Annotated in this window: 110 protein-coding genes and 1 tRNA gene (2 of these 111 running past the window's edge); 55 read left to right on the top strand and 56 right to left on the bottom strand. The window is 70.7% G+C overall.

All coding sequences use genetic code 11. The features are described 5' to 3' along the window. Nucleotides 1-1390 carry the 5' portion of a cysteine--tRNA ligase gene (cysS, locus tag G515_RS0113115; protein ID WP_028660498.1) on the bottom strand. It extends 17 nt beyond the left edge of the window, so 1390 of the gene's 1407 nt are visible here — the first part of the coding sequence; its start codon is at nt 1388-1390; its stop codon lies beyond the left edge, outside the window. Between the two features lie 86 nt (nt 1391-1476). Then, nucleotides 1477-3069: a molybdopterin-dependent oxidoreductase gene (locus G515_RS0113110; protein WP_036555517.1), complete on the bottom strand. Its 1593-nt coding sequence runs from the start codon at nt 3067-3069 to the stop codon at nt 1477-1479. A gap of 100 nt (nt 3070-3169) precedes the next feature. Between G515_RS0113110 and ispF the strand changes: the two genes are divergently transcribed. Beyond that, complete coding sequence (gene ispF, locus G515_RS0113105; protein ID WP_425411232.1) at nt 3170-3640, top strand: 2-C-methyl-D-erythritol 2,4-cyclodiphosphate synthase; 471 nt, start codon at nt 3170-3172, stop codon at nt 3638-3640. 45 nt (nt 3641-3685) lie between these two features. Continuing rightward, nucleotides 3686-4363, top strand: a complete 678-nt coding sequence (locus G515_RS0113100) for an IspD/TarI family cytidylyltransferase (protein WP_028660495.1) — start codon at nt 3686-3688, stop codon at nt 4361-4363. A gap of 98 nt (nt 4364-4461) precedes the next feature. Here G515_RS0113100 and G515_RS0113095 read toward each other — a convergent pair whose 3' ends face one another. Together G515_RS0113095 and G515_RS0113090 are read right to left on the bottom strand one after the other, a co-directional pair. Further along, nucleotides 4462-5073: a 2-C-methyl-D-erythritol 4-phosphate cytidylyltransferase gene (locus G515_RS0113095; RefSeq protein WP_245565388.1), complete on the bottom strand. Its 612-nt coding sequence runs from the start codon at nt 5071-5073 to the stop codon at nt 4462-4464. 111 nt (nt 5074-5184) lie between these two features. Further along, nucleotides 5185-5670: a CarD family transcriptional regulator gene (locus G515_RS0113090; RefSeq protein ID WP_028660493.1), complete on the bottom strand. Its 486-nt coding sequence runs from the start codon at nt 5668-5670 to the stop codon at nt 5185-5187. A gap of 199 nt (nt 5671-5869) precedes the next feature. On the opposite strand from G515_RS0113090, the gene G515_RS21340 reads away from it, so the two are divergent. The 3 genes from G515_RS21340 to G515_RS0113075 are packed head-to-tail and all read left to right on the top strand — an operon-like array spanning nt 5870 to nt 8220. Further along, nucleotides 5870-6820, top strand: a complete 951-nt coding sequence (locus G515_RS21340; protein ID WP_211221029.1) for a UbiA family prenyltransferase — start codon at nt 5870-5872, stop codon at nt 6818-6820. A 48-nt stretch (nt 6821-6868) separates the two neighbouring features. Then, nucleotides 6869-7468 carry a hypothetical protein gene (locus G515_RS0113080; protein WP_157571102.1) on the top strand — a complete coding sequence of 200 codons (600 nt, stop codon included), beginning with the start codon at nt 6869-6871 and terminating at the stop codon, nt 7466-7468. Nucleotides 7469-7482: 14 nt separating this feature from the next. Next, a complete protein-coding gene (locus tag G515_RS0113075) occupies nt 7483-8220 on the top strand; it encodes a phosphoglyceromutase (protein ID WP_028660491.1) in 738 nt (245 codons plus the stop codon). Nucleotides 8221-8342: 122 nt separating this feature from the next. Here the strand turns inward: G515_RS0113075 and phoU are convergent, their stop codons facing one another. Next, a complete protein-coding gene (phoU, locus tag G515_RS0113070; protein WP_028660490.1) occupies nt 8343-9017 on the bottom strand; it encodes a phosphate signaling complex protein PhoU in 675 nt (224 codons plus the stop codon). Between the two features lie 122 nt (nt 9018-9139). Between phoU and G515_RS0113065 the strand changes: the two genes are divergently transcribed. From G515_RS0113065 to G515_RS0113055, 3 genes are all read left to right on the top strand, one after another. Further along, on the top strand, nt 9140-10300 hold the full coding sequence (locus tag G515_RS0113065) for a sensor histidine kinase (protein WP_028660489.1): 1161 nt from the start codon (nt 9140-9142) through the stop codon (nt 10298-10300). Further along, nucleotides 10297-10974 (top strand): response regulator transcription factor, encoded by a 678-nt coding sequence (locus tag G515_RS0113060; RefSeq protein ID WP_028660488.1) that lies wholly within the window; start codon nt 10297-10299, stop codon nt 10972-10974. The genes G515_RS0113065 and G515_RS0113060 overlap by 4 nt, the downstream gene beginning before the upstream one ends. Nucleotides 10975-11038: 64 nt before the next feature. Next, a complete protein-coding gene (locus tag G515_RS0113055) occupies nt 11039-11980 on the top strand; it encodes a DMT family transporter (RefSeq protein WP_028660487.1) in 942 nt (313 codons plus the stop codon). Here the strand turns inward: G515_RS0113055 and G515_RS21335 are convergent. Then, entirely contained in the window at nt 11913-12377 is a 465-nt protein-coding gene (locus G515_RS21335) for an MmcQ/YjbR family DNA-binding protein (protein WP_051218359.1), read from the bottom strand. The genes G515_RS0113055 and G515_RS21335 overlap by 68 nt on opposite strands. Before the next feature lie 130 nt (nt 12378-12507). On the opposite strand from G515_RS21335, the gene G515_RS0113045 reads away from it, so the two are divergent. Then, nucleotides 12508-12921: a YciI family protein gene (locus tag G515_RS0113045; RefSeq protein ID WP_028660486.1), complete on the top strand. Its 414-nt coding sequence runs from the start codon at nt 12508-12510 to the stop codon at nt 12919-12921. Next, on the top strand, nt 12918-14075 hold the full coding sequence (locus tag G515_RS0113040) for an RNA polymerase sigma factor (RefSeq protein WP_245565386.1): 1158 nt from the start codon (nt 12918-12920) through the stop codon (nt 14073-14075). The genes G515_RS0113045 and G515_RS0113040 overlap by 4 nt, the downstream gene beginning before the upstream one ends. Nucleotides 14076-14247: 172 nt before the next feature. Here the strand turns inward: G515_RS0113040 and G515_RS0113035 are convergent, their stop codons facing one another. Beyond that, complete coding sequence (locus G515_RS0113035) at nt 14248-14745, bottom strand: type III secretion system chaperone family protein (protein WP_028660484.1); 498 nt, start codon at nt 14743-14745, stop codon at nt 14248-14250. Further along, nucleotides 14742-16004 carry a D-inositol-3-phosphate glycosyltransferase gene (mshA, locus tag G515_RS0113030; RefSeq protein ID WP_028660483.1) on the bottom strand — a complete coding sequence of 421 codons (1263 nt, stop codon included), beginning with the start codon at nt 16002-16004 and terminating at the stop codon, nt 14742-14744. Before mshA ends, G515_RS0113035 begins: the two co-directional genes overlap by 4 nt. Before the next feature lie 145 nt (nt 16005-16149). Here mshA and G515_RS0113025 point away from each other — a divergent pair, with 145 nt between their 5' ends. Further along, nucleotides 16150-16908 carry an SDR family NAD(P)-dependent oxidoreductase gene (locus G515_RS0113025; RefSeq protein WP_028660482.1) on the top strand — a complete coding sequence of 253 codons (759 nt, stop codon included), beginning with the start codon at nt 16150-16152 and terminating at the stop codon, nt 16906-16908. Nucleotides 16909-16971: 63 nt separating this feature from the next. Next, the gene (locus G515_RS0113020) at nt 16972-17661 is read left to right on the top strand and encodes an aspartate/glutamate racemase family protein (RefSeq protein ID WP_028660481.1); all 690 of its coding nucleotides are present in this window, start codon (nt 16972-16974) and stop codon (nt 17659-17661) included. A 53-nt stretch (nt 17662-17714) separates the two neighbouring features. Here G515_RS0113020 and G515_RS0113015 read toward each other — a convergent pair whose 3' ends face one another. Beyond that, nucleotides 17715-18998 carry a protealysin inhibitor emfourin gene (locus G515_RS0113015; protein ID WP_028660480.1) on the bottom strand — a complete coding sequence of 428 codons (1284 nt, stop codon included), beginning with the start codon at nt 18996-18998 and terminating at the stop codon, nt 17715-17717. A 121-nt stretch (nt 18999-19119) separates the two neighbouring features. Here G515_RS0113015 and G515_RS21330 point away from each other — a divergent pair, with 121 nt between their 5' ends. Further along, complete coding sequence (locus G515_RS21330) at nt 19120-20433, top strand: MFS transporter (protein ID WP_084653548.1); 1314 nt, start codon at nt 19120-19122, stop codon at nt 20431-20433. A gap of 5 nt (nt 20434-20438) precedes the next feature. On the opposite strand, the gene G515_RS0113005 is transcribed toward G515_RS21330, so the two are convergent. Then, a complete protein-coding gene (locus G515_RS0113005) occupies nt 20439-21173 on the bottom strand; it encodes a ZIP family metal transporter (RefSeq protein WP_028660479.1) in 735 nt (244 codons plus the stop codon). 239 nt (nt 21174-21412) lie between these two features. On the opposite strand from G515_RS0113005, the gene typA reads away from it, so the two are divergent. Continuing rightward, the gene (gene typA, locus G515_RS0113000) at nt 21413-23317 is read left to right on the top strand and encodes a translational GTPase TypA (protein WP_028660478.1); all 1905 of its coding nucleotides are present in this window, start codon (nt 21413-21415) and stop codon (nt 23315-23317) included. 211 nt (nt 23318-23528) lie between these two features. Here typA and G515_RS0112995 read toward each other — a convergent pair whose 3' ends face one another. Continuing rightward, nucleotides 23529-24548: a proline racemase family protein gene (locus G515_RS0112995; protein WP_028660477.1), complete on the bottom strand. Its 1020-nt coding sequence runs from the start codon at nt 24546-24548 to the stop codon at nt 23529-23531. 184 nt (nt 24549-24732) lie between these two features. After that, nucleotides 24733-25758, bottom strand: a complete 1026-nt coding sequence (locus tag G515_RS0112990) for an aldo/keto reductase (protein ID WP_051218358.1) — start codon at nt 25756-25758, stop codon at nt 24733-24735. A 101-nt stretch (nt 25759-25859) separates the two neighbouring features. On the opposite strand from G515_RS0112990, the gene G515_RS0112985 reads away from it, so the two are divergent. From G515_RS0112985 to G515_RS0112960, 6 genes are all read left to right on the top strand, one after another. Then, the gene (locus tag G515_RS0112985) at nt 25860-26705 is read left to right on the top strand and encodes a helix-turn-helix transcriptional regulator (protein WP_211221027.1); all 846 of its coding nucleotides are present in this window, start codon (nt 25860-25862) and stop codon (nt 26703-26705) included. Nucleotides 26706-26839: 134 nt separating this feature from the next. Then, entirely contained in the window at nt 26840-27742 is a 903-nt protein-coding gene (locus tag G515_RS0112980; protein ID WP_028660474.1) for an aldo/keto reductase, read from the top strand. Nucleotides 27743-27752: 10 nt separating this feature from the next. Beyond that, nucleotides 27753-28769, top strand: a complete 1017-nt coding sequence (locus tag G515_RS0112975; protein ID WP_028660473.1) for an aldo/keto reductase — start codon at nt 27753-27755, stop codon at nt 28767-28769. Between the two features lie 82 nt (nt 28770-28851). After that, the gene (locus G515_RS0112970; protein ID WP_028660472.1) at nt 28852-29607 is read left to right on the top strand and encodes a carboxymuconolactone decarboxylase family protein; all 756 of its coding nucleotides are present in this window, start codon (nt 28852-28854) and stop codon (nt 29605-29607) included. 67 nt (nt 29608-29674) lie between these two features. Then, nucleotides 29675-30040 (top strand): DUF2255 family protein, encoded by a 366-nt coding sequence (locus tag G515_RS0112965; RefSeq protein ID WP_028660471.1) that lies wholly within the window; start codon nt 29675-29677, stop codon nt 30038-30040. Nucleotides 30041-30228: 188 nt separating this feature from the next. Then, entirely contained in the window at nt 30229-30570 is a 342-nt protein-coding gene (locus G515_RS0112960) for a metallopeptidase family protein (protein WP_028660470.1), read from the top strand. A 76-nt stretch (nt 30571-30646) separates the two neighbouring features. Here the strand turns inward: G515_RS0112960 and G515_RS23505 are convergent, their stop codons facing one another. Both G515_RS23505 and G515_RS0112950 read right to left on the bottom strand, forming a co-directional pair. After that, nucleotides 30647-30799 carry a hypothetical protein gene (locus G515_RS23505; RefSeq protein WP_169570602.1) on the bottom strand — a complete coding sequence of 51 codons (153 nt, stop codon included), beginning with the start codon at nt 30797-30799 and terminating at the stop codon, nt 30647-30649. Nucleotides 30800-30908: 109 nt separating this feature from the next. Beyond that, a complete protein-coding gene (locus G515_RS0112950) occupies nt 30909-32030 on the bottom strand; it encodes an ABC transporter ATP-binding protein (protein ID WP_028660469.1) in 1122 nt (373 codons plus the stop codon). A 249-nt stretch (nt 32031-32279) separates the two neighbouring features. Between G515_RS0112950 and G515_RS21325 the strand changes: the two genes are divergently transcribed. From G515_RS21325 to G515_RS0112920, 6 genes are read left to right on the top strand one after another with little or no spacing between them, the layout of a single operon-like run. Beyond that, entirely contained in the window at nt 32280-33614 is a 1335-nt protein-coding gene (locus G515_RS21325) for an ABC transporter substrate-binding protein (RefSeq protein WP_036555513.1), read from the top strand. 14 nt (nt 33615-33628) lie between these two features. Further along, nucleotides 33629-34660: a carbohydrate ABC transporter permease gene (locus G515_RS0112940; RefSeq protein ID WP_028660468.1), complete on the top strand. Its 1032-nt coding sequence runs from the start codon at nt 33629-33631 to the stop codon at nt 34658-34660. After that, nucleotides 34657-35508: a carbohydrate ABC transporter permease gene (locus G515_RS0112935; protein ID WP_028660467.1), complete on the top strand. Its 852-nt coding sequence runs from the start codon at nt 34657-34659 to the stop codon at nt 35506-35508. Before G515_RS0112940 ends, G515_RS0112935 begins: the two co-directional genes overlap by 4 nt. After that, on the top strand, nt 35505-36977 hold the full coding sequence (locus G515_RS0112930; protein ID WP_051218357.1) for a GH1 family beta-glucosidase: 1473 nt from the start codon (nt 35505-35507) through the stop codon (nt 36975-36977). Before G515_RS0112935 ends, G515_RS0112930 begins: the two co-directional genes overlap by 4 nt. A 13-nt stretch (nt 36978-36990) precedes the next feature. After that, on the top strand, nt 36991-38034 hold the full coding sequence (locus G515_RS0112925; RefSeq protein WP_028660465.1) for a LacI family DNA-binding transcriptional regulator: 1044 nt from the start codon (nt 36991-36993) through the stop codon (nt 38032-38034). Nucleotides 38035-38082: 48 nt separating this feature from the next. Further along, the gene (locus G515_RS0112920; RefSeq protein WP_028660464.1) at nt 38083-38919 is read left to right on the top strand and encodes an acyl-CoA thioesterase; all 837 of its coding nucleotides are present in this window, start codon (nt 38083-38085) and stop codon (nt 38917-38919) included. Nucleotides 38920-39169: 250 nt separating this feature from the next. Here G515_RS0112920 and G515_RS0112915 read toward each other — a convergent pair whose 3' ends face one another. Next, nucleotides 39170-40714, bottom strand: coding sequence for a long-chain-fatty-acid--CoA ligase (locus tag G515_RS0112915; protein ID WP_028660463.1), 1545 nt, complete (start codon nt 40712-40714; stop codon nt 39170-39172). A 236-nt stretch (nt 40715-40950) separates the two neighbouring features. Here G515_RS0112915 and G515_RS0112910 point away from each other — a divergent pair, with 236 nt between their 5' ends. Continuing rightward, nucleotides 40951-41559 (top strand): TetR/AcrR family transcriptional regulator, encoded by a 609-nt coding sequence (locus G515_RS0112910; protein ID WP_028660462.1) that lies wholly within the window; start codon nt 40951-40953, stop codon nt 41557-41559. Here the strand turns inward: G515_RS0112910 and G515_RS0112905 are convergent. Next, nucleotides 41549-42445 carry an enoyl-CoA hydratase-related protein gene (locus tag G515_RS0112905; RefSeq protein ID WP_028660461.1) on the bottom strand — a complete coding sequence of 299 codons (897 nt, stop codon included), beginning with the start codon at nt 42443-42445 and terminating at the stop codon, nt 41549-41551. The genes G515_RS0112910 and G515_RS0112905 overlap by 11 nt on opposite strands. A gap of 98 nt (nt 42446-42543) precedes the next feature. Here G515_RS0112905 and G515_RS0112900 point away from each other — a divergent pair, with 98 nt between their 5' ends. The 3 genes from G515_RS0112900 (at nt 42544) to G515_RS0112890 (ending at nt 46289) form a co-directional block, all read left to right on the top strand. After that, the gene (locus G515_RS0112900) at nt 42544-43914 is read left to right on the top strand and encodes a phosphotransferase family protein (protein ID WP_036555512.1); all 1371 of its coding nucleotides are present in this window, start codon (nt 42544-42546) and stop codon (nt 43912-43914) included. Beyond that, nucleotides 43911-44528: a TetR/AcrR family transcriptional regulator gene (locus G515_RS0112895; protein WP_028660459.1), complete on the top strand. Its 618-nt coding sequence runs from the start codon at nt 43911-43913 to the stop codon at nt 44526-44528. Before G515_RS0112900 ends, G515_RS0112895 begins: the two co-directional genes overlap by 4 nt. Nucleotides 44529-44690: 162 nt before the next feature. Further along, the gene (locus G515_RS0112890; RefSeq protein ID WP_084653544.1) at nt 44691-46289 is read left to right on the top strand and encodes a fatty acyl-CoA synthetase; all 1599 of its coding nucleotides are present in this window, start codon (nt 44691-44693) and stop codon (nt 46287-46289) included. Here the strand turns inward: G515_RS0112890 and G515_RS21320 are convergent. From G515_RS21320 to G515_RS0112870, 4 genes are all read right to left on the bottom strand, one after another. Beyond that, a complete protein-coding gene (locus tag G515_RS21320) occupies nt 46283-46882 on the bottom strand; it encodes a COG4315 family predicted lipoprotein (RefSeq protein WP_051218356.1) in 600 nt (199 codons plus the stop codon). The genes G515_RS0112890 and G515_RS21320 overlap by 7 nt on opposite strands. A gap of 52 nt (nt 46883-46934) precedes the next feature. Further along, nucleotides 46935-47705, bottom strand: coding sequence for a zf-HC2 domain-containing protein (locus G515_RS21315; protein ID WP_051218355.1), 771 nt, complete (start codon nt 47703-47705; stop codon nt 46935-46937). Then, nucleotides 47702-48229 carry a sigma-70 family RNA polymerase sigma factor gene (locus G515_RS0112875; RefSeq protein WP_051218354.1) on the bottom strand — a complete coding sequence of 176 codons (528 nt, stop codon included), beginning with the start codon at nt 48227-48229 and terminating at the stop codon, nt 47702-47704. Before G515_RS0112875 ends, G515_RS21315 begins: the two co-directional genes overlap by 4 nt. A 128-nt stretch (nt 48230-48357) precedes the next feature. Then, nucleotides 48358-49173 carry a mycofactocin-coupled SDR family oxidoreductase gene (locus G515_RS0112870; RefSeq protein WP_028660456.1) on the bottom strand — a complete coding sequence of 272 codons (816 nt, stop codon included), beginning with the start codon at nt 49171-49173 and terminating at the stop codon, nt 48358-48360. Nucleotides 49174-49320: 147 nt separating this feature from the next. Here G515_RS0112870 and ectA point away from each other — a divergent pair, with 147 nt between their 5' ends. The 5 genes from ectA (at nt 49321) to icmF (ending at nt 55664) form a co-directional block, all read left to right on the top strand. After that, nucleotides 49321-49833, top strand: a complete 513-nt coding sequence (ectA, locus tag G515_RS0112865; protein WP_028660455.1) for a diaminobutyrate acetyltransferase — start codon at nt 49321-49323, stop codon at nt 49831-49833. Between the two features lie 110 nt (nt 49834-49943). Next, nucleotides 49944-51248, top strand: coding sequence for a diaminobutyrate--2-oxoglutarate transaminase (ectB, locus tag G515_RS0112860; RefSeq protein ID WP_245565384.1), 1305 nt, complete (start codon nt 49944-49946; stop codon nt 51246-51248). Nucleotides 51249-51277: 29 nt separating this feature from the next. Then, complete coding sequence (locus tag G515_RS0112855; RefSeq protein WP_028660453.1) at nt 51278-51697, top strand: ectoine synthase; 420 nt, start codon at nt 51278-51280, stop codon at nt 51695-51697. A 151-nt stretch (nt 51698-51848) separates the two neighbouring features. Next, nucleotides 51849-52340 carry a MarR family winged helix-turn-helix transcriptional regulator gene (locus tag G515_RS0112850; protein ID WP_028660452.1) on the top strand — a complete coding sequence of 164 codons (492 nt, stop codon included), beginning with the start codon at nt 51849-51851 and terminating at the stop codon, nt 52338-52340. A gap of 156 nt (nt 52341-52496) precedes the next feature. After that, complete coding sequence (icmF, locus tag G515_RS0112845; protein ID WP_028660451.1) at nt 52497-55664, top strand: fused isobutyryl-CoA mutase/GTPase IcmF; 3168 nt, start codon at nt 52497-52499, stop codon at nt 55662-55664. 56 nt (nt 55665-55720) lie between these two features. Here icmF and G515_RS0112840 read toward each other — a convergent pair whose 3' ends face one another. Both G515_RS0112840 and G515_RS0112835 read right to left on the bottom strand, forming a co-directional pair. Continuing rightward, complete coding sequence (locus G515_RS0112840) at nt 55721-56503, bottom strand: SDR family NAD(P)-dependent oxidoreductase (RefSeq protein ID WP_028660450.1); 783 nt, start codon at nt 56501-56503, stop codon at nt 55721-55723. Further along, nucleotides 56500-57747: an acyl-CoA dehydrogenase family protein gene (locus G515_RS0112835; RefSeq protein WP_051218353.1), complete on the bottom strand. Its 1248-nt coding sequence runs from the start codon at nt 57745-57747 to the stop codon at nt 56500-56502. The genes G515_RS0112840 and G515_RS0112835 overlap by 4 nt, the downstream gene beginning before the upstream one ends. Nucleotides 57748-57936: 189 nt before the next feature. Here G515_RS0112835 and G515_RS0112830 point away from each other — a divergent pair, with 189 nt between their 5' ends. Beyond that, entirely contained in the window at nt 57937-58875 is a 939-nt protein-coding gene (locus tag G515_RS0112830) for an NAD(P)H-dependent flavin oxidoreductase (RefSeq protein WP_036555510.1), read from the top strand. Nucleotides 58876-58883: 8 nt separating this feature from the next. On the opposite strand, the gene G515_RS0112825 is transcribed toward G515_RS0112830, so the two are convergent. Next, nucleotides 58884-60434: an AMP-binding protein gene (locus G515_RS0112825; protein WP_028660447.1), complete on the bottom strand. Its 1551-nt coding sequence runs from the start codon at nt 60432-60434 to the stop codon at nt 58884-58886. A 139-nt stretch (nt 60435-60573) separates the two neighbouring features. Here G515_RS0112825 and G515_RS0112820 point away from each other — a divergent pair, with 139 nt between their 5' ends. Further along, nucleotides 60574-61416, top strand: a complete 843-nt coding sequence (locus G515_RS0112820) for an enoyl-CoA hydratase/isomerase family protein (protein ID WP_051218352.1) — start codon at nt 60574-60576, stop codon at nt 61414-61416. 102 nt (nt 61417-61518) lie between these two features. After that, the gene (locus tag G515_RS0112815) at nt 61519-62265 is read left to right on the top strand and encodes a helical backbone metal receptor (RefSeq protein ID WP_028660445.1); all 747 of its coding nucleotides are present in this window, start codon (nt 61519-61521) and stop codon (nt 62263-62265) included. A gap of 34 nt (nt 62266-62299) precedes the next feature. Here G515_RS0112815 and G515_RS0112810 read toward each other — a convergent pair whose 3' ends face one another. After that, the gene (locus G515_RS0112810; RefSeq protein WP_028660444.1) at nt 62300-63058 is read right to left on the bottom strand and encodes an enoyl-CoA hydratase-related protein; all 759 of its coding nucleotides are present in this window, start codon (nt 63056-63058) and stop codon (nt 62300-62302) included. A gap of 55 nt (nt 63059-63113) precedes the next feature. After that, entirely contained in the window at nt 63114-63710 is a 597-nt protein-coding gene (locus G515_RS21310; protein WP_051218351.1) for a dihydrofolate reductase family protein, read from the bottom strand. 69 nt (nt 63711-63779) lie between these two features. Between G515_RS21310 and galE the strand changes: the two genes are divergently transcribed. Continuing rightward, nucleotides 63780-64754, top strand: a complete 975-nt coding sequence (galE, locus tag G515_RS0112800) for a UDP-glucose 4-epimerase GalE (protein ID WP_028660443.1) — start codon at nt 63780-63782, stop codon at nt 64752-64754. A gap of 59 nt (nt 64755-64813) precedes the next feature. Here galE and rfbA read toward each other — a convergent pair whose 3' ends face one another. Further along, nucleotides 64814-65677, bottom strand: a complete 864-nt coding sequence (gene rfbA, locus G515_RS0112795) for a glucose-1-phosphate thymidylyltransferase RfbA (protein ID WP_028660442.1) — start codon at nt 65675-65677, stop codon at nt 64814-64816. A 47-nt stretch (nt 65678-65724) separates the two neighbouring features. Here rfbA and rfbB point away from each other — a divergent pair, with 47 nt between their 5' ends. Then, nucleotides 65725-66723 (top strand): dTDP-glucose 4,6-dehydratase, encoded by a 999-nt coding sequence (gene rfbB, locus G515_RS0112790; protein ID WP_028660441.1) that lies wholly within the window; start codon nt 65725-65727, stop codon nt 66721-66723. A 3-nt stretch (nt 66724-66726) separates the two neighbouring features. Beyond that, complete coding sequence (locus G515_RS0112785; RefSeq protein WP_028660440.1) at nt 66727-68127, top strand: sugar nucleotide-binding protein; 1401 nt, start codon at nt 66727-66729, stop codon at nt 68125-68127. A 74-nt stretch (nt 68128-68201) separates the two neighbouring features. On the opposite strand, the gene G515_RS0112780 is transcribed toward G515_RS0112785, so the two are convergent. The 5 genes from G515_RS0112780 to G515_RS0112760 form a co-directional block, all read right to left on the bottom strand. Then, a complete protein-coding gene (locus tag G515_RS0112780) occupies nt 68202-68558 on the bottom strand; it encodes a phosphomannose isomerase type II C-terminal cupin domain (protein WP_028660439.1) in 357 nt (118 codons plus the stop codon). A 104-nt stretch (nt 68559-68662) separates the two neighbouring features. Further along, a complete protein-coding gene (locus G515_RS0112775; RefSeq protein ID WP_036555508.1) occupies nt 68663-68950 on the bottom strand; it encodes a DUF2516 family protein in 288 nt (95 codons plus the stop codon). 100 nt (nt 68951-69050) lie between these two features. Then, a complete protein-coding gene (locus tag G515_RS22760) occupies nt 69051-70121 on the bottom strand; it encodes a hypothetical protein (RefSeq protein ID WP_051218350.1) in 1071 nt (356 codons plus the stop codon). A gap of 37 nt (nt 70122-70158) precedes the next feature. Next, the gene (locus tag G515_RS21300; RefSeq protein ID WP_036555506.1) at nt 70159-70644 is read right to left on the bottom strand and encodes a helix-turn-helix domain-containing protein; all 486 of its coding nucleotides are present in this window, start codon (nt 70642-70644) and stop codon (nt 70159-70161) included. A 56-nt stretch (nt 70645-70700) separates the two neighbouring features. Next, entirely contained in the window at nt 70701-71672 is a 972-nt protein-coding gene (locus G515_RS0112760) for an asparaginase (RefSeq protein WP_028660437.1), read from the bottom strand. Nucleotides 71673-71712: 40 nt separating this feature from the next. Here G515_RS0112760 and cysC point away from each other — a divergent pair, with 40 nt between their 5' ends. The 5 genes from cysC (at nt 71713) to G515_RS21295 (ending at nt 78418) form a co-directional block, all read left to right on the top strand. Next, a complete protein-coding gene (cysC, locus tag G515_RS0112755) occupies nt 71713-72921 on the top strand; it encodes an adenylyl-sulfate kinase (RefSeq protein WP_036555501.1) in 1209 nt (402 codons plus the stop codon). Nucleotides 72922-73141: 220 nt separating this feature from the next. After that, the gene (locus tag G515_RS0112750) at nt 73142-74101 is read left to right on the top strand and encodes a sulfite exporter TauE/SafE family protein (protein ID WP_028660435.1); all 960 of its coding nucleotides are present in this window, start codon (nt 73142-73144) and stop codon (nt 74099-74101) included. 148 nt (nt 74102-74249) lie between these two features. Continuing rightward, entirely contained in the window at nt 74250-75164 is a 915-nt protein-coding gene (cysD, locus tag G515_RS0112745) for a sulfate adenylyltransferase subunit CysD (RefSeq protein ID WP_028660434.1), read from the top strand. Next, complete coding sequence (locus G515_RS0112740) at nt 75164-76471, top strand: sulfate adenylyltransferase subunit 1 (protein WP_084653542.1); 1308 nt, start codon at nt 75164-75166, stop codon at nt 76469-76471. The genes cysD and G515_RS0112740 overlap by 1 nt, the downstream gene beginning before the upstream one ends. Before the next feature lie 132 nt (nt 76472-76603). Further along, entirely contained in the window at nt 76604-78418 is a 1815-nt protein-coding gene (locus G515_RS21295) for a BCCT family transporter (RefSeq protein ID WP_211221026.1), read from the top strand. A gap of 67 nt (nt 78419-78485) precedes the next feature. Here the strand turns inward: G515_RS21295 and G515_RS0112730 are convergent, their stop codons facing one another. Next, complete coding sequence (locus G515_RS0112730; protein ID WP_028660432.1) at nt 78486-79484, bottom strand: 3-keto-disaccharide hydrolase; 999 nt, start codon at nt 79482-79484, stop codon at nt 78486-78488. Nucleotides 79485-79713: 229 nt separating this feature from the next. Here G515_RS0112730 and dtd point away from each other — a divergent pair, with 229 nt between their 5' ends. Then, nucleotides 79714-80142 carry a D-aminoacyl-tRNA deacylase gene (gene dtd, locus G515_RS0112725; protein ID WP_028660431.1) on the top strand — a complete coding sequence of 143 codons (429 nt, stop codon included), beginning with the start codon at nt 79714-79716 and terminating at the stop codon, nt 80140-80142. Between the two features lie 55 nt (nt 80143-80197). Here the strand turns inward: dtd and G515_RS0112720 are convergent, their stop codons facing one another. Next, the gene (locus G515_RS0112720; RefSeq protein WP_028660430.1) at nt 80198-80509 is read right to left on the bottom strand and encodes a putative quinol monooxygenase; all 312 of its coding nucleotides are present in this window, start codon (nt 80507-80509) and stop codon (nt 80198-80200) included. A 257-nt stretch (nt 80510-80766) separates the two neighbouring features. On the opposite strand from G515_RS0112720, the gene G515_RS0112715 reads away from it, so the two are divergent. Next, entirely contained in the window at nt 80767-82224 is a 1458-nt protein-coding gene (locus tag G515_RS0112715; RefSeq protein ID WP_028660429.1) for a GntT/GntP/DsdX family permease, read from the top strand. An 81-nt stretch (nt 82225-82305) separates the two neighbouring features. Here G515_RS0112715 and G515_RS0112710 read toward each other — a convergent pair whose 3' ends face one another. From G515_RS0112710 to G515_RS0112690, 5 genes are all read right to left on the bottom strand, one after another. Beyond that, nucleotides 82306-82779 carry an SRPBCC family protein gene (locus G515_RS0112710; RefSeq protein ID WP_028660428.1) on the bottom strand — a complete coding sequence of 158 codons (474 nt, stop codon included), beginning with the start codon at nt 82777-82779 and terminating at the stop codon, nt 82306-82308. Between the two features lie 94 nt (nt 82780-82873). Continuing rightward, the gene (locus tag G515_RS0112705; RefSeq protein ID WP_028660427.1) at nt 82874-83173 is read right to left on the bottom strand and encodes a DUF1416 domain-containing protein; all 300 of its coding nucleotides are present in this window, start codon (nt 83171-83173) and stop codon (nt 82874-82876) included. Then, nucleotides 83173-84021, bottom strand: coding sequence for a sulfurtransferase (locus G515_RS0112700; protein ID WP_028660426.1), 849 nt, complete (start codon nt 84019-84021; stop codon nt 83173-83175). The genes G515_RS0112705 and G515_RS0112700 overlap by 1 nt, the downstream gene beginning before the upstream one ends. 339 nt (nt 84022-84360) lie before the next feature. After that, nucleotides 84361-84729 carry a thioredoxin family protein gene (locus G515_RS21290; RefSeq protein ID WP_051218349.1) on the bottom strand — a complete coding sequence of 123 codons (369 nt, stop codon included), beginning with the start codon at nt 84727-84729 and terminating at the stop codon, nt 84361-84363. Between the two features lie 43 nt (nt 84730-84772). Next, nucleotides 84773-85075, bottom strand: coding sequence for a MoaD/ThiS family protein (locus tag G515_RS0112690; RefSeq protein WP_051218348.1), 303 nt, complete (start codon nt 85073-85075; stop codon nt 84773-84775). Between the two features lie 132 nt (nt 85076-85207). On the opposite strand from G515_RS0112690, the gene G515_RS0112685 reads away from it, so the two are divergent. Together G515_RS0112685 and mshD are read left to right on the top strand one after the other, a co-directional pair. Beyond that, nucleotides 85208-85945: a winged helix-turn-helix transcriptional regulator gene (locus G515_RS0112685; RefSeq protein ID WP_028660424.1), complete on the top strand. Its 738-nt coding sequence runs from the start codon at nt 85208-85210 to the stop codon at nt 85943-85945. A gap of 86 nt (nt 85946-86031) precedes the next feature. After that, on the top strand, nt 86032-86841 hold the full coding sequence (mshD, locus tag G515_RS0112680) for a mycothiol synthase (protein WP_028660423.1): 810 nt from the start codon (nt 86032-86034) through the stop codon (nt 86839-86841). Between the two features lie 156 nt (nt 86842-86997). Here mshD and ygfZ read toward each other — a convergent pair whose 3' ends face one another. The 4 genes from ygfZ to ald form a co-directional block, all read right to left on the bottom strand. Beyond that, complete coding sequence (gene ygfZ / locus G515_RS0112675; RefSeq protein ID WP_028660422.1) at nt 86998-87960, bottom strand: CAF17-like 4Fe-4S cluster assembly/insertion protein YgfZ; 963 nt, start codon at nt 87958-87960, stop codon at nt 86998-87000. Then, complete coding sequence (locus G515_RS0112670; RefSeq protein ID WP_051218347.1) at nt 87957-88430, bottom strand: Fur family transcriptional regulator; 474 nt, start codon at nt 88428-88430, stop codon at nt 87957-87959. The genes ygfZ and G515_RS0112670 overlap by 4 nt, the downstream gene beginning before the upstream one ends. A gap of 10 nt (nt 88431-88440) precedes the next feature. Further along, a complete protein-coding gene (locus G515_RS0112665; protein ID WP_028660420.1) occupies nt 88441-88938 on the bottom strand; it encodes a heme-binding beta-barrel domain-containing protein in 498 nt (165 codons plus the stop codon). A gap of 63 nt (nt 88939-89001) precedes the next feature. Continuing rightward, entirely contained in the window at nt 89002-90117 is a 1116-nt protein-coding gene (gene ald / locus G515_RS0112660; protein ID WP_028660419.1) for an alanine dehydrogenase, read from the bottom strand. Between the two features lie 194 nt (nt 90118-90311). Between ald and G515_RS22755 the strand changes: the two genes are divergently transcribed. Continuing rightward, the gene (locus tag G515_RS22755) at nt 90312-92381 is read left to right on the top strand and encodes a coiled-coil domain-containing protein (RefSeq protein WP_028660418.1); all 2070 of its coding nucleotides are present in this window, start codon (nt 90312-90314) and stop codon (nt 92379-92381) included. Nucleotides 92382-92484: 103 nt separating this feature from the next. Here the strand turns inward: G515_RS22755 and G515_RS0112650 are convergent, their stop codons facing one another. Further along, on the bottom strand, nt 92485-93552 hold the full coding sequence (locus tag G515_RS0112650; RefSeq protein ID WP_245565383.1) for an alpha/beta hydrolase: 1068 nt from the start codon (nt 93550-93552) through the stop codon (nt 92485-92487). Nucleotides 93553-93670: 118 nt separating this feature from the next. On the opposite strand from G515_RS0112650, the gene G515_RS0112645 reads away from it, so the two are divergent. Then, nucleotides 93671-95845, top strand: a complete 2175-nt coding sequence (locus G515_RS0112645; RefSeq protein WP_028660416.1) for an RNA degradosome polyphosphate kinase — start codon at nt 93671-93673, stop codon at nt 95843-95845. 92 nt (nt 95846-95937) lie between these two features. On the opposite strand, the gene G515_RS0112640 is transcribed toward G515_RS0112645, so the two are convergent. The 12 genes from G515_RS0112640 to G515_RS0112585 all read right to left on the bottom strand — a co-directional run bounded on the left by G515_RS0112640 (nt 95938) and on the right by G515_RS0112585 (nt 108480). After that, nucleotides 95938-96939 carry an inorganic phosphate transporter gene (locus G515_RS0112640; protein ID WP_028660415.1) on the bottom strand — a complete coding sequence of 334 codons (1002 nt, stop codon included), beginning with the start codon at nt 96937-96939 and terminating at the stop codon, nt 95938-95940. 7 nt (nt 96940-96946) lie between these two features. After that, nucleotides 96947-97564 (bottom strand): DUF47 domain-containing protein, encoded by a 618-nt coding sequence (locus G515_RS0112635; RefSeq protein ID WP_028660414.1) that lies wholly within the window; start codon nt 97562-97564, stop codon nt 96947-96949. 269 nt (nt 97565-97833) lie between these two features. Then, entirely contained in the window at nt 97834-98613 is a 780-nt protein-coding gene (gene pstB, locus G515_RS0112630) for a phosphate ABC transporter ATP-binding protein PstB (RefSeq protein ID WP_028660413.1), read from the bottom strand. Between the two features lie 39 nt (nt 98614-98652). Continuing rightward, nucleotides 98653-99696: a phosphate ABC transporter permease PstA gene (gene pstA / locus G515_RS0112625; RefSeq protein ID WP_028660412.1), complete on the bottom strand. Its 1044-nt coding sequence runs from the start codon at nt 99694-99696 to the stop codon at nt 98653-98655. A 155-nt stretch (nt 99697-99851) separates the two neighbouring features. After that, entirely contained in the window at nt 99852-100817 is a 966-nt protein-coding gene (gene pstC / locus G515_RS0112620; RefSeq protein ID WP_245565381.1) for a phosphate ABC transporter permease subunit PstC, read from the bottom strand. A 131-nt stretch (nt 100818-100948) separates the two neighbouring features. Beyond that, nucleotides 100949-102061 carry a phosphate ABC transporter substrate-binding protein PstS gene (pstS, locus tag G515_RS0112615; RefSeq protein WP_028660410.1) on the bottom strand — a complete coding sequence of 371 codons (1113 nt, stop codon included), beginning with the start codon at nt 102059-102061 and terminating at the stop codon, nt 100949-100951. A gap of 207 nt (nt 102062-102268) precedes the next feature. Continuing rightward, a complete protein-coding gene (locus tag G515_RS0112610) occupies nt 102269-103162 on the bottom strand; it encodes an NUDIX hydrolase (protein ID WP_028660409.1) in 894 nt (297 codons plus the stop codon). Nucleotides 103163-103295: 133 nt separating this feature from the next. Next, on the bottom strand, nt 103296-105548 hold the full coding sequence (locus tag G515_RS0112605; RefSeq protein WP_028660408.1) for a heavy metal translocating P-type ATPase: 2253 nt from the start codon (nt 105546-105548) through the stop codon (nt 103296-103298). After that, entirely contained in the window at nt 105545-105748 is a 204-nt protein-coding gene (locus tag G515_RS0112600) for a heavy-metal-associated domain-containing protein (protein WP_028660407.1), read from the bottom strand. Before G515_RS0112600 ends, G515_RS0112605 begins: the two co-directional genes overlap by 4 nt. 46 nt (nt 105749-105794) lie before the next feature. Next, the gene (locus G515_RS0112595; RefSeq protein ID WP_157571100.1) at nt 105795-106100 is read right to left on the bottom strand and encodes a metal-sensitive transcriptional regulator; all 306 of its coding nucleotides are present in this window, start codon (nt 106098-106100) and stop codon (nt 105795-105797) included. A gap of 119 nt (nt 106101-106219) precedes the next feature. Beyond that, complete coding sequence (locus G515_RS0112590; protein ID WP_028660405.1) at nt 106220-106423, bottom strand: cold-shock protein; 204 nt, start codon at nt 106421-106423, stop codon at nt 106220-106222. A gap of 290 nt (nt 106424-106713) precedes the next feature. Further along, nucleotides 106714-108480 carry a sulfatase family protein gene (locus G515_RS0112585; RefSeq protein ID WP_028660404.1) on the bottom strand — a complete coding sequence of 589 codons (1767 nt, stop codon included), beginning with the start codon at nt 108478-108480 and terminating at the stop codon, nt 106714-106716. A 280-nt stretch (nt 108481-108760) separates the two neighbouring features. On the opposite strand from G515_RS0112585, the gene G515_RS0112580 reads away from it, so the two are divergent. The 3 genes from G515_RS0112580 to G515_RS0112570 all read left to right on the top strand — a co-directional run bounded on the left by G515_RS0112580 (nt 108761) and on the right by G515_RS0112570 (nt 111270). Next, on the top strand, nt 108761-109723 hold the full coding sequence (locus G515_RS0112580) for a lipid kinase (protein WP_036555498.1): 963 nt from the start codon (nt 108761-108763) through the stop codon (nt 109721-109723). Nucleotides 109724-109923: 200 nt separating this feature from the next. Beyond that, a tRNA-Lys gene (locus tag G515_RS0112575) sits at nt 109924-109996 on the top strand. A 104-nt stretch (nt 109997-110100) separates the two neighbouring features. Continuing rightward, on the top strand, nt 110101-111270 hold the full coding sequence (locus G515_RS0112570; RefSeq protein WP_028660402.1) for an acyl-CoA dehydrogenase family protein: 1170 nt from the start codon (nt 110101-110103) through the stop codon (nt 111268-111270). 107 nt (nt 111271-111377) lie between these two features. Here the strand turns inward: G515_RS0112570 and G515_RS0112565 are convergent, their stop codons facing one another. Then, nucleotides 111378-112184, bottom strand: the 3' portion of a protein-coding gene (locus G515_RS0112565) for an NAD(P)/FAD-dependent oxidoreductase (RefSeq protein WP_028660401.1). The gene runs 681 nt beyond the window's last position; the window shows 807 of its 1488 coding nt (coding positions 682-1488); its start codon lies off the right edge, out of view; the stop codon is at nt 111378-111380.

Here is a 112184-nt window from a genome sequence, read left to right as displayed (position 1 = left end):
GGCCGTCGGGGGTGTCTTCGATCTCGATACCAGCCGCCTGGATCTGGTCGCGGATGGCGTCCGCGCTCGCCCAGTCCTTGGCAGCGCGGGCGGCGGCACGCTGGTCGAGCAGGCCGCGCACGAGCACGTCCACCGCCGCGGTCAGCTTCTCGTCGCCACCGGTGCCGGGCCCCCAGGCGGGGTCGGCGGGGTCGAGCCCCAGGATCGCGAGCATCGCACGGACGCTGCCGGCGACCCGTCGCAGTTCCGCTCCCGCACCCTCCGGAAGGAGGCGGTTGCCCTCCCGGACCAGATCGTGGATCGCGGCCATCGCGGCCGGAGTGCCCAGGTCGTCGTCCAGCGCGGCGACGAAGACGTCGTTCGGCTCGCCGCCGGCCGGGATCTCGCCGAGGACGTCAGCGGCGCGCTCCAGGAAGCTCTCCAGCCTCCCGAACCCGGTCGCGGCCTCCGCCAGCGCCTCGAAGCTGAACTCGACGTGCGAGCGGTAGTGGGCGGCCACCAGGTAGTAGCGCAGTTCGATGCCCCGGAAACGCTCCAGCACCGCCGGGATCAGCAGGCTGTTGCCCAGCGACTTGCTCATCTTCTCGCCGCTGGTGGTGATCCAGGCGTTGTGCATCCAGTACGACGCGAACGGCCGCCCGGCCGCGCGGGCCTGGGCCTGCTCGTTCTCGTGGTGCGGGAAGCGCAGGTCGAGGCCGCCGCCGTGGATGTCGAAGGCGGGGCCGAGGTACTTGCCCGCCATCGCGGAGCACTCGATGTGCCAGCCCGGGCGGCCGCGGCCCCACGGGCTGGGCCAGGCGGCCGTGGCCGGCTCGGAGTCCTGCTTCCAGCCCTTCCAGAGGGCGAAGTCGCGCGGGTCACGCTTGCCGCGCGGGTCGGCGTCCGCGGCCGCCTCCATGTCCTCGATGCCCTGGTGGGAGAGCTCGCCGTACGCCGGCCAGGAGCGTACGTCGAAGTAGACGTCGCCCGAGCCGTCCGCGGCGGGATAGGCGTGCCCGCGCTCCACCAGCTCGGAGATCAGCTCGATCATCTCCGGGATGTGCCCGGTGGCGATCGGCTCGTACGTCGGCCGCGCGACGTTCAGGTCGGCGTAGGCACGGTCGAGCTGTCGGTGCATCTCGTAGGCGAGGTTGTACCAGTCCCGGCCCTGCTCGGCCGACTTGATCAGGATCTTGTCGTCGATGTCGGTGAGGTTGCGGATGAAGGTCACGCGGTAGCCGCGGTACCGCAGCCAACGCTGGAGCACATCGAAGTTGACCGCCGACCGCACGTGTCCGACGTGTGGCTCGGACTGCACCGTGAGGCCGCAGACGTAGAGCGACGCCTCGCCGTCCCGGAGCGGGACGAAGTCGCGTACGTCGCTGGTCGCGGTGTCGTAGAGCCTGAGCACCCGGCAAGTCTAGGAGACGGGCGCGCAGCGGCCGACTCCCCGCATGCCGCGCGTCGGGTCCCCCCTCCACGGGCGGCGGTCGGGAGTCAGACGACCTCGAACTCGACGGCGTGCCAGCCGGTGGCGCCGTCCGGCGCCGGCGACCGCTCGACCCCGGTCTGCACCTCGCCGTCGGCCCCGACCGCGCGGACCCGCGCATGATGGGTGCCGGCCCCCAGGTCGGCGCGCAGCCGCCACTGCACCCAGGTGTCCGCGCTCGCCGCACGGCCCAGGGAAGCCACGGTCCAGGGGCCGCCGTCGATCTGCACCTCCACCCGCTCGATCCCGACGTGTTGCCGCCAGGCCGTCCCGGCCAGGGTCACCGATCCGGCACCGACGTGGTCGTTGGAGCGCGGGACGTCGATCCGGGAGCCGATCTTCACCGGGCCGTGCGCGCTCCAACCCTTGTCGGTCCAATAGCCCTGCGCCCCATCGAACCGGGTCACCTCGAGGTCGACGATCCACTTGGTGGCGCTGACATAGCCGTACAGGCCGGGCACGATCATCCGCACCGGGAAGCCGTGCTCGATGGTGAGCGGCTCCCCGTTCATCGCAACGGCGAGCATCGCGGCACGGTCGTCGGTCAGGGCATCGAGCGGGGTGAGGCAGGTCCAGCCGTCCTCGGAGGTCTGGAGGACGCCGTCGGCCCCGGCCTGCACGCCCGCCTGGGCGAGCAGCGGCGCGATCCGGACGCCGCTCCACCAGGCGTTGCCGATCAGGTCGCCGCCGACCTCGTTGGAGACACAGTTGAGGGTCAGCCATGCCTCGTCCAGGCGCAGCTCCATCAGGTCGGCGAAGCTGAACTCGAGCTCCCGGTCGACCATGCCGTGGATCCGCAGGCGCCATTGCTCGGGGTCGATCACCGGCGGCGAGAAGGCGGTGTCGATGCGGTAGAACTCCTCGACCGGGGTGCTCCACCGTGGCTGGGCGTCGATCTGGAAGTCGGTCAGCTTCGGCGGCTTGGGCGGAGTCACGCCGTCCAGACTGAGCAGCCGTCGGCTCTCCTCGACGGTACGCCGCCGGCCGGTCAGGAACGCGGCGAACACCGTGGCGACCACGCTGCCCACACCGAGCACCCCGGAGGCGATCAGGAAGCCACGCCTGGTCGGTACCCCCGCGCCCTCGTCGGGCACGAGGTCGCCGTCCAGGAGCTCGGGATCCGGGGCCTCGGCGCCACGGCCGACGGCGCCGACGGCGCCGACCGCACCGGCCTCGGGCAGCAGACCGACCAACACTTCGAGCACGCCGATCCAGACCACCAGTCCGACGAGGATCGCCACCAGTCCGGGCCCGGGCGCCTCCGTCTGGCCGAGGACCGCCACGGCACCGACTGCCGCGAGCGCGGCGTACCCGAGCCAGGACCGCGCCCGGCTGCGCGCGCGCAGCCGCCCGAACTGGGCGGTCAGCAAGATCACGGCGGTCAGGATCAACGCGATCATCACCGGCTTGTCGGCGGTGCCGAACAGACCGATGCCGAACTCGGTCAGCGCACCGGGGAGCACGGCCACGATCTGTTCCGCGACCGCCACCACCGGACCTGACCGGACGCCGAGCAGCGACGCGGTGAGGTAGCTGGCGGCCAGGCCGGTCACACCGGCGACCGCTCCCGCCCAGGCCCAGCCGGCGCGCGAAGTCGTCACATCGCCATTGTTCCCCACCGGGGTGGGCGCTGGTCCGCGCCGCCCGCCGCACGGGCGGATCGAGGATGCGGAGACGGTGGGGCATGATGCGCGGGTGGAGATCCCCAGCATCGGCATCGGCACCGACGTCCACCGACTGGCGGACGGTGTCCCGATGTGGGTCGCCGGACTGTCCTGGCCCGACGAGCCGCGCGGGCTGGAGGGTCATTCGGACGGCGACGTCGCCGCCCACGCCGCCTGCGACGCGCTCTTCTCCGCTGCCGGGATGGGAGACCTCGGTCGGCACTTCGGCACCGCCGAACCGCAGTGGTCGGGGGCGGCCGGCACCACCTTGCTCCGGGAGAGCGCGCGCCGGGTCCGCGAGGCCGGCTTCGAGATCGGCAACGTCGCGATCCAGGTGATCGGCAATCGCCCCAAGCTCGGGCCGCGTCGTACCGAGGCGGAGGCGGTGCTCTCCGACGCGGCCGGTGCCCCGGTCTCCGTCTCCGCGACCACCACCGACGGACTGGGCCTGACCGGACGCGGCGAGGGCGTGGCCGCGATCGCGACCGCGCTCGTCCTCCGGCGCTGAACCCGCAGCGCCCCTTTCGGTCTCGGCTGATCTAGTCTCGGCAACGTGTCCGCCGCCCTCGTCGTCCTCGCCGCCGGATCAGGCACCCGCGTCGGGGCCGGGATCAACAAGGTCCTGCTGCCCCTGGGCGACGGCACCGTTCTGGGCCACTCGCTGCGCACCGCCCTGGCGGTGCCTGACGTCCGCCGGATCGTGGTCGTGGTGCGGCCCGGCGACGAGGAGGCCACCGCGGAGGCGATCCGGCCCGTGCTCGGCACCGGCGAGGTCCTGCTGGTGCCCGGCGGTGCGACGCGGCACGCGTCGGAGTACGCGGCGCTGCAGGTGCTCCGCGCGGAGATCGAGTCCGGCGAGATCGACGTGGTCGCCCTGCACGATGCCGCCCGCCCACTGGCCTCGCCGGAGCTGTACGCCGCCGTCCTCGCCGCCGCCCGCGAGCACGGCGGAGCCCTGCCCGCGTTCCCGCTCCGCGACCTGAGCACCCGCGAACTCCGGTTGGTCGCCGGGCCGCTGGTCGCCGTACAGACCCCCCAAGCGTTCCGCGCCGGTCCGCTCCTGGCGGCCTACCTCCGGGCCGAGGAGGACGGGTTCGAGGGCACCGACACCGCGGCCTGCCTGGAGATGTACGCCGGGGAGATCCGGATCGCCGCCGTGCCCGGTTCGCCGCTCAACCTCAAGATCACCTTCCCCGAGGACGTCGCCGTCGCCGAGCGCCTCCTCGCCTGACTTCCCCGGCGGCTGGCCGGCCCACAGGTGGGCCGGTTTCACCTCCTTCGATCGCAGCCCCTTCAGCTCTGGCCCGGGTCGAGTGGGTCGCAGGAGGCTCAGCGGGAGGTGAGCGCCTCGAGCAGTCTGACCTCGTCGACCGAGGCGACCCGTCGTGCTTCGGGCGGCGCCTGGATGGTGAGCACGGGCAGGCGCGCGGCCAGGTCATCGGCCAGGGCACCGAAGTCGGTCGAGGGCCACTCGGCGAGGGTCGCGACCACTTCGGGCGGCAGCACGACGGGTGAGGCGATCGAACACAATCGATCCCGGTCGAGGGTCTCCCCCACCACCGCGACTCCGTCGCCGACCTCCAATCGCTTCACGGTGTCGGTCACCGGCCTGACCCCGATCACCACTGCCCCCCGCTCCAGGGCGGTCTCGACACAGCGGGAGACGAACCAGGCCGGCGTCATCGGGCACAGCGCGTCGTGCAGCACGAACGCCTCGCCCGAGGCCGCGACCGCCTCCCACGTCGTGCCCTGGTCGACCGGGGTGACCCCAGCCTCACCGAGCGCCCAGGCCGCACAGGCCACCAGTGCCTCTCCGTGGATCAACGAGAACGGGAGGGCTCCGCGCTCCTCCTCGACGACCGCACCCAGCACCGGACCGAGGTCGGGCAGGTCGATCGGCTCTGCAGGTTGATCGGCGGGCAGCGGCGCGGGAAGGTTCACCCCGCCACGGTACGGCGCAGCCTCACCCGGGCCACGCAAGGGCGGTAGACGTGACGAGGCCCCCGGGAACTTCCCGGGGGCCTCGTCATCAGACCGTGTGAGAGCTCGGCCTCAGGAGGCGAGCACCTCGTCGAGCAGCGCCTCGGCCTTGTCCTCGTTGGTGTTTTCGCACAGTGCCAGCTCGGAGACCAGGATCTGCCGGGCCTTGGCCAGCATCCGCTTCTCGCCGGCGGACAGACCGCGGTCACGCTCGCGGCGCCACAGGTCGCGCACGACCTCCGAGACCTTCATGACATCGCCGCTGTGCAGCTTCTCGAGGTTGGCCTTGTAGCGTCGCGACCAGTTGGTCGGCTCCTCGACGTGGTCGGCACGGAGGATGTCGAAGACGCGGTCGAGACCCTCCTTGTCGACGACGTCACGGACGCCTACGAGGTCGAGGCTGTCTGCGGGAACCCGCACCACCAGATCCTGTTGGGCCACGATTCTCAGGACGAGGTACTGTCGCTCTTGCCCCTTGATGGTCCGCATCTCGATGTCCTCGATGACTGCGGCCCCGTGGTTCGGATACACAACCGTTTCGCCGACGGTGAAAGTCATATGTCAGGTTCCCCTTCCTAGATCACCTAGTCTAGCACGGTTCTGCGCACCCCCATTCGGCGTTTTCGCAGGTCAGGGCGCTAATGAGGGCTTGACATCCGGGCCTGATTTGTGTTGTTCGCGCACGTCGCGCCTGATCGCGACCTGATTTCTGGCTGTGATTCGCGGTCCCGCGACCGCGTTCCGCGATACTCGGCGCATGTCGAAGTCACGCCCGTGGCGTCGGGCCCGTAGGGACGACGCCACCCGCACCGACCCTCCGCCCGTGACCGACGCCGTACCCACCTCCGCGCCACCCACTGCCGAGCCCGCTGCCCGACCCGGTGCCGAGGCCGCCAAGCCCGCCAAGCCCGCCGCCGAGGATGCGCGCCCCGGCACCGCGCAGCGACCGGCCGCCACGGCCATCGAGGCCGTCGACGCGCCACCCGCACCGACGCGGCGGCGCTTCCGCGACGTCACGGCCCTCCTACTCATCCAGGCGTCGCACCCCCGACAGGCCCTCACCACGGCTCTCCTCCTAGGCCTGGTCGCGGGTCTGACCGAGCGGCCCGCCCGCGAGGTCGCGCTGGTCTTCTGCACCGTGCTGGTGGGGCAGGTCGTGCTCGGTTGGCACAACGACCTGATCGACGCGGACACCGATCGGAGCCACGAGCACCCCCACAAACCGATCGCCGACGGCCGACTGGACCGAGGCACGGCCTGGTTCGCGCTGTGCTGCGGAATCCTGCTGCTCATGCCGTTAGCGATCGCGAACGGCGTCGTGGCCGGCTGCTGCTACCTCGCCTCGGTGCTGATCGCCGGCATCGGGAACATCGCCCTACGGCGCGGGCTGCTGTCCTTCGTGCCGTGGACCGTGTCCTGGGCCCTCTACGCCCCGTTCCTCTCCTACGGCGGCTGGGCGACCGGACTCGGCGGCCAACCACCCCAGCCGACCATCGTCGGCCTCTTCGCCCTGCTGGGACTGGGGGTGCACGTGCTGTGCGCGCTGTGGGGACTGGTCGCCGACTACGAGGACGGCTGGACCTACCTGCCGATCCGGATCGGCATCTCGCTGGGCGCGACCCGCCTCCTGGTCCTCGTCCTGATCTACCTGGCCGCGGTCTGCGCCGGACTGGTCTACGAGCTCGAACGGGTCGGACTGTGGCAGTGATCGGACCACGGGTCACATCGACCCGAGGGTGCCGGTAGGCTGTCGGCCGTGACGACGCATCTCCGCCGAAAGCTCGTGCTCGGCCTCGCGACCGCCGGCCTCGCGGCCTCGCTCTCCGCCTGCGGCTTCGACTACGCGACCGACCGGCCCAACACCATCATCAACGGTGGTGGCAACTGGGAGGGCGCGACCCACGTGCTGGCCGCACGCGTCGTGGCTCCTGCCGACGGCGAGGGCGCCTTCGTCGCGACCATCACCCGCGACCAGGGCGAGGGCGAGGTCACCTTCGACTCCCTCGAGGGCGAGGGCGTGCAGGCCGGCGACTTCGAGCCGTTCGAGGTCGCCGACAACGGCGCGGTCAACCTCGCCGAGGAGGGTCCGATCCCCGTCACGGGAGACTTCGTCGCGGGTGACCGGGTCGAGTTCACCCTCGGCTTCACCAACGGCGACGCCGTCGAGGTCGACGCCATCGTCGTCACCAAGTGCCACGAGTACGCCGACATCGAGGCCCCGGCCGCCGAAGGGGCCACCGAGGAGGGGGACTCCTCCTCCGAATCGACTTCGGAGTCGACCTCTGAGGAGGCCGGCTCCTCGCCGTACGACTGCGAGTACCCCGAGATCCCGGAGACGGAGTCCGAGGGCCACTGAGCCCGCACACGGAGATGACACACACCCTGATCCTGCTCCGCCACGGCGAGAGCGAGTGGAACGCGCTCAACCTGTCCACCGGCTGGGTCGACGTCGACCTCACCGAGAAGGGCCGGGCCGAGGCGGTCGCAGGCGGAGAGATGCTGCTCGAGGCGGGGCTGCTGCCCGACGTCGTGCACACCTCGCTGCTGCGCCGGGCGATCACCACCGCCGCGATCGCCCTCGACAAGGCCGATCGGCACTGGATCCCGGTGCGCCGCAGCTGGCGGCTCAACGAGCGGCACTACGGCGCACTCCAGGGTAAGAACAAGAGCGAGACGCTGCGCAGGTTCGGCGAGGAGCAGTTCCAGCTGTGGCGCCGTTCCTATGACGTACCCCCGCCCGAGCTCGCCGCCGACGACGAGTACTCCCAGGTCGGCGACCCGCGGTACGCCGACATCGAGGTGCCCCGCACCGAGTGCCTCAAGGACGTCGTGACGCGGCTGATGCCGTGCTGGGAGCAGCAGATCGTGCCGGACCTGCGGGCCGGTCACACCGTCCTGGTCACCGCGCACGGCAACAGCCTGCGGGCGCTGGTCAAGCACCTCGACGGGATCAGCGACACCGACATCGCGGCGCTCAACATCCCGACCGGTCAGCCGTTGGTGTACCGCCTCGACGACCAGTTGCGTCCCACCGTGCCCGGCGGGGAGTACCTCGACCCCGAGGCCGCGGCCGCCGCAGCTGCGGCGGTCGCCAACCAGGGTCGCTGACCCGCCCAGGCCTGGGTCGCTAACCGGCCGGCATCGGCGCGGCGTCGCCTACTGTCGGTTGACCCACCACGACGACACTGCCGGCGACCCGGATCGGGGTCACCGACAGTGGAGTGGCGGATTCAGAACCGGTCGGAACCGGGCGACCCGGCGAGGACCTGGTTCTCGCCGGTGACCACGAAGACCACCCCACGGGCGACCGTGACGGCGTGGTCGGCGATCCGCTCGTAGTAGCGGCCCAGCAGTGCGAGGTCGACCGCGGCCTCCACACCGTGCTCCCAGTCCTCGGCCAGCATCTGCGCGAAGGTCTCGCGTCGCAGGTCGTCGATCTCGGCGTCGTCCTGCGCCAGGTTGGACGCGGCCTGCACGTCACGGGTGCGGATCACGTTGCCCGCCTGGGCGACCATCGATTCCGCCGCCTCCGCCATCCGGCCGACGAGCGGCAGGACCGGCGCGGGAACGGCGACGTTGGGCACGCGCAGTCGGGCGATCTTGGCCACGTGCACCGAGAGATCCCCCATCCGCTCGAGATCCGCCACGATGCGCAGCGTCGCGATCAGGATCCGCAGGTCGCCCGCCACCGGCGCCTGCAGCGACAGCAGGGAGTAGGCCTTCTCATCCAGGTCCTCCCGGATCCGGTCGATGGCCTTGTCCTCGCTGATCACCCTCTCGGCGATCTCGGCGTCGGCGGTGAGCAGGGACGAGGTGGCCAGCGAGACCGCGGTCTCGACGCGTCCGCACATGTGGGCGAGATCGTCGAACACCCGGTCGAGCTGGTCGTGGAAAGCTTCGCGCATGCCGGCGATCGTAGGCGACCGATATGACCAACCGACCAGCTGCGATGAACCCTCGGTGAACGTTGGGGGTCGAAGGTCCTTCCTGGACAGGACCTGGTGGATAGTGGCCTTAGTCTGGTCGCGTGGATCCGACGACGCAGGCTTTCCTTGCTGCGCTCCTCGGGGCAGTGGTCGCAGGTGCCGCCGTGCTGGCCTGGCACATCAGTGACCGCCAGCAGAGTCGGCCCGTCGACGTCGAGGCCCCGGTGGTGCCGCCCGAGGTGGCCACCGTGCTCTCCGTGCTGCGCAGCAGCGCGGTCGTCGTCGACCGCGACGACACCGTGCTGAAGGCCAGTGCTCCGGCGTACTCGCTCGGCTTGGTCCGCGGCCGCAGCCTGGTCGTCGCGGAGTTGGAGGAGCTGGTCCACCAGGTGCGCCGGGACGGGCAGATCCGGGAGACCGAGCTCGTGATGGAGCAGGGCGGCAGCCCGGCCCTGCACGTCACCGCACGGGTGGCTCCGCTCGGATCCAGACTGGTGCTCGCCCTGGTCGAGGACCGCACCCGCGAGCGCCGGGTGGAAGCGGTACGCCGCGACTTCGTGGCCAACGTGAGCCACGAACTCAAGACGCCGGTCGGTGCGATCCGGGTGCTCGCCGAGGCCGTGCAGGACGCCTCCGACGACCCGGAGGCCGTCGTCCGTTTCTCCGACCGGATGCTCACCGAGAGCGACCGGCTCAGCCAGCTGGTCCAGCAGATCATCGAGCTCTCCCGACTCCAGGGCGACGAACCGCTCGAGCAGCCGGAGGCGGTCGACGTCGACGCCGCCATCCGCGCCGCCGTCGACGCGAGTCTGGTGGACGCCGACCGCAAGAGCATCACCGTCGTACCCGGGGGCGAGGGGGCCCTGGAGGTGTTCGGCAACGAGGAACAGGTGACCGCGGCGGTGACCAACCTGGTCTCCAATGCGGTCGCCTACTCCGACCCCGGTTCCGCGGTGGCGGTCGCCACCCGCGCGGACGCCGGCACCGTGGAGATCTCGGTGGTCGACCAGGGCATCGGGATCCCGCCGGACGACCTGGACCGGATCTTCGAGAGGTTCTACCGGGTGGACCCCGCCCGGCACCGTTCCACGGGGGGAACCGGCCTGGGCCTCTCGATCGTCAAGCACGTGGCCGCCACGCACGGCGGCGACGTGCGGGTGTGGTCCGTCGAGGGCCAAGGCTCCACCTTCACACTCACTCTTCCGCAGCATCTAGCCACCGGGGCCGCGGCCTCGGCCACTGACAAGGAGGACCGCCCGTGACCCGGGTACTCGTCGTTGAGGACGAAGCCAGCTACAGCGAGGCGCTGTCGTACATGCTGGGCAAGGAGGGCTTCGAGGTCGCCGTGGCCGAGAACGGTGATGACGCCCTCAAGGAGTTCGACCGGTTCGGCGCCGACATCGTGCTGCTCGACCTGATGCTGCCCGGAATCCCCGGCACGGAGGTGTGCCGCCAGATCCGGGCGACCTCCAGCGTGCCCGTGATCATCGTGAGCGCCAAGGACGACGAGGTCGACAAGGTGGTCGGACTCGAACTCGGCGCGGACGATTACGTCACCAAGCCCTACTCCCCCCGTGAGCTGACGGCCCGCATCCGGGCGGTCCTCCGCCGCGGCACCGAGCCGGAGCTCGCGCCGGCCACGCTCGAGGCCGGACCGGTACGGATGGACGTCGAGCGCCACGTCGTCACGGTCGGCGGCGATGAGCAGCGGCTGCCACTCAAGGAGTTCGAGCTGCTGGAGATGTTCCTGCGCAACCCCGGTCGGGTGCTCACCCGCGCTCAGCTGATCGACCGGGTGTGGGGTTCGGACTACGTCGGCGACACCAAGACCCTCGACGTCCACGTCAAGCGGCTGCGGGCCAAGCTCGAGCCCGACCCGGGCGCACCGAAGTACCTGGTGACCGTGCGCGGACTGGGCTACAAGCTCGACCTGTGAGGATCGGCCGGCGCGAGCCGAACACGGCGTGTCCCGGGCAGGTGAGGATTCCTAGACTGCCCGGGTGACCACCCCCGCTCCCACCCGCGCCCTGCCGCTGCTCGCCACGGGCGTCACTCTGGTGCTCTGGGCGAGCGCGTTCGTCGCGATCCGGCACCTCGGACACACCATCGGACCGGGGGCGCTCTCCCTCGGGCGGCTGGCCGTGGCGACCCTGGCGCTGGGTGTGATGCTGGCCGTGCACCGACGCCGCCGCGGCGGCGCGCTCCGCTGGCCACAGCGTGCCGACTGGCCGCTGGTGGTGCTCTGCGGCGTGGCCTGGTTCGGCGTCTACAACGTGGCCCTCAACGCCGCCGAACGCAGGATCGACGCCGGCACCACGGCCCTGGTGATCCAGGTAGGGCCGCTCCTCGTGGCACTGCTTGCCGTGGTCTTCCTGCACGAACGCCTGCACCGATGGATGATCGCGGGGATCGTCCTCGGCTTCGCCGGCGTCGCCCTGATCGCCCAGGGCTCCGCCGATGCCCGCCACCTCGACACGATCGGGGTGGCACTCGCCGTGGTGGCCGCGCTGATGTACGCCATCGGTGTGCTGTCGCAGAAGCCGCTGCTCGCACGGGTCGGCCCGCTCGAACTGACCTTCTGCGCGACCGCGGTCGGCACCGTGTTCTGCCTGCCGTGGCTCGGCGAACTGATCGGGCTCATCCGAGCGGGCGAGGCCGGCGGCATGGCGTGGGTCGTCTACCTGGGGGTCTTCCCGACCGCCGTCGCGTTCACCACCTGGGCCTACGCGCTGTCCCACACCGACGCGGGCAAGCAGGCGATGACCACCTTCCTAGTGCCGGCGATCACCACCGCGCTGGCCTGGCTGCTGCTCGACGAGATCCCGCCGCCGCTGGCCTTCCTCGGCGGCGCCCTGGCGATCCTCGGAGTGCTGCTCACCCGGGTCCGCGTGAGGCCCCAGACCCGCCCTCCGGTGCCGCGTCCTCACGCCGACGCTCGCTGAGCCAGGCCTCGCCGCGGCGACGTGAGGCCCGGGCGAGCCAGGCGTCCCAGACCACCTCGGCCAACTCCTGCCGGGTGATCTCGCCGAGCCGGGAGGCACGGAGCAGGACCGACGGATGACCGGCGAAGTGCGGGGTGGTGAAGTACGGCGTCCTCGGGTCGCCGACCATGGCCTGCTTGTCGGCCTCCGAGGCGACCCAGAAGACGATCACGTCGTCGTACCGCTCCCCGGTGTCGGGGTCGACGGCGTCCGGCCGGGGGTTGCGGAAGAAGACGAAGGACTTACCTCCGACCTGGTAGACCGGGTTGTCCTGTGAGCCGGGCACCACCGTGACGTGCGGCATGCCGCGGGCGATCTCGTGCACGTCCGCCACCCTTGCGGGGCGAGGTCGGGTCATCTCCCCATCGTGCCCGGTGAAGCGGCCCGTGGCGCCGGAAAAGGTGCCGCGCGGATGTCGAGATCGGATTCGCGGCTCCGTCCCAGGGGTGAGGACGGCAAGATGGCCGTCTCGGAACGAGGAGACCACCATGACCAAGTACCTGCTGCTCAAGCACTACCGCGGCGACCACGAGATCGCCCCCGGCGGACTCACCCCGATGGACCAGTGGTCGCCCGAGGAGATCGAGGCGCACATGGCCTTCATGGGCACCGTGATCGAGGACTTCAAGCAGCGCGGCGAGTTCGTCGACGCGCAGGCGCTCTCCCCGGAAGGCACCTTCGTCCGGTATGACGGCGAGGGCCGTGCCCCGGTCACCGACGGCCCCTTCGCGGAGACCAAGGACCTGGTCGCCGGCTGGATGGTGATCGACGTCGACACCCGGGAGCGCGCTCACGAGGCCGCGGCGTACCTGTCCTCCGCCCCCGGGCCGGGCGGGGAGCCGATCCGGGAGTGGATCGAGGTCCGCCCGTTCCTGGGCGACGCACCGGGAGTCACCGAGTGACTCAGCCGGCCGTGCCCGATGACCTGGTTCGGAGTCTGTCTCCCCGGGTACTGGGCATCCTCCTCCGCCGCGGCGCCGACTTCGCCGCGGCGGAGGACGCCGTCCAGGACGCGCTCGTCGAGGCGGTACGCCGGTGGCCGGAGTCGCCCCCGGAGGATCCGAAGGCGTGGCTGGTCACGGTCGCCTGGCGCAAACTGCTCGACCTGCGCCGCGCCGAGTCGGCCCGGCGGCACCGCGAGCAGCGCGTCGAGCGGGAGCCGGAGCCCGGCCCCACCGAGGACACCGACGACACGCTGCTGTTGCTGAGCCGCTGCTGTCATCCGTCGCTGACCCCGGGGTCCGCGATCGCGCTCACCCTGCGGGCCGTCGGCGGACTGACCACGGCGCAGATCGCGCAGGCGTTCCTGGTGCCCGAGGCGACGATGGCGCAGCGGATCTCGCGGGCCAAGCGCACCGTGTCGGGCGAACGGTTCGACCGGCCCGGCGAGGTGGGCGCCGTACTCCGGGTGCTCTACCTCGTCTTCAACGAGGGCTTCACCGGCGAGGTGGATCTCGCCGAGGAGGCGATCCGACTCACCCGTCAGCTCAGCGCCGCCACCGACGACCCCGAGGTCGAGGGCCTCCTGGCCCTGATGCTCCTGCACCACGCCCGGCGCGCGGCCCGCTGGACCGCCTCGGGCGACCTGGTGCCGTTGGCCGAACAGGACCGGCGGCTGTGGGATACGGCCCTGATCACCGAGGCGGTCGGGATCCTGCAGGAAGCACTGCGGCGTGACCGGCTCGGCGAGTATCAGGTCCAGGCGGCGATCGCCGCGCTGCACGACGACGCCGCTTCGCACGCCGAGACCGACTGGATCCAGATCCTGGAGTGGTACGACGAACTGCTGACCCACTCCGACACCCCAGTGGTCCGGCTCAACCGCGCGGTGGCGGTGGGCGAGGTGGACGGGCCACTGGCCGGTCTGCGCGAGGTCGAACGCCTCGACGCCGACCTCCCCCGGCGCGACGCGGTGGCTGCCTACCTGCACGAGGCCGCCGGCACACGGGGCGAGGCCGCCCGGCTCTACGCGCTCGCCTCCGAACGCGCGCAGAGCGCGGCCGAACGAGACCTGCTGATACGCCGGGCCGCCCGGCTGCACGCCAAGGACGGTTGAGCGGCCCCACTCAGCCCGGACCCGCCGATCGTCGCCGTCGCGAGGGTCCCCGGACGAGTCGGCCGGCAAGGCGGGGCGCCGACGACGCGCCGGAGGCCCGTCGAGCTGCGACAACGCAGCCGGCGCACCCGGCTGCCGGCACGCAGCGGGCGCAGGATCGGTCGACCCGGGCTCAGGATGACGAGGGGGCCTCGTCCTCGGACTCCAGCCAGCCGCGGAACGCCTCCAGGTTGGCGGTGGACTCGCCACGCAGGCGGCGCCACTCCCACTCCTTGCGGATCGAGGCTGCGAAGCCGAGCTCGAGGATCGGGTTGAACGACTCGTCGGCGTAGGTCAGCACCGCGCCGAGCAGCCGGTCGAGCTCCTCGGGCGTGGCCGAGCTCAGCGGGAGTCGAGCGTCGAGGTAGATGTCACCGAGGCGGTCGACCGCGAACGCGACGGCGTACATCCGCAGGTTGCGCTCCAGCAGCCAGCGGTAGACCCGCTCGTGGTTCTCGTCGGGACGGCGGCACACGAAGGCGTGCACGCCGAGCGAGTGCGTGCCGACGTCGAGTCGGACCGGCACCTGCAGCTTCGCAACGCCCGGCAGCGAGAAGGAGAAGACGGACTCCTGCTCATCGGCCTCGATGTCGTTGTCGCGCAGGTAGTCGCGCACCGCCTCGAGGGTCATGCGACCCCCTGGCGCAGAGCCGCTCCGGCACGTGAGTACGCCGCCACCATCGCCTCGGCGGTCGCCTCCCAGGAGAAGTCGCGGGCATGCTCGAGCGCGCCGGCCTCCAGGGAGAGCCGCAGTCGGTCGTCACCGATGATCCGGGTCAGCGAGTCCGCCCAGCGCTGCGGGTCGTGGCCGTCGACCAGCAGGCCGCTGCGCTCATGGCGCACGGCCGTGGGGAGACCGCCGACGGCCGCGGCGACCACCGGCGTGCCGGTGGCCTGGGCCTCCACGGCCACCAGGCCGAAGGACTCGTTGTAGGAGGGCACCGCGACGAGCGTCGCCGCGGCGTACCACCGCGCCAGCTCGGCCTGACTCACCGGAGGGACGAACCGGACGACGTCGCTGATCCCCAGATCCACCGCCAGCGCCGCGAGCGACTCGGGGCGGTCCAGCCCGGTGCCCGACGGGCCGCCCACGATCGGCACCACCAGCTGCGAACGCAGGCCGGGACGGCGCGCGAGCAGCGCGTGCACGGCCCGGAGCAGCACGTCGGGTGCCTTGAGCGGCTGGATGCGTCCGGCGAAGAGGAGGACGTGGGCATCGAGCGGCAGACCGAGCTCGGCCCGGACCGCGGCCTTGTCCTGCGGGCGGAACAGGCTGAGGTCGACGCCGGGGTGGACCACCTCGACGGCGTGCGGCGAGGCGGCGTAGAGCTCGATGAGCTGGCGGGCCTCGAGGTCGGTGTTGGCGATCAGGGTGTCGGCGGCGGAGACCACCTGCTCCTCGCCGATCACCCGCGCCGCCGGTTCGGGGAGGTCGCCCTCGGCCAGCGCGGCGTTCTTCACCTTCGCCATCGTGTGCATCGAGTGGATCAGCGGCACACCCCAACGGTCGCGGGCCAGCGCGCCCACCTGCCCCGAGAGCCAGTAGTGGCTGTGCACGGCGTCGTAGTGCCCCAGCGGCTGGGCGGCCTCGGTGCGGAGCACCTCGCGTGCGAAGGCACACAGCTGCCCGGGGAGATCGTTCTTGGAGAGCCCTTCGAACGGCCCGGCGTGGATGTGCCGCACCAGGACGCCGTCCTCGGCCTCCACGACGGTCGGCAGGCGGGAGGCGGTGGCCCGGGTGAAGATGTCGACCTCCACCCCCTGGCCGGCGAGGCGCCTGGCGAGCTCGAGCACGTAGACGTTCATCCCACCGGCATCGCCGATGCCCGGCTGGTCGAGCGGCGAGGTGTGCAGGCTGATCATCGCGACCCTGCTGACTCGATCCTCCACATGACTCCTCTCACCGGTGTCCCTGCTCGAAGGACAGCTGCTGCCGAAGTGCCAACCGCGCAAGCGCCCCGGACATTCCCCACGTGCGTGCGACCACCGGTGGTCGCGTCGTCGCTGCGGCCGACCACTGGGCACAATGACCCCCATGAGCATCCAGACCGACGCGAAGATCGCGGTCGTCACCGGCGCCTCCAGCGGCATCGGTGCGGCCACTGCCCGTCAGCTCGCCGGGGCCGGCTACCACGTGGTGCTGGCCGCCCGCCGGGCCGAGCGGATCACCGACCTGGCCGCCGAGCTCGGCGGTACGGCGGTCCCGACCGACGTCACCTCCGAGGAGTCGGTCGCCGGACTCGCCGAGGCGGTGGGCCCTCGGGTCGACGTCCTGGTCAACAACGCCGGGGCGGCGTACGGCCGGACGCCGGTCGCCGACGCGGTGACCGCCCAGTGGCGGGCCATGCTCGAGGTCAATGTGATCGGCGTGATGCAGGTGACCCGTGCACTGCTCCCCGCGCTGGTGGCCAGTGGCTCGGGGGTCATCCTCAACGTCGGCTCGACCGCCGGCCGGATCGCCTACGAGGGCGGCGCGGGCTACACCGCGGCCAAGCACGGCACCCAGGTGGTCACCGAGACCCTGCGGCTCGAACTCGTCGATCAGCCGGTGCGGGTGATGGAGATCGCCCCGGGCATGGTGCGCACCGAGGAGTTCTCCCTCAATCGCTTCGCCGGCGACGAGGAGAAGGCCGCCGCCGTCTACGCCGGTGTGGCCGACCCGCTGGTCGCCGAGGACGTCGCCGACGCGATCACCTGGATGATCACCCGCCCCGCGCACGTCAACATCGACCAGTTGGTCATCCGTCCCCGTGCCCAGGCGGCCGAGCACAAGGTGCACCGCGTCTTCGAGTGACCCGCCGGCGGCGGCCGACGTCAGGAATCTGCCCCCGGACGTCGCGCATGTCACACTCCCCGGGTGAAGACCATCGGACTGATCGGCGGCATGAGCTGGGAGTCCAGCGCCGTCTACTACCAGGGCCTCAACACCGGTGTGCAGCAGCAGCTCGGAGGGCTCAGCTCGGCCAGGATCGTGCTCGCGTCGGTCGACTTCGCGGAGGTCACGGCGCTCCAGGAGAGCGAGGACTGGGACGCCGTCGCGACCCTGCTGGCCGCCGCCGCCCGGGGCGTCGAGCAGGCCGGCGCCGACTTCATCCTGCTGTGCACCACCACCTTCCACCTCGTGTACGACGCAGTGCAGGCCGCAGTGTCGGTGCCGGTCGTGCACCTGGCCGACGTGGTCGCGGCCCGCTGCCAGGAGCAGGGCATCACCAAGGTCGCCTTCCTCGGCACCGCCTTCTCGATGGAGCGGCGGTTCTTCTGCGACCGACTCGACAGCCACGGCATCGACGTCAACGTGCCCGACGAGATGCACCACCAGACGGTCGACTCGATCATCTATGACGAGTTGGTGCGCGGCGAGATCAAGCCGAACTCGCGCCGCCGCGTCATCTCGGTGATCGACGAGCTGTGGGACGCCGGCGCCGGCGCGGTGATCCTCGGGTGCACCGAACTGGAACTCCTGGTCAAGCAGAGCGATCTCGAGATCCCCGTGCTCGGGGTCACCTCGGCGCACATCGAGGACGCCCTCAAGCGGGCCCTGGCCTGAGACCCCCGCGCACTCCAGCGGGCCCAGCGCCACGTCCGGGCCCGCTCTGATCGCTACCTGCCCAGCACCAGGTCGACCACGCGGCTGAGGTCGTCGGTGAGGGCCGTCTCGGGGACCTGGCAGCGCTCGCCGCACAGGTCGACGTCGTAGACGAACCGATCCGGCCGGGGCTCCTCGGGCTGCGCACCCACGGCCGCCAGGTCGATCCGCTGCACCAGCAGGAGCAGCTCTCGCGCGCGATCGTCATCGTCGTTGAGGTCGATGCTGGCCGAAGCCGGGATCCCGGTGAACCCGCCGGTGCGGCGCACACTGACCTGGGTGTCAGGGGCGGGAGGCCGCTCGACCTCCCCGGGGGTCGCCGCGGCACCGACGCCGACCTGCTCCCAGGCCGCGACCACGGCCTGCTCGTGCTCGCCCGCCGCCGCCACCGTCGCCGCCGCGAACTGGGCGAAGTCGCTGCGCGGTCCGACCGCCGTCGAGGTGAGCGCCGCCCACCACACCCGGCCGGCCCCCTCGGCCGCGGAGCCCCCGATCGCTCGGGCGGCGAGCGCGAAGGCGCGGTTGGGGATCCCGGAGTTGAGGTGGACCCCGCCGTTGTCGTCCCGGGTCACCACGAAATCGTCCATGTGCGCCGGCTGCGGGTCGCGCCCCAGCCGAGGGTCGTCGTAGGCCGTGCCGGGGTTGAGCATGTCGCGCAGCCCCCGGGCCTGCACGCCCGGAAGGAACAGACCCTCCCCGATCAGCCAGTCCGCCTGGTCGGCGCTCTGGCCGAGCAGGCGCTGCTTGAGGCAGGCGGCGAACACATCGGAGACCGACTCGTTCAGCGCGCCCGACTGGTCGCGGTAGACGAGCCCGGCCGTGTGCTCGGTGACCGCGTGGGTGAACTCGTGACCGAGCACGTCGACCGGCTTGGTGAACCGGTCGAAGACCTCCCCGTCGCCGTCGCCGAAGACCAGCTGCTGACCGTCCCAGAAGGCGTTGACGTAATCCTGGCCGTAGTGGACGGTGCCGCTCACCGTGGCCCCGGCACCGTCGTAGGACTCCCGCCCGTAGACCTCGGCGAACATCGCGAGCGAGGCGGCGATGCCCTCGGCGGCCTCGTCGACCGCGACGTCGCCGGTGGCCGGATCGCCCGGCTGCCGCACGACCCGGCCGGGAAGACGGGTGCCGTTGTCGGCGGTGTGCACCACCCAGGCGGCCGCAGCCGCGGCCACCTCCGGATGGGCGGTCATCGCCGGGCGCGCGGCTCGGAACCCCCGATCGAGCGCGAGGGTGTCGGTGTAGGAGAGCGTCTCCAGGAGGTACGGGGGGACGAAGGAACAGGTGAGATCGGTCATGTCCCCAGCGAACACCCGCCCACCGACGATTTCACGCGCCAGGGGCGCGCACCCCGATACCCTCGCTGGCACCCCGTCACCGCACCCGCCGCGCAGCTTCCCACGACCCTCCAGGAGCCAGATGACCAGCTCGCCCGAAGCCGGTCCTCCGGACTCCGTCGGCGATGCCGCGCCGACCCGGCCGGCGGCCGAGGAGCGGGAGGCCATCCGGCGACGCGTCCAGCGCCGCACCCTGCGAGTGGTCGTCGCGGGTCAGGTGCTCGGCGGGGCAGGTCTGGCGGCCGGGGTCACCGTCGGTGCGCTGCTCGCCGAGCAGATGCTCGGCCGCAGCGGGCTGGCCGGCGTACCGACCGCGCTGTTCACCCTGGGCGCCGCGTTGACGGCGTACCTGGTCGGCCGGGTGACCCAGCGCTCCGGTCGGCGGGTGGGGCTCGCCTGGGGGTTCGGGGCCGGCGGGGTCGGCGCGATCGGCGTCGTCGTGGCAGCCGCGGTCGACAGCGTGCCACTGCTCTTCGTCTCGCTCTTCGTGTACGGCGCCGGCAGCGCCACCAACCTCCAGGCCAGGTACGCCGGCACCGACCTGGCACCGCCCACGAGCCGCGGCACGGCGGTCTCGGTGGCGCTGGTCTCCACCACGCTGGGGGCGGTCGCCGGGCCCAACCTGGTCGCCCCACTCGGTCGGCTCGCGGTGCAGTGGGGGCTGCCGGCGCTGAGCGGCCCGTTCCTGCTGGCGGCGGTGGCCTACCTCGCCGCCGGCCTGGCGCTGTTCGTGCTGCTCCGCCCGGACCCGCTGCTGCTGGCCAGGGAGCTGGAGCGCACGTCCACGGGCCGTCCCGACGAGCAGGACCTCCCCGGGGACCGCCTCGTCCCTCGACCCGACGCCGGCGCGTACGTGGGCGCCACCATCATGGTGCTCACCCAGATCTCGATGGTCGCGATCATGACCATGACCCCGGTGCACATGCGCGCGCACCATCACGGACTGGCGGACGTCGGCCTGGTGATCGGGCTCCACATCGCCGCGATGTACCTGCCCTCGCCGCTCACCGGGTTGCTGGTCGACCGGGTCGGGCGCACCGTGATGGCCGTGGCCTCGGGTGTCGTACTGCTCCTCGCCGGAGTGACGGCGGCCTTCTCACCGGGCGACTCCCTGGCGGGGATGGTGGCGGCCCTGGTGCTGCTCGGGCTCGGCTGGAACTTCGGGCTGATCGCCGGCACCGCGCTCGTCGTGGACGCCACCGTGCCCGAGAACCGGCCGCGCACCCAGGGCAGCATCGACGTCCTGGTGGCGCTCGCCGGCGCGGGCGGGGGGATGCTCTCGGGGCTGGTGGTGTCGGTCTCCAGCTTCGCCGTTCTCGGTCTCGCCGGCGGAGCCCTCGCCCTGGCCCTCATCCCGGCGCTGGTTTGGGCGCACCGCGACCGCCGTCCGGTCTGAGGGACTCACTCCAGCACGGAGATGGCGAACGCGACGGCGAACCCGAGGGTGGTGACCAGCCCGACGACGCGTCCGCCCTGCTCGTAGGCCTCCGGCATCATCGTGTCCGCGAGCATGGTGAGGATGGCGCCGCCGGCGAAGGCGAGGACGAACGCGGTCACGCCCGCCGACGCGGAGGCGAACGCCGTGGCGCCGACCAGCGAGGCCAGCCCACTCACCACACAGACCAGCGCCCACAGCCCCAGGATCCTGGCTCGCGACCAGCCCGCCTGGGTGAGCCCGACCGTCGCCGCGACCGCCTCGGGGAGATTGGAGACGAACACCGCCGCGAGCAGCGCGATGCTCACCGTCCCGTCGGTGAGCACGGTCAGCCCCAGGGTCATCGACTCGGGGATGCCGTCCAGCACGATCCCCAGCACGATCGCCAGCCCGACACCGCCGGCCTGGGCGCCCGAGGAACTCTTCCGCCGGTCGCCACCCATCCGGTCGATCAGCGCGTCGCCGGCGAAGAAGACAACCGAGCCGGCGAAGAGGCCCGCTGCGACCGGCAGGCCGGTGGAACCACCGTCGTAGGCCTCCTCGACCAGCTCGTAGGCAACCGCGCTGATCAAGACGCCGCCGCCGAAGGCCATCACCACGCCCACGGTTCGCGGGCTGAGCCTGGTCACGAAGGTGAGCAGCCCGCCGAGGATCAGCGAGGAACTCGCCACGATCCCCCAGATGAGCGCCAGTGCCGCCATCGCTCCTCCTGTACTCCCGGGGCCGAGACCGCTCCGCACAGCCTGCCGCAGGAAGGCCCGGCGGGACCGGACCGACACGTCCTCCGCGCTCCCCGCCCACCGCCGGCGCCGCCGGTGCGGCCCGCTCCGGATGCGCAGCGAAGCGCGATTCGGGCGGCGGTCGCACTACACTCGGGGAGGCTCAGCCTTGCGTGGTCGGGCCTGTCGAGATCCCTCACCTGAAGGCGCGCCGTACATCCATGTCTGAGACCTTGAAGGCCACTCTGCGCAACGTCGCCATCGTCGCGCACGTCGACCACGGCAAGACCACTCTGGTCGACGCCATGCTGAAGCAGTCGGGGGCCTTCACCGCCCACCAGGCCGAATCGGTCGAGGAGCGGGTGATGGACTCCGGTGACCTCGAGCGCGAGAAGGGCATCACCATCCTCGCGAAGAACACCGCGGTCCACTACGCCGGTCCGAGCGCCGCGGAGTTCGACGCTCCCGACGGCCTGACCATCAACATCATCGACACCCCCGGTCACGCCGACTTCGGCGGCGAGGTCGAGCGCGGTCTCTCCATGGTCGACGGCATCGTGCTGCTGGTCGACGCCTCCGAGGGACCGCTCCCCCAGACCCGGTTCGTGCTCCGCAAGGCGCTCAACGCGGACATGCCCGTCGTCCTCGTGGTCAACAAGGTCGACCGCCCCGACGCGCGGATCGAGGAGGTCGTCGACGAGACCTACGAGCTGTTCATGGATCTGCTGGACGACTCCCACAGCCAGGACGCCCTCGACTTCCCGGTGGTCTACGCCTCCGGCAAGGCGGGCGTGGCGGCGCTGGAGCAGCCGGCGAACGGCCAGCTCCCCGACAGCGACAACCTCGAGCCGCTGTTCCGCACCATCCTGGAGACCATCCCCGCTCCCGAGTACACCGACGGCGCTCCGCTGCAGGCGCACGTGACCAACCTGGACGCCTCGCCGTTTCTCGGCCGGCTGGCGCTGCTCCGCATCCACCAGGGCACCCTGACCAAGGGCCAGACCGTGGCGTGGATGAAGCGTGACGGCACGGTCAAGAACGTCCGCATCACCGAACTGCTGATCACCGAGGGCCTCGAGCGCAAGCCCGGCGAGCAGGCCGGCCCGGGCGACATCGTCGCGGTCGCCGGCATCCCCGAGATCATGATCGGCGAGACCCTGGCCGACCCGGAGAACCCGGTCGCGCTGCCGCTGATCCACGTCGACGAGCCGGCCATCTCGATGACCATCGGCACCAACACCTCTCCCCTGGTCGGCAAGGTCAAGGGCGCCAAGGTGACCGCCCGTCTGGTCAAGGACCGCCTCGACTCCGAGCTGATCGGCAACGTCTCGCTCCGCGTGCTGCCCACCGACCGCCCCGACGCGTGGGAGGTGCAGGGTCGAGGCGAACTGGCCCTCGCCATCCTCGTCGAGCAGATGCGCCGAGAGGGCTTCGAGCTGACCGTCGGCAAGCCGCAGGTGGTCATCAAGGAGATCGACGGCAAGCGGCACGAGCCGTTCGAGCGGCTCACCATCGACGCGCCCGAGGAGTACCTCGGCGCCATCACCGAGCTGCTCGCCAACCGCAAGGGCCGGATGGAGGGCATGACCAACCACGGCACCGGCTGGGTGCGGATGGAGTTCGTCGTCCCGGCGCGGGGCCTGATCGGTTTCCGTACCGAGTTCCTCACCGAGACCCGCGGTACCGGCATCGCCCACCACATCTCCGAGGGCTACTTCCCCTGGGCCGGCGAGATCCGCTCGCGCAACTCCGGCTCCCTGGTCGCCGACCGGGCCGGCGCCGCCTCGGCGTACGCGATGACCTCGCTGCAGGAGCGCGGCATCCTCTTCGTCGAGCCGACCACCGAGGTCTACGAGGGCATGATCGTCGGCGAGAACTCCCGCGCCGACGACATGGACGTCAACATCACCAAGGAGAAGCAGCAGACCAACATCCGGTCGGCCACGGCGGACAACTTCGAGAAGCTCATCCCGCCGAAGAAGCTCTCCCTCGAGCAGTGCCTGGAGTTCTGCCGCGAGGACGAGTGCGTCGAGGTCACCCCCGACATGGTCCGCATCCGCAAGGTCGAGCTCGACTCCAACGCGCGGGCCAAGATCGCGAGCCGAGCGCGTAAGGCGAACAAGTAGCCCCCACCGCAGCGAGGAACGAGCGGAGGCGGGTGCTGCTTGCTCGTCTTCTGTGAGGCGACGCGATGGGGCGAGGTAGGAGCCCCGATCGCGAGCCGAGCGTGTGAGGCGAACAAGTAGCCCCCACCGCAGCGAGGGACGAGCACGGACCTGACGTGACGAGTGGCCCCACCGGGATGATCTCCGGTGGGGCCACTCGTTTTCTCCTCGCTCAGCGCAGCACGAATCCCGGTGTCATCTCGTCGTCGGGATCGACGTGGAAGTGGTGCTCACCCGTCATGAACGCCGTCCCGGTGACCATCGGCACGACCGCCTCGAGGCCCTCCACGTCGGTCCGCTCCACGATCCGGCCGATGAAGGTGGAGCCGACGATGGAGTGGTGCACCAGATGGTGTTCCTCGTCGAGCCGCTCGGTCGCGGCCAGGGTGGCGATGCGCGCGCAGGTGCCGGACCCGCAAGGTGACCGGTCGACCTCGCCGTCGGCGAAGACGGTCACGTTGCGCTGGACCACGTTGCCGTGCTCGTCCTCGCCGTGGTCGTCGAAGAAGATGACCCCGTAGATGCCGTCGAGCCGCTCGTCGCTCGGGTGGCGGGAGTGTTCGCCGGCGTTGAGCACGACCTTGATCTCCCTGCTGAGCTCGATCAGACGCGGCAGGTCCGCGCCGGTGACCGACAGCCCCAGCGTCGATGCCTCCACGTGTGCGTAGAGCGCGCCGCCGTAGCTGATCCGGCTCGCGACCGGACCGGCGCTGGTCGGAATCTCGACGTACGGGTGCAGTTCATAGCTGGCGACGTTGATGAAGTCGACCGAGGAGACCCGACCATCGGCCGAGCTGTGGACCCGCGCCGTGACCCTGCCGGACGGTACGTCGATGACGACCTCGGTCACGCCGTCGGGGGACGCCTCCACCAGCCCGGAGTTCACCGCCCAGGCCCCGAGCGCGATCGTGCCGTGGCCGCACGCGGTCGAGAACCCGTCCTTGTGCCAGAACAGCACTCCGAAGTGCGCTCCTTCGTCGTCCGGCTCGGTGATGAAGCCGCCGTACATGTCGGCGTGGCCGCGCGGCTCCGAGCAGAGCAGTGCCCGGAGCCCGTCGACGTCGGGGTCGGCGATGGCCTCGATCCGCTTCTGCGCGACCGTCGGGGCGTGGAGGGGCGGCACGTCGGTCACGATCCGGAACGGTTCGCCGCCGGTGTGGTAATCGACGGTGCGGATCCTGCGAGGCTCCATGGGGCTCCGATCTGGCTTCGGGACGGTCAGGGTTCTCGCTCCGCACGCCCCGGTCGGCAGTGCAATGTCATATGTAACAAACCGGCGCGCGGTGAACAAGTGGCCGGCTCGAGCGACTGGGCCGATCGAGCGTCGCAGCCCCACGGCCCGTCGGGATCGGTGGACGGTGGCGGGTGCGCGCCGCTCAGCGCTCGCTGTCGAGGTCGGCCATGGCGGCAGCGGGATACCGGTCCCCCCGGACCGAACCCCGGGGCACCAGACCATCGATCCGCGCGAGATCCGCGGCGTCCAGCACGACACCTGCGCTACCGATCAGGCTCTCCACCTGAGCGAGCCTGCGCGCACCCACGATCGGGACGATGTCCCCTCCCCGGGCGGCGACCCAGGCCATCGCGAGCTGGGCGAGGGTCGCCCCCTTCGCCTCGGCGAGTTCGCGCAGGGGTGCGATCAGGGCATCGTTGTGCTCCCGGTTGGCCCCCTGGAATCGCGGGAAGGCGGTGGCGAGCAGCGCGTCGCCCGCGCCGCTCCCGCCGATCAGGCCCTTGGCGAGCACGCCGTACGCCGTCACGCCGATGCCGAGCTCGCGGCAGGTGGGCAGGATGTCGTCCTCCATGTCTCGGCTGAGCAGGGAGTACTCGATCTGCAGGTCGCTGATGGGCGCGACGGCGGCGGCACGCCGGATCGTGTCGGCGCCGACCTCACTGAGCCCGATGTGGCGCACGTATCCCGCCGTGACGAGCTCGGCGATCGCGCCCACCGTCTCCTCGATCGGGACGTCCGGGTCGAGCCGGGCCGGCCGGTAGATGTCGACATGGTCGGTGCCGAGCCGCCGCAGCGTGTAGGCGAGCGCGTTCCCGACCGAGGCGGGACGACCGTCGAGGCCACTGGGCATGGGCGAGCCGGGAGTCAGCCGGGCGCCGAACTTCACCGAGAGCACGACCTGGTCGCGGTCGCGTTCGGCCAGGGCGCGACCGAGCAGCATCTCGTTGTGCCCGGCCCCGTAGAAGTCGCCGGTGTCGAGCAGGGTGCCGCCTGCGTCCAGGTAGGCGTGGATGACCCGCAGGCCCTCCTCGTCGTCGCTGTGCCCGTAGGCACCGGAAAGTCCCATCAGGCCGAGCCCGGGGGATGGGACGGCCGGACCGGAGCGACCCAACGTGCGCTGGGCCAGGGGGCGGAGGTCGGTGGGGGTGGTCGGATCGATGATGTCCATGCCTCCACCCTGCGTCGGCCGGGAGATCGGCGGCAGGCACGGCGCATCCAGGGAGGGGCTCTCCCTGGATATGCGGGCGGCGGAGTCGCAGAATGGCCCGGGTGATCGACCGTCCCGGGCTCGCCGACTTCCTACGCCGCCGCCGCGAACTACTCCGCCCTGCCGACGTCGGCATGCCGCCGGGGGTCCGACGCCGCACCCCCGGTCTGCGCCGCGAGGAGGTCGCACTCCTCGCCGGGGTCTCCACCGACCATTACACCCGACTGGAGCAGGCCCGCGGATCTGCTCCGTCCGAGTCGGTGGTCACCTCACTGGCGCGGGCCTTGCGGCTGGATCCCACCGAGCGCGACCACCTCTTCCACCTCGCCGGGCTCGCCGCTCCCCGACGCCACGGGAGCGGTCACATCAGTCCCGGTCTGATCGCCATCGCGACCCGTCTGGTGGACGTACCGATCGCGATCGTGAGCGACCTCGGAGAGGTGCTGTGGCACAACGCCCTGCTCGCCACCCTGTTCGACTGGGAGGACCCCGGGCCGGGTGTCGGGCGCAACCTGGTCTGGGTGTGGTTCACCGATCCGCGCGCACGCGAACGGTTCCCCGAGGAGGCGCGCGCCCGCCTGACCGCGGCACATGTCGGGGACCTGCGCGCTACCGCGGCGCGCCGGGCCGGCGACCAGGACGTCACCACACTGGTGGAGGACCTGCGACGAGACAGCCCCGAGTTCCGGGAGCACTGGGACCGGCACGAGGTCGGGGTGCGCCAGTCCGACCGCAAGGACATGACGCATCCCGAGGTTGGTCTGATCCGGCTGCGATGCGAGGTCCTGCTGACGCCTGACGCGGAGCACGCTCTGCACGCCTTCTTCCCGATCGAGGGCACGGACGCGCGGGAGAAACTCGACCTGCTTCGGGTCATCGGCGCGCAGAGGTTCGAGCCGACGCCGTGATTCCGCTGGGTGCCGGCCTGCCCGCAGGAGCATTCCGTCGGACCGCATCCGTCGCGCGGGCTGTGAGGGGTAGCCCCGAGCGGGGTAACGACAGGCCCTCCCGCGCCCTCGGGTCGGTCCCTAGCGTGGAGGACATGAGCGACCCGAAGATTCCCACCCTGACCCTGCACAACGGCGTCCGGCTGCCGGCCCTCGGATTCGGCGTCTTCCAGACCCCACCCGACGAGACCATCGCCGCGGTCGAAGAGGCCCTGCGCGTCGGCTATCGGCACATCGACACCGCTGCCGCCTACGGCAACGAGCGGGAGGTCGGCGAGGCGATCCGCCGCTCCGAGGTCGACCGGGCAGACCTCGTCGTCGAGACGAAGGTGTGGGCGAGCGACTACGGCTACGACGAGACGCTGCATGCCTTCGAGAAGGCGTCGGCCAAGCTCGGCCTCGAACAGCTCGACATCCTCATCCTCCACCAGGTCGCCGCCAACCTGTTCGACCGGACGATCGATGCCTACCGCGCGCTCGAGCGGCTGCTCGCCGAGGGACGGGTGCGCGCGATCGGCGTCAGCAACTTCCCCGTCCCGCGCCTGACCCAGCTCATCGACGCGACCGAGGTCGTACCGCACCTCAACCAGGTCGAGCTGCACCCCTACTTCTCCCAGCCGGAGTTGCAGGACTTCCATCGCGAGCAGGGCATCCTCACCCAGGCCTGGTCGCCCATCGGCGGCATCACGTTCTACCCGGGCTGGGGCGGTGAGGATCGACGCAGCACCCTCGCGGACCCGACGATCGGCGAGATCGCGGCCGCCCACGGCAGGACGCCGGCGCAGGTCATGCTGCGCTGGCACCTCCAACAGGGCCGCTCGGCGATCCCCAAGTCGGTGACCCCCAGCCGGATCGCGGAGAACCTCGCCGTCACCGACTTCGTGCTCAGCGACGCCCAGCTCGCCGCGATCGACGCCCTCGACACGGGTACGCCGGGTGGTCCCGAGCCCGAGCGCGACTTCGACGACCGACAGCTCTTCCCGATCCCCGAGGCCTGAGGAGAAGACCATGCAGTACCGACCGCTCGGGCGCACCGGCGTCCGGATCAGCCCCCTCACCCTTGGCGCGATGATGTTCGGCCCGTGGGGCAACGAGGACCGCGACGACTCGATCCGGATCATCCATCGCGCCCTCGATGCCGGGATCAACGTCGTCGACACCGCCGACGTCTACTCCGCCGGGGTCTCCGAGGAGATCGTCGGCCGGGCCCTCAAGGGGCGTCGCGACGACGTGTTCCTGGCGACCAAGTTCTTCATGCCGATGGGCGAGGACCCCAACCACCGCGGCGGGTCACGGCGATGGGTCCACCGCGCCGTCGAGGACTCGCTGCGTCGGCTCGGCACCGACCACATCGACCTCTACCAGGTGCACCGCCCCAGCCCGGACACCGACGTCGCCGAGACGCTGGGCGCACTGACCGACCTCGTCCGGCAGGGGAAGATCCGCTACCTCGGCTCGTCGTCGTACTCGGGTGCTCAGATCGTCGAGGCCCAGTGGGTCTCCCGGGAGCGGCACCTCGAGCGCTTCGTCACGGAGCAGCCGCCGTACTCGATCCTGGTGCGTGGCATCGAGGAGGACGTCCTCCCCACCGCGCAGCGGCACGGCATGGGCACCTTGACCTACAGTCCGCTCGGAGGCGGATGGCTCTCCGGCCGCTGGCGCAAGGGCGCGGCGGCCTCCCCGACGTCGGGCGCCCGGCCGAGCGCCCGCTTCGACATGGCCGTCCCCGCCAACCAGCGCAAGCTCGACGTCGTCGAAGAGCTCGCCCGGCTCGCCGAGCAGCACGACCTGACGCTCCTCCAGATGTCCATCGCCTGGGCGATCAACCACCCCGGCGTCACCAGCGCCATCGTCGGTCCGCGGACGATGGAACAGCTCGAGGACTATCTCCCGGCAGCGGAGATCACCCTTCCCGCCGAGGTGCTGGACCGCATCGACGAGATCGTCGCCCCCGGCGTGACCCTCAACCCCGACGACAACAGTTACGGCGCGCACGAGCTGACACCCACGGCCCGACGGCGCTGACCGATCGCCCCCACATCTCCGCGGCACCCGACCTCGCCGCAGATGACAGGCACCAGACGACCGACCCGACAGGAGCAGAGCGATGCCCACCGAAGCCGCCCGCAAGAACCACGAGACCCTCTTCGGCGACCGCATCTCGACACTGGCACAGACCGATCCCGAGCTGGTCGAGTACTTCGATGACTTCGCCTTCGACGACGTGCAGAGAGATGCACCGCTCGAGCCACGACTCCGGGTGATGACCCAGCTCGCCGCGCTGATCGCCCTGGGTGCGGTCGGTGAGTACCGCGTGCTGCTCGGCGGGGCACTGCGTGTCGGAGCCACCCCGGTGGAGGTCAAGGAAGTCGTCTACCAGGCCGTGCCGTACGCCGGGATGGGTCGCGTCTTCGACTTCCTGCACGTGACCAACGAGATCCTCGCCGAGCACGGCGTCGAGCTCCCGCTGCCCGGCCAGTCCACCACCACCCGTGCGACCCGCTCCGATCGTGGGCTCGCCGTCCAGCGGGAGATCGTCGGGGAGGACACCGTGTCCGCCATGTACGCGAGCGCGTCCGCCGACACCGCGCACATCCAGCGCTACCTGTCGGCCAACTGCTTCGGCGACCACTACACCCGGGGCGGGATCGACGTCCCCACTCGGGAGTTGCTGACCCTCTCGATGCTGGTCGCCCTCGGCGGCGCCGATCCGCAGGTCGCCGGGCACGTGGCGGCCAACGTGCGGGTCGGCAACGACCGGGCGACGCTGATCGCGGTGATCACCCAACTCCTCCCCTACGTCGGCTATCCCCGGACCCTCAATGCGCTGCGCGCCGTCGACGACGTCGCGCCCGCTCCCTGACCGGGCCATGTCCGCAGCACCTGACGCTCGCGGCCTTCTGGCCCTCTACCTTCGAATCGAGACGACCATGACCGAGTGGAACCCCGAGGACCTCTCTGCGCTCGCCGACGCGGGCGAGATCGACATCGCCGCCTACCGCGCCGACGGAAGTCTCCGCTCCCCACGGATCGTGTGGCACGTCGCCGTCGACGGGAGCCTCTACCTCCGCTCGGTGCGCGGTGAGGCCGGGGCGTGGTACCAAGGCGTCCGGGCGACCGGGCACGGTGTCATCGAGGGCGGCGGCGACCGGGCGGAGGTGACCTTCTCCCGCGACGACAGCCTCGACGACGCGATCGACCGCGCCTACCACGACAAGTACGGCGACGGTTCCCCCGTCCGGGCGATCACCAGCCCGGCAGCGGTCGCGACGACCCTGCGCGTCGACCCGCGCTGAGCGTCGCGCCACTCCCTGGAACTCCCCCGGCTTGGGCGCATAGAGGGCCCGCCGCTCCGACCTGACGTCGTAGTCTGCATCGTGTGGCCCCCGATCTGCCGGGCGTCGGGCCGGCAGCCCCATCGAACCCCTCGACCACCGCGCCCGACAACCGTCCGGCGTTTGGCGCCAGGTCGCACAATCGCAGCATGGTGGACGTCGAGCCGGAGCGCTTCGAGGAGATGGTCGCCGAGGCGCTCGACGGGCTGCCGGAGGAACTCGGCGAGCTGATGAGCAACGTCGCGGTCGTGGTCCAGCACGAGCCCGGGCCTCGCGGGCTGCTCGGGCTCTACCAGGGCATCCCGCTGACCCGTCGTACCACTCACTACGCGGGCGTCCTCCCGGACCGGATCACGATCTATCGACGTGCGATCTGTGCGCTCTGCCCGTCCGAGGACGACGTGGTCGATCAGGTGCGTCGCACCGTCGTGCACGAGGTCGGCCACCACTTCGGCATCGGCGACGCCCGCCTGCGCCAGCTCGGCTGGTGAGCGCATTCCTCCAGCGGAGGCGAGGCCGAGCCCGCTGACCGCGGCCTTCCCGACCCACGTCGGGCGCCCGATCGGGTCAGGCGACCAGGCCGACGCTGCCGGGCATCGGCTGCGGCACGCACTCACAGGTGTCGCTGCAGGGCAGGAAGGTGTGCGCGGCGTGGCCGCAGTGCGGGCACGGAAGGTCGTGGGAGACGTGCGTGGTGCTGGTCTGAACGGTGTCCCACATGACTTCCTCCTGTGTTCTCTCTCATTAAGGAGGTCGGAGCCGTCGCTCAGATATCGACACGCCGAAGCGGACGGCGCGGATCCGAGCCCGGTCCCGATGTGCCAGTCGGTCAGGCGGAGAGGCGGGCACCCGAGGCCGTGTCGAAGACGTGCACGCGCTCGGGGTCGGCGGCCAGCAGGACCCGCTCACCACGCACCAGACGCTGCCGCCCGTCCAGACGCGCGACGATCTGGTGACGCACGGCGTCCTGGACGGAGGTGCCGTCGGCCAGCACGTCCTCGAGGGTGCCGTAGAGGTAGGTGTCGGCGCCGAGCTCCTCGACGACCGCGACCTGCACCGGCAGACCGGTGCTCGTCGGTCCGGCCTCGGCGACGACATGGAAGGACTCGGGACGGATCCCGAGGGTGACCGACCCGTCGGCCCTGGCCGCGACGTCCCTGGGGAGCGGCAGCCGGTATCCGGCGACCGTCGCCGTGCCCTCCCCGTCGAGGGTGGCCTCGAGGAGGTTCATCGCCGGGGAGCCGATGAAGCCGGCCACGAAGAGGTTGGCGGGCCGGTCGTAGAGCGCCAAGGGGGCGTCGACCTGCTGTAGCACCCCATCGTGGAGGACGGCGACCCGATCGCCCATCGTCATCGCCTCGACCTGGTCGTGGGTCACGTAGACGGTGGTCACGCCCAGCCGCTGCTGCAGGGAGGAGATCTGGGTGCGCGTGCTGACCCGCAGCTTCGCGTCCAGGTTGGACAACGGCTCGTCCATGCAGAACACCTGCGGCTGGCGGACGATCGCCCGACCCATCGCGACCCGCTGCCGCTGTCCGCCCGAGAGCGCCTTCGGCTTGCGCTCGAGCAGCGCCTCCAGATCGAGCAGCGCGGCCGCGTCGCGCACCCGTGCCAGCCGCTCGGCCTTGGGTACGCCGGCGATCCGGAGCGCGAAGGCCATGTTGTCGGCCACGGACAGGTGCGGGTAGAGCGCGTAGTTCTGGAAGACCATCGCGATGTCGCGATCCTTGGGAGGTACGCCGCTGACATCGCGCTCGCCGATGCGGATGGAGCCGGCGGTGACCTCCTCGAGCCCTGCCAGCATCCGCAGCGAGGTCGACTTGCCGCAGCCCGAGGGGCCCACCAGCACCATGAACTCGCCGTCCTCGATCTCCAGATCGAGATCCGCCACCGCCGGCTGCGTCGCACCGGGGTAGCGATGCTCGGCGTGGTCGAAGGTCACCGCTGCCATCCGTCGTCCTCTCCTCCACCCACGGTGATGTGGGTCACGTTCCTTCCACGGTACGGCACGCACGGCGCCGCGTCGATGGGAGCGCTCTCACCAATTTTCATGACTCCGCGAGCGCGATCAAGCGTGAGTGACTCCCGTCTCGATTGACACGCTCAGTGACGTACGTCATATTCAAGGAAGCAATGTGGAAGCGCTTTCATTCCTTCGCCTGTCCCAGGTTCCCCGAGCACCCACCGCAGGAGCGTCACCGTGAACACCAACCCAAGCCGGCCCCGCAGGGGCACCACATCTCGACGCCGCCGCGTCCTCACCGCCGCAGTCCTCGCCACCGCCCTGCTGGGCTCGGCGGCCGCCTGCGGCTCCGACGACGACGGCGACAGCGACTCCGAAGCGTCCGGGATGAGCCAGGACGATGTCTTGACCATCACCACGTTCGGCGACTTCGGCTATGCCGATCTGATCAAGCAGTGGAACGCCGACCCCGACCGTCCCTTCACCGTGAAGGAGACCCGGGTCGCGGAGTGGGACACCTGGAAGCAGCAGCTCACCTCCGGTCTCCAGGCCGGCACCGGCCTGACCGACATCGTCGGTGTCGAGGGTGACGCGATGCCGCAGTTCCTCGCCGAGGGCGCCTCCGAGCAGTTCGTCGACCTGTCCGACCCGGACCTCGACGGCCGCTGGGTGGAATACCGCTACGAGGCCGGGCAGACCGCGGACGGTGTCCAGCTCGGCTATCCGACCGACGCCGGCCCGGAGGCGATCTGCTATCGGGCCGACCTGTTCAAGAAGGCCGGCCTGCCCACCGACCGGGCGGAGGTCGCCGGACTCTTCGGCACCTGGGAGGACTACTTCGCCACCGGCGAGGAGTTCGTGAAGAAGGTGCCCGCCACCAAGTGGTACGACTCCTCCGGCTCGATCGCCCAGGCGATGCTCAACCAGGTCGAGTACCCCTTCCAGGACGAGGACAACAACCTCAACGTCGACGACGCCGACAACACCGGCCTGCGCGAGGTCTACGACACCGTGGCCAAGTACTCGCCGACCCTGTCCACCCAGGTCGTGCAGTGGAACGAGGACTGGCAGGCCAACTTCACCAACGACGGCTTCGCCACCATGCCCTGCCCCGGCTGGATGTTCGCCAACATCAAGAGCTCCGCGCCGGACGTGAAGGGTTGGGACATCGCCGACGCCTTCCCGGGCGGCGGCGGCAACTGGGGCGGCTCGTTCCTCGCCGTCCCCGCGATGTCGGAGCACCCTGAGGAGGCCAAGGAGTTCGCCGACTGGCTGACCGACGCCGACCAGCAGGTCGGCGCCTTCGAGGCCGCCGGTGCCTACCCGTCGAACGTCGACTCCCAGGAGACGCTGGCCGGCGAGAACATCACCGACCCCTACTTCAACAACGCACCGACGGCCGAGATCCTGGCCAACCGCGCCGAGGCCGTCCCGCCCGGGGTGCCGTACAAGGGCACGATGTACTCGGACGTCCTGGGCCTGTTCCAGACCGCCATCCAGCGGGTGGACGAGGGTGACTCCCCGGACCAGTCGTGGGACACCTTCGTGCAGGCCGTCGACGGGCTCGGCTGAGCCGCACCCAGCCGATGACCGAGCGCAGCACGTCCTCGTCCGGGGGCACCGCACAGGCGGCGCCCCCGGACGGGGCCCACCCACCCGGCCCGCCCGAACCCCGGCCCAGCCGAACGGCGCCACGGATCACCCTCCGCCAACGGCTCTCCCGGCTCGACACCAAGGTGTCGCCGTACCTCTATGTCCTGCCGTTCTTCGTCATCTTCGCCGCCATCGGTCTCTACCCGATGCTCTACTCCGGCTACCTGTCGTTCTTCTCCTGGCCGCGGTTCGGGGCCGAGCACGGCGACGCGGTCGGCTGGGACAATTACATCCACGTGCTCCAGGACCCCGTGTTCCACAAGGCGTTCTGGAACACCATCGGGATCTTCCTGCTCTCCTCGGTCCCCCAGGTCATCATCGCGACCCTCGTGGCGGCCCTGCTCACCACCAACCTGCGTTGGAAGGTCGGCTGGCGGATGAGCGTGCTCGTGCCGTTCGTGGTCGCGCCGGCGGCGGTGGCGCTGATCTTCGGGTCGCTGTTCGCCGACAAGTCCGGCCTGATCAACGAGATCTTGAGCATGGTCGGTCTCCCCGAAGTGCAGTGGCACTCCAACCGGCTGGCCAGTTGGACGGCGATCGCCACGATGGTCAACTGGCGCTGGACCGGCTACAACACCCTGATCCTGCTGGCCGCGATGCAGGCGATCCCCCGCAGTCTGTACGAGGCCGCCGCGATCGACGGCGCGGGGACGATCCGCCAGTTCTTCAGCATCACCCTGCCCTCCATCCGGCCGACCCTGATGTTCGTCATCATCACCTCGACCATCGGCGGACTGCAGATCTTCACCGAGCCGCGACTCTTCGACACCAACCTGCAGCACCAGGGCGGCTCCAATTACGAGTACCAGACCCTCGCCATGTACATCTTCAACACCGCCAACAGCGCCACCGACCCGTATCCCCGCGCGGCCGCCGCCTCCTGGCTCCTGGTCGGGCTGATCATCTGCTTCGCCCTGATCAACTTCCTCCTCACCCGAGCCGTCCAGCGAAGGAGCGCGACATGAGCACCCGCCGTACCGCCCTCCGCGACCGGCCCCGGGCCCTGGTCTACGCGCTCCTGGCCGCGTTCCTGTTCGGCTCGGTCTTCCCGCTGTACTGGTCCTTCGTGATCGGCTCGGTGACCTCGCAGCGGGCGATCCAGACCCCGCCCCCGTTGATCCCCGGCGGCCACTTCTTCGACAACGCCGCGCGGGTGCTCGACCGGATCGACTTCTGGTCGGCGCTGGCTAACTCGATCTTCGTGTCCTCGGTCGCCGCGATCTCCACGGTCGTCTTCGCGACCCTGGCGGGGTACGCCTTCGCCAAGTTCCGCTTCCGGGGCAACAACGCCTTGATGGTCTTCGTGATCCTGACGATGACCATCCCGCCCCAACTGGCCCTGATCCCGCTGCTCAAGGAGTTCAGCAACCTCGGCCTCACCGGCACCCGCACCGCGGTCATCCTGCCCTGGATGGTCACCGCCTTCGGGGTGTTCTTCATGCGCCAGTACCTCAAGGACGCGATCCCGGACGAACTGATCGAGGCCGCCCGGGTCGACGGCTGCTCGATGATCCGCATCTTCTGGACCGTCGCCGTCCCCGCGGCACGGCCGGCGATGGCGATCCTCGGCCTGTTCACGTTCATGCAGGCCTGGACGGACTTCATGTGGCCGCTACTGGTCCTCCAGGGATCCGACGTCCAGACCCTGCAGACCGCACTGGACCAACTCAAGATCGCGCCCGGTCAGGGCCTCAGCGACATGGCCCTGCTCCAGGCCGGCACCCTGATGGCCACCGTGCCGCTTCTTCTCCTGTTCATCGCCACCGGACGCCAACTCGTGTCCGGCATCATGCAAGGAGCCGTCAAAGGATGAGCACGACCAGCACGACCCGGCAGCAGCCCGGCACCGCCCTGGCCGACCTGCGTTTCCCACCCGGCTTCCTGTGGGGTGCGGCGACGGCGTCCTACCAGATCGAGGGGGCCGTCGACGTCGACGGCCGCAGCCCGTCGGTCTGGGACACCTTCGCCCGCGTCCCAGGCGCCGTCCTCGGCGGCGACACCGGCGACATCGCCTGCGACCACTACCACCGTTACCGCGAGGACGTCGCCCTGATGAAGCGGCTCGGCCTCGACAGCTACCGGTTCTCGGTGGCCTGGCCGCGGGTACGCCCCGACGGCGGCGCGGTCGACCAGCGTGGCCTCGACTTCTACCGGCGGCTCGTCGACGAGCTGCTCGAGCACGACATCGCCCCCTGGGTCACGCTCTACCACTGGGACCTCCCCCAGGCACTCGAGGATGCCGGCGGCTGGACCCGGCGCGACACGGCGTACCGGTTCCTCGACTACGCGCTGAGCGTGTACGACGCCCTCGGCGACCGGGTGCCGTATTGGACCACCCTCAACGAACCGTTCTGCTCGGCCTTCCTCGGCTACACCGGCGGGCAGCACGCACCGGGCCGGCAGGACGGCGTGGCCGGGATGGTCGCGGCCCACCACCTGTTGCTCGGGCACGGCCTGGCGGCCGAGGCACTGCGGGAACGCGGCGTCGGCCAGGACGGCACCCGGCTGGGGCTCACCCTCAACTTCACCGTGCCCGACCCGTTCGACCCGGAGGACGAACTCGACCGCGACGCGGCCCGCCGCGTCGACGGGCAGTTCAACCGGCTCTTCGCCGACGCGGTCCTGCTGGGCCGCTATCCCGAGGACATCGTCGCCGACACCACCCCGCTCGACTGGCAGGGCGGATCGTGGACCGACGTCATCGAGGACGGTGACCTGAGCCTGATCAGCGCGCCGCTCGACGTCCTCGGGGTCAACTACTACCAGGGCAACGCCGTGTCCGGACGACCGCAGGACGACGAGGCCGGCACCGCCGCGGCACAGCCGTCCCGGCCCACCGCGTCCCAGTTCGTCGCCGGTGAGGACATCACCTTCCCCCGCCGCGACCTCCCCGTGACCGGCCTGGACTGGGAGGTGCAGCCGGACGGACTGACCCGCCTCCTGCGACGACTGGCCACGGACTACGACGTCCCGCCGATGTACATCACCGAGAACGGCGCCGCCTACCCCGACACCGTGAGCGCGGACGGCGGCGTCCACGACGCCGAGCGGACGGCGTACGTCGTGGACCACCTGCGGGCCGTGCATGCCGCGATCCAGGAGGGCGTCGACGTCCGCGGATACTTCGCATGGTCGCTGCTGGACAACTTCGAATGGGCCTACGGCTACGACCAGCGGTTCGGCCTGGTCTACGTCGACTACGAGACCCAGGAGCGCATCCCGAAGGACAGCGCACTGGCCTATGCCAGGATCGCCGCTGAGCAGCGCGGCACCCGGCCATGAGAGGGGTGGGGACATGACCGGAGTGAACGACGCCGAGGCGATCCGCGGTCGGCGCTCCCCCACGCTCGACGAGGTGGCCCGCACCGCGGGGGTCTCACGGGCGACCGCCTCGCGCGCCATCAACGGCGGCCACCGGGTGAGCCCGGCGGCCAAGGCGGCGGTGGAGTCCGCCGTACGCACCCTCGGCTACACCCCCAATCTGGCCGCGCGCAGCCTGGTCACCCAGCGCACCGACACCATCGGCGTGGTGGTGCCCGAGCCGGACGAGCGGATCTTCTCCGACCCGTTCTTCGCCCGCACGCTGCGCGCGGTGACCCGGCCGCTGGCAGACCGCGACCTGCAGCCGGTCCTCCTCCTCGCCACCGGGGGGGACGACGAGCCGCGTCTGCTGCGCTATCTCAACCACCGTCATCTCGACGGGGCGATCGTGGTCTCCCACCACCGGTCCACGACCCTGCCCGACCACCTCGCCTCGGTGGGCCTGCCGTCGGTGTTCGTCGGTCGCCCCTGGAGCAGCGTCGACCGGGTGTCCTACGTCGACACCGACAACGTCGAGGGCGGGCGACAGGCAGCCCAGCTCCTGCTGGACCGGGGCTGCCGCCGGATCGGCACCATCGCCGGCCCCGCCGACATGTCCGCGGGGGTCGACCGGGCCGACGGCTGGCGCGCGGCCCTCGGGTCTGCGGGGATGCGAGCCGACGCGCTCGTCCACAGCGACTTCACCGAGGCGGGCGGCGCCCTGGCCGCGGCCCAACTGCTCGACCGGCACCCCGACCTCGACGGTCTCTTCGCCGCCTCGGACCTGATGGCCGCCGGCGCCCTCAAGGAGCTGTCCCTGCGCGGCCGACGGGTGCCCGAGGACGTCGCGGTGATCGGCTACGACGACCTCGACGTCCCCGACCGCACTGAGCCGCCGCTGACCACGATCCACAACCCGATCGCGGAGATGGCCGGTCAGGCCGCGCGACTGCTGCTCGAGCAGCTCGACGGGCGGCGCGGTGCCGGGCCGGTGCGGGTGATCTATCCGCCCACTCCGGTCCGACGCGAGTCGGCCTGAGCGCGCACTCTAGGGTGTGGGCCGTACCAGTTGTCGCAAGGAGGCCCCGTGTCTAGCCCTGATTTCGCACCGCTCGACGGTTTCGACACCGACCTTCGGACCCTGTTCGAACTGGAGCGGATCGACCGCGATCTCTTCCGCGCCGCCACGGTCTTCTCCGAGCGGTTCGCGCTGTACGGCGGGCAGGTGGCCGCCCAGGCGCTGCGCGCAGCGGGATCCACCACGCCGGAAGGGCGCCGGCCGCACTCGCTGCACGGCTACTTCCTGCGGCCGGGCAACGCCGCCCAGCCGACCGTCTTCCAGGTCTTCCGGGACCGTGACGGCGGCTCGTTCTCCGCCCGCCGGGTGGTCGCCCTCCAGGACGGCGAGGTGATCTTCAGCGCCTCGGTCTCCTTCCAAGGAGAGGTGCCCGAGGCCCCGCGGGAGCAGGTTCCGACGCTGGGTGAGGACGTCCCGTCCCCGGACGAGTCGCCGGCCTACACGATCCCCCGGCTGTTCTCCTTCGAGGGCCGCTCGGTCCCGCAGCCGCACGAGGCGCCCGGGGCGCCGTCGGGTCGGTGGCCGACCCGCTTCTGGGCCCGCTGCGCCGAACCCGAACTGGCCGCCGACCCGCTGGTCGACGCCTGCGTGGTCACCTATCTCTCCGACATCTCCACCGGCATCGGCCCCTTCGCCCGAGACGGCTGGTGGCCGGGCCCGAGCCTGGACCACGCGATCTGGTTCCACCAGAACGGCGGCGCGGCCGACTGGATGCTGATGGATCTGCACCCCCATGCGGTGGCCAACGGCCGCGGCCTCTACACCGGCTCCATCTTCGACGCGGCCGGGCATCTGCTGGCCACCCTCGCCCAGGAGTGCCTCCACCGCGCCCCGCGCCCCAGCTGACCCGCGCCCCGGTCTACCCACGCCCCGGTCGATCCATTTGCCCGGTCGACCCACACCCCGACCCTCGTCGGCCTCGGACGTCGACGTGCTCGGACTTCGACACGTTGGGGCGGTGACGGGATGGAGTCCCAGGGCGCCTTGAGTGCGTCAGACCCTGGGTGTCGTGACAGGGCCCAGCCGGCACAGCGAAGGGCCCCGACCGGCTCGGCCGAGATGGCCGAGCCCGTCGAGGCCCATGGACCCGGGAGGGTCAGCCCTTGACCTGCTCACGCAGCGGGGGCTTGATCACCTTGCCGGAGGCGTTGCGGGGCAGCTCGTCGATGACGAGGACCTCGTGGGGGTGCTTGAACCGGGCGAGCTTGTCGTTGAGGAACTGACGCAGTTCCTCGATGCTCGGAGCGGTGGCGCCGGGCTTGGCGACCAGGACGGCCACCGGGGCCTCGCCCCACTTCTCGTCGGGGCGCCCGACGACGGCCACATCGGCGATGTCGGGGTGGGCGAAGATGGCGTTCTCGACCTCGGCGCAGTAGATGTTCTCGCCACCGGAGATGATCATGTCCTTGAGCCGGTCGACGACGTAGATGAAGCCGTCCTCGTCCATCTTGCACAGGTCACCGGAGTGGAACCAGCCGCCGCGGAAGGCCTCCTCGGTGGCCTCGGGCTTGTTCCAGTAGCCGACCATCGTGTTCGGTCCGCGGTAGACGATCTCGCCGACCTCGCCGACCGCCACGTCGTTCATCAGCGGGTCGACGATGCGCACCGAGACGTAGGGAACGGGCTTGCCGACCGAACCCATCTTGGTGATCGCGTCGTCGCCCTTGAGGATCGTGGTCACCGGCGACATCTCGGTCTGGCCGAAGGCGCACAGGATCTGGGCCTCCGGGAAGGTCTCGGACATCTGCTGGAGCAGCGTGGTGGACGCCGGCGCGGCACCCCACGAGATGGTGCGCAGCGGCAGCTTGCGGTCCTTGATCCCCGGCAGGTCGACGATCGCCTGCCACTGCGCGGGGACGAAGAAGGTGCCGGTGATCTGCTCACGCTCGAGGATGTCGACGGTCTCGGTAGCGTCGAAGGCGCCCAGCGGCTGCAGCACGGTGACCCCGCCGACCATGAACATGCCGGTGAGGTTGCCGATGCCGGCCACGTGGAAGAGCGGGACGCCGAGCAGGCGCACGCCGGTCTCCCAGGGCTGCGCGCCCATGATGCCGCTCAGGCCCTGGACGAACATGTTCTGGTGGGTGAGGACGGCGCCCTTCGGGTAGCCGGTGGTGCCCGAGGTGTAGAGGATCGTCATCGGGTCGTTGTCGTCGATGTCGACCAGTTCCCAGTCGTTGGGGGTCTCGGCCGTGACCGCGTCGACGTCGAAGGCACCCGCCGGCGGCTCGGGGACGTCGATGGTCAGGACGGTGGCCTGGTCGTAGCCGGACGCCTGGTAGGAGGGCAGCAGCGGCGCCTCGACGAGGACGACGGACGGACCGGAGTCGGTCAGCACGTAATTGAGCTCGGCCGGGCTGAGTCGGAAGTTGTAGGGCACGAAGATCGCGCCGACCCGGATCGTGGCGGCGACGAGGTCGATGAACTGGGTGCGGTTGAGGGTCAGCGCGCCGACCCGGTCGCCCTTCTTGATGCCCTGGCCCTGGAGCCAGGTCGCCAGCCGGCTGACCCGGTCGTCGAACTCGCGCCAGGTGGTGGCCTCGCCCCGGAAGCGCAGCACCACCTCGTCCGGCTGCTCGTGCACGTGGCGGGTCAGGAACGCGCTCCAGTTGATCCGACGAGCGGCGTCGATGGGGGTCATGTCGGGGCTCCTCCAAGGGCGATCGGTGTGATCGATCGATGTGCTGTTGATGTGCTGCGGGTGAGCGACTTGACGGCTGCCAGTACGGCGAGTCCGATTGAGCGCTCGTTCAGGGGAACGGTAATGATGTGATGTGCCCAACACAAGGGGGCGTTGACCGAGAACGGGTCGACGAGGGCACCCCGCCCTTCCCGGATGATCCATGCGGCCGAGAACCGCTGATCGGAGCAGCCCAGATGACCACCTCCACGACCCACCCCAGCCAGGACTGGCGCGAGTTCGACCAGGAACCGTTGCCGCCGATCCTCCAGGGCGCCTTGGAGGCCTTCTCCGAACACGGCTTCCACGGCGCCTCGGTGCGCGACGTCGCCAACCGCGCCGGCGTCACGGTGCCGCTGCTCTACTACCACTACGGCAGCAAGGAGGGCCTCTACGTCGCCCTGGTCGACCTCTCCACCCGGGAGACGGCCTGGCGTACGGCGGCCGCCGACGCGGACGGCAGCACCCCGACCGAGCGGCTGGCGAACGTCACCGAGGCCATCGTGCGGCACGTGACCCAGCGGCACCTGTTCGCCGCGGTCGCGGGCGAGGCTCGCCACCTCTCACCGGCCAACCGGGACCGCTTCGTCGAGCCGCGCCGCGAGATCGAGCAGATCGTCGAGCGGATCCTCGCCGACGGCGTCACCAGCGGTGAGTTCACCGACCTGGACGTCGACAGGACGGCCCGGGCGCTGCTCGGCCTGTGGCGCTCGGTGATGGGGTGGTACTCCCCCGCCGGCCCGGACGGGCCGGCGGAGATCGCCGCGCAGTACGTCGAACTGTCCCTGCGGATGGTCAGACCCTAGAGGCGTCCCGGGGCCACTCCGGCAGGTAGTCAGGAAGCGGGCCGGCGAAGCCCGGGAACTCGGCGGGCCGCCGCTCGAGGAAGGAGGCGATGCCCTCCTTGACCTCCGCGGACCCACCCAACTCGTAGATCGCCCGGGAGTCGGTGTCGTGCGCCTCCCACGGGTCGCTGGCCGAGAGCATCGACCAGAGCATCCGCCGGGTGTAGACGGCCGACCGCGGCGCCACGTTGGCCACGATCTCCTGGGCGATCTCGCGCGCCTTCGGCAGCAGTTCCTCGGGCTCCACGACGTGGTTGAGCAGACCGGCCTCGTGCGCCTCCTCGGCCGTCACCAGGCGGCCGGTGAGGCACCATTCAAGCGCCTTGTTGATGCCGACCACGCGGGGAAGGAACCAGGAGGAAGCCGCCTCGGGCACCAGGCCGCGGCGGCCGAAGACCAGGCCGAGCTTGGTCCCGGTGACCGCGATCCGGATGTCGGCCGGGAGGGTCATGGTGACCCCGACGCCCACGGCGGAGCCGTTGAAGGCGACGATCACGGGCTTGGTGCACGCCGCGATCCGCAGCGAGGTGATACCGCCGCCGTCGCGCGGTACGCCGTCGCCGACGTACCCACGCTTGAGCATGGGGTCGTCGGGGTCGGCCTGCTCGACCTTCTCCTTGGAGACGAAGCCGCGGCCGAGGTCCGCGCCGGCGCAGAAGCTCTTGCCCGTGCCGGTGAGGATCACCGCGCGGACGTCGTCGTCGGCGTCGACGAGATCGAAGGCGGCCACGAGTTCGAGGCAGCCCTCGGTGGTGAAGGTGTTGCGCTGCTCGGGCCGGGTGAAGGTGATGGTCGCGACGTGGTCGTCGACCTCGTAGGAAAGGGTCTGGAAGTCGCTCGGATTCACGGTCGGGACGCTATGGGGCGGGCACTAAACAGTCAATGCTGACTTTTTGCGTGTTAGGTTTCGTGCCGCCTGCCCGACCCGAGCTGGGAGACCCCTCCATGACGACGTCCGCGCCCGACCGCGCCGCCCTGTTGTCCACCCTCTTCAGTGACCGCCTCGCGGCCGCCTGGTCCACCTCAGTGGCGGTGATCGACGCCCGCCGGCTGACCGGCGGCGCCAGCCGGGAGACCTGGGCGCTGACCGTTCGACGCGAGGACGCCGGGGAACTGCGCGTGATCGCCCGCATCGACACGGTCGCGAAGGGCTCGCTCGCCCTCGAGGTCGAGGCGATCTCCGCGGCCGCGAAGGTCGGGGTCCCCGTGCCCGAGGTCTACGACTCCGGCACCGACGACCAGGTCGTCGGCGGCGCGTTCATGCTGGTCGCCTTCGTCGACGGGGAGACCATCCCCCGCAAACTGCTGCGCGATGAGGAGTACGCCGGCGCCCGCGACGGCCTCGCCCGCACCATGGGCCGCACCCTCGCGCGCATCCACACCGCCGACCTGCCCGACTCCGAGCTCCTCACCACGGTGGCCGACCCGCTGGGCGACATGATCCGCGACAACGGTCTCGGTGTCCCGGTCGCCCCCGGACTGGCGCTCGGCCTGCGCGAACTCCGGCGCCGCGCCCCGTCCTCGGGCCGCACCACGCTGGTGCACGGCGACTTCCGGCTCGGCAACCTGCTCATCGACGGGGACGGGCTCGCCGCGGTGCTCGACTGGGAACTGGTGCACCGGGGCGACCCGGTGGAGGACCTCGGCTGGCTGTGCGCCAAGGTCTGGCGCTTCGGGTCCCCACTCCCGGCCGGCGGGGTCGGCACCCGCGAGGAGCTCCTCGACGGGTACGCCGAGGAGGCCGGCTGGCGTCCCACCGACGAGCACCTCGCCTGGTGGGAGCTGTTCGCCACGGTCAAGTGGGGGATGATGTGCCAGCGGATGACCACCACCCACACCTCCGGCGCCCAGCCCTCCGTGGAGCGGGCCGCGATCGGGCGGCGTACCTGCGAGCAGGAGTTCGATGTGCTGCTCGCCCTCGGTCTGGACGAGCCGCACCAGGCTCCCCCGCTGCCCGACTACAGCGAGGGCACCGACCTCTACGGCTGGCCGAACGCGGCCCAGCTCGCCGACGGGGTCAGCCACTTCCTCACCACCTCGGCGATGCCGTTGGGCGGCGCACTCGGCTTCGAGGCCCGCGTGGCCGCCAATGTGGTCGCCATGCTGCAGCGTGAGGCGCTGCTCGGCCCCGAGGCGCGGCGGACCCACGCCGCGCAGCTCACGTCGCTGGGCGTGGCCGACGACGCCGAGCTGAGCCTGGCCATCGAGCGCGGTGATCTCGACGCGCGCTGGGCCGAGGTCACCACCGCCGTCCGTGCCGCCGTGCGCGACCGGGTCGCGGTCGCCAACCCACGTCATCTGGAGCGGCCGGTGTGACGGCGGACCGGCTCGAGCCGCCTCGAACCCGGGCCCGGCAGCAACGCAGCCGCGACACCGAACTGCTGCTGATCGAAGCCGCTCTCCGGGCCCTCGTCGAGTACGGGTACGCCGGCGCCTCGACGCTGCGCATCCAGCGCCTCGCCGGGGTCTCCCGGGGCCGGCTGCTGCACCACTTCCCCTCCCGGGACGCCCTGCTGATCGCCGCGGTACGCCACCTGGTGCACCGCCGACTGGAGGAGAGCCCGACCTCGATCGATCCCGCCCTCGGCCCCGAGGAGCGGATCGACGCGGCCGTCACCGCGATGTGGCTCTCCTACCACTCCGAGATGTTCTGGGCATCCGCCGAGCTCTGGCTCGCCTCCCGGCAGGTGCCCGAACTCCGGCGCAGCCTGCTGCCCTCCGAGCAGCAGATGGGCGCCGCCCTCGCCGAGTCCTGTGGCCGCCTCTTCGGCCCGGACCTCGCCGCCCGCCCCGGGTACGCCGACCTCCGCGAACTGCTCAACACCAGCATGCGGGGCGTCGCCTTCACCTACGCCTTCACCGAGCGCGACCCCAGCACGGACCCGCATCTGCCGGGCTGGCGACGGCTGGCCCGCGGCGTCCTGCTGTGACACCGCGCGACCGATCCGGCGCGAGGAGGGCAGCCACCGGCGTACCGGGCGGGCACCTGCGTTGACGTCGTCGATCCCACACCCGGACGTCGCCCGGCCCGGCTGCCGGTAGCTCTGACCCTAAGATCGCGGTGACCCGACCCTTTGTCACCGAGGAGCACCGTGCCCGAGACGCCCAGCGATCCCCTCATCGCCCTCGCCCGACAGCAGAGCCTGGGTGACCTGCCCCGGCGTACCGCCGCCCGAGTGCCCGACAAGACCGCGATCATCGACGGTGAGACGCGGTTCAGCTTCGCCGAGTTCGACGCCGCGGTCGACCGCACGGCCGCGGCGATCGCCGCCGCCGGACTCACCAAGGGCGACCGACTGGCGCTGCTGAGCCACAACTGCTGGCAGTTCGCCGTGCTCGACTTCGCCACCGCCCGGGTCGGCGTCGTGCTCGTGCCGATCAACTTCATGCTCGGCGCCGAGGAGATCGCCTTCATCCTCGACCAGAGCGGGAGCACCGCCTTCGTCGTCGAGGACGCCCTGCTGCCCGTGGCCGAGAAGGCCCTGGCCGGTTCGTCCGGCTCGGTGCGCACCCGCGCTGCGATCCGCCTCGCCGGCGGCGAGGTCCCCTCCGGGTGGGTCGACCTCGCCGAGTGGACCGAGCACGAGGGCACGCCGCCGGTGGTCGCGGTCGCCGACGACGACCCGGTGCGGATGATGTTCACCTCGGGCACCGAGTCCCGGCCGAAGGGGGCGCTGCTCTCCAGCCGGGCGCTGCTGTGGCAGTACGTCTCCTGTGTCATCGACGGCGAGATGCGCGCCGACGACGTCGAACTGCACACGCTGCCGCTCTACCACTGCGCGCAACTGGACTGCTTCCTCGGCGTCGACATCTACCTCGGTGCCACCTCGGTCATCCTGCCCGGCCCGGATCCGGCCGCCGTGCTGCGCGCGATCGAGGAGCACGGCGTCACCAAGTACTTCGCGCCACCGACGGTGTGGATCGGCCTGCTCCGGTCCCCCGAGTTCGAGCGGACCGACCTGTCCAGCCTGCGCACCGGTTACTACGGCGCCTCCCCGATGCCGGTGGCGGTGCTGGAGGAGCTGACCCGGCGGCTGCCCGGCGTACGTCTGTGGAACTTCTACGGACAGACCGAGATGGCGCCGCTCGCCACGATCCTCGGTCCCGACGAGCAGCTCAGCCACGCCGGCTCGGCCGGTCGTCCCTCGATCAACGTCGAGACCCGCATCGTGGACGAGGATGACCGGCCGGTGCCACCGGGCACGGTCGGGGAGATCGTGCACCGCAGCCCGCACGCGACGCTGGGCTACTACCGGCAGCCGGAGAAGACCGCGGCGGCCTTCGCCCACGGTTGGTTCCACTCCGGCGACCTCGGCTACCTCACCGAGGACGGCCACCTCTACGTGGTCGACCGGAAGAAGGACATGATCAAGACCGGCGGGGAGAACGTCGCCTCCCGCGAGGTCGAGGAGGCCATCTACCAGCTCGACGGCGTCGCCGAGGTGGCGGTCTTCGGTGTCTCCCACCCCCGCTGGGTCGAGGCGGTGGCCGCCGTCGTCGTACCCGCTGAGGGGGCCGATCTCACCCCCGAGGGGGTCATCGAGCACACCCGCGGCGTCCTGGCCGGCTACAAGACCCCCAAGTACGTCGTCCTGGCCGACGCCCTCCCGAAGAACCCGTCCGGCAAGATCCTCAAGCGCGACCTGCGCGAGGAGCACGGCGGGATCGCGGCGGACGCGTCGGATCAGTAGCCGTACATCCCGCCCTTGCCCCCCTCGTCGTCCTCGCTCTCCGGGGTGCTGGTCCCCTCCGGGGTCGAGGTGACCGGGGTGCCGTCCGAGGCGAGCAGCCACCAGACCCCACCCACACCCTGACCCGAGACGTCCCCGGGCTCCTCGTCGCCGGCGTAGTAGTACAGCGGCCAGCCGTCCAGGGTCAGCTGGGAGACGTTGTCCACCCCGGTGATGGTGCCCAGCCTCCCGGTGACCCCGGGCGCGGGCAGGTCCGCCGGCCCGGCCGTGCCCGCGGGCACGGCCGGCCACTGCTGCGCACAGTCACCGGTGCACGCGCTGGTGGTGGCGCCCTGCCGGTCGGCGTCGTACTGGTAGACCGCCCGGCCCTCGCCGTCGACCACGATCTCGCCCACCGCCGAGTCCGCGAGCATCAGGGCCGCCTGCGCGTCCCCGGAGCTGTCGGCGGTCGGCGAACCGTCCTGGGTCTCCGAGGCGGTCGTGGACGGCGTGTCCTCCTCCGACCCGCAGGCGGAGAGACCGAATGCGACCAGCGCGATCACAGTGACTGGAGCGACCAGTGTCATCCGGCCGCCGAGGGTCCTGATCCCCATGGCGTCGTCCTCTCGTGCGGGACTCCCAACACGAGACCCGACCCCCTGCGGTTCACCCCGTCGGAGCCGCGAGCAGCACCCGGCCGCTCGCGCCGACACGCACCTGGAGCCGCAGGATCTCCTCCACCCCGAGGTCGGAGGAACCGCTGGTGCGCACGGTGTCCCCCGGGCCCGCCCGCCAGCGCGACACGACCTCGCGTCGGCCGTCGGCCGTGAGGACGACCAGACGGTAGGCACGCCCGCCGGCGTAGTCGCCGCCCGATCCGCGATAGGACGCCGGGTCGCCCTGCGGATAGGTGCAGGTCATCTCCACGCTGGTGCCCCACGGCATCCCGGTGAGGGCGACCTCCGCGCTCAGCGAGGTGGCCGCCCGCGGCCGCAACTCGACACTCATCGTCGGCGCCTGGTCGGTGGAGCCCTCGTCCACGTCGAACGGTACGACGAGCGCCGCTGCCGCCACTGCCGCCACCAGGGCGGCGATCACGCCCGCCAGGACCAACCGCCGCCGGCTCCGAGGCCCGGACGACTCGCGTTCGGCCTCGGCCGCATCGAGCAGTCGCTCCTCCAGACCGGCGGGCGGCCCGAGGTCCTGGCGGCCCCCGCCCGGGTCGTCGAGCAGCAACTGCGCGTCCGCGGGCTCCAGGTGTGAGAGCAACCCGGGAAGCGGCGTCAGCTCGCTCACCGAGCGCCGGCACTCGGCGCATCCGCTCAGGTGGCGTTCGAATCCCTCCCGCTCGCCCGGGGACAACGCCCCGAGCACGTAGGCACCGTCCAGGTCGGCGTACTCCGCATGCGGGTCACGTCCGTTCCCCTCGGCACTCATCGGGTCACCCCCCGCTCCTGCAGAGCGAGCCGGAGCGCACGCAGGCCGTAGTGCAGCCGCGACTTGACCGTGCCGGCCGGGATCCCGAGTTCGGCCGCGATCTCCGCGACCGAATGCCGGCCGTAGTAGGCCCGGACGACGACCTCCAGGTGCTCACGGGTGAGGGTGCGCAGGGCGTCACCGACCAGCAGTGACTCGAACAGCGCCTCGACCCGGTCCGAGATCGGAAGCTCGGGCAGCCGTTCCACCAGGGTCTCGTGCCGGACCCGGGCGCTCCTTGCCTGGTCCACGACCAGGTGGTGCGCCACGGTGAACAGCCAGGCCCGCGCCGACCCGCGCTCGTCCTCGGCCAAACCGTGCCGCCAGGCCCGGAGCATGGTCTCCTGGACGACGTCCTCGGCCCGCGCCGGATCGCCGGTGAGCCGGACGACGAACCCCCACAACGCGCCCGCATGGTCCCGGTGCAGGGCACGCAGCACCGCCGCATCCCGCTCGGCCTCGGTCGGCCCTCGGGCGCGTGTCACGGTCGGCTCCCTCTGCGCACCGCCACCTCCGCCCTCTCCACGGTACGCGCGGACGACCGGTTCACCCGACCAGCACCGAGCCGGGAGTGACGACCGGCCCTCCCGGCGGGCGCTCGGACCGGCGGGCGTCAGAAGTACTGCATGCCGCCGTCCAGGCTGATGTGCTCGCTGGTGATGTAGGACGCCTCGTCACTGACCAGATAGGCGACCAGGCCGGCCAGTTCCTCGGGCTCGGCGGCCCACTTGGGCACGAACGGCGTACCCATCCCCATCAGGCTCGGGTTGGTCTCGGCGGCTGCGGCCAGGGCGCCCTGCATGTTGCCCGAGCCCATCGGCGTGTTCACGCCGCCGGGGTGGATGCTGTTGACCCGGACGTGGTGCCGGCCGAGTTCGGCCGCGAAACCACGGGTCATGCCGACCAGGGCGTGCTTGCTGGTCGTGTAGTGCACCATGAACGGCTGCACCTTCTTGCCGGCGTAGGAACTGACCAGGACGATCGAGCCGCCGCCCCGCTCGATGAGGGCGGGGGCGGTGGCCATCACGGTGTTCCACACGCCGGTGACGTTGATGTCCAGGTGATCGCCGAAGATCTCGGGGGTGGCGGCGTCCCAGGCGGTCGGGATGCAGATGCCGGCGTTGGCCACCACGATGTCGAGGCCACCGAGCTCGGCGGTGGCCCGGGCGCTCAGCTCCTTGAGCGCGGCGAGGTCGCGCACATCTCCCTGGACCAGGATCGCGCGCCTCCCCTCGGCCTCGATCAGCCGCTGGGTCTCGGCGAGGTCCTCGGGCGTGGGCGAGTCGTAGGGGACGCCGGGCAGCGGCCCGGCCAGGTCGATCCCGACGATGTCGGCACCCTCCGAGGCCAGACGTACGGCGTGCGCGCGTCCCTGTCCTCGGGCCACCCCGGTGATGTAGGCGACCTTGCCGTCCAGTCGTGCACTCATGGGCTCCTCCTCGGCAGACGAAGGGGTGACCGCGAGGCGTGCCACCCCGGTGCCGAGGATGTCAGATGCCTCACAATCCGGCGGGGGTGACCTTGCGTGCCGGAGGGGTGGCCCTGTTAGGTTCCCATGCCGATGCCTGACCATGACATGACTGGCAGAACGTCCACCTCTACCTCGACCGCTCAGGTCGATCTCCGCGCCCCCGCCCTCGGGGACGCAGCCGCCATGTGGCGGCTGGCCCGTGATTCACGGGTGCTCGACGTGAACGCGTCCTACGCCTACCTGCTGTGGGCACGGGACTTCGCGGCCACCTCCGTCGTCGCGACCGTCGGGGACGAACCGGCCGGCTTCGTGACCGGCTACGCCCGACCCGACCGGCCCGAGACGCTCATGATCTGGCAGGTGGCCGTCGACGAGCGGCACCGCGGCCGCGGCCTCGCCCGCCGGATGCTGGCCGAGATCGTCGACCGGCACGGTGACCGGTTCTCCCACCTGGAGACCACCATCACCGCGGACAACGCGGCCTCGATCGCGTTGTTCTCCTCCTTCGCGACCAGCCGGGGAGCGCTCCTGGAGCGCAGCGAACTCTTCGCCGCCCCGCTGTTCCCGGACGGCCACGACGCGGAAGTTCTGTTCCGCATCGGGCCGCTGCACGCCTGACGCACGCCTGATCCACACCAGACGCACACCAGACGCACGACTGACCACTGTCCCCATGCGGTCGGCGCGGGTACGTCGTCGTACCCCGTCCCGGCTGCCAGGAAGGTTCCATGTCCCAAACCATGACGTCTTCGCCCGCCACCTCACCGACCGACGCCGCGACCTCGATCTTCGAGTCGCTGGAGTCCGAGGTGCGCAGCTACTGCCGCAGCTGGCCGGCCGTGTTCACCAGGGCCGCCGGCCCCCGGATCCAGACCGAGGACGGCCGGGAGTACCTCGACTTCTTCTCCGGCGCGGGCGCGCTCAACTACGGCCACAACCACCCCGAGCTCCTCGAGCCGCTGCTGGACTACCTGCGTGACGGGGGCATCCTGCACTCGCTGGACATGTACACCAGCGCGAAGCGGGACTTCCTCACCGCCTTCCAGGATCTGATCCTCGAGCCGCGGGAGCTCGACTACCGGGTGATGTTCCCCGGACCGACCGGCACGAACGCCGTGGAGGCGGCGCTCAAACTGGCCCGCAAGGTGACCGGCCGACAGCACATCCTGTCCTTCACCAACGCCTTCCACGGCATGACGCTGGGCTCGCTGTCGGTCACCGGCAATTCGATGAAGCGCCGCGGCGCCGGGATCCCGCTCACCAACTCCTCCAAGATCCCCTACGACGACTACTTCTCCGGCACCACCGAGGACTTCTTGTGGCTCGAGCGGGTCCTGGAGGACTCCGGGTCCGGCGTGGACAAGCCCGCGGCGATCATCGTCGAGACCGTGCAGGGCGAGGGCGGACTCAACGCCGCCCGGCTGGAGTGGCTGCGGGCCCTCAGCGACCTGTGCCGCGCCCACGACATCCTGCTGATCGTCGACGACGTCCAGGCGGGCTGCGGACGCACCGGCACCTTCTTCAGCTTCGAGGAGGCAGGGATCGTCCCCGACATCGTCTGCCTGTCGAAGTCGATCTCCGGCTACGGGCTGCCGATGGCGCTGGTGCTGATCCGACCCGACCTCGACGTCTGGGAGCCCGGTGAGCACAACGGCACCTTCCGCGGGCACAACGCCGCCTTCGTCACCGGCACGGCCGCGCTGGAGAGGTTCTGGTCCGACGACGTCTTCGCCAAGGAGGTCCGGGAGCGCGGTGCCGAGCTGCGGCGCGACCTCACCGCCGTGGCCGAGCAGTACGACGGCGCCGAGGTGCGCGGACGCGGCCTACTCACCGGCGTGGCCTTCCCCGACCCCGAGGTCGCCGGCCGGGTGGCCCAGGCAGCGTTCCGCCGCGGGCTACTGGTCGAGACCTCCGGCCCCGAGAGCGAGGTGCTCAAGGTGATGCCGGCGCTCACCATCACCGCCGAGGACCTGGCCGAGGGCACCCGGATCATCGCGGACTCGGTGGCCGAGGTGCTCGGCACGGCCCGCTGAACGACGGTACCGACGAGAAGGAGAGAGCAATGAAGGTCACCTACCTGGAGAAGCTGGACGACACCGAGCGCGACATCCGGTCCGAGGACGGTCACTGGCGCAGCCGACGGATGGTGCTGGCGCGCGAGGGTGTCGGCTTCTCCTTCCACGAGACCAACATCTACGCCGGCACGAGCAGCGAGTTCTGGTACGCCCACCACATCGAGGCCGTCTACTGCGTCGAGGGCGAGGGCGAACTGCTCGACCGCGAGACCGGTCAGACCCACCAGATCCGCGACGGCATGTGCTACCTGCTCGACAAGCACGACCGGCACACGGTCACGGCCACCACGGACCTGCGGCTGATCTGCACCTTCAACCCGCCCGTGACCGGTCGCGAGGTGCACGACGAGGACGGCGTCTACCCGCTGATCACCGAGCCGGAGGCCGCCACCGAACCGGTCGGCTGACCCGGCCGACCAGCAGCAGGCCTCGGCCGGCCCGCCGATCTCGGCCGGGCCGGTCGGGACCTGCCGGGGCCTGTCGGGGGCCGCTGCCACCGGGCGCCAGAGCCGCGTGCCGGAGCGATGCGCACGGTGTCGCCCGCCGTACCCTGGCACCATGGATCCGATCCGGGAGGCCCGTCGTCAATGGACCGCCCACGGCTGGGCAGAGGCCGCCGACGGAATGGCGATGGTGACCTCGGTGTTCCGCGCCCACCAGCTGCTCCTCGAGCGGATCGATGCCGTGCTCCGGCCGCTGGGTCTCACCTTCGCGCGCTATGAGGTGCTACGCCTGCTCGCCTTCACCCGGGCAGGTGCCCTCCCGATGACGCGCCTCGGCTCGCTGCTCCAGGTGCACCCCACCTCGGTCACCTCCGCCGTCGACCGGCTGGAGAAGCAGGGGTACGTCGTCCGCAGCCGCGGCGAGCAGGACCGACGGATCGTGCTTGCCGAGATCACCGAGGCGGGCCGCAAGATCGTCGAGGAGGCGACCGTCGGTCTCAACGCCGAGGTGTTCGCCCGCCCCGGGCTCGCCACCGATGAGGTGGCCCGCCTGACCGACCTGCTCAACGACTTCCGCGCCGGGGCCGGCGACCCGGTCGACGACTGAACCCGGACGAACAACGCGGCGTCGGCGGCTCTCCCCCTTGCGCGGTCGCGGCGCCTGTCGAACTACCGGCCGGTCACCCCTGTTGCGATCCGGACGGGCACCGTACTCTTGATTTAGTTGGACTTCCTAGTAATCCCTGAGTACGACGGAGCATCGATGCCCCAGCACCCCGAGTTGCACGTTCCCCACCACCACATCCGACTGGTGACCGCCAGCAGCCTCTTCGACGGCCACGACGCCTCGATCAACATCATGCGGCGGATCTTCCAGTCCCAGGGCTGCGAGGTGATCCACCTCGGACACAACCGCAGCGTCCAGGAGGTGGTCGACGCCGCCATCGAGGAGGACGCGCACGGGGTGGCGGTGAGCAGCTACCAGGGGGGCCACGTCGAGTACTTCAGCTACCTCGTCGACCAGCTCCGCGAGCGCGGCGCCGGGCACATCCGGGTCGTCGGCGGCGGTGGCGGCGTGATCGTGCCCGAGGAGATCGCGCTGCTGCGCGAGCGCGGCGTCACCATCTTCTCCCCCGAGGACGGCCAGCGACTGGGCCTGGCCGGCATGGTCAACTCCGTCGTCCGGGAGCTCGACGTCGACCTCTGGGAGCAGCGCCAGGTCGGGGCCGATGAGGTGATCGCGGGCGATCGCACCGCCCTGGCCCGTGCGATCACGGGTGCCGAGGAGGGGCAGTTGCCCCCCGATCTCATGGACCGTCTGCGGCAGGCTGCCGAGACCGCGTCGGTGCCGGTCCTCGGGCTCACCGGCACCGGTGGCTCGGGCAAGTCCAGCCTCACCGACGAGCTGGTCCGTCGCCTCCGGCTGGACCAGCAGGACAAGCTCCGCGTCGCGGTGATCGCGGTCGACCCCACCCGTCGCAAGGGCGGGGGTGCCCTGCTGGGCGACCGGATCCGGATGAACTCCTCGATCTCCACCCACGGCGAGAGCCCGGTCTTCTTCCGCAGCCTGGCCACCCGTGGCGCCCACGAACTGCCCGAGCACCTGAGCGACGTCCTCACCGTGGTGAAGTCCGCCGGGTTCGACCTGCTGATCGTCGAGACCCCCGGCATCGGCCAGGGCGACGCCGCGATCGTGCCCTTCGTGGACACCAGCCTGTACGTGATGACGCCGGAGTTCGGCGCGGCCAGCCAGCTGGAGAAGATCGACATGCTCGACTTCGCCGACGTGGTCGCGATCAACAAGTTCGAGCGGCGCGGCGCCCTCGACGCGATGCGCGACGTGGGCCGCCAGCTGGTGCGCAACCGGGAGGCGTTCGGCTCCAGGCCGGAGGAGATGCCGGTCTTCGGCACCTCGGCCGCCCACTTCGACGATGACGGGGTCACCGCGCTCTACCAGCACCTGACCGGCCTCCTCGCCGAGGCGCGATCCGAGGACGGCACCGGGGGCGGCCTGCGACTCGAGGAGGGCACGCTCCCCCACGTCGACGTGCGCCACTCCAGCGGCAGCAATCCGCTGGTGCCCGGCGAGCGGATCCGCTATCTGGCCGAGATCGCCGACACCGTCCGCGGCTACCACACCCAGACCGAGCAGCTCGCGACCTCCGCCCGCCGCGCGCAGGCGCTCGAGATCGCCGCAGCCGAGGTGCCCGAGGCGGGGACGGTGGCGGCCCAGGCCCGGGCCGACCTTCCCCGCGACCTCAGCGAGGAGATCGACGAGTGGCCCGCCACCGTCGCGGCCTACGACGCCGACGAGGGCCGGGAGAGCCTGTCCGGCAACCGGGTGCCGCGCGTCGCCGTACCCCGCTATCAGGACCACGGCGAGCTGGTGCGCTTCTGGCGCCGGGAGAACCTCCCGGGCCGGTTCCCGTTCACCGCCGGGGTCTTCCCGCACAAGCGGACCGGCGAGGACCCGGCCCGGATGTTCGCCGGCGAGGGCGACCCGTTCCGCACCAACCGCCGCTTCAAGCTGCTCTCCGAGGGGCAGCCGGCCACCCGCCTCTCGACGGCGTTCGACAGCGTCACCCTCTACGGTCGCGACCCCGACGAGCGCCCCGACATCTACGGCAAGGTCGGCACCAGCGGGGTCAGCGTGGCCACGCTCGACGACATGAAGGCGCTCTACGACGGCTTCGACCTGCTCGCGCCGACCACCAGCGTCAGCATGACCATCAACGGGCCGGCCCCGACGATCCTGGCGTTCTTCCTCAACACCGTGATCGACCAGGCCCGCGAGCGTGGGATCGACCCGGCCGAGGCCCTGCAGACCGTCCGCGGCACGGTGCAGGCCGACATCCTCAAGGAGGACCAGGGCCAGAACACCTGTCTGTTCTCCACCGAGTTCAGCCTGCGCTGCATGGCCGACATCCAGGAATGGTTCATCGCGCAGCAGATGCGCAACTTCTACTCGGTGTCGATCTCCGGCTACCACATCGCCGAGGCGGGGGCCAACCCCATCACGCAACTGGCCTTCACCCTGGCCAATGCGTTCACCTACGTCGAGTCCTACCTCGCCCGCGGGATGGACATCGACGACTTCGCGCCCAGCCTGTCGTTCTTCTTCAGCAACGGGATGGACCCCGAGTACACCGTGATCGGCCGGGTCGCCCGCCGGATCTGGGCGGTCGCGATGAAGGAGAGGTACGCCGGCTCCGAGCGCTCCCAGAAGCTGAAGTACCACATCCAGACCTCCGGCCGTTCCCTGCACGCCCAGGAGATGGACTTCAACGACATCCGCACCACCCTGCAGGGCCTGTGCGCGATCTACGACAACGCCCAGTCGCTGCACACCAACGCCTACGACGAGGCGGTCACCACCCCCTCGGCTGAGTCGGTGCGGCGCGCCCTCGCGATCCAGCTGATCATCAACCGCGAGTGGGGCCTGGCGATGAACGAGAACCCCCTCCAGGGATCCTTCATCGTCGACGAGCTCACCGACCTGGTCGAGGAGGCCGTGCTCTGCGAGTTCGAGCGGCTCTCCGAGCGGGGCGGCGTACTCGGCGCGATGGAGACCGGCTATCAGCGCGGCAAGATCCAGGACGAGTCGATGCTCTACGAGCAGCGCAAGCACGACGGCACGCTCCCCATCATCGGGGTCAACACCTTCCGTCGTCCCGACGCCTCGGCGTCCCCCGACACGGTCGAACTCGCCCGCGGCACCGACGAGGAGAAGCAGGGTCAGCTCGACCGGGTTCGCCGCTTCCAGGCCGAGCACTCCGTGGAGGCCACCGAGGCGATCTCCCGGCTGAAGAAGGCCGCGATCTCGGGCGAGAACATCTTCGCCGTCCTGATGGACGCCTCCCGGGTCTGCTCCCTGGGCCAGATCACGGAGGCCTTCTTCGAGGTCGGCGGCGCCTACCGCCGCAACGTCTGACCCACGCACGTCCGCCCCGGCCCTTGGGCCGCGGCGGGGCGGACGTGGGATCGGCGTCAGATGGTCGCGCTCAGGCCGCCGTCGACCACGAGCGACGCTCCGACCATGTACGACGAGGCCGGGCTGGCGAGGAAGAGCAGCGCGGAGTCGAGCTCCTCCTGCTGACCGAACCGGTGCAGGATGCCGGTCTGCTCGACCATCGCGCCGAGTACGTCGCCGTCCTGGCTGGTCATCTCGCTATCGAAGTAGCCGGGGCACAGCGCGTTGACCCTGATCCCCCGGCGCTGCGCCCACTGCTGGGCCAGGTCGCGGGTCAGCCCGACGACGCCGGCCTTGCTGGCGGCGTACGCCGCGCCCGGGAAACGGGAGGCCGCCCAGCCGTGCACGCTGGCGATGTTGACGATCGAGGACCCCTGCGGCATGTGCGGCGCGCACGCCCGGGCCATCCAGTAGACGCCCTTGAGGTTGACGTCGACCACCTGGTCGAAGGCCGCCGGATCCTCGCGCAGCGCCGTCGTGCCGCTGGTACCGAGGCCGGCGTTGTTGACGAGCACGTCGATCCGGCCGAACTCCTCGGCAGCCGCGGCGGCCAGCGCCTGGCACTCCGCCTCCACCGCCACGTCGGTACGACGGGTGAGGACCCGGGTGCCACCGGCACGGAGTTCCTCGGCCAGGCTCTCGAGCCGGTCCTCGCGGCGGGCGGCCAGGACGACCGTGGCGCCGACCGCGGCGACCGCCCGGGCGAACCCGACCCCGAGGCCGGAGCTGGCCCCGGTCACCACCACCACCTTGTCGTCGAGCCGGAACCTGTCCAGGGGTGAGCTGCTGAGGTCGGTCACGGCCGCAGCACCCCCTCGGCGGCGAGTTCGTTCTTCGCGATGGTGCGCAGGTGCACCTCGTCGGGGCCGTCGAACAGGCGCATGGCCCGGTGCCAGCCGTACATCGCGGCGAGGGGGACGTCATCGCTGATACCGGCGCCGCCATGCACCTGGATGGCCCGGTCGATCACGTCGAGGGCGACCCGGGGCACCGAGACCTTGGCCTGCGAGACCAGCCCCGCGGCGGCCTTGTTGCCGTGCGCGTCGATCACCGCTGCGGTGTGCTGGCACAGCAGCCGGGCCTGGGCGATGGCGATCCGCGACTCGGCGATGGAGGCCTGCACCAGACCCTGCTCGGCCAGCGGCTTGCCGAACGCCACCCGGGACTGGGCCCGGTCGACCATCAGCTGGAGGGCCCGCTCGGCGGCGCCGAGGGCGCGCATGCAGTGGTGGATGCGGCCCGGTCCGAGCCGCGCCTGGGCCATCGCGAAACCGCCGCCCTCCTCGCCGAGGACGTTGGTGACCGGCACCCGGACGTCCTCGAAGAGGACCTCGCAGTGACCGTGCTGGTCGTGCCGGCCGAACACCGGGAGATCCCGCACGATGCTCAGGCCAGCGGTGTCACGGGGCACGAGAACCATCGACTGCTGCCGGTGACGGGCGGCCTCGGGGTCGGTCTTTCCCATCACGATGAACAGCTGGGCCCGCTCGTCCGCGGCCCCGCTGCTCCACCACTTGCGCCCGTTGATGACGTACTCGTCGCCGTCGCGCACGATCGAGGTCTCGATGTTGGTGGCGTCCGAGCTGGCCACCTCGGGCTCGGTCATCGCGAAGACGGACCGGATCCGGCCGTCCATGAGCGGCTCGAGCCAGCGCTCCTTCTGCTCGGGAGTGGCGAACAGGTGCAGCAGCTCCATGTTGCCGGTGTCGGGCGCCTGCCCGTTGATCGCCTCCGGGGCCAGATCGAGGCTCCAGCCGCTGATCTCGGCCAGGCCGGCGTAGTCGAGGTTGGAGATCCCGGAGACGGAGGGGAGGAAGAGGTTCCACAACCCGCGGCGCTTCGCCTCCGCCTTGAGCTCCTCCACCACCGGCGGGAGGGTGTGGTCCTCGGGCCCCTTCTCCGCGCGGTAGGCGTGGTAGGCGGCTTCGGCCGGGAAGACCCGCGTGTTCATGAAGTCGACCAGCTCCGCACGCAGTTCGCGGGCCTTGGCCGAGGGCGTGAGGTCGAGACCGGCCACGTCGTAGGGGTCGGACAGGGTGGGCATGCTTTTCTCCTGCTGGGTGGCGGACTGGAGCCGGCGGCGGACCGCGGGCCGGGTGCGCGCGCGAGCGCCGAAGCGCGCGCGCGTCCCGATCTCGATTGAACGATCGTTAAGCTGCGGACACGATCATCGCTCGCGACACTCCTGTCAAGCACACCGCCCCTGTCCCACAGGGGTCCGAGGAGGAACCCCATGCCCATCACCAGGCTGCCCGAATCGATCGGCCGCCGGCTCCGCATCCCGGCGATCTCGGCCCCCATGCTGCGAGTCAGCGGCCCCGAGCTGGTGGCTGCGGCCTGTCGCAGCGGCGTGATCGGGGCGTTCCCGACCGCGAACGCGCGTTCCGTGGGCGAGCTCGACGACTGGCTCGGGAGCCTGGATGAGGAGCGTGGCGAGGCGCCCTGGGCGCCGTGGTGCCCCAACCTGATCATCCGTCAGCCGCGCCTCGCCGAGGATCTGGAGACCCTGGTGCGACACCGGGTGGAACTGGTCATCACCAGCGTCGGCTCCCCCGCCGGCGTGGTCGGCCCGCTGCACGAGGCCGGTGCGCTGGTCCTCGCCGACGTCGCCACCGTGCGGCACGCCGAGAAGGCGGCCGAGGCCGGCGTCGACGGCCTGGTCCTGCTCACCGCCGGTGCCGGCGGTCAGACCGGGTGGCTCAACCCGTTCGCCTTCGTCCGCGAGATCCGCCGTTGGTACGACGGCCTGATCGTGCTCGCCGGCGGGATCGGCGACGGCACCGCGCTGCGCGCCGCGATCACCCTCGGCTGCGATCTGGGCTACCTGGGCACCCGGTTCATCGCGACCGAGGAGAGCCGGGCGGAGGCTGCCTACCAGGAGATGCTGGTCTCCAGCACCATGGACGACGTCGTCCTGACCCGGGCCTTCACCGGCCTCTCGACGAGCATGCTCCGGCCGTCCATCGCCGCCGCCGGGCTCGACCCGGACCGGCTCGACGAACAGGTCACCGCCGAGTCCGCCGCGGTGATGTTCGGGTCCGGGGCGAGCGGACCGCGTCGATGGACAGACGTATGGAGCGCTGGCCACTCCGTCTCCGCGGTGGGCGACGTACCCCCCGTGGCGGAGCTGGTGGCCCGGCTCGCCGAGGAGTACGCCGCCGCCGGGGCGTGACCCGGGGATCACTCCTCGCGGAGCGCCTTCTTGTCCACCTTGCCGACCGCGGTGGTGGGCAGTTCGGTGAGCACCCGGACCTGCTTGGGCGCCTGGACCGAGCCCTTCAGCTCCTTGACCCGGTCGATGAGCATCTCGGCCTCGACCGTGGCGCCGTCCTTGAGCACGACGGCGGCGTGCACCGCCTCGCCCCACTTCTCGTCCGGTACGCCGTACACCGCGGCGGTGCTGACCTCCGGATGGCTGGTGAGGGCGTCCTCCACCTCGCGCGGGAAGACGTTGAACCCGCCGCTGACGATCATGTCCTTCTTGCGGTCCACGATGCTCAGGTAGCCGGACTCGTCGAAGCGCCCGATGTCGCCGGTGTGCACCCAGCCGCCGGCCAGGGTCTCCTCGGTGAGGTCGGGCAGGTCGTGGTAGCGGTCCATCGTTCCCTGGCTCCGCACGCAGATCTCACCCGAGTCGCCGGTGGGGACCGGTTCTCCGTCGGCTCCCAGCAGGGTCACCGCGGTGCCGACCACGGGGTAGCCGCAGGAGGTGAGCAGGCCGGGGTCCTCGGCCAGGCCCCGCGCATGGTCGGCACGGGAGAGGTAGGAGATCGGGTAGCACTCGGTCTGGCCGTAGAGCTGGGCGAAGATGGACCCCAGGCGCTCGTGGCCCTCGCGGAGGCGCGAGGGGGACATCGCCGATGCGCCGTACAACATGACCTCGAGCGAGGAGAGGTCGGCCGAGTCCAGGGCCGGGTCGTCCAGCAGCGCGTAGATCATGGTCGGCACCAGCAGCGCCAGGTTGATCCGCTGCTCGGCGATCGCCGTCAGCACGGTGGTGGTGGAGAACCCGTCCAGCAGGTGCACCGTCCCACCCTTGTGCAGCGTGGGCAGGATCTTGGTGCCCGCGACGTGGGTGATCGGAGCGGCCGCGAGGTAGCGCGGCACGTCCGGGAACTCGAAGTCGGTCAGCACCGAACGGGTGCCGGACAGCACGGCCTCGTGCCGACGCTCCACACCCTTGGGGCGTCCGGTGGTGCCGCCGGTGTAGTTGATGATGGTGAGCTCAGCGGGGTCCGCTACGTCGATCGCCCGACTCGCGCCGATCCGGTCACATGCCTTCCGCAGGTCGGCACCCTCGCCCGAGGGGCCGAAGCTGAACACCGTGGACAGACCGGTGGCATCGGCGATCTCACGACCGCGCTGCTCGTACTTCCCCGGATCGACGAACAGGGCGGTCGCCCCGGCGTCCTGCACCTGGTAGGCCTGGTCAGCCAGGGACCCGAGGGGGTGGAGGTTCGTCACGACGATGCCGCTGGCACTGGCCGCGGTCGACGTACACCAGGCGTCGACCTTGTTGCCGGACAGGATCGCGATCCGGTCGCCGCGGGTGAGGCCCGCCTCCGCGAGCACCGCCTGGGTCCGGCCGATGACGTCCAGCACCTGGTCGTAGGTGAGCCGTTCCTCGACCGTCCCGCTCCCCCAGGTGAACGCTGTCCGTCCCGGGAAGCGTCGCAGTGCTCGGAGCGTGACCGCCCCGACGGTGCTACCGGTCTGGTGCTGGTACGGCATGCGGACCCTTCCTGTCGCTTAACGATCGTTCAGGAGGAAACCAGAGCACTGGGAGCCGGCGCAAGGAAAATCGCCCTTCCGCATTGAACGATCGTTCGGTAGAACGGGGCGAACGATTCGAGTGAAAGGTGCCCGACCCATGAGCCCGACCGACCCGCCCGGCGTCCCCGCATCGGAGGACGCCCCCGTCCTGGTGACCCGGCCCGCCCCCGGCATCTGCCAGCTGACCCTGAACCGGCCCGACCGGCTGAACACGATGACCCATCAGCTGGTCACCGACCTCCATCGGGCCCTGGACGAGGTCGCCGCCGACCGGGATGTGCGAGCCGTCGTCCTCACCGGAGCCGGGCGGGGCTTCTGCGCCGGGCTCGAACTGACCGGGTACGGCGACAACGGGCGCGAGGAGGAGATGGGCCGCTCGCTCGGCGCGCTGGACCGCCAGCGCGAGATCGCCCGGCTCACCCAGAAGATCCACGACCTGCCCCACCCGGTGATCGCGGCCGTCAACGGCCCGGCAGCGGGCGGCGGCCTCGCCCTCGTGCTGGCCAGCGACATCCGGATCGCGGCCGACCCGGCCGTGTTCGCGGTGTCCTTCATCCGGGCCGGGTTCTCCGCGTGCGACATCGGCACCTCCTGGCTCCTCCCCCGGATCGTCGGGGCCGGCCATGCCCACGAACTCATGCTCACCGGCCGCAGGTTCGACGCCGCCGAGGCGGAGCGGATCGGCCTGCTTCATCGGGTGGTCGCGCCCGCGGACCTGCTTCCCGTCGCCCATGCGAAGGCCGCGGAGATCATGCTCAACCCGCCCGGTTCGGTCTCCCTCACCAAGCAGGGCATGTGGGCCTCGCTGGAGATGCCCTCCCTGGCCACGGCGATCGAGTTCGAGAACCGCCAGCAGATGGTCAGCGCCTGGACCGAGGACGCCGCCGAGGCCCGTGCGGCCTTCCTGGAGAAGCGTCCGCCGGCGTACCAGCACCGCTGACCCGGCACCCGTGACCCGACACGACCGACCCCGCACCCCTGACCCGGCACCCCTGACCCGGCACGGCCGACCCCGCACGACCGACCAAGTACCGTCGAGCGGGTGATGGACGACCTCGGTACGCCGTACGACGGACCACGGCCGGCCCGGCGAGTGGTGTCCCTGGTGCCCTCGCTGACCGAAGCGCTGGCGTCGGTCGCCGCCGACCGGGTCGTGGGTGCCACCGACTGGTGCACCCACCCCGCCGACCTCGCGGCGACCCGCGTCCGCGGTACGAAGAACCCGGACCTCGCCGCCGTCCGCGCCCTCGCCCCCGACGTGGTCGTGGCCAACAAGGAGGAGAACCGGGAGCTCGACGTACGCCGCCTGCGCGACAGCGGCGTCCGGGTGTGGGTGACCGACATCGAGACCGTGCCGACGGCGATCGGTTCGATGGGGCGCCTCCTCGACGCCCTCGGTTGGGCGCGCCCGGCCTGGCTGGCCGAGGCCGCCGACCGCTGGTGCGGCCCGCTCCCCGCGGTGACCCGCCGCGTCGTCGTACCCATCTGGCGGGATCCGTGGATGATCGTCGGCGCACGAACGTTCACCGGCGACCTGCTACGCCGGCTCGGTTGGCTCAACCTGTATGCCGACCCTGCGCTCAACCCGGCCGGCGACCGCTACCCCCACGTCGACCTCGCCGACCTCGACGCCGCCGGCGCCGAGGTGGCGCTGCTTCCCGACGAGCCCTACGAGTTCACCGCCCTCGACGGACCCGAGGCGTTCCGCCGCACCCCCACCGAACTGGTCAGCGGCCGGCTCCTCACCTGGTACGGCCCCTCGCTGCTCGAAGCGGCCGACCTCGCCTGAAGGGCGCGGACCGACCGGCCACCGGGACCCGCGATCAGCCGAAGGCGGGCCTGTCCTTGGCGAGGAAGGCCCGCACACCCTCGGCGAAGTCGGGACCGGTGTAGACCTCGTGGAGAAGCGGGCCGTCGAAGGAGGGGGCGGCCTCGACGACCGCAGCGCGGGCCACGAGCTGACGCTTGGTGGCTCGGAGGGTCACCGCGGAGAGGGTCTCCAGTGAGTCGAGCAGCCTGGCGAGCGCATCGTCGAGGGAGTCTGTGACCTCCAGGAGGGCGCCGACGCCGTGGGCCCGGTCGGCGCCGACCAGGCGGGCGGTGAGCAGCATCTCGCGGGTGAGGGCCTCACCGAAGACGGCGGCGCACCGGTAGACGATGGGCGCGGCGAGCGCGTTGCCGAGTGTGCGTGCGATCGGGTAGCCGAAGCGGGAGTGCGGGGTCGCCAGCCGCAGGTCGCAGTGGGTCGCCACCGCAAGCCCTCCGCCGACACACACACCGTCGACCGCGGCGACCGTCACCTGCGGCAGCCGGAACAGCTTGTCCAGCAGCGCGCGGATCCAGTCCTCGTACTCGACCGGGTCCTGGGAGAGGAAGTCGGAGATCTCGTTGCCCGCCGCGAAGGCCCGGCCACCCGCGCCCCGCAGGACGAGCACGCGGACGTCCTCGGCGGAGGCGAGCTCGTCGCACAGCTCGTGCATCGCGGCGTACATCGCCTGGGTGAAGGCGTTGTGCCGCTCGGGACGGCTGAAGGTGACCTCGACGACGCCGGCGGTGCGGCGTACCTGCAGTTCTTGGCTCACCGCGGGAGGGTAGCCTCCCTGCGCTCCGGACGGGGGTGCGGACCACCCGGTCCGGTCAGGACGGGGCGATCCGGCACGCCCCCTCGGGCACCAGCCATCGGGCCAGCAGGGTGCCCTCCTGTTCGACCAGCGAAGCCAGCTCCAGGGGTACGTCGAGCGGCGGGCCGTTCACGATCCGATGGTGCTCGCCGCCCACCAGGCGCGGCACGATCGTGGTGCACAGTTCATCGACGACCCCGGCCCCCAGCAGGCCGGAGAGCAGGGTCGGTCCACCCTCGCAGAGCAGCCGCCGGTGCCCGGCGGCGTACAACTCCTCGACCAGGCGCCGCAGGTCGGCGGGTCCGCCACCCCGCCGTACGGTGACGTTGGCGGCTTCCCGCAGGGAGTCGGGGAGCAGGTCGCCGTGGCTGACCACGACCATCGGTGTGCGGGCCTCGCCGTACTCCTCCGCCCGCGCGGTGCCGGCGCCGACCAGCACGACCTCGGCCGCCTCCCGCAGGCTCTGGAACACCTCCCGGTCGACGTCGTTGTTGATCGAACCCGACCGCCCGTCCTCGCCCTGGGCGGAGCCGTCGACCGTGCTCACCATGTTCACCCGCAGCCACGGCCGGTCGGGCCAGTCCCAGCGTCCATCACCCAGCAGAGTCCTCACCCGGACATCCTGCCCGAGCCGCGCCGCCTATCCTGGGCGGGCTCACGACCTACGACGAAGGAGATCGAGATGAGCTGGCTGGTGACGGGCGGGGCGGGCTACATCGGCTCCCATGTGGTGGCGTCGCTGATCGAGGCGGGCATGGCACCGGTGGTCATCGATGATCTCTCCTCGGGCCACGCGCAGTTCGTGCCCGCGGACGTGCCCTTCGTGCGCGGCTCGGTGCTCGACACCGCGCTGGTCGAGCAGACCCTCCGCGAGCACGAGGTCGAAGGGGTCATCCACCTCGCCGGGTTCAAGTACGCCGGCGTCTCGGTGCAGCGACCGCTGCACACCTATGCCCAGAACGTCACCGGCACCGCCAACCTCCTCGACGCGATGCTCACCGTGGGCGTGGACAAGCTGGTCTTCTCCTCCAGCGCCGCGACGTTCGGCACCCCCGACCTCGATCTGGTGACCGAGGAGACCCCCACCGACCCCGAGAGCCCGTACGGCGAGAGCAAGCTGATCGGGGAATGGCTCATCCGCGACGTGGCGACCGCCCACGGCCTGCGGCACACCAGCCTGCGCTACTTCAACGTCGTCGGCTCCGGCTCGGACGCCCTCTACGACAGCAGTCCGCACAACCTCTTCCCGCTGGTCTTCGAGGCGCTGACCGAGGGACGCACCCCGCGGATCAACGGCGAGGACTACCCCACTCCCGACGGCACCTGCGTGCGCGACTACGTGCACGTCGCCGATCTCGCCCACTCGCACGTCGTCGCCGCGCGCCGGATGATCGAGGGTGCCACCCTCGAACCGGTCTACAACCTCGGATCGGGCGAGGGCTCCTCGGTGCGCCAGATCATGGACGCCGTCCGCGAGGTCACGGGCATCGACTTCGCCCCCGACATCGGCCCCCGCCGGCCGGGTGACCCCGCCCGGATCGTGGCCACCGGCGAACTCGCCAGGCGCGACCTGGGGTGGGAGATGCGCAACTCGTTGACCGACATGGTCGCCAGCGCCTGGTCCGCCCGCCAGGCCGCCGAGCGGGTGTCGAGCTGAGCTGAGCGATCGGTCCGGGGAGCGCCCGAGGGGCCGCGCCCCGGCCCGGCCACCCCGGCTCAGTCGTCGAGCAGATCGAGCAGGTAGGCGCCGTACCCGGACTTGACCAGCGGCTGGGCGAGCTCGGCCAACTGATCGTCGCTGAGCCACCCGTTGCGCCAGGCCACCTCCTCGGGGGCGCCGACCTTGGTGCCCTGCCGGTTCTCGATGGCGCGCACGTAGTTGGAGGCCTCGTTCAGGTCGCTCACGGTGCCGGTGTCGAGCCAGGCCGAGCCCCGCGGCAGCACCTCGACCGACAGCTTGCCGGCGTCCAGGTAGAGGCGGTTGAGGTCGGTGATCTCGAGCTCCCCGCGGGCCGAGGGCCGCAGCGAGCCGGCCAGCTCCACCACGGTGTTGTCGTAGAAGTAGAGCCCCGGCACCGCATAGTTGCTGCGCGGGTGCTGCGGCTTCTCCTCCAGCGAGACGGCCCGGTGGTGCTCGTCGAACTCGACCACGCCGTACGCCGTCGGGTCGGCCACCCGGTAGCCGAAGACCGCCGCGCCATCGAGCTCCTCGAACCGCTGGAGCTGCGAGCCGACCCCGCTGCCGTAGAAGATGTTGTCCCCGAGCACCAGGCCCACCCGGTCGTCGCCGATGTGGTCGGCACCGATGGTGAAGGCCTGTGCCAGGCCGTCGGGGGACGGCTGCTGGGCGTAGCTCAGGTCGATGCCGAACTGGGAGCCGTCCCCGAGCAGTCGCTCGAAGGCCGCCGCGTCGTGCGGCGTGGTGATCACCAGGATCTCCCGGATCCCGGCGAGCATGAGCGTGCTCAGCGGGTAGTAGACCATCGGCTTGTCGTAGACCGGCATCAGCTGTTTGCTCACCGCGAGAGTGATCGGGTGCAGACGCGAACCGGTGCCCCCCGCCAGGACGATTCCCTTCATGCTGGTCAACCCTACGGATTCGGGGCCGCGTCCGTAGACTCCCCCGCGTGAACCGCATCATCGTCACCGGCGGGGCCGGTTTCATCGGCTCCAACTTCGTCCACCATCTCGTGGCGCACACCGACGCACACGTCACGGTGCTCGACAAGCTCACCTACGCCTCCACCGAGGCGTCCCTGGCGGGCCTGCCCGAGGAGCGCGTGCAGCTCGTGGTCGGCGACATCACCGACGCGTCCCTGGTCGACCGGCTGGTGGCGGGTGCCGACGCGGTGGTCCACTACGCGGCCGAGTCGCACAACGACAACAGTCTCGAGGACCCGGCGCCGTTCGTGCAGACCAACCTGGTCGGCACCTTCACCCTGCTGGAGGCGGTGCGCAAGCACGACGTGCGATTCCACCACGTCTCCACCGACGAGGTGTACGGCGACCTCGACCTGGACGACCCCAAGCGCTTCACCGAGGACACGCCGTACCAGCCCTCCTCGCCGTACTCCGCCTCCAAGGCCGGCTCCGACCACCTGGTGCGCGCGTGGGTGCGCAGCTTCGGCGTCCGCGCCACGATCTCCAACTGCTCCAACAACTACGGTCCCTGGCAGCACGTCGAGAAGTTCATCCCCCGCCAGATCACCGAGGTGCTCGACGGCCGTCGGCCGCGCGTGTACGGCGACGGGCTCAACGTCCGCGACTGGATCCACACCGAAGACCACTCCTCGGCGGTGCTCGCGATCCTGGAGCGTGGCCGAACGGGTGAGACCTACCTGATCGGTGCGGACGGCGAGAAGAGCAACCTCGAGGTGGTCCGCGCGATCCTGCGCACCTTCGGCCGCCCCGAGGACGACATCGAGTGGGTCACCGACCGCGCCGGCCACGACCGCCGGTACGCGATCGAGTCCGGCAAGCTGCGCAGCGAACTGGGCTGGGAGCCGCGCTTCCAGGACTTCGACGAGGGCCTGGCCGAGACCATCGACTGGTACCGGGCGCACGAGGACTGGTGGCGCCCGCTCAAGGCCGAGACCGAGGCCAAGTACGCCGCGAAGGGCCACTGACCGATGGCCGACCTGAGCATCGAGACCACCCCCATCCCCGGTCTGCTGGTCGTCCGCCTGCCGGTGCACGGTGACGCCCGCGGCTGGTTCAAGGAGAACTGGCAGCGCGCCAAGATGGTGAGCCTGGGCCTGCCCGACTTCGGGCCGGTCCAGAACAACATGAGCTTCAACGCCTCCCGGGGCGCCACCCGCGGGATCCACACCGAGCCCTGGGACAAGTTCGTTTCTGTGGCCACCGGACGCGTTTTCGGTGCCTGGGTCGACATGCGCGAGGGCGACACCTTCGGGGCGACGTACTCGGTCGAGATCGATGAGGGCGTCGCGGTGTTCGTGCCGCGAGGCGTCGGCAATTCCTACCAGGCGCTCGCGGACGGCACCGTCTACTCCTACCTGGTCAACGACCACTGGGCTCCCGGCCAGACCTACCCGGCGCTGAATCTGGCCGACCCCACGATCGCCATCCCGTGGCCGATCCCGCTCGAGTCCGACGAGGTCGAGGTCTCCGAGAAGGACCGTGGCAACCCCCGACTCGACGATGTCACCCCGATGCCAGCCAAGCGCATCCTGGTGCTCGGGGGCGGCGGACAACTGGGGCGCGCCCTGGCCGCCGAGTTCCCCACGGCCCACGTGGTGACCCGATCCGAACTCGACCTGACCGACGAGGAGGCCCTGGCGGCCTGGCCGTGGCGTGAGTACGCCGTGATCATCAACGCCGCCGCCTACACCGCGGTGGACGCCGCCGAGGGCGACGAGGGACGGCCGCGGGCCTGGGCGGCGAACGCCACCGGGCCGGCCACCCTCGCCCGGATCGCCACCGAGCACGGGCTGACCCTGGTGCACTACTCCTCGGAGTACGTCTTCGACGGGGCCGCCGCCGAGCACGCGGAGGACGAGCCGCTCTCCCCGCTCGGGGTCTACGGCCAGAGCAAGGCCGCCGGCGACACCGCCGTGTCGACCACGCCGCGCCATCTCCTGCTGCGCACCTCATGGGTGGTCGGCGAGGGCGGCAACTTCGTGCGCACCATGCGCGGCCTGGCCGAGAAGGGGGTCTCACCGACGGTCGTGACCGACCAGGTCGGGCGGCTCACCTTCGCCGGCGAACTGGCTCGCGCCACCCGCCACCTCCTCGCCACCGAGGCCGCCTTCGGCACCTATAACGTCACCAACGCCGGTCCCGCCATGTCGTGGCACGACGTCGCGGCCGAGGTGTTCGCGCTCTCCGGGCGCACGCGTGCGGACGTCGCCGAGACCGACTCCGCGTCGTACGCCGCCGCACAGGCCGAGGCCGGCCGACCGATGGCTGCCCGGCCGCTCAACTCGATGCTTCCGCTCGACAAACTCCAGGCGACCGGTTTCGAACCCGAGGACGCCCTCACCGCACTACGTCGCCACCTGGCCGACTGAGCGCGAGCGCTCGAGTCCGCTCGGGCGGAGGAACGGTCGCGGCGGTGCCGGACGAGCACCGTCCGCCTCGAGGCTCAGTGCTCGCAGCGGCCGAAGTCGTCCTGGAGTCGGACGATGTCGTCCTCGCCGAGGTAGCCGCCACGCTGCACCTCGATGATGACCAGGTCCTCGGTGGGGTGGTCGTTGCAGATCCGGTGGGCCTGGCCGACCCCGACGTCGATGCTGTGGCCGGCACCGATCACGGTGGTCTCGCCCTCGATGATGCAGGTGGCGGTACCGGTGATGACGACCCAATGCTCGGAGCGGTGCTCGTGGGTCTGGTAGGACAGTCGCGAGCGCGGGAGCACCAGGATGCGCTTGACCTTGTAGCCCTTGCCCTCATCGAGCACGGACCACTCGCCCCAGGGCCGCAGTTCGGAGTCGCCGATCATGGCGAGAGCCTAGGCCGCCGCGAGCTCGTCGCGCAGGGAGTAGAGGCAACCAATCCCCGACGATCCGGTGAAGACCTCTCTCCGACCGGGCACGGTCTCGCCCCTCAGCGCCGCCGGAGCCCGGCGAGAGCGGGCCGGACGTCGGCCAGGTAGACCAATGCGGCGATGGTCAGGACGAGATTGACCAGGGAGAGTCCGAGCCCGGCGAGGGTGAGCAACTGGAGCGCCACCGAACCCCCAAGGATCATCGCCCAGGTGGGCTTGGTCAGCTTGCCGGCCGCACGGTAGGCCTCCGTCTCGAAGCGCAGGCTGGAGACGAATGCGAACAACTTCACCACCAGCAGCACGAAGGCGACCAGCAGCATCACGCCACCCTGCAGGTTCAGGAACATGTCCACTCGCACCACTGTACGCGGCGCCACCGCGAGTACGACGACACGCGAGCCCGCCCCGCTGGTGCGGGACGGGCTCGAGTCAGCGACCGATCGGCGCTCAGGCCTCCGGCTGCTGGGTGGGGTTGTCGGCCTTCGGCGCGGGCTCGGCCTCGGTGGTGGCCGTGGGCTCCGGAATCAGGGCCTGCTGGCTGTTGGGCTTCTCGGCCTGCTTGTCGGCAGGCTTGTCGGCGGGGACCGCCGAGGCGGTCGGCTTGGCCGGAGTCGCCTTGGCCGGAGTCGGCTTGGCCGGAGTCGGCTTGGCCGGAGTCGCCTGGGCGGGGGTCTCGGCGTTCGTGGGCTTCGCCGGGGACGTCGCCTTCGCCGGCGTCGCCTTCTTGGCCGGGGCCCTCTTCGCCGTAGCCGACTTGGCAGCACCCGTCTTGGCGGTGCCGGTCTTGGCGGCGCTGGTCTTGGCGGTGCCGGTCTTGGCGGTGCCGGTCTTGGCGGCGCTGGTCTTCGCCGAGGTCGTCTTGGCGGTGCTGGTCTTGGTGGTGCTCGGCTTGGCCGCGCTGGTCTTCGCCGAGGCCGTCTTGGCGGCGCCGCTCTTGGCGGTGCTCGTCTTCGCGGTGCCGGTCTTGGTGCCGTTCTTCGCGCTCGTGGTGGAGGGCGCAGCCTCGGTGGCGGTCTCGACGGTGGGCTCCTCGCCGCGGAGGCGGGCGACGACACTCTCACCGCGCTTGACCAGGACGCCGTAGGCACCGACGGCCGAAGAGGTGGTCTCGACGGCGTACGCGCCCGCCTTGCCCGGCAGCGACTGCAGACCGGCGACGCGCTCCCCGACCTGGGCCCGACGCGCCTTGGCGTCGGCACCGATGGCCTCGACCTGCTCGGAGATCTTGGCGCGGGCCGAGGCGGACAGTGCGGACGGGTCGATGGCGCCGGCGCTGCGCTGGACGTCGGAGAGCTTGGCGCTCACGCCCTTCTGGTAGCCGGCGAACGCCTCGGTGACCTCAGAGCTGTAGTCGGCGACCTTCTCGGTCACGGTGCCGGTGAGCGTGGTGAGGTAGCCCTTGACCGTGTCGACCGCGAGGTCGGCGAAACCGGCCCCGGCGTAGAAGGTCCTGGTGGCGGGGGCGGCGACCTTGGGCAGGTCGGACAGGGACGGCTTGGGAATGTCGAACGTGGGCATAGCGATTCCTCCGGGGGATCGGGAAGTCAGGGTTGGGTCAGTCCTGGTCGGCACCGGGCTCCGATGCCCGGTCGTGGGTGGTGGTCGGCTCAGGGTGATCGGCGGCGGCCGACTCGGTGGTCTCTGCCGGGCCGGTGGTCTCGGTGGTGCCGGTCGACTCCGTATCGCGGGAGTTGAGCGCGAGGAAGGATGAGTAGACGTCGAGCAGGGACTGCTTCTGGCGCTCGGTGAGTCGGGTGTCGCCGAGCACGGCGAGCTCCACGGAGCCACCGACGCCGTCCTCGGGGCTGAGGATGCCGGCGCGCACGTAGAGCTGCTCGGCGGAGATGCGCAGCGCCTTGCCGATCTGCTGCAGCACCTCCGCGGACGGCTTGCGCAGCCCGCGCTCGATCTGGCTCAGGTAGGGGTTGGAGACTCCGGCCTGGTCGGCGAGCTGGCGCAGGGAGAGCTTGGCGCTGACCCGCTGCTCCTTGAGGTAGTCGCCCAGCGACTGAACCGTCTTGGTGACCTTGCTCGTGACCATGCCTCCATTGTGCTAACTCTTGCTAGCAAAATCAAGCGGGCAGTTAGCAAAATCCTTCAGACGAGGGCGCGGATCTCCCCCACCGTGGTGCCTCCACCGCTGAGCGGGTGCGCCCCGGTCGCCCTCAGCGCGACCCCGTCCACCCAGTCCTCCCGATCCACCCCGGAGCGGACCAGCGCGGCGGCCATCACGATCGGACGCACCCGGTCGGCACCGTCCTCGACCTTGAGTGCCCAGGCGCGCCCGTCCGGGGTGGCCAGTACGTAGACCGCCTCCGCCCCCAGTTTGGCGATGGCGCCCGGCATGGCGGTGAGCAGCCGGTGCTCGTCGCGGGTCGTGCCCGAGACGTTCGCCGGGTGGCGCCGGATCGCCTCCGCCACGGCGTGCTCGGCGAGGTCCGATGCCTCCTCGGCACGGGCGACGGCGAGCCTGCGGAAGGCGCGGGCGAGCCCGATCAGCGAGGCCGACAGAAGCGGGGCGCCGCACCCGTCGACGGCGACGTACGGCGTCTCGCCGGTGAGTTCGGCGAAGACAGCGGTGATCCCACGCTGGAGCGGATGCTCCGGGTCGAGGTAGTCGGTGAGACTCCAGCCGTTGGCCAGGCAGGTGAGCAGCATCGCGGCGTGCTTGCCCGAGCAGTTCATGGTCAGTCGGCTCGGCTCCGCGCCGGAGCGCATCGCGGCCTCCCGTACGTCGGGCCACATCGGCCAGTCGACGGGGCACTGGAGAGCTGACTCGTCCAGTCCACCGCGCGCCAGCATGGCCCTGACCCCCTGTACGTGGAAGTCCTCACCGGAGTGGGACGCCGACCCCAGTGCGAGGAGTTCAGGTGGCAGATCCAGCCCGAGCCGGACCATCGCAGCGGCCTGGAGCGGCTTGTTGCACGATCGGGGGAGGATCGGCGCCGTGGGGTCACCGACCGCCCAGTCGACCTGACCCTCGGGAGTGAGCGCGACCACCGACCCGCGATGGCCCCCCTCGACGAAACCCGAACGGACGATCTCGGCGATCTGCACAGACTGCGACATGCGCACAGCCTAGGGAGACCCGCGTGCCACACTGACGCCCGTGTCGACGCCTCCCCAGTACCACCCCACCGCACGCGAACTCGACGACCTCGAGCTGATCTCGACCGGAGCCCTCCCGGGCCCCGTCAACGCACCCGGCAGCCCGCTCACCCTCACGCTCCCCGACGACGTCGGCACCGCCGCCCGCGCCGCCGGCAGGGTCGAGATCGTGGACCCCGAGGGGCTCCCCCTGGTCGCGGTCACCTGGCCCGAGGGGGCGGTCAGCCCCCTGACCCACGCCCAGTACGGCCCCTTCCGACGCCTCTACCTCTCCCCCGCGCAGGCACGCGCCCAGCACGCCGGTCGCACGGTGGTCCCGGTGACCGGGCCGCTCACCTACGCCGAGCTCGACCGGATCTCCGAACTCGGCCCGGTCCTACTGCTCACCCTCGTCGGGCACGGCACCCCCGACCTCTCGTCGGTGGCGCTGATCCGGGCGACCCTGCTCGCCACCGGCCACCTCGACGACGCGGTCGTGGTCGCGGTGCCGCTGGCCGCGCACGACGACCCGGCCGCCGACCACGAACTCGGTCAGAGGGTGGCTGCGGCGTACGCCGGCGACGACCCGGTCCGGGCGCTGCCTGACCTCCTCGACTCCGGAACAGCGCAGGAGTTCCCCGCCGACGTCGCGGCGGTCATCGACCATGATCAGCCGCCCACCGAGGAGCAGGGACTGGTGCTCTTCTTCACCGGCCTCTCCGGCAGCGGCAAGTCGACCATCGCGCGGGCCCTGATGGACCGACTGCTCGAGCAGGGGGTCCGCACCGTCACGAGCCTGGACGGCGACGTCGTACGCCGCAATCTCTCCGCCGGGCTCACCTTCTCCAAGGAGGACCGGGAGACCAACATCCGCAGGATCGGCTGGGTGGGCGCGGAGATCGCCCGGCACGGCGGGGTGGCCGTGTGCAGCCCGATCGCGCCGTTCGACTCGACCCGCAAGCAGGTCCGCGAGTACGCCGAGGCGGCGGGTGGTGCCTTCTTCCTGGTCCACGTCGCGACCCCCCTCGAGGAGTGCGAGCGGCGTGACCGGAAGGGTCTCTACGCGAAGGCCCGGGCCGGCCAGATCCCGGAGTTCACCGGGATCAGTTCGCCCTATGAGGAGCCCGAGGACGCCGAGGTCCGCGTCGACACCACGGGCCGGAGTATCGAGGACGCGCTCGGCGACGTCCTGATCGCGCTGCGCGAGGCGGGATACCTGGACCTGGTCTGACGGCGCGCCAGGCGACTCCTCCGCTGCGGCGCAACGCTCACCTACTCTCGTAGTCGTCGGCCGTCGCCCCCGCACTGGCGCCGACGGCCACACCACGACCCGCGCCGTCCGATGCGGGGATTTGGTCCGGCCCGCACCCAGCCCCCTACATTTTGTCGACTACTTCTATCGGCTTTACTTCGTCACCCGACGATCTCGGCCCGAACAGAAAGCAACCGACGTGCTCGAACTCTTCACCGTCTCCGCACTGGCCGTCCTCGTGGTCAGCTTCGGCGTCGGCATCGTCGTCGGCCTGACCGGCATGGGTGGTGGAGCCCTGATGACCCCCGCCCTGATCTTCCTCGGAGTCAACCCCACCGCCGCGGTCGCGAACGACCTGGTCAGCGCGTCGGTGAGCAAGTCGGTCGGCGCGACGGTGCACTGGCGACACGGGTCGCCCAACCTGAAGCTGGCGATCTACCTGATCTGCGGCTCGGTTCCCTTCGCCCTCGCCGGCGGGTTCATCGTGCACGCGATCGGCGGCGGCGGCGAGGGGTCGGACAGCTTCGTGAAGATGGCCATCGGCGTCGCGCTGCTCTTCGCGGCGGGCACCTACACGCTTCGGATGTACCTCCAGTTGCGTCTGGTCACCGGGGGCAACGTCGCGCCGAGTGAGGACATCTCGATCCGTCCGATCCCCACCCTGCTGGTGGGCGCGGTCGGTGGTCTTCTGGTCGGCATCACCTCGGTCGGGTCGGGCTCGCTGATCATGGTGGCCCTGCTCCTGCTCTACCCGATGCTCTCCGCGGTGAAGCTGGTCGGCACCGACCTGGTCCAGGCGGTGCCGCTCGTCCTCGCCGCGGCGATCGGGCACGTGGTCACCAGCGGTGTCGACTGGGAGGTGCTCATCCCGCTGCTGCTGGGCAGCGTGCCCGGCACGTTCCTGGGTGCCCGGATGGCCAGCTGGGTCAGCCAGTCGGTGATCCGGCGCGGCATCGTGATCGTGCTCAGCCTGACCGGTCTGAAGATGCTCGGCGCCCCGCCCGAGGCGGTCGGCATCATCGGCGCGGGCATGCTCCTGCTCGGTCCGCTTGCCTGGGGGTTCATCCGGCAAACGCGCGGACTGCCCCCCTTCGACAAGAACTCCGGGGCGTGGTGGCACGACCGCGAGATGTCCGACTCCGGCACCCCGCGCACGTGATGGCGGGTCACGGGCCGGCACTCCCAGCGCCCCGTAATCTGCTGGGCGCCCCCTGCGTCCTCGGTCTCACCGCCGGGCTCGGTTTCTCGATCCCACTGATCCCCCGGTTAGGCTGTCAGCTGCTCAACCCCCAAGGAAGGCATCCCCGTTGACCGCAACCCACGCCGACTACCGGCTGAGTCAGCTCGACCAGCTCGAGGCGGAGTCGATCCACATCTTCCGTGAGGTCGCCGCCGAGTTCGAGAAGCCCGTCCTGATGTTCTCGGGCGGCAAGGACAGCATCGTGATGATGCGACTGGCCGAGAAGGCCTTCTACCCGGCGAAGATCCCCTTCCCGGTGCTCCAGGTCGACACCGGCTTCGACTTCCCCGAGGTGCTGGCGACCCGCGACAACTGGGTCAACCGCCTGGGCGTCAAGCTGATCGTCGCCAGCGTCGAGCAGGCGATCAAGGACGGCGTCGTCGTCGACGACGGCAAGACGCCGCGCAACCGACTGCAGATCGGCACGCTGCTCAACGCCCTGGAGGAGGGTGGCTTCACCGCCGCCTTCGGTGGCGGCCGGCGTGATGAGGAGAAGGCCCGCGCCAAGGAGCGCGTCTTCTCCCACCGTGACGAGTTCGGCCAGTGGGACCCGAAGAACCAGCGCCCCGAGCTGTGGAGCCTCTACAACGGGCGGCTGCACGAGGGCGAGCACATGCGGATCTTCCCGATCTCCAACTGGACCGAGCTGGACATCTGGGACTACATCGGGCGTGAGGCCATCGAGATCCCCTCGATCTACTACTCCCACCAGCGCCGGGTGTTCCAGCGCGACGGGATGTGGCTCAGCGAGACCCCGCACAACCCGCTCCGCGAGGGCGAGGTCGTCGAGGAGCGCACGGTCCGCTTCCGCACCGTCGGCGACATGACGCTGACCGGCTGCGTGGAGAGCACCGCGAGCACCGTGCCCGAGATCATCGACGAGGTCGCCGCGGCCCGGGTCACCGAGCGCGGCGCGACCCGTGGCGACGACCGCTTCTCCGAAGCGGCCATGGAGGACCGGAAGAAGGAGGGCTACTTCTGATGGCCACCGACACCCAGCCCACGACCGGCGAGCCGACCACCGGCCCGGACATCACCACCGGCATGGACCTGCTCCGCTTCGCGACCGCCGGCTCGGTCGACGACGGCAAGTCCACCCTCATCGGGCGGCTGCTCTACGACAGCAAGTCGATCTTCGAGGACCAACTCGAGGCGGTCGAGTCGACCAGCCAGAGCAAGGGCCACGAGTACACCGACCTCTCCCTGCTGACCGACGGGCTCCGCTCCGAGCGCGAGCAGGGCATCACCATCGACGTGGCCTACCGCTACTTCGCGACCCCCAACCGCAAGTTCATCATCGCGGACACCCCGGGGCACGTGCAGTACACCCGCAACATGGTCACCGGTGCCTCCACCGCCGACCTCGGCCTGGTGCTCGTCGACGCCCGTAACGGCCTGACCGAGCAGTCCCGCCGGCACGCGGTCCTCCTCTCCCTGCTGCGGGTGCCGCACCTGGTGCTGTGCATCAACAAGATGGACCTGGTCGACTACTCCGAGGAGACGTACAACCGGATCCACCAGGAGTTCACCCAGTTCGCCACGAAGCTGAACATCCCCGACCTCGAGGTCATCCCGATCTCGGCGCTGCAGGGTGACAACGTCGTGGAGCGCTCGCAGAACATGCCGTGGTACTCAGGCCCGACCCTGATCCACCACCTCGAGCACATCCACGTGGCCTCCGACCGCGACCTGATCGACGCGCGCTTCCCGGTCCAGTACGTCGTCCGGCCGAAGTCCGACGACTTCCACGACTACCGCGGGTACGCCGGCCAGGTGGCCGGCGGCGTCTTCAAGCCCGGCGACGAGGTCGTCGTCCTCCCCTCCGGGATGACCAGCACGATCGCGGGCATCGACCTGTTCGACGAGGAGGTCGCCGAGGCCTTCCCGCCGATGTCGGTGACGATCCGACTGGCCGACGACGTGGACGTCTCCCGCGGCGACATGATCGCCCGGGTGAAGAACGCACCCGAGCCGGTGCAGGACATCGACGCGATGGTCTCCTGGATGACCACCAAGCCGCTCCAGCCCCGGCAGAAGCTGGCGATCAAGCACACCACCCGCACGGGTCGTGCCCTGGTCAAGGACATCCAGTACCGCCTGGACGTCAACACCCTGCACCGTGACCAGGACGCCACCGAGCTCGGCCTCAACGAGATCGGCCGGGTCCAGCTGCGCACCACCGTGCCGCTGCTGGCCGACCCCTACTCGAAGAACCGCACCACCGGCTCGTTCATCCTGATCGACGAGGCCACCGGCGTGACCGTCGGGGCCGGCATGATCAACGGCTGACGCCCCTCACCACCACCAGGGCCCGCCTCCTACCGGAGGCGGGCCCTGCTGCGTCCGCCCCCGCTGCGACACGCTCCACCTGAGCAGCCCCGCCCTGGGCGCCGGGGCGCTCGGTCGCTAGCGTGGATGACCATGGCTGCTGAGGAACCGACCGAACACCGGGGGATCCGCCGAGGACCCCGCCGCATCCCGCACCCGGCGCTGGATCAGGCGCTGGGCGACAACGAGGTCGTCACCGGCGACCGTCCCATCGACAAGGTCGTCTTCGGCGTCACCGCATCGATCGCGATCGGCTTCGTGATCTGGGGCTTCGTGAGCACCAGCACGCTGGCCTCGGTGGCCGACGAGGCCCTCAACGGGACGATGAAGTACCTCGGCTGGCTCTTCGTCCTGACAGCCTCCGGGTTCGTCGTCTTCACCATCTGGCTCGCCCTCGGCAAGTACGGCTCGATCCCGCTCGGCCGGGACGGGGAGGAGCCGGAGTTCCGCACCTCCTCGTGGATCGCGATGATGTTCTCCGCCGGCATGGGCATCGGGCTGATGTTCTTCGGGGTGAGCGAGCCGCTGACCTTCTTCGCCGATGACGGCGACGCCCAGATCCCCGGCACCGAGGGGTTCTCCCCCGCCGAACGGTCCGAGGTCGCTCTCGCCCAGACCCTCTTCCACTGGACTCTGCATCCCTGGGCGATCTACGCCGTGGTCGGCCTGACGCTGGCATACGGCATCTTCCGCAAGGGGCGCTCGCAGCTGTTCAGCTCGGCGTTCATCCCGCTGATCGGGGCTCGCCGGGCGGAGGGCGCGCTCGGTCGCGTGATCGACATGCTGGCCATCTTCGCGACCCTGTTCGGGTCGGCGGCGTCCCTGGGTCTCGGCGCGCTACAGATCTCCCGAGGCCTGGAGATCGTCAGCGGCATCGGCGAGGTGGGCAACGGCGTCCTCGTCGCGATCATCACCGTCCTCACCATCTGCTTCATCCTCTCCGCCGTCTCCGGGATCGATCGCGGCATCCAGATGCTCTCCAACATCAACATGGTGCTCGCGCTGATCCTGGCCGTATTCGTCTTCGTCGTCGGACCGACGATGTTCATCTTCAACGTGCTGCCCGAAGCGATCGCGTCGTACGTCGACCAACTACCGACCATGGCCGGACGGACCGACGCGCAGGGCACCGACGTGGCGAGCTGGCTGAGCAGCTACACGGTCTTCTACTGGGCCTGGTGGATCTCGTGGACCCCCTTCGTGGGCATGTTCATCGCGCGGATCTCGCGCGGTCGCACGGTGCGCCAGTTCGTCACCGGGGTGCTGCTGGTGCCGAGCCTGGTGAGCCTGGTCTGGTTCGCCATCTTCGGCGGTAGCGCGATCAACCTCCAGGCCGCCGGCGAGCAGATCTACCAGGGCGCCACCGAGGACCAGTTGTTCAACCTGTTGGACCAGTTCCCCTGGGCCACGGTCACCAGCATCCTGGTGATGGTCCTGGTCGCGATCTTCTTCGTCTCGGGCGCGGACGCCGCCTCGCTCGTGATGGGCTCACTCTCCCAGCGGGGCACCACCGAGCCCGGCCGTGCCACCGTCATCTTCTGGGGCGCCGCCACCGGGGCGGTCGCGGCGGTGATGCTCTGGGTCGGCGGCGAGGACGCGCTCACGGGTCTGCAGAACATCACCATCGTGGCGTCGGTGCCGTTCGTCTTCGTGATGATCGCGCTGTGCGTGTCGCTGGTGCGCGACCTGATGTCGGACCCGTTGATCATCCGCACCCACTACGCCCGGCAGGCGATCAACGACGCCGTCGTCGCCGGAGTCACCGAGCACGGGGACGACTTCGTCATCTCGGTCGAGGCCGACCCGGACGCCGAGGGGGGCACGGACGACACCGCCGCCCAGGAGGACCTGGCGAAGGCCGCGGCCGACGTGGAGACCATCGACCCGGACGACGAACCGCGATCCTGACCTCAGGCGGCTGTGGTCGAGGGATCTCCCGTGGGTGATCCCTCGACCACCGCCGGCCCTGGACCACTCAGCAGAGCGGACGGACGCGCACGTTGCGGAAGGACACCACGTCGCCGGCGCTGCCGTGGGCCTGGAGCCCGATGTGCCCGGTGAGACCACGACTGCTGGAGTCGGGGTCGTTCGGCCGCCCCGGGAAGGGCAGCCCCGGAACGTTCTCGAACTCGTTGATCACCTCGCCGTTGCGCAGCACGGTGTAGTGCTGGCCGACCACGCGGATCTCCAGATCGTTCCAGACGCCCTTGTCCGTGGACCGGGCAGCAGCGAGATCCAGGTCGGCGAAGCCGTAGATCGAACCGGTCTTGCGCGGATCGTTGCCGCCGGTCTCGGGCGAGTCGTTGATCTGGATCTCGTGGCCGCAGTTGACCGCGATCCAGGAGAGATTGCCGGTCTCGCTGCCGTTGAAGGTCGTCGGGCAGCCCTCGACCGGCCCCCACAGTTCCGGGAACCGGACCTGGACGCCGCTGTTGCCGCGCCCCTCGCCGGGCGCGTCGTCACGGAACTGGAGGCGCAGGGAGAAGTCGCCGTACTCCTCCGGGGTGTACCACAGCGTGCCGAATCCCCCGGTCGCTCCCACCCGGCTGCGGATGACCCCCTCGGGCAGGAGGTCGAAGCCGCCCACACCGGCGTAGGCCCAGTCGGCGAAGGACTCCGGCGTCCCGTCGAAGAGCATCTGGTAGCCGGGCACCTTGCCGACCTCGGAACGGGCTGCTGCCACCCACAGCCGGAGCGCCGTGGAGCGGCTGATCTCACCGTCCTTCACCAGGTCCCGGGTGACCCCGAGGACGTGTACGACGAACCGCCCGTGGCTGCGCCAGGAGGCCTCGTCGTCGAGGACGTCGTTGAGCGTGCACCCGCCGCTGAGGCTCTGGTTGGCGATCCGGGTGTCGTCGTCGAGGAGCACCACCGTGGGCCGGGCGTCCGGAGCCTCGCAGGTCGGGGCCGGAGGCACCGCGCTCGCCGCCGTCGGCGCGAGCGAGGCCGTGGCCGTGGCTGCGGCCACGAGCATCGCGGTGAGCCCCGCAGCGCCCCTCCATCTGCTGAATCGGGCGCGGCGTGGGTGGGGACCTCGGAACATGGGGACTCCTGTGCGTCGGGTGACCTGCATCACTCCCGACGCTAGGGATGCGGGGTCCTGACCTCAAGCCTCCCGACGCACTTTCGCAGCCGACCCTCGAAAGTAGCCGCTCCTCGTCCTCCGGTCCCAGGCCGCCGGTCGGGTCACTAGGGTGGGCCCGGTGCGTGCCGTACTCCAGCGAGTCTCCTCCGCCTCGGTCATCGTCGACGACGAGGTCGTCGGCCAGCTCTCCTCCCCCGGGCTGCTCGCCTATCTGGGCGTGACCCATGCCGACGGACCGGAGCAGGTGGCGTGGATGGCTCGGAAGATCTGGGAGCTACGGATCCTGCCCGAGGAGCGGTCGGCCGCCGACCTGGGGGCACCGGTCCTGATGGTCTCCCAGTTCACGCTGTACGGCGACGCACGGAAGGGCCGCCGTCCGACCTGGACGGCGGCCGCTCCCGGGCCGGTCTCCGAACCGCTCTACGACGCGGTGTGCACGGAACTGGTGCGCCTGGGCGCCACCGTGGAGCGGGGCGTCTTCGGGGCACAGATGGAGGTGCGGTCGGTCAACGACGGACCGTTCACGGTGCTGCTCGAGACGCCCTGATCTCGGCACCGCCGGTGCGGCACGCGAGAGGTCAGCCACTCAGCTGGATCGCGCCTCAGAGCGCGCCCTTCTTCTCGTCGCCACACGGCTCCGGCGTGCACAGGGTGATCTCGCTGGGGCCCTCGACGAGGTCCTTGGTCTTGGCGCCGAGCGCCTTGAACACATCGGACTCGGCGTGCCGCTGGAGGGCCTCCTTGTCGGCGTACGACTCCACCACGACGATCTTGGAGCGTCCGCTCCGGTGGAGCGCGAAGAGCAGGCAGCCCGGGTCGGCGTGGTAGTGCGGCGCGGCCTCCTTCATCGCGGCCAGGACGGCGTCCTGCTGGCCTTCCTTGGCGGTGATCACGGCGACGACATTGACGGTCACAAAGGGTCCTCTCCTCGAAGTGGGCGCCACCTGACGACCCATAGGGCGTGGTGGTGGTCACACCGTATCCCTGACTGAGCGCTCAGTCACCGGCCTCCCCGTGGGAAAGGCCGCTGCCATACCGCCCCAGTATCACCTCATGCGACATCAGGCTTAGACGAGCATCACATGGACGACCTACCTTCTTACCGGACGTGGCGACGCTCACTTGGTCGCCGCCTTCTGCCGTGCCCACAGATCTGATTGAGAGCTGACCCATGCCTCTCCTCGTCGTCGCCATTGCCGTGGCGATCCTCCTGGTGCTGATGACCCGTTATCGGCTCAACGGGTTCATCGCCCTGTTCGTGGTCGCCATCCTGGTCGGCCTCGTCCAGGGCATGCCCGTCTACGACGTCTACGACTCGATCCTCGAGGGGGTCGGTGGCCAACTGGACGAGCTCGTGCTCATCCTCGGCTTCGGCGCGATGCTCGGCAAGGTGCTGGCCGACAGCGGGGCGGCGGACCGGATCGCGCTGAGCCTGACCCGGGCGTTCGGCATCTCGAGGGTGCAGCTCGCGGTGATGCTGACCTCGGTGTGTATCGGGATCACGCTGTTCTACGAGGTGGCCTTCGTCCTCCTCATCCCGCTCGTCTTCACGCTGGTCCGCCAGCATCGGCTGCCACTGCTGTGGGTCGGCCTGCCGATGTCGATCACGCTCTCCACGATGCACAGCTTCCTGCCGCCGCACCCGGGCCCGGCCGCCGTGGCCGGCACCTTCGGCGCCAGCCAGGGGCTGACCCTGCTCTACGGCCTCCCGATCGCCTGCGTCGCGGCGGCCGTGGTGGGCTACACCTGGCCGCGGCTCCCCTTCGTCCGGGCGATGAACCCCACCATCCCGACCGCCCTCACCACCGACCGAGACTTCGCCGAGGAGGACCTGCCGCGGCTGGGCACCTGTATCGCCGTGGTCGCGATCCCGATCGCGATGATGGCGGTCTCGGCGGCGACGATGCTCTCCCTCCCCGAGGGCTCCTCGACCGCCAAGTCGATCGAGTTCTTCGGCGAGGCGCCGATCGCCCTGCTGGTGGCGCTCGTGCTCGCCGTGGTCCTGCTCGGCGGCAACATCATCCGGCTCAACGCCCGTGCCGAGCAGCAGCTGGTCGCGGTCGGCGCCGGATCCGCCGGTACGCCGGGCGGCTCGGGTGTCGCCGGCGGCGGCACCGGGTCGGCGTACCTCGAGCGCCCCGCGCCCCCGACCGGCCTGACCGCCCGCTTCCAGGCCGCGATGGAATCCTGCGGCGACGCGGTCAAGCCGATGGCGCTGATCATCCTGGTCATCGGCGCCGGCGGCGCGTTCAAGCAGGTGCTCGTGGACTCCGGGATCGCCGACTACATCGAGCAGCTGACCCACGGCTGGGACATCTCCCCGCTCATCCTCGCCTGGGTGATCGCCGCAGTGGTCCGAGCCGCTCTGGGGTCGGCCTCGGTAGCGGTCGTGACCGCGGCCGGCATCGTGATGCCGCTGCTGGGGGACGGGGTCTCCCCCGAACTGATGGTCCTGGCAGTCACCTCGGGCAGCATCGCCTTCTCCCACGTCAACGACCCGGGCTTCTGGCTTTTCAAGGAGTACCTCAACCTGTCGGTGATCGACACCATCAAGGTGCGCACCACCTACAGCACGGTGGTCGGCGTGATCGGGCTGCTCGGCGTCCTGACCCTGAGCACGGTGGTCTGAGGCCACCGAACCGGCCCAGACGAACAGCGGCCCGTCCCCGACCGGGGACGGGCCGCTCTCGCGTCGGCGGTCAGCCTCGGTTCATTCGCCCTCGAGGATCCGCTTGATCGCCGCCAGGGTGGCGGGGATGTCGTGGTGGGCCGCCTTGGTGCGGTCCTCGGCCGCCCGGGCGGCACCTTCACCGAAGGTGGTCTCGAAGAACGTGAGGCCCGCGGAGGTGAACTCCCAGCTCTGGGTCAGCTCGGTGCCGCCGCCCTGCGTCGGTCGCATGGCGAAGCTCCAGCGGACGAAGCCCTTGCCGACCATCCAGGCGAACTCGGACCCCGGCTCGGCGGCCACGACCTCGGAACGGGTCTCCCAGGTCCGATCGGGGGTCTCGTTGCGGCCGATGAAGGACGCGCCCACACGCGGACCGTCGCCCTCCTCCCAGCGGCACTCGCGGCAGGTGGGCGACCACTCCCCGGTGCGGGTCACGTCCGAGACGACCGCGTACACCTCCTGGGGGGTGGCGGCGATGTCGATCGAGTCGCTGTGTGTGCGCGGTGTCAGATCCATGGACCGAAGGATGGCAGGTCGCCGACGCACAACGTCCTGCGCCCCGGCTGTGAGCAGCCGGGGCGCAGGACGTTGTCGTGAACCGGGTGAGCGGTCAGCCGACCTGGATGACCACCTCGGCCACGCTGCCCGTCGCGGCGTGGACGACCTTGTCGACCGGCTCGGCCTTGGGCGCGAGGGTGCGCAGCGTCCACTGGCCGTCTCCAGCGAAGAACCGGAAGTGGCCGGTGGCCGAGGTCGGGACCTCGGCGGTGAACTCACCGGTGCGGTCGAGGAGTCGGACGTAGGCGCCGGCCAGCGGCTCGCCGTCGCGGGTCACCTGACCCTGGATCACGGCCTCCTTCGCGACGTCCACGCCCGCCAGGGACAGACCGCCCTCGGTCGCGCCGCACATCAGGCGACCCCTGCCTCGTCGCCGAGCGCCACGGGAACGCCGACCAGGCTGCCGTACTCGGTCCAGGAGCCGTCGTAGTTCTTGACGTTCTCCTGGCCGAGGAGCTCCTTGAGCACGAACCAGGTGTGCGAGGACCGCTCGCCGATGCGGCAGTAGGCGATGGTGTCCTTGCCGAAGTCGACGCCGGCCTCCTCGTAGATCTTGCGGAGGTCGTCGTCGGACTTGAAGGTGCCGTCGTCGTTGGCCGCCTTGCTCCACGGGACGTTGGCCGCGGTCGGGATGTGCCCCGCGCGCTGGGCCTGCTCCTGGGGGAGGTGGGCCGGGGCAAGCAGCCGACCGGCGTACTCGTCAGGGCTGCGGACGTCGACCAGGTTCTGGGTGCCGATCGCCGCGACGGTCTCGTCACGGAAGGCACGGATGCTGAGGTCCTGCTCGGTCGCGGTGTAGCTGGTCGCCTCACGCTTGACCGGCTCGTCGGTCAGCTCGCGGGCGTCGAGCTCCCACTTCTTCCGGCCGCCGTCGAGCAGCTTGACGTCCTGGTGGCCGTAGAGCTTGAAGTACCAGTAGGCGTAGGCGGCGAACCAGTTGTTGTTGCCGCCGTAGAGGACGACGGTGTCGTCGTTGGCGACGCCGCGGTCGGAGAGGAGCGCTTCGAACTGCGCCTTGCTGACGAAGTCGCGACGCACCTGGTCCTGCAGATCCGTGGTCCAGTCGAGCTTGATGGCGCCACGGATGTGGCTGCGGTCGTAGGACGAGGTGTCCTCGTCGACCTCGATGAGCACCACCTTCGGGTCGTCGAGGTGCTCCTCCACCCACTGGGCGGAGACGAGGGAGTTCTCGCGGCTCATGTACTTACCTTTCTGTGCTCACCGGGCCCGGTGAGGGGAATCTGGGAGGGCGGGGCAGGGAGGCGAACGGGTCGCGGGCGGCCGCTCTGTTCTCCGACCCGGAGGGCGGAGCGAGGAGGGCCACGACGGAGCCGGGGCTGGCCACGGCCGCCGCACGGGGCGGCGGAACGCAGGGGCGGCGAGAGGCCGCAGGAGGCAGTGCCCTGGCTCAGCTGGACATTCGACACAGCGCCGAACGCACACGGCAGTGGTCGACTGCGCGGCGACGGGTCAGCATGGTCGAGAACACGAGGAAGAGACTAGGCGGCTTGGGCGAGGAGGAAAAACGAACCGACCACATCATGAGACTGGCGTCTTGTCATTCGAGACGGGTGGTGGAATGACTCCCGCCAGGACGCTCAGCACCTGCCGGCGCGACGGCACACCCTCCGCCCTCCACACCTCACGCCCACCGGCGTCGAGCACCAGCGTGGTCGGCGTACTGCGCACCTCCAGGGCCCGCACGATGGACAGGTGTCGCTCGGCGTCGACCTCGAGATGCACCACCCCCGGCACCAGCGCAGCGGACCGCGCGAGCGTCGTACGGGCCATCCGGCAGGGCGCGCAGAACGCCGAGGAGAACTGCACCAGCGTGGCCCGCTCCCCCGGCACCGCATCGCCGACGGCCGGGGCGAGGGTCTGCCAGGTGGTCACGCCCGGCGCAACCACGCCGGCTGCACGGACATTCCCGCGGGGCGGCACGCCCCGCCGATCAGCCGCCCGCGAACGGCGGCAGGAACTCCACCGTCTGACCGGGGTGGACGACGACCTCCTCGGCCGGTCTGGTGCCGGCCGGCTCGTCGCCGATCAGCGTCGAACACGCCCCCAGCACCGCCTCCAACCGGGTGTCGGCGTGCCGCTCCAGGATCCGACGCACCACCTCGGCGAGGGCGATCGGACCGGTCACGTCGAGAACGTCCTGAGCGGTGCCGGACGCGGCCTTGGCCGAGGCCCAGTAGCGCACCAGGATCGATTTCGGCTCCGCGTCGACACCCCGAACCTGTGAGTGACTCATCTCACGCCCACACCTTTCTCCTCCCCCGGAAACGGCCGAGCCGTCGGCTAACATGCCGTCCAAGGATCGACGACCGAGGCCCAACGCTGTGTTTCGGTGCTCCTGACTCCGTCCGGGGAGGCTACAACCCGTATGAGCACCATCCTGCTGTTGACCAAGGCACTGCAACCCTCCGCCGAGGTGCTGCCCGCGCTCGCGCTGCTGGGCCACTCGGTGAAGATCCTCCCTGCGGAGGGCAGCGCCCTGCTGGAGGCACCCGACTCCGATCTGCTCCTGGTCGACGGGCGTCAGGATCTGGCGCAGGTCCGCGACCTGTGCCGCCTGATCCGCACCACCGGCACCGAGATCCCGGTCCTGTTGATCGTCACCGAGGGCGGACTGGCCGTGGTCAACCACGACTGGGGCATGGACGACGTGGTCCTGCACACCTGTGGTCCGGCCGAGCTCGAGGCCCGGATCAAGCTGGCGCTCGGACGGCTCGCGGCCGAGCGCGACGCCAGCGACCCGGAGGCCCATGTCATCCGCACCGGGGAGGTCGTGGTCGACGAGGCCAGCTACACCGCCAAGGTCGGCGGCCGCACGCTCGATCTCACCTTCAAGGAGTTCGAGCTGCTCAAGTACCTCGCCCAGCACCCCGGCCGGGTCTTCTCCAGGCAGCAGCTGCTGCAGGAGGTCTGGGGGTACGACTACTTCGGCGGCACCCGCACCGTCGACGTTCACGTACGCCGCCTGAGGGCCAAGCTCGGCGCCGAGAACGAGACCCTCATCGGCACCGTCCGCAACGTCGGCTACCGGTTCGTCCTGCCCAGCTCGGAGAAGGACGGCGCGGCCCGCGCCGGCGTCCCCGCTCCTCGCTCGGTCGACGCCTGAGCCGGAACCGGAGCCGGGCTGGTCCTCGGCCGGACCGGCGGGGCGAGCGGGCCCCGAACACGCTCCGCGACCTCTAAGCTGAGCGGGTGGACCACATCGCCGAGATCGCCCGGGCCGCGGAGCACTACGACGGGGCCGCGCCGCTGGACGAGGCCACCGTGCTGGCCCTACGGCACCGTCCCGACTCCGCCCGGGTGTGGGGAGATCCCGATGGCGTCGCCGTGCTCCTCGGAGACGAACTCTCGCTGGTCACCCGGCCCTCCGCACGGGGACACGGTCTGGGCGGCAGGCTGCTCGAGGAGGCGCTGACTGAGATTTCGGGACCGATCCGCGCCTGGTCGCACGGTGACCATCCGGCGGCGGCGGCACTGGCCGCCCGGTACCGGTTCCGACGCACCCGTGAGCTGTGGGTGATGCGGCGCCCGGTCACCGAGGACCTCGAGGCCCCCTCCGCACCGGAGGGCGTGAGCCTGCACGGCTACACCTCGAGCTGGGAGAGCGAACTGCTCCGGGTCAACGCCGCGGCGTTCGCCGACCACCCGGAGCAGGGCGCGCTGGACGGCCCCGGACTCGCCGAGCGGATGGGGGAACCCTGGTGGGACGCGGCCGGACTGATCCTGGCCACCGAGGAGGATCGCCTGCTCGGCTTCCACTGGACCAAGCGGCACTCCAGTCGACTGGGCGAGGTGTACGTCGTCGGCGTCGACCCGTCCTCCCAGGGTCGTGGGCTGGGCCGGATCCTCACCTCGGCCGGCCTGGCGCACCTCGCCGACCTGGGGGTCGCCGAGATCCACCTCTACGTGGAGTCCGACAACACGCCGGCGATCCGGCTCTACACCGGGTTGGATTTCACCCACGCGCCCGCTGACACGCACGTGCAGTACGCCCGCGACTGACTCCCGCCGCGGCGACCGACCGGGCTCATGCGCCGAGTGCGGACCACGCTACGGCGGCGACCGTCGTTGCGTCGTGACGCAGGTCGTCCCCGCCCGGCGCCCCTCCTCGGGGGCCAGCCAGCTCGGATGCTCGGGGCGCTCGCGCCTGCACACCCCTCAGCGAAGCTTGGGGCGCACGTGCAGCCCGACCTCGGGGTCGACCAGCACCTCCTGGGCTGCCGGCATGCCGTCGACCTCGAGCTGGGCGGTGACCTCGACGTTGCGCTTGACCAGGCCGAGCGCGATCGGCCCGAGTTCGTGGTGACGCGCCGAGGAGCCGACGAAGCCGACCTGCTTCTCACCGGCCTGGAGCGGAGCACCTGCTTCGGGCAGACGGTTCTCCGAGCCGTCGAGGTGCAGCAGCACGAGTCGCCGGGGTGGGCGGCCCAGGGTGTGCACGCGGGCCACCGTCTCCTGGCCCCGGTAGCAGCCCTTGTCCAGGTGGACGGCGCGCCACGGCTCATCGGCCAGGCTCACCCAGCCCACCTCGTTGGGGATGGTCCGCTCGTCGGTGTCGACGCCGAAGCGGGGTTCGCCCCGCGCGATCCGGAGTGCTTCGAAGGCCCACATCCCGGCGGCGGGACCGACCGCGTCGGCGTACGCCGTGAGCTGGTCGCGGGCGATGAAGGAGTAGCCGGCGTCCCTGCCCTCGCCGGCCGGCCGCCAGACCGTGGCCAGCCCGGGCTCCTGGGTGAGGGTCACATCGGACCAGAACTTCATCCGCTCCAGGAAGCCGAGCAGGCCGGCACCCGCGCCCGGTTCGGTCCAGGCGGTGAACGCCTCACCGTCGTCGACGCCGGCGAGGAAGTGCTCCACGTGACCCTGCGGGGAGAGCACCAGCGCGGTGGTCCAGACACCGGGCCCGAGCCCCTCGAAGTGCTGCGAGGTCAGCGAGTGCAGCCAGGTGAGCCGGTCCGGTCCGGCGATGCGCAGCACGTCGAGGTGGGAGAGGTCGACGAAGCCGTCACCGGCCTCGAGCCGACGCTGCTCGAGGTTGAAGGAGCCGTAATGGGCTGCGACCGGGGCGTCGGCTCCGTCGCCGGCCACGGCTCCGGGCAGGGCGAGCAGGGGGCTGGTCATGTTTCCTCCACGTGTTCGGGATCCGGACAGGAGCGACACCGACCGAACACGGTCAGATGTCCGAGATCCGGCTCGAAGTCGAAGTCGTCGCCGAGGACGGCCACGAACGACTCCGCTCGTTGGACGTCAACCGAGATCACCCGCGAGCAATTCCGGCAGACGAGGTGGAAGTGCTCGTGCTCACCCACGGAGTGGAACGTCGGCGCGCGGTCGCTCAGATGGGCGTGCCGCACGAGCCCGAACTCCTCGAGCACCTCGAGGGTGCGGTAGACCGTCGAGATGTTGATCGAGGTGGACTGGGTGTGCACCTCGGTGAGCACCTCGTCAGGGGTGGCGTGCCCGAGGGTCTGGACCGCTCGCAGGATGAGCTCACGCTGTGGGGTCAGACGCCGGCCGGAGCGGCGCAGCCGCTCACGCCAGTCCCCCTCGGGGTCCGTCCCGGGTTCAACTCCCTGCTCCGGTGCCGCCATGATGCGCCGATCAGGCTCGCTTCAGTCGCGCCCACAGGTGCGGCTGGAGCGCCTGCCCCATCGCCGCCATGTCGAAGGCGTACATCAGGTCGCCCTCGACGTTGCCGTAGAGCCGCTTGCCGGCGGTGTACTCCTTGGCCGACTCGGTGCGGCCGACCGCGTCGGTGGCCAGGTCGAGCTTGCCGCCCTCCGCAGTGCCGTACCAGACCTCGACGATGCCGGAACTGTGGGTGAGGACCAACTCGACCTTGCCCTCGGGACGGCAGCGCAGGAACCCGGTCTCCAGGGCCGCGTCGCGCACCTTCTCGCCTGTCTCGGGGTCGATGATCCAGCTGCGAGCGAAGTAGTGGAAGAAGGGCCGCCCGTCGTGGGCGAAGACCAGCTCCTGGCCGTATTGGAACGCGTCGATGGTGGGATAGTCACCGTGGCCGTTGCCCCGCCAGGTGCCGAGCATCCAGGCGACCGGTCCGCAGTCGGGGTGGAGATTGTCGGGCAGTTCGAATGGCACGGCCCCGAGTCTACGGTTTCCGCTCCCCCGGCGCCCGGTCGGCGAGGATCGCCCCCGGCCGGGTCAGCCGAGCAGATCTGCGAGGGCGACGCTGTCGATCCCGACCGCCTCCCCCACGGGGGCGTTGGTGAGCCTGCCGGCATGGGTGTTCAGTCCGAGCGCGAGGCTGTGGTCGACCCGGCAGGCGTGCGCCCAGCCACGGTCGGCCAGCGCCACGACGTAGGGAAGGGTCGCGTTGGTCAGCGCGTACGTCGAGGTGTTGGGCACCGCGCCGGGCATGTTCGCCACGCAGTAGAAGATCGAGTCGTGCACCGGGTAGATCGGATCCGCGTGCGTGGTGGGATGGGTGTCCTCGAAGCAGCCGCCCTGGTCGACCGCGATGTCGACCAGGACCGAGCCGGACTTCATCTGGGAGACCAGCTCGTTGCTGACCAGCTTCGGCGCGGCCGCGCCGGGGATCAGCACCGCGCCGACGACCAGATCGGCCTGCCGGACCTGCTCGGCGATGGTCAGCCTCGAGGAGGCCAGCCCGTGGACCCGGTTGTTGTACCGCCAGAACGACATCCGCAGCTTGTCCAGGTCGGTGTCCAGCAGGGTGACGTCGGCCCCCATCCCGAGCGCGATGTTGGCGGCGTTCTGGCCCGCGACCCCGGCACCGATCACGACCACCTTGGCGTTCTGGACCCCGCCGACCCCGCCGAGCAGCACCCCGCGGCCGCCCTGGGCCTTGAGCAGCGCGTGCGCCCCGACCTGGGGCGCTAGACATCCGGCCACCTCAGACATGGGGTAGAGCAGCGGCAGCGCCCCCGAGGGGAGCTGGACGGTCTCGTAGGCCAGCGCGGTGGTGCCCGCCCCCAGCAGCGCCTCGGTGAGCGGCTTGTCGGCGGCCAGGTGGAGATAGGTGAACAGGGTGAGGTCCGCGCGCAGCCGGTGGTACTCCTCCGCGATCGGCTCCTTCACCTTGAGCACCAGTTCCGACTCGCCCCAGACGTCATCGGCACGCGCCAACACCCGGGCGCCCGCCGCGGCGTACTCGTCATCGGAGATCGCCGACCCGGTGCCGGCACCCGCCTCGATCCTGACCTCGTGGCCGTGCTGCACCAGCTCGTGGACACCGATCGGGGTGATGGCCACGCGGTACTCGTGGTTCTTGACTTCCCTCGGGATGCCGACCTTCATGTCACTCTCCTGCCGCAGACGTCTCACCCGGCCCACCTACGACATCGATCATGGTGGTTGGAACCCGGTTCAGGGAACCCGTCGGCGGGTACTGGACGTCCACCGCCGACGCGCCCACGACGTCCTGTGCCGGGACCGGGCCGTGATCCGGATCGCGGCGACACGCCACCGACCCGGTCGATAGGATTCCCGCGATGGATGAGACCCCGCAGCCGTCGGAGGGACGCCGGTGGTTCCGGCGCTCATCGGACGCCGACCTGCCCTCCCCCGAGGAGATCGCCCGGCAGATCGCCGAACACACCGCCACCGCCGAGCGGGCTGTGCGACTGCGCAAGGCGGCCGAGCAGGCTGGCGCCGAGCAGGCCGCCGAGCGGATCGCCGCCGAGGAGTCGGCCACGGAGGCCCAACGACTGCGTGCCGAGGCCGACCAGCGAGCGGCCGAGGCCGTCGAGCAGGCCGACCGGGCGCACCGGGCGCTGGCCGAGGCCGAGCAGCGGCTGGCGGAAGCCACCCGGCTGCGGGCCGAGGCCGAACAGGCCGCGACCGAGCAGATCTCCGCCCGCACCTCGGCCGAGGAGGCCACCACCCGGCAGGCCGCGGCCGCGGAGGAGGCCGAGAGGCGCCGCACCGCCGCCGAGGAGGCGGCCACCGCCCAGGGCGAGCTCCGCCGTCAGGCCGAGGAGGCCGCCGCCGAGCGGGCCACCGAGGCCTCCTCCGCGCACGAGGCCCGCACCGCGGCGGAGGCCCTCGCGACGGAGGCCTCCGTCCAGGCGGCGGGCGCGCAGGAGGCTCGCCGTACCGCCGAGGAGGTCGCCCGCACGCACGCCGAGGAGGCTGGTGCCGCCCTCGAGGCCCGCACCGCGGCCGAGCGGGTCGCCGCCGCCCAGGCCGAGACTGCGCGCAGGGCGGATGCGGCGCGCCAGGAGTCGACCGAGGACGCGGCCCAGGCCCACCAGGGCCGCGCCGCGGCCGACCGGGACGCCGAGGCCCAGGCCACCGCACGGGCCGCCGCCGAGGAGGCCGCCCGCAAGCAGGCCGCTGCGGCCCAGTCCGCCCACGAGCTCCGCGCCAAGGCGGAGGCGGTCGCGCGCCACGCCGAGGCCGCGGCACGCGAAGCGCACACGCGACGGGAACAGGCCGAGTCCGCGGCCGAGGAGCAGGCGGCCCTGGCCGCCCAGGCGGCCCAGGCCGAACACGCCGCGCACCGCCTGGCCGAGGAGCAGGCCGAGGCCGCGCGCGCCGCAGCCATCGCGGCCGACCAGGCCCACCGCGCCCGTCTGGACGCCGACGACACCGCCCGCCTGTCGGCCGCCCGGGCCGAGGAGGCGATGACCGCCCGGCACCTCGCCGAGGAGGCGGCGTCGGCTGCGATCGCCGCCCGGGCCGCCGCGGAGGACGCCCTGACCGCCGAGCTGGATCGACACACCGAGACGGCCCGCGAGCGGATGGCCGCCGAACACCGCACCGCCGAAGCGGTGACCCGCATCGCCGAGGTGGAGGCCGAGAGCGAACGCCGGGTCAGCGCGGCCCGTCAGGCCACCCTGACCGCCGAGGCGTCCGCGGCCGAGTCCGCCCGGCTCCGCACCGAGGCCGAGGAGCGGGCCGAGCAGGCGGCCATCGACCGTCAAGCCGTGGAGGCCGCGATCCGGCATCACACCGAGCTCGTCGAGGCCGCCCTGCGCGACCGGGCTGCGGCCGAGCAGCGGGCGCTGGAGCTCGCCCGCGAACTGGTGACCCTGCGCGAGCAGGTCGTGACCACGATCAGGGAGAAGGGCTCCAAGCGCAGCATGGCCGCACTCCAGCTCGCCCTGGAGACGACCTCCGCCCCGGCCGAGCTCGCCTCCGAGGCCCGACCCGCGACCGCCCCCGCGGACCGACCGCCATCGGGGAGCGCTTCCCGGAGCGCTGGCGCCCGGCGCGGCCCGTCGTACTCCTCGGCCGAGGCTCCTCCCCCGCACGATCCGGAGGTGGAGGTTCGCAGCTTCACGCCGGAGGGCAGGGCGGGTGCCATCGACGCCGGCGAGGTCACCGTGACCGACACCGGCATCGTCGACATCCGGCGTGGCACCCGGCACCACCGCTTCGACCTCTACGACCGTGCGGTGAGGCTGGAGGTGCACGGCCGACCGGGCCAGCGCCGGTGGCGGGTCGAGTTCCGCAACCCCGAGGACCCGGAGCCGGTGGTCGTCGATGCCAGACTGGTCGACCCCGAGGAGTTCTCCCGCGAGATCCTCCGCTGGCGGCCCTCCGCCGTGGCGGACTGAGGCTCTCCGAAGCACCCTCTTCGCGCACGCCGACCCGCTCCGCCGTCGCTCGATTCGCCCTTTCGGCGAAGCGACTCGACCGGTCGGAGCCCGTGGGTCGGGCTCAGCCGAGGCCGGCGCGGAGGGCCTGGACCAGTTCGGCGACGGCGGCAGGCGAGGTGCGGCCGAGGCCGGTGACATTGAGGAAGCCGTGGATCTGGTCCTCGAAGCGGCGCAGCTCGACCCGGACGCCGGCCTCGCGGAGCCGCTCGGCGTAGGCCTCCCCCTCATCGCGCAGCGGGTCGAACCCCGCCGTTGCGACGTACGCCGGAGCGACCCCGTCGGGCACCTTGGCCTCGAGCAGCGCCAGCCGTGGGTCGGCGCGATCGGCCTCGGCGGTGAGGTAGCCCTCGGTGGCGACCTGGATGAACTCGCTGGTCAAGAAGTAGCCCTGGCCGAACACGCGGGCGCTCCGGGTGTCGTGGTCGGCACTGGTCACTGGGTAGATCAGCAACTGGAAGGCGCACTCCGTGGTGACCTCGAGGGCGACACCGGCGGCCAGATTGCCACCGGCCGAGTCACCGCCCACGCCGAGGCGCTCGGGGTCGGCGCCGAGTTCGGCGGCATGGGCGCGCACCCAGGCGAAGGCGGCCACGGCGTCCTCGCACGGTCCGGGGAAGCGTGACTCCGGGGCGAGTCGGTAGTCCACCGACAGCACTCGGACGCCGGCCCCCTCGGCCAGCACCCGGCACGGCGCGTCATGGGAGGCGAGGCTGCCGTAGATGAATCCGCCACCGTGGAAGAAGACCAGCAGCGGGTCGCCCTCGCCCGTCGACCCGCTCGGGACGTAGAGCCGCGCCGGCAGGTCCGCGACGGTCAGGTCGCGGGTGGAGCCGATCCAGGGGTCGCCGCCGATGAGCCGGGCCTGCTGCTCCAGTGCCTCCCGTGCCTCCGACAGGGGGAGGGTCGGCAGCGCCGGCTCGCGCGCCAGCTTCTGCAGCCACAGCATCAGCTGGGTGTCGGTGGCCAGCGTCTGCCCGTCGACCTCCACCGGAGAGCCGACGATCCGCCTCTGCACGGACTCGGGAAGCCCCATCGCGGCGGAGAGCACGCGGCCCTGTACGGCGGAGCCGAGGCCGGCCAGCCGCTCGGCGCCGCGGAGCAGGGACCCGGGTAGATGGAGAGCGATCACCCCGCGAACTTACCCGGCAGTAGCGATCCTGGCGAGCTCGCGACCCGACCTGGTCAGAGCGGAGCGCCCCGGGTTCTCCGGACACCTTGCGTTCACTCGCCGGTGCCACACTGCACACATGAGCCTCGATGCCCCACAGGCCCCCACGGAGACCACCGACGCCCGACGGATCCCCGACGAGCCCTTCGACGTGGAGCCCCCCTATGTCCCCGACCACGAGGCCCTGGCAGCAGTGGAGGAGTTCCCCGACCGCTTCCTCGATCGCGAGCTGTCCTGGCTGCGCTTCAACGAACGCGTGCTGGAACTGGCCGAGGATCCCTCGCTACCCCTGCTGGAGCGTGCGCGGTTCCTGGCGATCTTCACCAGCAACCTGGACGAGTTCTTCATGGTCAGGGTGGCCGGCCTCAAGCGCCGGATCGCGGCCGGGCTGGCGGTGCGGGCCGCCTCCGGCCTGATGCCGCGCGAGGTGCTCCAGCTGATCTGGCGTACCTCCTGGGAGCTCTCCCTGCGACATGCCAAGGTCTTCCGCGACGACCTGGTGCCGGCCCTGCACGAGGAGGGGATCGAGCTCGTCCGCTGGGAGGAGTTGACCGACGAGGAGCAGAAGCACTGCAAGAAGCTCTTCAAGGAGCGGATCTTCCCGGTGCTCACCCCGCTCGCCGTGGACCCGGCGCACCCGTTCCCCTACATCAGCGGCCTCTCGCTCAACCTCGCGGTGCTGCTGCGCGACCCCGAGAACGGCAAGGGCCACTTCGCCCGGGTCAAGGTGCCCCCGATCTTCAGCCGGTTCGTGCCGCTGGGCAACCAGCGGTTCGTGCCGCTGGAGGACATCATGCGCGAGCGGCTCCACCGCCTCTTCCCGGGGATGAAGATCGAAGAGGTCCACCTTTTCCGGGTCACCCGCAACGAGGATCTCGAGGTGGAGGAGGACGACGCGGAGAACATCCTCGCCGCCCTCGAGAAGGAGCTCCTGCGTCGCCGGTTCGGCCCGCCCGTTCGTCTGGAGGTCGAGGAGACCATCACCGACTCGGTGCTGAAGCTGCTGGTCACCGAGCTCGGTGTGGACGACGAGGAGGTCTTCCGCCTCCCCGGACCCTTGGATCTGCGCGGCCTGCACGGCATCGCCGACCTGAGCCGGGAGGACCTGATGTTCCCGGCGTTCGTCGCCAGCACGCAGCACCAGCTCGCGGAGGTCGAGTCGGCGGCTCCGGTCGACGTCTTCAAGGCCGCCCGCCGTCGCGACGTCCTGCTGCACCACCCCTACGACTCCTTCGCCACGTCGGTGCAGCGCTTCATCGAACAGGCCGCTGCGGACCCGAAGGTGCTCGCGATCAAGCAGACCCTCTACCGCACCTCGGGTGACAGCCCGATCATCGACGCCCTCATCGAGGCGGCCGAGAGCGGCAAGCAGGTCCTCGTGCTGGTCGAGATCAAGGCCCGCTTCGACGAGGAGGCGAACATCCGCTGGGCCCGCAAGCTGGAGCAGGCCGGCTGCCATGTCGTCTACGGCCTGGTCGGCCTCAAGACGCACTGCAAGCTCGCTCTGGTGGTGCGCGACGAGCCCTCCGGCATCCGCCGGTACGCCCATGTGGGCACCGGCAACTACAACCCCAAGACCTCTCGCCTGTACGAGGACGTGGGGCTGATCACCACCAACCCGGTGATCACCGAGGACGTCGCGCACCTGTTCAACAACCTGTCCGGCTGGTCGCGCTCGGCCCGCTTCGAGAACCTGCTGGTCGCTCCCGACTCGGTCCGCGACGGCCTGATCGAGCGGATCCACGGCGAGATCGCCCACCACCGGGCCGGCCGCCCCGCGCGGATCCGGCTCAAGGCCAACTCGGTCGTGGACGAGGCGGTCTGTGACGCGCTCTACCTGGCCTCCCAGGAGGGCGTCCCGATCCAACTGCTGGTGCGTGGCATCTGTGCCCTGCGCCCGGGCGTCCCCGGTCTCTCGGAGACGATCGAGGTGCGCTCGGTGCTCGGCCGCTACCTCGAGCACTCCCGGATCTTCTGGTTCGAGAACGGCGGTGAGCCGGCGGTCTACATCGGCTCGGCCGACATGATGCACCGCAACCTCGACCGTCGCGTCGAGGCGTTGGTCCAGCTCGCCGCCCCGGAGACGGTCGAGCAGGTCGCCGACCTGCTCGAGCTCGCCTTCGACCCCGAGACCGACGCTTGGCACCTCGGCGCTGACGGCGAGTGGCAGCGTCGTCGTGGCAGCCAGCATCTGCAGGAGGAGCTCATCGCCCGCCAGCAGCGGCGCCGCCGCGACAAGCGCAAGGACGGCTGACCCGAAGCTCACGCGTCGCCGGGGTGCGGACCGCACCTCGGCGACGGCAGCGTGCCGGCGTCGTCCCTACCCGGCTCTCAGGGCGCTGCGGGTCACGGCAGTTGGAAGACGTACTTGCACAGCCAGTACGCCGCCGCGGCGGCCGCGCCCGCGGCGGGGAAGGTGAGCACCCAGGCCACCAGGATCGACTTCGCGACGCCCCAGCGCACCGCGGAGACCCGCTTGGTCGCGCCCACACCCATGACCGCGGAGGTGATGGTGTGGGTGGTGGAGATCGGCGCCTCGATGACGTAGGCGGTGGTGTAGAGGACGGACGCCGCGACCGACTCGGCGGCGAAGCCCCGGGCGGGATCCAGGTGGATGATCCGGCGACCGAGGGTGCGCATGATCCGCCAGCCACCCGACAGGGTGCCCAGCGAGATCGCGCCGGCAGCGGCGAAGATGACCCAGAACGGCAGCGGGTCGCCCTCCGCGACGTACCCACCGGTGAGCAGGGCCAGGAAGATGACGCCCATCGTCTTCTGGGCGTCCTGGAGACCGTGACCCAGGGCCATCGCGGCCGCCGACATCGTCTGGGCGATCCGGAAGCCCTTCTGGGTCTTGTGCTGATTGCGGTTGCGGAAGATCCACATGATCGCCAGCATCACCGCGAACCCGAGGCCGAAGGCCAGCACCGGCGAGAACAGCATCGGGATGATGACCTTGTCGAGCACGGTCGCCCAGTTGACGAAGATCCCGGCGGCGAGACCGGCACCGGCCAGGCCGCCGATCAGGGCGTGCGAGGACGAGGACGGCAGGCCGAAGTACCAGGTGATCAGGTTCCAGGCGATCGCCCCGAGGAGCCCGGTCATCACGATGGTCATGCCGTGCGCGTTGTCGGGCGGATCGATCACCTCCGCGACGGTGTGGGCGACCTGCTGTCCCAGGAACGCGCCGGCGAAGTTCATCACCGCCGCCAGGATCAGCGCCACCCGGGGTGTCAGCGCTCGGGTGGAGACGGACGTGGCGATCGCGTTGGCCGCGTCGTGGAAGCCGTTGGTGTAGTCGAAGATGAGCGCGACGACGACGACCGCGCAGATGATCGCGAGTTCCATCAGGGACTCAGGACTCCTTGACGGCGATCTGCTCGATGGTGTTGGCGACCGTCTCGAAGTCGTCGATCGCCGCCTCGAGCGCCTCGACGATGTCCTTCAGCTTGAGGACCTCCATCGCCTTGTACTCCCCGGAGAAGAGCTTGGCCAGGATCCGGCGATGGTTCTTGTCGCCCTGGTTCTCCAACCGGTTGATCTCGATCCAGTACTCCGAGAGGTCCTTCATCGACTGGAGCCGCGGCATCGCCTGGGCGGTGAGCTCGGCACACCGCTGGAGGACGACGACCTGATCGCTCAGCGCAGGGGGCAGGACCTTGACCTCGTAGACCTCGATCATGTCCACGACCTCGTCCATGTGGTCCATGACGTCGTCGAGCCCGGACGCGAGGGCGTAGATGTCCTCGCGGTCGAAGGGGGTGACGAAGGTGCTGTTGACCTTGCGGATCAGCTGGTGGGTGGTCTCGTCGGCGGCGTGCTCGGCGTCGTGCATACGCCGGGCGACGTCGGCACGGTCGACCGAGTCGTCCATGACCTCGGCCAGAAGGGCCGCGCCTGAGACGAGGTGGCGGGCGGAGTCGGTGAACAGGTCGAAGAACGACGAGTCGACCGGACGGAGGCGCAAACGCACTGGTAACTCCTGGCATAGGCGTGGCAAACCGCCCCAATGCTAGGGGAGTCGGGTCCGCAACCGGCAAGCCGCGAGGCCTCGGAGTGGCTCTGGGCGCACGGAGTGAGACGACGAACACGTTCGCGCCCCCGCGGATCGGGCGGCACGACCACTCCTCGGGCACGGGCCCGACGGGCCCTTCCGCCCGGTGTGGCGCCGGGGCACTGACCAGACAGGAGGGCCCGACGCCCCCCAAGCGTCGAGCCCTCCTGGGTCTGTGCGGGTCCGGCTCAGCCGAACCGGCCCGAGATGTAGGCCTCGGTCGCCTCGTTGTCCGGGTTGGTGAACATCTTCTCGGTGGAGTTGAACTCCACCAGGTGCCCCGGCTCCCCCGTCGCCTTCAGGTTGAAGAAGCCGGTCTCGTCCGACACCCGGGCGGCCTGCTGCATGTTGTGCGTGACGATGACGATCGTGTACGTCGACTTCAGTTCGTGGATGAGGTCCTCGATCGCCGAGGTCGAGATCGGGTCGAGCGCCGAGCAGGGCTCGTCCATCAACAGGACCTGCGGCTGCACCGCGATCGCCCGGGCGATGCAGAGCCGCTGCTGCTGTCCGCCGGAGAGGCCCATCCCGGGCTTGTTGAGCCGGTCCTTGACCTCGTTCCAGAGGTTGGCGCCCTTCAGCGAACGCTCCACGATGGTGTCGGCCTCGGACTTCTTCAGCCGCTTGTTGTTGAGCCGGTTGCCGGCGAGCACGTTCTCGTAGATCGACATGGTCGGGAACGGGTTGGCCCGCTGGAAGACCATGCCGACCTGACGTCGTACCGCCACCGGGTCGACGCTGGGGGCGTACATGTCCTGCCCCTGGAGCACGATCTTGCCCTCCACGCGAGCGCCGGGGATCACCTCGTGCATCCGGTTCAGCGTGCGTAGGAAGGTCGACTTGCCGCACCCGGACGGGCCGATGAAGGCGGTGACCGACCGGGCCTTGATGGTCATGTTGACACCTTCCACGGCCTTGAAATCGCCGTAGTAGATGTTGACGTCGCTGACGTCGATGCTGGTGGCCATGTGGGTCTTTCTCTCTCTTCTCGCCTGGTCCGCGCCGGGTCAGTGCCCGGTCTTGGGGGCGTAGATCTTGCCGATGATGCGTGCGACCAGGTTCAACAGCATCACGATGACGATGAGGGTGAGGGCACCGCCCCAGGCATACAGGGCGCCCTTCTCGGTGGCTTGGGTGTACTGGGTGTAGATGAAGACCGGCAGGGTCATCATCGGCCCGTCGACCGGGTTGGTGTTGACGTTGTTGGTGAACCCCGAGGCCACCAGCAGCGGCGCCGTCTCGCCGATGACGCGAGCGATCGCGAGGACCACACCGGTCACGATGCCACCGATCGAGGTCGGCAGCACCACCTTGGCGATGGTGCGCCACTTCGACACGCCGAGCGCGTACGACGCCTCCCGGAGGTCGTCCGGCACCAGCTTGAGCATCTCCTCGGTGGCCCGCACCACGGTCGGCACCATCAGCAGGGAGAGCGCGATCCCGCCCGCCAGGCCGAAGCGGCCGGGGCCGAAGACCAGGGCGAACAGGGCGAAGGCGAACAGGCCGGCCACGATCGAGGGGATCCCCGTCATGACGTCGACCAGGAACGTGATCGCCTTGGACAGCTTGGTGCCGCGGCCGTACTCAATCAGGTAGATGGCCGCGAAGATGCCGATCGGCACCGAGATGAGGGCAGCGATGCCGGTGACGATCAGGGTGCCCAGCAGGGCATGGTAGAGGCCACCCTGCTCGTCTCCCACCACGCTACGCATGGAGTAGGTGAGGAACTCCATGTTGATCGCCTCGATGCCCTTGGACACCGTGAGCCAGATCAGCCAGACCAGCGGGATCAGGATCACGCCGAAGGCGGACCACACCATCGCGGTGACCGCGCGGTCCACGCCGGCGCGCCGCCCCTCGACCAGCGTCGCCCACAGCGGCATCGCGATCAGGAAGGCGAGGATCAGGCCGGCCACACCGAAGGCCACGTTGCCGCTGAGGAGCCAGACCAGTCCGCCGAAGGCGGCGGATCCGGTCAGGACCACACCGGGGGCCCAGCCGGGCAGCCGGGCGTGCTGCAGCGCGCCGGCGGTTTTCTGCTGCGTGCTCATGCGGGGCCCCCGTTCGAAGCGGAGCGGAGCGAGCATTCGGATGGGGTGCTCATGCGGGGCCCCCGTTCGAAGCGGAGCGGAGCGAGCATTCGGATGGGGTGTTCATGCGGGGCCCCCGTTCGAAGCGGAGCGGAGCGAGCATTCGGATGGGGTGTTCATGCGTGGCTCCTCTCGCCGCGCTGGACGATGTAGCGCGCCAGGGCGTTCACAGCGAAGGTGAAGGCGAACAGGACGAGGCCACAGGCGATGAGCACGGCCACCTTGTCAGGAGTCGTCTCCTTGTAGTTCTGGGCGATGTGCGCGGCGATGGTGCGGGAGTTCTCCGAGCCGATGATCCCCAACGTGATGATCGGCGCCGAGGAGAGCACCATCGAGACCGCCATCGTCTCGCCGAGGGCACGCCCCAGCCCGAGCATCACGGCGCTGACCATGCCGGAGCGGGCGTAGGGGAAGACGGCGTACCGCACGGTCTCCCAGCGGGTCGCCCCCAACGCGAGCGCCGCCTCCTCGTGCAGTCGCGGCGTCTGGGCGAAGATCTCGCGGCACAGCGAGGTGATGATCGGCAGGATCATGATGGCCAGCACGAAGCCGGCGGTGAGCATGGTGCGGCCGGTCGCGGACGGCGTCGGCGAGAAGAACGGCAGCCAGCTCAGGTGCTCGTGCAGCCACACGTGCGCGGGCTGGATGTAGGGCCCGAAGGCCAGTCCGCCCCACAGGCCGAAGACCACCGAGGGCACCGCGGCCAGCAGGTCGATGACGTACGCCGTGGGCTTGGACAGCCAGCGCGGAGCGTAGTGCGAGATGAACAGTGCGACCCCGATGGCGAACGGCACCGCGATGATCAGCGCGATGATCGCGGCGTACGTCGTACCGAAGAGCAGGGCGAGGACCAGGCTGCCGAAGCTGCCCTTCCCGTCGTAGTTGGACGGGTCGACGTCGAACCCTGGGAAGCCCTCGAGGCCGAGGAAGAGGAAGACCAGGGCCAGCGCGACCATGATCGCGACGCCGGCGGAGGTGGCGAGGAACCGGAAGAACCGGTCACCGAAGGTCGAGTGCCCCTCCAATTGGGGCTCGTCCTCGGGAGGCATGAGCTCCGGTGGGGAGTCGAGGCTCGTGGACACGTTGGGGGCGCTCCTTGAAGTGCTGGATGACAAGCGGCTGTGCGGCAACCCGTCCAAGGCCCGGACCTTGGGGGCTGCCGCACGGCCGGCGGTGACGTCGCGGGCGGATGGCACCGCCCGCGACGCCGTGATCACTCGGTGGCCGAGATCCCGTCGATGAGGCCCTGCGCCTCGGACGCGGTCTCCTCGGCGAGCGGCGCGGAGCCGGCCTCGGCGGCGGCGGCCTCCTGGCCCTCCGGCGAGAGCACGTAGGTCAGGTAGCCCTTGACCAGGTCGGCGGTCTCCGCGTCGTCGTAGGTCTGGCAGGCCAGCAGGTAGGAGACCAGCACGACGGGGTACACGCCCGCCTCGGTGGTGTCGCGGGCGAGCTCGACAGCCATGTCGGTGTCGGTGAGCCCGGCGCTCTCGGAGACGCCCAGCACGGCGGCGGCGCCCTCGGCGGACGGCTCCACGAACTCCTCGCCGACCTTGACCGAGACCTGGGTCAGGTCGGCGGCGACGGCGGCGCTGTGGTCGACGAAGCCGATGGTGCCCTCGCCGGCCTGGACCGCGCCCACGACGCCGGAGGTGCCGTCGGCGCCCTCGCCGCCGAGCTTGGCCGGCCACACGCCCTCGGGCTCCTCGGCCCAGGTGCCGGCCTCGGCCAGGTAGGCGGTGAAGTTCTCCTGGGTGCCGGAGTCATCGGAGCGGTGAACCGGGGAGATGTTGGTACTGGGCAGCTCGACGCCCTCGTTGAGCGCGGCGATCTTGGGGTCGTCCCAGGTCTTGATCTTGCCGGCGAAGATGTCCGACGCGGTAGCGGCGTCCAGGTGGAGCTCGTCCACGCCGGGGAGGTTGTAGACGATCGCGATCGGCGAGACGTAGGCGGGGACCTGGATCGGCGACTCGCCGCCGCAGGTCTCGGTGGCCGAGGTGAGCTCACCCTCGTCGTCGTTCAGCGCCGAGTCGGTGCCCGCGAAGGCGTAACCGCCGCTGATGAAGTTGGCGCGACCGTCGCCCGAGCCCACCGGCTCGTAGTTGACGGTGAGGTCCGGGTTGGCGTCCTGGATGCCCGCGACCCAGGCGTTCTGAGCCTTCTCCTGAGAGGAGGCGCCGCCGCCCTGGAGCGTGCCCGACAGGGCCTCGCCCTCCGACGCGGAGCCGGAGTCCGAGTCGCCTTCGTTACCGGCGGAACAGGCCGAGAGTGCGATGGCCAGCGCAGCAACGCCCGGAACGATCGCGCGGCGATAGGAAGTGAGCTTCACTTCGATACTCCTACAGGGGGATTGACCGTGTTGTCGCAGCGACGCTAAGGAGTCGAAGTGTCCGGTTACCGGGCCGTCGGTGAACGAGCGATGAACTCGATCTGCCCGTTCGGCGACGGATGGCCGTGAAGATGGCAGCGAACAGGTGAACAAGCACCGGGAGGGCTTGACGGTGTGGCCCGCCCCACACTCGTGCGGCGGCCGGGGTCAGCCTTCGGCGAGGTGCCGGTCCTGGTCCACCACGCGGCCCTCCCGCAGCTGCACCGCCACCAGTTCACCCTTCCGCAGCCGGACGTCCGGGACGCCGAGCGCCGAGAAGACGAGCGGCAGCACCGGCCGATGGGTGCACAACACAGTCGGTCCGTGGTCGTCGAGGGCGTCGACCACCCGCCTGGTCAGCTTGGCCACGCCCCGCCCGGTGGCCTCCTCCTCGCTGAGTCCGCTCGCCCCCTCCACGTCCCTGGCCCCGGGGTTCGCCTCCGCCCAGGGCACGACCGTGTCCGCGCATCGGACGCTGGGCGAGGTGATCACCCTGCGGACGCCGTACGCCGACAGCACCGGCACCAGGGCCCGCGCCTGGCGCTGCCCGGCCGGGAGGAGCGGGCGCTCCGCATCCGGGCCGGACCACTCGCTGCGCGACAGCGCGTCGGAGTGGCGCAGCACGAGCACGGTCTCGGTCCGGCGACGGCGTACGAGTGCCTCGTCCAGGGTCACCCGGTCGTGCGGGTAGGTGAGCAGTTCGTGTGCCTCGGTCGCCTGGACCCAGACGACCCGGTCGATCTCGGCGTTGGGCCGGTAGGACTCCACGTCGTCGTTCCCGACCACGCGGGCCGTCCAGTAGTCGACCCGCTTCGCGCCCTTCGCCACCTGGTACTGCTGGGCCCCCAGCCGGCGCATCAGCCGCACATCGAGACCCGTCTCCTCCTTCACCTCACGGACCGCGGCCGCGGTGACGTGCTCCCCCGGGTCGACCTTGCCCTTCGGGAAGGACCAGTCGTCGTAGCGAGGCCGGTGGACCAGGAGCACCTGCCAGTGCTTCTCGGTCTTGCGCAGCACGACGGCGCCGGCGGCGAGGACGGCCGCGAGTTCCCCGGGAGGCATGGCGCAAGGGTAGGTCCCCACACGGAGCGGCAGGTGAACGGGAGCCTTCTAGCACGCCGATGCCTGCACAGCCCGGCGACCCGGTTCCCGGCCCGCTGGATCCGCGGTCCCATCCCGAGTCGACGGCTCGGGCTCAGCGGAACCGACGCAGGCGCAGCGAGTTGCCGACCACGAAGACCGACGAGAACGCCATCGCGGCGCCGGCGATCATCGGGGTGAGCAGGCCGGCAGCGGCCAGCGGGATCGCCGCGACGTTGTATCCGAAGGCCCAGAACAGGTTGCCCTTGATCGTGCGCAGGGTGCGTCGGGAGAGCCGGACGGCGTCCACCGCGACTGGCAACTCATCCCGCACGAGGGTGAGGTCACTGGCCTCGATGGCGACGTCGGTGCCGGTGCCCATCGCGATCCCGAGATCCGCCCGGGCGAGCGCGGCGGCGTCGTTGACCCCGTCGCCGACCATCGCGACCACCCGACCCTCCTGCTGGAGGCGGCGGACCACCTCGACCTTCTCTGCCGGCAGGACGTCGGCGATCACGTGCTCGGCGTCGATGCCCACCTCGGCCGCCACCCGGCGGGCGACCACGTCGTGGTCGCCGGTGAGGAGGTACGGCGTGAGGCCTAGCTCGCGGAAGCCGGCGATGGCCGCGGCGGAGGTCGACTTGGGCTCGTCGGCGACGATCAGGATCCCCCGGGCGGAGCCGTCCCAGCCAACCGCCACGGCGGTCCGCCCCTCGCTGCGGGCACGCTCCGTCGCGGCGGCCAGCTCGGGGGTCAGCGGGAGCTGTCGCTCCTCCAACAGCCGCGGCCGGCCGAGCACGACCGCATGCCCGTCGACGGTGCCCTCGACACCCAGCCCCTCCAGGTTGGCGAAGGCCTCCACCGGTCGGGTCTCCCCCGCGGCCGCGACGACGGCGCGGGCCACCGGGTGCTCGGAGGCCGACTCCAGCGCAGCGGCCAGGGCGAGAACCTCCGTGCGCGACTCTCCGCTGCCGGGAACCACGTCGGTCAGCTGCATCCGACCGGAGGTGACGGTCCCGGTCTTGTCGAGCACGACGGTGTCGACGGTGCGGGTCGACTCGAGCACCTCCGGTCCCTTGATCACGATGCCGAGCTGGGCACCCCGGCCGGTGCCCACCATCAGCGCGGTGGGAGTGGCCAGGCCAAGCGCGCAGGGGCAGGCGATGATCAGCACGGAGATGGCGGCGCTGAAGGCCAGCGCCGAACCGCCGCCCGTGACCAGCCAGAAGGCGAAGGTGAGCAGCGCCAGCACGATCACCACGGGTACGAAGACCCCGGAGATCCGGTCGGCGAGCCGTTGCACCGGCGCCTTCCCGGCCTGGGCGTCCTCGACCAGTCGGGCCAGCTGGGCGAGTTGGGTGTCCGCACCGACCCGGGTGGCACGCACGACCAGCCGCCCGGAGGCGTTCACGGTGGCCCCCACGACGTCGCTGTTCACGCCGACCTCGACGGGCACCGACTCACCGGTGAGCATCGACTCGTCGACCGCGGAGCTGCCCTCCAGGACCACGCCGTCGGTGGCGATCTTCTCCCCCGGCCGCACCACGAAGCGGTCGCCGACGACCAGCTGCTCGACCGGCACCCTCACCTCGGCGCCTCCGCGCAGGACCGCGACGTCCTTGGCGCCGAGCTCGAGCAGGGCCCGCAGCGCGGCTCCGGCGCGGCGCTTGGCCCGCGCCTCGGCGTACCGCCCCAGCAGGATCAGGGTGGTGACCCCGGCGGCGGCCTCCAGGTAGATGTCGCCGGCCGCGTCGCCGCGCTCCGCGGCGAACGTGAAGGGGTGGGTCATGCCGGGATGCCCCGCGGTACCCCAGAAGAGCGCGTAGAGCGACCAGCCGAACGCCGCCAGGGTGCCGACCGAGACCAGCGTGTCCATCGTCGTGCTGCCGTGTCGCAGGTTGGTCCAGGCGGCGCGGTGGAAGGGCCAGCCGCCCCAGACGACCACCGGCGCGGCCAGGGTCAGGGAGAGCCACTGCCAGTTGGTGAACTGGAGGGCCGGGATCATCGCCATCGCGACGACCGGCACCGTGAGCACCGCCGAGACGATCAGCCGCTGCCGCAGTGCGCGGTCGGGGTCCTCGATCTCGTGCTCGCCGTCGGCAGGTACGGGATCCCGGCGCGGTACGACGGCGCCGTACCCGGCCGCCTCGACGGTGGCGACGAGCTGGTCGGGCGTGACCGTGCCGGGGAAGGACACAGTGGCCTTCTCGGTGGCGTAGTTGACGGTCGCGGTGACGCCGTCGAGCTTGTTGAGCTTGCGCTCGATCCGGTTGGCGCACGACGCGCAGGTCATCCCGGAGATCGCGAGCTCCAGCTCCTCGGCCCCGCCGGGTGCGGCCGTGCGCTCGGGCGTCCTGGTGGTGTTCATGCCAACTCGTAGCCCGCCTCGGTGACGGCTGCCCCGACCTGCTCACGGCTGAGCGGGCCGGCGCTGGTCACCTGCACGGTGCCGGTCTCGAGGGTGACCGCGACGTTCTCGACGCCGGGGAGCTCGCTGAGCTCCTCGGTGACGGAGGCGACGCAGTGCTCGCAGGTCATCCCGGTGACGGTCCAGGTGGTGGTGCTCATGGAGTTCCTCGCTTCTCAGTGGTTGTCCGGACGCAGGCTGCGGCGCTCAGGAACGGACCAGGCGGTTGATGGCGTCCACGGCCTCGGTCACCTTGGCGCGCGCCTCGGCGTCCTCCCCCGCCCGCGCCGCGTCCAGCACGCAGTGGTTCATGTGCTCCTCGAGGAGCCCCAGTGAGACCGCGTGCAGGGCCCTGGTCATCGCGGAGACCTGGGTGAGGATGTCGATGCAGTACTTCTCCTCCTCGACCATCCGCTGCAGCCCTCGCGCCTGCCCCTCGATCCGGCGCAGTCGCTTGAGGTAGTCGTCCTTGCGGTGGATGTAGCCGTGTTGGTGCTCCGCGTGCTCGCTCATCATCACTCCACCCTACCCCCCTATGGTATCTGCTCCAAGAGGGCGATGGGTCCGGAAATGGCACGAGGCCCCGCCCCCGAAGGGGCGAGGCCTCGCGAAGAAGCGCTGATCCGGTGGGATCAGAGCGGAACGACGTTCTCCGCCTGGGGACCCTTCGGGCCCTGGGTGACGTCGAACTCGACCTTCTGGTTCTCGTCAAGAGACTTGTAACCACTGGACTGAATAGCCGAGTAGTGCACGAAGACGTCGTCGCCGCCGTCCTCCTGCGCGATGAAGCCGAAACCCTTCTCGGCGTTGAACCACTTCACGGTGCCCTGAGCCATTGCTCTGTTACTCCTTAGTCGGGGCGAGAGGCCGTCATTGTCAACGGCCCCACATCAGATGCGGTGACACGTCGCTCCGACCTGTGGTGTCCCCCCCATCCGAAACCGGCCGGAAGGGCACAGAGCAGAAACGCCGTTGGATCACAAACTCCGCGGGCGTCAGACCAGCAGGAACTTGCACCTGTTGCGTGGTCGACACTACCAACCTCGCGGCGATTGGGAAGCTTTCCCGCGATTATTTCCCACGAATCCGCCGACCTGGTGCCGAGCGGGCAGGAGTTCGCGCCACCTCAGCCTTGCGGGACGCCGGTACGACGACGCACACCAGCCAGCTGGGCATCGGTCAACTCGCGCGTCGCGGCGGCGTCCTGGGCCAGGGATCGGGGCAGCCGGAGCTGGCATTCCCGACCCGCACAGTCCTTGAGCCGGCGCCAGATCCGCGCCAGCTTCCGCTTCACGGGCGCGGCGCTCGGCTCGCGCCAGAGGTTGTCCAGTTCGTTGGGGTCGGCGGCCAGGTCGTAGAGCTCGCCGGAGAACTCGTACCGCAGGTACTTCCACGACCCGACCCGCACGCCGATCGTGTCGCGATACCCGAAGCCCTGGGTACGACGCCCGCTCCACCGGTGCCGCAGCGTCGCCTCGGTCAGCAGCGCCCGCCGCCAGCCACGGTCACCGTGCTGGATGACCGGCGCCATCGAGATGCCGTCGGGGCGATGGTGTCGCGCGAGCCGGCCGGCCACGCCGGCGAACTCGGCCAGGGTCGCGGTCAGGTCGACGGTGGTCACCGGGTCGTAGCGGCGCTCTCCGGAGGGAATCCCGGCCCCCGCCATCAACAGGGGCACCCGCAGCGAGGGCTCGTGCCCCATCGACTTGCCCTCCGGACGCCGGTGCTCGCCGAGGTAGTAGCCGTTGTCACTGGTGAAGACCAGGATGGTCCGCTCCCACTCGCCGGTGCGCTGGAGCGTGCGGATCAGGCGGGCGACCTGCTGGTCGACCACGGCGATCGACTCGGCGCGCTGCCGGGTCGAGTCACGGATCTGTCGCCGGAGATCGGCATCGGGCTCGGACAGCTCCCGCAGCGTCCGGATCTCGTCGCGCATCCTGGGGTCCGAGGAACCTCGCCGGGAGATCCCCGCACCCTTGCGCACGACGTCGTCGAACATCCCGCGCACCCGCTCGGGTCGCTGCGGGGTCAGCAGGTCGGCAGGATCGCCCGGCTCCTGCTCGCCGGTGAAGTGCGGCGCCACGAAGGCCAGGTAGAGGAAGAGCGGATCCCGGCTGCGCCGCGCGGCATGCTTCCGCACCACCTCGCGGGCCATCTGCCCGAGACGGTCGGTCTGGTACTCGCCGGGACGATCCACCACCCGGCCGTTCTCGTTGTAGGAGGTGTGGAAGTAGTCATACGCGTCGCCGGTCGCCGGGCTCTGCGGCGACCAGTTCAGGGTCACCCGCCACTCGTCCCACCCGTTCGGCACGTAGTCCCAGGAGGGGCCGCCGGTGACCAGCGAATCCTGGGCGCCGTACCCGTTGAGGTACTTGCCCAGCAGCGCGGTGCGGTAGCCGCCCTGCTTGAGCGCGGTCGCGAGAGTGTAGGTGTCGTCGAAGGCGCCGAACCCCCACGGCGGTTCGTGCGAGTAGACGCCGTGGTTGTGGGCCAACTGTCCTGTCAGGAAGCTGGCGCGAGCCGGGCAGCACAGCGGGAAGGGCGAGAAGGAGTTGACGAACTGGACACCCCGATCGCGAAGCACCCGACGGACCGTCGGCGCGAATCGCAGGTCGTCGGCGCGCATGTCGTCGGTCATCACGACCACGATGTTCGGAGGGCCCGCATCCCCACCGGGCCGATCCGACTCGACCGGCCCCGGGGATGGTGAGGCCGGGGTCGAGGTGGCCGGGGAGGACGGCGGTGAGGTCGGGACCGCCTCCACGAAGCCTCCGCCCCCGGTCGCGGCCGACTCGTCGCTGCCTGCCTGAGCGGTACACGCGGAGAGCCACAGCCCGGTCACCAGAAGGGCGACCACGAGCCCACGCAGCCGGCCCCCGGCGTACGTCGCCATCCCACCCTCCTCCCGCCGACGCTCTCGTCATCAGCTCTGACGCACCGGCGAGTGGATCGGTTGCCCGCGCCCCGTCCTCCTCGATGCAAAGAACCTCATGATGGCGGCTGTCCCCCGTCGTTGTACGCCGAATGGCTGCGACATGCCCCACATCGGCCATGGCGAGCAGAACCCTTGACGGCGCCGCCCGCCGCCGCAGGCTCCCGGGGCTTCGGACGGCGATCGGCCGGCGCCCTTCGGATCGGCGTTCCTGTCACCAGCGAGCCTCTAGATTCTGCGCATGGACGTTCCCTCCCTCCTGACCGGCGGCTCCTCGACGGTGGCTCTGGTCGTCAACACCGGCTCCCGTCGCGGCCGCGACGCCCTCGACCAGTGCCGGCGCCTCTTGCATGAGGGAGGAGTGCGCCGGGTCGAGACCTACTCGGTGACCTCCGGCGACCAGCTCGCCGGCGCCCTGGACAGGGCGTTCGCCGCCGATCCGGCACTGCTGCTCGTCGGCGGCGGAGACGGCACCGTGAGCGCGGCCGCTGGGCGCGCGGCCGGCCGCGACACCGTCGTCGGGGTGCTCCCCCTCGGCACGGCCAACGACTTCGCCCGCACCCTGGAGATGCCCGATGACCTGCCGTCGGCCGTCCGATCGATCCTGGAGGGCAAGGTCGTGGACGTCGACCTGGGTCGCGCCGGAGGCCGGGTCTTCTTGAACGTCGCCTCGATGGGTCTCTCGGTCGAGGTCACCCAGCGGCTCAGCCCGGGCATGAAGCGTCTACTCGGGCCGGCGGCGTACCCGGTCGCCACCGTGCTGGCCTACCGACACCACCGCCCGTTCACCGCCCACCTCGAGTTCCCCGAGGCCGACCACGAGCCGATCCGCCTCGACGACCTGCTTCAGGTGGCGGTGGGGAACGGCCGGCACTACGGCGGCGGCAACACCGTCGCGCCCAACGCCTCGGTCGACGACACCCTGCTCGACGTGTATGCCATCGAGAAGGGTCGGCTGCACGAGCACGTGTCCATCGCCCGCCTGCTCAGGAGCGGCACGTTCGTCAAGCACGACCGGGTCCATCACGTCACGACCCGCGCCGTCCGGGTGCGCACGGACGCGCCCATGCCGGTCAACCTGGACGGCGAGATCACCGACCCCGCTCCCACCCTCTACGAGGTCGACCCCGATGCCCTCCACGTCGCGATCCCGGCCGATTCCCGCGCCGGCACCCTCGACGGTTCGGGCCCCTCGACGGACTAGCCTCCCGCGAGGGGGCAGCACTCGCTCTCATCTCGCACCGAGCGGACCAGGACCCCACCGGGGGCCGCGTGGGCGGCGCGGGTAAGGCCCCGCTCGGTGACCTGCGACAGCGGGCCGGTCGAGCAGAGGACCCCCCGCCCAACTAGGCTGCCGCACGAGTTTCATTCTGTAGCGGCTTGCCGAGGAGAGAGTGGAACCGGGGGCCCTTAGCTCAATGGGCAGAGCATCGGACTTTTAATCCGCTGGTTGTGGGTTCGAGTCCCACAGGGCCTACCGCAGGTGCCGGGGGTGTCAGTGCCGGAAAGCAGCCGCCGCTGAGACCCCCGGCCACCCGGGACACCTCGATACCTGGACATCCACCCATTACGGTGTGCGACATGCCCGCCCGTCACGTCCTCCCCGACGAGGAGACCGCGGACCTGCTCCGCCTGGTCCGCCAGATCTGCACCGACGAACTCGCGCCGCGCGCGGCCGACGCCGAGGCCGAGGAGGCGTTCCCGCGCGACGTCTTCGGTCTGCTCGGACGCACCGGTCTGCTCGGCCTCCCCTACCCCGAGGAGTACGGCGGGGGCGGGGTCCCCTACACGACGTACCTGCGGGTGCTCGAGGAACTCGGCGCGGTGTGGGCGAGTGTCGGCGTCGGCACCAGCGTGCACGCGCTCTCCTGCTATCCGCTGATGTCCTACGGCAGCGACGAGCAGCGCGCGCGGTGGCTGCCCACCCTGCTCGGCGGGGAGGTGCTCGGCGCCTACTGCCTCTCCGAGATCCACGCCGGTTCCGATCCTGCCGCCATGCGTACCCGTGCGGTCCGCGACGGCGATGCATGGGTGCTCACCGGTGCCAAGGCGTGGACGACGCACGGCGGTCAGGCCGACTTCTACACCGTGATGGCGCGTACGTCGGAGGAGCGGTCGGGCATCTCCTGCTTCCTGGTGCCCGCCGACGCCGAGGGTCTCAGCGCGGACACCCCGGAGCGCAAGATGGGCCTCACCGGCTCGGCCACGGCGACGATGCGCCTGGAGGGTGTGCGGGTCGACGGCGACCGGCTCATCGGCGGCGAGGGTCAGGGGCTGAGGATCGCGCTGGCCGCCCTCGACTCCGGGCGTCTCGGGATCGCTGCGGTCGCCACCGGCCTGGCCCAGGGCGCCTTGGACGCAGCGCTGGCCTACGCCCAGCAACGAGAAGCCTTCGGACGTCGCATCATCGACCATCAGGGACTGGCCTTCGTGCTCGCCGACATGGAGGCCGCCGTCCAGTCCAGCAGGTCGATGCTGCTCCACGCGGGTGGGCTCCGTGACCTCGGCCTCCCCTTCTCCCGCGAGGCAGCGATCGCCAAGCTCGTTGCGACCGACAACGCGATGAAGGTGACCACCGACGCCGTCCAGGTCCTAGGCGGCGCCGGCTACACGAGAGACTTCCCCGTCGAGCGCTACATGCGCGAGGCGAAGGTGACCCAGATCTTCGAGGGCACCAACCAGATCCAGCGGATGGTGATCTCACGGGCCCTCGACCGCGGCGACGGCGGAGACATCACCGTCGGGCGCTGACCGGCGTCCGGGGTCGAGCGGTCGCCGTCAAAGTAAGTATCCGAGCGCGCACTCCACCTGGGAAGTACGCGCTCGGCTAGCTGCCTCGCCGGACGAACCGGCGGACCCTACGACGTCGCAGCCTCGGGCTCCTCGTGGTGGACGCCGCGCTGGCGCTGGTCGGTGAGCCGGGCCTCCTCGGCCGCGGTCGCCTCCAGTTCGGCCCGGCGCTCCTCGGCTGCGGCGAGCTCCTCGGGGGTGGCGACCAGGTCCGCGACGCCGCCCTCGAGCCGTTGGATGGCGGCACGGCCGAAGACCTGCTGCATCGTCGAGGTGCGCTCGGAGCTGTCCCGGCCGAGGAAGGAGATGAACCAGTGCACGACCGCGGTGAAGCGGTTCTTGAACCCGGTGATGTAGACCAGGTGCAGCACCAGCCAGGAGAGCCAGGCAAGCAGGCCGGTCATCCGGATCCGGCCGACCATCATCACCGCGTTGAACCGGCTGATGATCGCCATCGAGCCCTTGTCCCAGTACTTGAAGGGACCCTGCGAGGGCTTCCCGTCGAGGCGGTTCCCGATCTCCTTGGCGGCGTACTTGGCGCCCTGGATGGCCACCTGGGCAACGCCGGGCAGGTGGTCGAGGGAGATCATGTCGCCGACCACGAACACCTCGGGGTGGCCGGGCAGGGTCAGGTCGGGGTTGACGGCGATCCGCCCGGCGCGGTCGAGCCCGGCACCGGTCTGCTCGGAGAGGGTCCTACCCAGCGGGGAGGCCTGCACGCCGGCCGCCCAGATCTTGGCGCTCGACTCGATCCGCTGTGCGCGACCGTCCTTGAACTTCATCTCGATGCCGGTCTGGTCGACGTGGGTCACCATCGCGCCCAGGATCACCTCGACGCCGATCTCCTCGAGCGCCTTCTTGGCCTTCGTGCCGAG

The organism is Nocardioides insulae DSM 17944, from assembly GCF_000422825.1.
Classification (GTDB): domain Bacteria; phylum Actinomycetota; class Actinomycetes; order Propionibacteriales; family Nocardioidaceae; genus Nocardioides; species Nocardioides insulae.
The sequence above is the reverse complement of the archived record's forward strand: the minus strand, read 5'-3'. Positions and strand labels throughout refer to the sequence as shown.

What these genes read in the sequence shown, in the direction of transcription:
- G515_RS0112960 (WP_028660470.1), top strand. Translation starts at nt 30,229, where the DNA reads ATGGTGGACGTCGAGCCGGAGCGCTTCGAGGAGATGGTCGCCGAGGCG.
- G515_RS21295 (WP_211221026.1), top strand. Translation starts at nt 76,604, where the DNA reads ATGGCTGCTGAGGAACCGACCGAACACCGGGGGATCCGCCGAGGACCC.
- pstB (WP_028660413.1), bottom strand. Translation starts at nt 98,613, where the DNA reads ATGGCCACCAGCATCGACGTCAGCGACGTCAACATCTACTACGGCGAT.
- typA (WP_028660478.1), top strand. Translation starts at nt 21,413, where the DNA reads ATGTCTGAGACCTTGAAGGCCACTCTGCGCAACGTCGCCATCGTCGCG.
- G515_RS0112775 (WP_036555508.1), bottom strand. Translation starts at nt 68,950, where the DNA reads ATGTTCCTGAACCTGCAGGGTGGCGTGATGCTGCTGGTCGCCTTCGTG.
- G515_RS0112980 (WP_028660474.1), top strand. Translation starts at nt 26,840, where the DNA reads ATGAGCGACCCGAAGATTCCCACCCTGACCCTGCACAACGGCGTCCGG.
- G515_RS0112900 (WP_036555512.1), top strand. Translation starts at nt 42,544, where the DNA reads ATGACGACGTCCGCGCCCGACCGCGCCGCCCTGTTGTCCACCCTCTTC.
- ald (WP_028660419.1), bottom strand. Translation starts at nt 90,117, where the DNA reads ATGAAGGTCGGCATCCCGAGGGAAGTCAAGAACCACGAGTACCGCGTG.
- G515_RS0112580 (WP_036555498.1), top strand. Translation starts at nt 108,761, where the DNA reads ATGGACGTTCCCTCCCTCCTGACCGGCGGCTCCTCGACGGTGGCTCTG.
- G515_RS0112760 (WP_028660437.1), bottom strand. Translation starts at nt 71,672, where the DNA reads ATGTCGCAGTCTGTGCAGATCGCCGAGATCGTCCGTTCGGGTTTCGTC.
- galE (WP_028660443.1), top strand. Translation starts at nt 63,780, where the DNA reads ATGAGCTGGCTGGTGACGGGCGGGGCGGGCTACATCGGCTCCCATGTG.
- G515_RS0112700 (WP_028660426.1), bottom strand. Translation starts at nt 84,021, where the DNA reads ATGAGCCGCGAGAACTCCCTCGTCTCCGCCCAGTGGGTGGAGGAGCAC.
- G515_RS22755 (WP_028660418.1), top strand. Translation starts at nt 90,312, where the DNA reads ATGGATGAGACCCCGCAGCCGTCGGAGGGACGCCGGTGGTTCCGGCGC.
- G515_RS0112835 (WP_051218353.1), bottom strand. Translation starts at nt 57,747, where the DNA reads ATGCCCACCCTGTCCGACCCCTACGACGTGGCCGGTCTCGACCTCACG.
- G515_RS0112670 (WP_051218347.1), bottom strand. Translation starts at nt 88,430, where the DNA reads ATGGCGGCACCGGAGCAGGGAGTTGAACCCGGGACGGACCCCGAGGGG.
- G515_RS0112715 (WP_028660429.1), top strand. Translation starts at nt 80,767, where the DNA reads ATGCCTCTCCTCGTCGTCGCCATTGCCGTGGCGATCCTCCTGGTGCTG.
- G515_RS0112950 (WP_028660469.1), bottom strand. Translation starts at nt 32,030, where the DNA reads ATGGCAGCGGTGACCTTCGACCACGCCGAGCATCGCTACCCCGGTGCG.
- G515_RS0112600 (WP_028660407.1), bottom strand. Translation starts at nt 105,748, where the DNA reads ATGAGCACCACCACCTGGACCGTCACCGGGATGACCTGCGAGCACTGC.
- G515_RS23505 (WP_169570602.1), bottom strand. Translation starts at nt 30,799, where the DNA reads ATGTGGGACACCGTTCAGACCAGCACCACGCACGTCTCCCACGACCTT.
- G515_RS0112975 (WP_028660473.1), top strand. Translation starts at nt 27,753, where the DNA reads ATGCAGTACCGACCGCTCGGGCGCACCGGCGTCCGGATCAGCCCCCTC.
- G515_RS0112685 (WP_028660424.1), top strand. Translation starts at nt 85,208, where the DNA reads ATGAGCACCATCCTGCTGTTGACCAAGGCACTGCAACCCTCCGCCGAG.
- G515_RS0112820 (WP_051218352.1), top strand. Translation starts at nt 60,574, where the DNA reads ATGAGCCCGACCGACCCGCCCGGCGTCCCCGCATCGGAGGACGCCCCC.
- G515_RS0112785 (WP_028660440.1), top strand. Translation starts at nt 66,727, where the DNA reads ATGGCCGACCTGAGCATCGAGACCACCCCCATCCCCGGTCTGCTGGTC.
- G515_RS21330 (WP_084653548.1), top strand. Translation starts at nt 19,120, where the DNA reads ATGACCAGCTCGCCCGAAGCCGGTCCTCCGGACTCCGTCGGCGATGCC.
- G515_RS0112570 (WP_028660402.1), top strand. Translation starts at nt 110,101, where the DNA reads ATGCCCGCCCGTCACGTCCTCCCCGACGAGGAGACCGCGGACCTGCTC.
- G515_RS0112690 (WP_051218348.1), bottom strand. Translation starts at nt 85,075, where the DNA reads ATGAGTCACTCACAGGTTCGGGGTGTCGACGCGGAGCCGAAATCGATC.
- G515_RS0112910 (WP_028660462.1), top strand. Translation starts at nt 40,951, where the DNA reads ATGACCACCTCCACGACCCACCCCAGCCAGGACTGGCGCGAGTTCGAC.
- G515_RS21300 (WP_036555506.1), bottom strand. Translation starts at nt 70,644, where the DNA reads ATGGTCACGAGCAAGGTCACCAAGACGGTTCAGTCGCTGGGCGACTAC.
- G515_RS0112780 (WP_028660439.1), bottom strand. Translation starts at nt 68,558, where the DNA reads ATGATCGGCGACTCCGAACTGCGGCCCTGGGGCGAGTGGTCCGTGCTC.
- G515_RS0112850 (WP_028660452.1), top strand. Translation starts at nt 51,849, where the DNA reads ATGGATCCGATCCGGGAGGCCCGTCGTCAATGGACCGCCCACGGCTGG.
- G515_RS0112940 (WP_028660468.1), top strand. Translation starts at nt 33,629, where the DNA reads ATGACCGAGCGCAGCACGTCCTCGTCCGGGGGCACCGCACAGGCGGCG.
- rfbA (WP_028660442.1), bottom strand. Translation starts at nt 65,677, where the DNA reads ATGAAGGGAATCGTCCTGGCGGGGGGCACCGGTTCGCGTCTGCACCCG.
- G515_RS0112825 (WP_028660447.1), bottom strand. Translation starts at nt 60,434, where the DNA reads ATGCCGTACCAGCACCAGACCGGTAGCACCGTCGGGGCGGTCACGCTC.
- G515_RS0112585 (WP_028660404.1), bottom strand. Translation starts at nt 108,480, where the DNA reads ATGGCGACGTACGCCGGGGGCCGGCTGCGTGGGCTCGTGGTCGCCCTT.
- G515_RS0112830 (WP_036555510.1), top strand. Translation starts at nt 57,937, where the DNA reads ATGCCCATCACCAGGCTGCCCGAATCGATCGGCCGCCGGCTCCGCATC.
- G515_RS0112855 (WP_028660453.1), top strand. Translation starts at nt 51,278, where the DNA reads ATGAAGGTCACCTACCTGGAGAAGCTGGACGACACCGAGCGCGACATC.
- G515_RS0112915 (WP_028660463.1), bottom strand. Translation starts at nt 40,714, where the DNA reads ATGACCCCCATCGACGCCGCTCGTCGGATCAACTGGAGCGCGTTCCTG.
- G515_RS0113015 (WP_028660480.1), bottom strand. Translation starts at nt 18,998, where the DNA reads ATGACCGATCTCACCTGTTCCTTCGTCCCCCCGTACCTCCTGGAGACG.
- G515_RS22760 (WP_051218350.1), bottom strand. Translation starts at nt 70,121, where the DNA reads ATGCCCACGTTCGACATTCCCAAGCCGTCCCTGTCCGACCTGCCCAAG.
- icmF (WP_028660451.1), top strand. Translation starts at nt 52,497, where the DNA reads ATGCCCCAGCACCCCGAGTTGCACGTTCCCCACCACCACATCCGACTG.
- G515_RS0113035 (WP_028660484.1), bottom strand. Translation starts at nt 14,745, where the DNA reads ATGACCCTCGAGGCGGTGCGCGACTACCTGCGCGACAACGACATCGAG.
- G515_RS0112705 (WP_028660427.1), bottom strand. Translation starts at nt 83,173, where the DNA reads ATGTGCGGCGCGACCGAGGGCGGTCTGTCCCTGGCGGGCGTGGACGTC.
- G515_RS0113045 (WP_028660486.1), top strand. Translation starts at nt 12,508, where the DNA reads ATGACCAAGTACCTGCTGCTCAAGCACTACCGCGGCGACCACGAGATC.
- G515_RS0113025 (WP_028660482.1), top strand. Translation starts at nt 16,150, where the DNA reads ATGAGCATCCAGACCGACGCGAAGATCGCGGTCGTCACCGGCGCCTCC.
- G515_RS0112640 (WP_028660415.1), bottom strand. Translation starts at nt 96,939, where the DNA reads ATGGAACTCGCGATCATCTGCGCGGTCGTCGTCGTCGCGCTCATCTTC.
- G515_RS0112930 (WP_051218357.1), top strand. Translation starts at nt 35,505, where the DNA reads ATGAGCACGACCAGCACGACCCGGCAGCAGCCCGGCACCGCCCTGGCC.
- G515_RS0113005 (WP_028660479.1), bottom strand. Translation starts at nt 21,173, where the DNA reads ATGGCGGCACTGGCGCTCATCTGGGGGATCGTGGCGAGTTCCTCGCTG.
- G515_RS0112730 (WP_028660432.1), bottom strand. Translation starts at nt 79,484, where the DNA reads ATGCTCGTGGCCGCAGCCACGGCCACGGCCTCGCTCGCGCCGACGGCG.
- G515_RS0113075 (WP_028660491.1), top strand. Translation starts at nt 7,483, where the DNA reads ATGACACACACCCTGATCCTGCTCCGCCACGGCGAGAGCGAGTGGAAC.
- G515_RS0112970 (WP_028660472.1), top strand. Translation starts at nt 28,852, where the DNA reads ATGCCCACCGAAGCCGCCCGCAAGAACCACGAGACCCTCTTCGGCGAC.
- phoU (WP_028660490.1), bottom strand. Translation starts at nt 9,017, where the DNA reads ATGCGCGAAGCTTTCCACGACCAGCTCGACCGGGTGTTCGACGATCTC.
- G515_RS0112590 (WP_028660405.1), bottom strand. Translation starts at nt 106,423, where the DNA reads ATGGCTCAGGGCACCGTGAAGTGGTTCAACGCCGAGAAGGGTTTCGGC.
- G515_RS0112740 (WP_084653542.1), top strand. Translation starts at nt 75,164, where the DNA reads ATGGCCACCGACACCCAGCCCACGACCGGCGAGCCGACCACCGGCCCG.
- ectB (WP_245565384.1), top strand. Translation starts at nt 49,944, where the DNA reads ATGTCCCAAACCATGACGTCTTCGCCCGCCACCTCACCGACCGACGCC.
- G515_RS0113090 (WP_028660493.1), bottom strand. Translation starts at nt 5,670, where the DNA reads ATGACTTTCACCGTCGGCGAAACGGTTGTGTATCCGAACCACGGGGCC.
- G515_RS0112870 (WP_028660456.1), bottom strand. Translation starts at nt 49,173, where the DNA reads ATGAGTGCACGACTGGACGGCAAGGTCGCCTACATCACCGGGGTGGCC.
- G515_RS21320 (WP_051218356.1), bottom strand. Translation starts at nt 46,882, where the DNA reads ATGGGGATCAGGACCCTCGGCGGCCGGATGACACTGGTCGCTCCAGTC.
- G515_RS0112605 (WP_028660408.1), bottom strand. Translation starts at nt 105,548, where the DNA reads ATGAACACCACCAGGACGCCCGAGCGCACGGCCGCACCCGGCGGGGCC.
- G515_RS0112645 (WP_028660416.1), top strand. Translation starts at nt 93,671, where the DNA reads ATGAGCCTCGATGCCCCACAGGCCCCCACGGAGACCACCGACGCCCGA.
- G515_RS0112990 (WP_051218358.1), bottom strand. Translation starts at nt 25,758, where the DNA reads ATGGACATCATCGATCCGACCACCCCCACCGACCTCCGCCCCCTGGCC.
- ygfZ (WP_028660422.1), bottom strand. Translation starts at nt 87,960, where the DNA reads ATGACCAGCCCCCTGCTCGCCCTGCCCGGAGCCGTGGCCGGCGACGGA.
- ectA (WP_028660455.1), top strand. Translation starts at nt 49,321, where the DNA reads ATGACTGGCAGAACGTCCACCTCTACCTCGACCGCTCAGGTCGATCTC.
- G515_RS0112925 (WP_028660465.1), top strand. Translation starts at nt 36,991, where the DNA reads ATGACCGGAGTGAACGACGCCGAGGCGATCCGCGGTCGGCGCTCCCCC.
- pstA (WP_028660412.1), bottom strand. Translation starts at nt 99,696, where the DNA reads ATGAGCACGCAGCAGAAAACCGCCGGCGCGCTGCAGCACGCCCGGCTG.
- G515_RS21315 (WP_051218355.1), bottom strand. Translation starts at nt 47,705, where the DNA reads ATGAGTGCCGAGGGGAACGGACGTGACCCGCATGCGGAGTACGCCGAC.
- G515_RS0112965 (WP_028660471.1), top strand. Translation starts at nt 29,675, where the DNA reads ATGACCGAGTGGAACCCCGAGGACCTCTCTGCGCTCGCCGACGCGGGC.
- G515_RS0112935 (WP_028660467.1), top strand. Translation starts at nt 34,657, where the DNA reads ATGAGCACCCGCCGTACCGCCCTCCGCGACCGGCCCCGGGCCCTGGTC.
- G515_RS0112710 (WP_028660428.1), bottom strand. Translation starts at nt 82,779, where the DNA reads ATGGATCTGACACCGCGCACACACAGCGACTCGATCGACATCGCCGCC.
- G515_RS0112610 (WP_028660409.1), bottom strand. Translation starts at nt 103,162, where the DNA reads ATGCCTCCCGGGGAACTCGCGGCCGTCCTCGCCGCCGGCGCCGTCGTG.
- G515_RS21335 (WP_051218359.1), bottom strand. Translation starts at nt 12,377, where the DNA reads ATGACCCGACCTCGCCCCGCAAGGGTGGCGGACGTGCACGAGATCGCC.
- G515_RS21340 (WP_211221029.1), top strand. Translation starts at nt 5,870, where the DNA reads ATGTCGAAGTCACGCCCGTGGCGTCGGGCCCGTAGGGACGACGCCACC.
- G515_RS0112995 (WP_028660477.1), bottom strand. Translation starts at nt 24,548, where the DNA reads ATGGAGCCTCGCAGGATCCGCACCGTCGATTACCACACCGGCGGCGAA.
- G515_RS0112595 (WP_157571100.1), bottom strand. Translation starts at nt 106,100, where the DNA reads ATGAGCGAGCACGCGGAGCACCAACACGGCTACATCCACCGCAAGGAC.